The organism is Dokdonia ponticola, from assembly GCF_042653865.1.
In the GTDB taxonomy this organism is placed as follows: domain Bacteria; phylum Bacteroidota; class Bacteroidia; order Flavobacteriales; family Flavobacteriaceae; genus Dokdonia; species Dokdonia ponticola.
In genome coordinates this window covers 711,442-826,784 of sequence record NZ_JBHSFV010000001.1, presented here as the reverse complement: position 1 = coordinate 826,784, position 115,343 = coordinate 711,442, and the positions used below count along the sequence as shown (strand labels likewise).

At 36.1% G+C, this 115,343-nt stretch carries 93 protein-coding genes and 2 tRNA genes (2 of these 95 only partly in view); 33 read left to right on the top strand and 62 right to left on the bottom strand.

What is annotated here, in order from left to right; genetic code table 11:
• The 7 genes from mdh to ACFO3O_RS03830 form a co-directional block, all read left to right on the top strand.
• A protein-coding gene (mdh, locus tag ACFO3O_RS03860) for a malate dehydrogenase (protein WP_379977185.1) crosses the window boundary here: on the top strand, positions 1 to 425 show its final stretch. It extends 502 nt beyond the left edge of the window; only the last 425 of its 927 coding nucleotides appear in the window; its start codon lies beyond the left edge, outside the window; the stop codon is at positions 423 to 425.
• 298 nt (positions 426 to 723) lie between these two features.
• Positions 724 to 1,332: a hypothetical protein gene (locus tag ACFO3O_RS03855; RefSeq protein ID WP_379977184.1), complete on the top strand. Its 609-nt coding sequence runs from the start codon at positions 724 to 726 to the stop codon at positions 1,330 to 1,332.
• 223 nt (positions 1,333 to 1,555) lie between these two features.
• A complete protein-coding gene (secDF, locus tag ACFO3O_RS03850) occupies positions 1,556 to 4,594 on the top strand; it encodes a protein translocase subunit SecDF (RefSeq protein WP_379977183.1) in 3,039 nt (1,012 codons plus the stop codon).
• A 172-nt stretch (positions 4,595 to 4,766) separates the two neighbouring features.
• Positions 4,767 to 5,720, top strand: coding sequence for a signal recognition particle-docking protein FtsY (ftsY, locus tag ACFO3O_RS03845; RefSeq protein ID WP_379977182.1), 954 nt, complete (start codon positions 4,767 to 4,769; stop codon positions 5,718 to 5,720).
• Between the two features lie 205 nt (positions 5,721 to 5,925).
• Entirely contained in the window at positions 5,926 to 7,272 is a 1,347-nt protein-coding gene (gene rimO, locus ACFO3O_RS03840; RefSeq protein ID WP_379977181.1) for a 30S ribosomal protein S12 methylthiotransferase RimO, read from the top strand.
• A 12-nt stretch (positions 7,273 to 7,284) separates the two neighbouring features.
• The gene (locus ACFO3O_RS03835; RefSeq protein ID WP_379977179.1) at positions 7,285 to 8,529 is read left to right on the top strand and encodes a sialidase; all 1,245 of its coding nucleotides are present in this window, start codon (positions 7,285 to 7,287) and stop codon (positions 8,527 to 8,529) included.
• A 393-nt stretch (positions 8,530 to 8,922) separates the two neighbouring features.
• Positions 8,923 to 9,798 carry a hypothetical protein gene (locus tag ACFO3O_RS03830; protein ID WP_379977178.1) on the top strand — a complete coding sequence of 292 codons (876 nt, stop codon included), beginning with the start codon at positions 8,923 to 8,925 and terminating at the stop codon, positions 9,796 to 9,798.
• Between the two features lie 38 nt (positions 9,799 to 9,836).
• On the opposite strand, the gene ACFO3O_RS03825 is transcribed toward ACFO3O_RS03830, so the two are convergent.
• Positions 9,837 to 12,602 carry a CHAT domain-containing protein gene (locus ACFO3O_RS03825; RefSeq protein WP_379977177.1) on the bottom strand — a complete coding sequence of 922 codons (2,766 nt, stop codon included), beginning with the start codon at positions 12,600 to 12,602 and terminating at the stop codon, positions 9,837 to 9,839.
• A 91-nt stretch (positions 12,603 to 12,693) separates the two neighbouring features.
• Positions 12,694 to 13,974, bottom strand: coding sequence for a S8 family peptidase (locus tag ACFO3O_RS03820; RefSeq protein WP_379977176.1), 1,281 nt, complete (start codon positions 13,972 to 13,974; stop codon positions 12,694 to 12,696).
• A 113-nt stretch (positions 13,975 to 14,087) separates the two neighbouring features.
• Here ACFO3O_RS03820 and ACFO3O_RS03815 point away from each other — a divergent pair, with 113 nt between their 5' ends.
• Both ACFO3O_RS03815 and ACFO3O_RS03810 read left to right on the top strand, forming a co-directional pair.
• Entirely contained in the window at positions 14,088 to 14,648 is a 561-nt protein-coding gene (locus ACFO3O_RS03815) for an RNA polymerase sigma factor (RefSeq protein ID WP_379977175.1), read from the top strand.
• Positions 14,641 to 15,462 carry a tetratricopeptide repeat protein gene (locus ACFO3O_RS03810; protein WP_379977174.1) on the top strand — a complete coding sequence of 274 codons (822 nt, stop codon included), beginning with the start codon at positions 14,641 to 14,643 and terminating at the stop codon, positions 15,460 to 15,462. The genes ACFO3O_RS03815 and ACFO3O_RS03810 overlap by 8 nt, the downstream gene beginning before the upstream one ends.
• A 143-nt stretch (positions 15,463 to 15,605) precedes the next feature.
• Here the strand turns inward: ACFO3O_RS03810 and ACFO3O_RS03805 are convergent, their stop codons facing one another.
• Both ACFO3O_RS03805 and ACFO3O_RS03800 read right to left on the bottom strand, forming a co-directional pair.
• Positions 15,606 to 18,083, bottom strand: a complete 2,478-nt coding sequence (locus ACFO3O_RS03805; RefSeq protein WP_379977173.1) for a M14 family metallopeptidase — start codon at positions 18,081 to 18,083, stop codon at positions 15,606 to 15,608.
• A 192-nt stretch (positions 18,084 to 18,275) separates the two neighbouring features.
• Entirely contained in the window at positions 18,276 to 18,602 is a 327-nt protein-coding gene (locus ACFO3O_RS03800; protein ID WP_379977172.1) for a hypothetical protein, read from the bottom strand.
• Between the two features lie 215 nt (positions 18,603 to 18,817).
• On the opposite strand from ACFO3O_RS03800, the gene bshC reads away from it, so the two are divergent.
• The gene (gene bshC / locus ACFO3O_RS03795) at positions 18,818 to 20,413 is read left to right on the top strand and encodes a bacillithiol biosynthesis cysteine-adding enzyme BshC (protein ID WP_379977171.1); all 1,596 of its coding nucleotides are present in this window, start codon (positions 18,818 to 18,820) and stop codon (positions 20,411 to 20,413) included.
• Between the two features lie 63 nt (positions 20,414 to 20,476).
• Positions 20,477 to 20,812, top strand: a complete 336-nt coding sequence (locus ACFO3O_RS03790) for a hypothetical protein (protein ID WP_379977170.1) — start codon at positions 20,477 to 20,479, stop codon at positions 20,810 to 20,812.
• A 73-nt stretch (positions 20,813 to 20,885) separates the two neighbouring features.
• Here the strand turns inward: ACFO3O_RS03790 and ACFO3O_RS03785 are convergent, their stop codons facing one another.
• The 6 genes from ACFO3O_RS03785 to ACFO3O_RS03760 all read right to left on the bottom strand — a co-directional run bounded on the left by ACFO3O_RS03785 (position 20,886) and on the right by ACFO3O_RS03760 (position 27,572).
• On the bottom strand, positions 20,886 to 21,341 hold the full coding sequence (locus ACFO3O_RS03785) for a tRNA (cytidine(34)-2'-O)-methyltransferase (RefSeq protein ID WP_379977169.1): 456 nt from the start codon (positions 21,339 to 21,341) through the stop codon (positions 20,886 to 20,888).
• 434 nt (positions 21,342 to 21,775) lie between these two features.
• On the bottom strand, positions 21,776 to 22,276 hold the full coding sequence (locus ACFO3O_RS03780) for a hypothetical protein (RefSeq protein WP_379977168.1): 501 nt from the start codon (positions 22,274 to 22,276) through the stop codon (positions 21,776 to 21,778).
• A 115-nt stretch (positions 22,277 to 22,391) separates the two neighbouring features.
• On the bottom strand, positions 22,392 to 23,108 hold the full coding sequence (locus ACFO3O_RS03775; protein ID WP_379977167.1) for a gluconate 2-dehydrogenase subunit 3 family protein: 717 nt from the start codon (positions 23,106 to 23,108) through the stop codon (positions 22,392 to 22,394).
• Between the two features lie 357 nt (positions 23,109 to 23,465).
• A complete protein-coding gene (locus ACFO3O_RS03770) occupies positions 23,466 to 25,184 on the bottom strand; it encodes a GMC family oxidoreductase (RefSeq protein ID WP_379977166.1) in 1,719 nt (572 codons plus the stop codon).
• A 388-nt stretch (positions 25,185 to 25,572) separates the two neighbouring features.
• Complete coding sequence (locus ACFO3O_RS03765) at positions 25,573 to 26,589, bottom strand: glycosyltransferase family 2 protein (protein WP_379977165.1); 1,017 nt, start codon at positions 26,587 to 26,589, stop codon at positions 25,573 to 25,575.
• Positions 26,580 to 27,572, bottom strand: coding sequence for an NAD-dependent epimerase/dehydratase family protein (locus ACFO3O_RS03760; RefSeq protein ID WP_379977164.1), 993 nt, complete (start codon positions 27,570 to 27,572; stop codon positions 26,580 to 26,582). Before ACFO3O_RS03760 ends, ACFO3O_RS03765 begins: the two co-directional genes overlap by 10 nt.
• 129 nt (positions 27,573 to 27,701) lie before the next feature.
• On the opposite strand from ACFO3O_RS03760, the gene ACFO3O_RS03755 reads away from it, so the two are divergent.
• Both ACFO3O_RS03755 and ACFO3O_RS03750 read left to right on the top strand, forming a co-directional pair.
• Entirely contained in the window at positions 27,702 to 27,893 is a 192-nt protein-coding gene (locus tag ACFO3O_RS03755; protein ID WP_379977163.1) for a hypothetical protein, read from the top strand.
• Between the two features lie 256 nt (positions 27,894 to 28,149).
• Positions 28,150 to 28,344, top strand: coding sequence for a hypothetical protein (locus ACFO3O_RS03750; RefSeq protein ID WP_379977162.1), 195 nt, complete (start codon positions 28,150 to 28,152; stop codon positions 28,342 to 28,344).
• Positions 28,345 to 28,470: 126 nt separating this feature from the next.
• On the opposite strand, the gene ACFO3O_RS03745 is transcribed toward ACFO3O_RS03750, so the two are convergent.
• The 7 genes from ACFO3O_RS03745 to ACFO3O_RS03715 all read right to left on the bottom strand — a co-directional run bounded on the left by ACFO3O_RS03745 (position 28,471) and on the right by ACFO3O_RS03715 (position 43,993).
• Positions 28,471 to 28,941 carry a sterol desaturase family protein gene (locus ACFO3O_RS03745; protein ID WP_379977161.1) on the bottom strand — a complete coding sequence of 157 codons (471 nt, stop codon included), beginning with the start codon at positions 28,939 to 28,941 and terminating at the stop codon, positions 28,471 to 28,473.
• Between the two features lie 9 nt (positions 28,942 to 28,950).
• Positions 28,951 to 29,790 carry a phytoene/squalene synthase family protein gene (locus tag ACFO3O_RS03740; RefSeq protein ID WP_379977160.1) on the bottom strand — a complete coding sequence of 280 codons (840 nt, stop codon included), beginning with the start codon at positions 29,788 to 29,790 and terminating at the stop codon, positions 28,951 to 28,953.
• A 5-nt stretch (positions 29,791 to 29,795) separates the two neighbouring features.
• Positions 29,796 to 31,253, bottom strand: coding sequence for a phytoene desaturase family protein (locus ACFO3O_RS03735; protein ID WP_379977159.1), 1,458 nt, complete (start codon positions 31,251 to 31,253; stop codon positions 29,796 to 29,798).
• Positions 31,246 to 32,175 (bottom strand): MerR family transcriptional regulator, encoded by a 930-nt coding sequence (locus ACFO3O_RS03730; RefSeq protein WP_379977158.1) that lies wholly within the window; start codon positions 32,173 to 32,175, stop codon positions 31,246 to 31,248. The genes ACFO3O_RS03735 and ACFO3O_RS03730 overlap by 8 nt, the downstream gene beginning before the upstream one ends.
• A gap of 749 nt (positions 32,176 to 32,924) precedes the next feature.
• Positions 32,925 to 33,836, bottom strand: coding sequence for a PorP/SprF family type IX secretion system membrane protein (locus ACFO3O_RS03725; RefSeq protein ID WP_379977157.1), 912 nt, complete (start codon positions 33,834 to 33,836; stop codon positions 32,925 to 32,927).
• Positions 33,837 to 33,838: 2 nt separating this feature from the next.
• Positions 33,839 to 42,088 (bottom strand): BspA family leucine-rich repeat surface protein, encoded by an 8,250-nt coding sequence (locus ACFO3O_RS03720; protein ID WP_379977156.1) that lies wholly within the window; start codon positions 42,086 to 42,088, stop codon positions 33,839 to 33,841.
• Positions 42,089 to 42,370: 282 nt separating this feature from the next.
• Positions 42,371 to 43,993, bottom strand: a complete 1,623-nt coding sequence (locus tag ACFO3O_RS03715) for a helix-turn-helix domain-containing protein (protein WP_379977155.1) — start codon at positions 43,991 to 43,993, stop codon at positions 42,371 to 42,373.
• A 514-nt stretch (positions 43,994 to 44,507) separates the two neighbouring features.
• On the opposite strand from ACFO3O_RS03715, the gene ACFO3O_RS03710 reads away from it, so the two are divergent.
• Together ACFO3O_RS03710 and ACFO3O_RS03705 are read left to right on the top strand one after the other, a co-directional pair.
• The gene (locus ACFO3O_RS03710) at positions 44,508 to 44,960 is read left to right on the top strand and encodes an Hsp20/alpha crystallin family protein (protein WP_379977154.1); all 453 of its coding nucleotides are present in this window, start codon (positions 44,508 to 44,510) and stop codon (positions 44,958 to 44,960) included.
• A 117-nt stretch (positions 44,961 to 45,077) separates the two neighbouring features.
• A complete protein-coding gene (locus ACFO3O_RS03705) occupies positions 45,078 to 47,729 on the top strand; it encodes a cation-translocating P-type ATPase (protein ID WP_379977153.1) in 2,652 nt (883 codons plus the stop codon).
• A 275-nt stretch (positions 47,730 to 48,004) separates the two neighbouring features.
• Here ACFO3O_RS03705 and ACFO3O_RS03700 read toward each other — a convergent pair whose 3' ends face one another.
• The 3 genes from ACFO3O_RS03700 to ACFO3O_RS03690 form a co-directional block, all read right to left on the bottom strand.
• On the bottom strand, positions 48,005 to 50,293 hold the full coding sequence (locus ACFO3O_RS03700; RefSeq protein ID WP_379977152.1) for a glycosyltransferase: 2,289 nt from the start codon (positions 50,291 to 50,293) through the stop codon (positions 48,005 to 48,007).
• Between the two features lie 2 nt (positions 50,294 to 50,295).
• Positions 50,296 to 51,333 carry a glycoside hydrolase family 130 protein gene (locus ACFO3O_RS03695; RefSeq protein WP_379977151.1) on the bottom strand — a complete coding sequence of 346 codons (1,038 nt, stop codon included), beginning with the start codon at positions 51,331 to 51,333 and terminating at the stop codon, positions 50,296 to 50,298.
• Positions 51,334 to 51,440: 107 nt separating this feature from the next.
• Positions 51,441 to 52,073, bottom strand: coding sequence for a YceI family protein (locus ACFO3O_RS03690; RefSeq protein ID WP_379977150.1), 633 nt, complete (start codon positions 52,071 to 52,073; stop codon positions 51,441 to 51,443).
• Between the two features lie 261 nt (positions 52,074 to 52,334).
• Between ACFO3O_RS03690 and ACFO3O_RS03685 the strand changes: the two genes are divergently transcribed.
• The 7 genes from ACFO3O_RS03685 (at position 52,335) to ACFO3O_RS03655 (ending at position 60,342) form a co-directional block, all read left to right on the top strand.
• Positions 52,335 to 52,991, top strand: a complete 657-nt coding sequence (locus tag ACFO3O_RS03685) for a DUF6799 domain-containing protein (RefSeq protein ID WP_379977149.1) — start codon at positions 52,335 to 52,337, stop codon at positions 52,989 to 52,991.
• A 63-nt stretch (positions 52,992 to 53,054) separates the two neighbouring features.
• Entirely contained in the window at positions 53,055 to 53,954 is a 900-nt protein-coding gene (locus ACFO3O_RS03680) for a hypothetical protein (protein ID WP_379977148.1), read from the top strand.
• 67 nt (positions 53,955 to 54,021) lie between these two features.
• The gene (locus tag ACFO3O_RS03675; RefSeq protein WP_379977147.1) at positions 54,022 to 55,338 is read left to right on the top strand and encodes a TolC family protein; all 1,317 of its coding nucleotides are present in this window, start codon (positions 54,022 to 54,024) and stop codon (positions 55,336 to 55,338) included.
• Positions 55,335 to 56,414 (top strand): efflux RND transporter periplasmic adaptor subunit, encoded by a 1,080-nt coding sequence (locus tag ACFO3O_RS03670; RefSeq protein WP_379977146.1) that lies wholly within the window; start codon positions 55,335 to 55,337, stop codon positions 56,412 to 56,414. Before ACFO3O_RS03675 ends, ACFO3O_RS03670 begins: the two co-directional genes overlap by 4 nt.
• 232 nt (positions 56,415 to 56,646) lie before the next feature.
• Positions 56,647 to 59,841, top strand: a complete 3,195-nt coding sequence (locus ACFO3O_RS03665) for an efflux RND transporter permease subunit (protein ID WP_379977145.1) — start codon at positions 56,647 to 56,649, stop codon at positions 59,839 to 59,841.
• Positions 59,838 to 60,146, top strand: coding sequence for a hypothetical protein (locus ACFO3O_RS03660; RefSeq protein ID WP_379977144.1), 309 nt, complete (start codon positions 59,838 to 59,840; stop codon positions 60,144 to 60,146). The genes ACFO3O_RS03665 and ACFO3O_RS03660 overlap by 4 nt, the downstream gene beginning before the upstream one ends.
• 10 nt (positions 60,147 to 60,156) lie before the next feature.
• A complete protein-coding gene (locus tag ACFO3O_RS03655) occupies positions 60,157 to 60,342 on the top strand; it encodes a YgaP family membrane protein (protein ID WP_379977143.1) in 186 nt (61 codons plus the stop codon).
• A 659-nt stretch (positions 60,343 to 61,001) separates the two neighbouring features.
• Here the strand turns inward: ACFO3O_RS03655 and ACFO3O_RS03650 are convergent.
• The 6 genes from ACFO3O_RS03650 to ACFO3O_RS03625 all read right to left on the bottom strand — a co-directional run bounded on the left by ACFO3O_RS03650 (position 61,002) and on the right by ACFO3O_RS03625 (position 71,910).
• A complete protein-coding gene (locus ACFO3O_RS03650; protein ID WP_379977142.1) occupies positions 61,002 to 61,658 on the bottom strand; it encodes an IS1 family transposase in 657 nt (218 codons plus the stop codon).
• A gap of 252 nt (positions 61,659 to 61,910) precedes the next feature.
• Positions 61,911 to 62,261, bottom strand: coding sequence for a hypothetical protein (locus ACFO3O_RS03645; RefSeq protein ID WP_379977141.1), 351 nt, complete (start codon positions 62,259 to 62,261; stop codon positions 61,911 to 61,913).
• 13 nt (positions 62,262 to 62,274) lie between these two features.
• On the bottom strand, positions 62,275 to 66,330 hold the full coding sequence (locus ACFO3O_RS03640; protein WP_379977140.1) for a DUF6443 domain-containing protein: 4,056 nt from the start codon (positions 66,328 to 66,330) through the stop codon (positions 62,275 to 62,277).
• 10 nt (positions 66,331 to 66,340) lie between these two features.
• A complete protein-coding gene (locus ACFO3O_RS03635; protein WP_379977139.1) occupies positions 66,341 to 70,606 on the bottom strand; it encodes an RHS repeat domain-containing protein in 4,266 nt (1,421 codons plus the stop codon).
• Between the two features lie 304 nt (positions 70,607 to 70,910).
• Positions 70,911 to 71,189: a hypothetical protein gene (locus tag ACFO3O_RS03630; protein WP_379977138.1), complete on the bottom strand. Its 279-nt coding sequence runs from the start codon at positions 71,187 to 71,189 to the stop codon at positions 70,911 to 70,913.
• A gap of 232 nt (positions 71,190 to 71,421) precedes the next feature.
• The gene (locus ACFO3O_RS03625; RefSeq protein ID WP_379977137.1) at positions 71,422 to 71,910 is read right to left on the bottom strand and encodes a DinB family protein; all 489 of its coding nucleotides are present in this window, start codon (positions 71,908 to 71,910) and stop codon (positions 71,422 to 71,424) included.
• 993 nt (positions 71,911 to 72,903) lie between these two features.
• Here ACFO3O_RS03625 and ACFO3O_RS03620 point away from each other — a divergent pair.
• Complete coding sequence (locus ACFO3O_RS03620; protein WP_379977136.1) at positions 72,904 to 73,305, top strand: hypothetical protein; 402 nt, start codon at positions 72,904 to 72,906, stop codon at positions 73,303 to 73,305.
• A 5-nt stretch (positions 73,306 to 73,310) separates the two neighbouring features.
• On the opposite strand, the gene ACFO3O_RS03615 is transcribed toward ACFO3O_RS03620, so the two are convergent.
• From ACFO3O_RS03615 to ACFO3O_RS03600, 4 genes are all read right to left on the bottom strand, one after another.
• Positions 73,311 to 73,517 carry a hypothetical protein gene (locus tag ACFO3O_RS03615; protein WP_379977135.1) on the bottom strand — a complete coding sequence of 69 codons (207 nt, stop codon included), beginning with the start codon at positions 73,515 to 73,517 and terminating at the stop codon, positions 73,311 to 73,313.
• Positions 73,514 to 74,314, bottom strand: a complete 801-nt coding sequence (locus ACFO3O_RS03610; protein ID WP_379977133.1) for a hypothetical protein — start codon at positions 74,312 to 74,314, stop codon at positions 73,514 to 73,516. Before ACFO3O_RS03610 ends, ACFO3O_RS03615 begins: the two co-directional genes overlap by 4 nt.
• Positions 74,262 to 74,423, bottom strand: coding sequence for a hypothetical protein (locus ACFO3O_RS03605; protein WP_379977132.1), 162 nt, complete (start codon positions 74,421 to 74,423; stop codon positions 74,262 to 74,264). Before ACFO3O_RS03605 ends, ACFO3O_RS03610 begins: the two co-directional genes overlap by 53 nt.
• A 271-nt stretch (positions 74,424 to 74,694) precedes the next feature.
• A complete protein-coding gene (locus ACFO3O_RS03600) occupies positions 74,695 to 75,285 on the bottom strand; it encodes a hypothetical protein (RefSeq protein ID WP_379977131.1) in 591 nt (196 codons plus the stop codon).
• A 461-nt stretch (positions 75,286 to 75,746) separates the two neighbouring features.
• On the opposite strand from ACFO3O_RS03600, the gene ACFO3O_RS03595 reads away from it, so the two are divergent.
• Positions 75,747 to 76,508 carry a hypothetical protein gene (locus ACFO3O_RS03595; protein ID WP_379977130.1) on the top strand — a complete coding sequence of 254 codons (762 nt, stop codon included), beginning with the start codon at positions 75,747 to 75,749 and terminating at the stop codon, positions 76,506 to 76,508.
• 350 nt (positions 76,509 to 76,858) lie between these two features.
• Entirely contained in the window at positions 76,859 to 78,472 is a 1,614-nt protein-coding gene (locus ACFO3O_RS03590; protein WP_379977129.1) for a recombinase family protein, read from the top strand.
• Here the strand turns inward: ACFO3O_RS03590 and ACFO3O_RS03585 are convergent.
• Together ACFO3O_RS03585 and ACFO3O_RS03580 are read right to left on the bottom strand one after the other, a co-directional pair.
• Positions 78,438 to 78,520: transfer RNA gene (locus ACFO3O_RS03585), tRNA-Leu, on the bottom strand. The genes ACFO3O_RS03590 and ACFO3O_RS03585 overlap by 35 nt on opposite strands.
• A gap of 439 nt (positions 78,521 to 78,959) precedes the next feature.
• Positions 78,960 to 79,361 (bottom strand): response regulator transcription factor, encoded by a 402-nt coding sequence (locus ACFO3O_RS03580; protein WP_379977128.1) that lies wholly within the window; start codon positions 79,359 to 79,361, stop codon positions 78,960 to 78,962.
• Positions 79,362 to 79,823: 462 nt separating this feature from the next.
• Between ACFO3O_RS03580 and ACFO3O_RS03575 the strand changes: the two genes are divergently transcribed.
• A complete protein-coding gene (locus tag ACFO3O_RS03575) occupies positions 79,824 to 82,805 on the top strand; it encodes a CheR family methyltransferase (RefSeq protein WP_379977127.1) in 2,982 nt (993 codons plus the stop codon).
• Complete coding sequence (locus ACFO3O_RS03570; protein WP_379977126.1) at positions 82,795 to 84,141, top strand: PAS domain-containing sensor histidine kinase; 1,347 nt, start codon at positions 82,795 to 82,797, stop codon at positions 84,139 to 84,141. Before ACFO3O_RS03575 ends, ACFO3O_RS03570 begins: the two co-directional genes overlap by 11 nt.
• A 170-nt stretch (positions 84,142 to 84,311) precedes the next feature.
• Here the strand turns inward: ACFO3O_RS03570 and ACFO3O_RS03565 are convergent.
• Positions 84,312 to 84,384, bottom strand: a tRNA-Lys gene (locus ACFO3O_RS03565).
• 123 nt (positions 84,385 to 84,507) lie between these two features.
• Here ACFO3O_RS03565 and ACFO3O_RS03560 point away from each other — a divergent pair.
• Positions 84,508 to 85,029, top strand: coding sequence for a shikimate kinase (locus ACFO3O_RS03560; RefSeq protein ID WP_379977125.1), 522 nt, complete (start codon positions 84,508 to 84,510; stop codon positions 85,027 to 85,029).
• Here ACFO3O_RS03560 and ACFO3O_RS03555 read toward each other — a convergent pair.
• Both ACFO3O_RS03555 and ACFO3O_RS03550 read right to left on the bottom strand, forming a co-directional pair.
• Positions 85,021 to 85,524 (bottom strand): phosphoribosyltransferase family protein, encoded by a 504-nt coding sequence (locus ACFO3O_RS03555; protein WP_379977124.1) that lies wholly within the window; start codon positions 85,522 to 85,524, stop codon positions 85,021 to 85,023. The two genes, ACFO3O_RS03560 and ACFO3O_RS03555, sit on opposite strands and share 9 nt — an antisense overlap.
• 28 nt (positions 85,525 to 85,552) lie before the next feature.
• Positions 85,553 to 85,957: an RNA-binding S4 domain-containing protein gene (locus ACFO3O_RS03550; RefSeq protein WP_379977123.1), complete on the bottom strand. Its 405-nt coding sequence runs from the start codon at positions 85,955 to 85,957 to the stop codon at positions 85,553 to 85,555.
• A 90-nt stretch (positions 85,958 to 86,047) separates the two neighbouring features.
• Between ACFO3O_RS03550 and ACFO3O_RS03545 the strand changes: the two genes are divergently transcribed.
• Positions 86,048 to 87,061: an FKBP-type peptidyl-prolyl cis-trans isomerase gene (locus tag ACFO3O_RS03545; RefSeq protein WP_379977122.1), complete on the top strand. Its 1,014-nt coding sequence runs from the start codon at positions 86,048 to 86,050 to the stop codon at positions 87,059 to 87,061.
• 87 nt (positions 87,062 to 87,148) lie between these two features.
• Here ACFO3O_RS03545 and ACFO3O_RS03540 read toward each other — a convergent pair whose 3' ends face one another.
• The 5 genes from ACFO3O_RS03540 to pyrE form a co-directional block, all read right to left on the bottom strand.
• Positions 87,149 to 87,775 carry an outer membrane beta-barrel protein gene (locus tag ACFO3O_RS03540; protein ID WP_379977121.1) on the bottom strand — a complete coding sequence of 209 codons (627 nt, stop codon included), beginning with the start codon at positions 87,773 to 87,775 and terminating at the stop codon, positions 87,149 to 87,151.
• A 97-nt stretch (positions 87,776 to 87,872) separates the two neighbouring features.
• Positions 87,873 to 88,826: a transketolase family protein gene (locus ACFO3O_RS03535; RefSeq protein ID WP_379977120.1), complete on the bottom strand. Its 954-nt coding sequence runs from the start codon at positions 88,824 to 88,826 to the stop codon at positions 87,873 to 87,875.
• 106 nt (positions 88,827 to 88,932) lie between these two features.
• Positions 88,933 to 89,778 carry a transketolase gene (locus tag ACFO3O_RS03530; protein ID WP_379977119.1) on the bottom strand — a complete coding sequence of 282 codons (846 nt, stop codon included), beginning with the start codon at positions 89,776 to 89,778 and terminating at the stop codon, positions 88,933 to 88,935.
• A gap of 255 nt (positions 89,779 to 90,033) precedes the next feature.
• Positions 90,034 to 90,429 (bottom strand): SRPBCC family protein, encoded by a 396-nt coding sequence (locus ACFO3O_RS03525; protein WP_379977118.1) that lies wholly within the window; start codon positions 90,427 to 90,429, stop codon positions 90,034 to 90,036.
• Between the two features lie 20 nt (positions 90,430 to 90,449).
• Complete coding sequence (pyrE, locus tag ACFO3O_RS03520) at positions 90,450 to 91,088, bottom strand: orotate phosphoribosyltransferase (RefSeq protein WP_379977117.1); 639 nt, start codon at positions 91,086 to 91,088, stop codon at positions 90,450 to 90,452.
• 7 nt (positions 91,089 to 91,095) lie between these two features.
• Between pyrE and ACFO3O_RS03515 the strand changes: the two genes are divergently transcribed.
• Positions 91,096 to 91,719 (top strand): NUDIX hydrolase, encoded by a 624-nt coding sequence (locus ACFO3O_RS03515; RefSeq protein ID WP_379977116.1) that lies wholly within the window; start codon positions 91,096 to 91,098, stop codon positions 91,717 to 91,719.
• Here ACFO3O_RS03515 and ACFO3O_RS03510 read toward each other — a convergent pair.
• Positions 91,687 to 93,438 (bottom strand): M14 family metallopeptidase, encoded by a 1,752-nt coding sequence (locus tag ACFO3O_RS03510; RefSeq protein ID WP_379977115.1) that lies wholly within the window; start codon positions 93,436 to 93,438, stop codon positions 91,687 to 91,689. The two genes, ACFO3O_RS03515 and ACFO3O_RS03510, sit on opposite strands and share 33 nt — an antisense overlap.
• Before the next feature lie 165 nt (positions 93,439 to 93,603).
• On the opposite strand from ACFO3O_RS03510, the gene ACFO3O_RS03505 reads away from it, so the two are divergent.
• Positions 93,604 to 94,317, top strand: coding sequence for a T9SS type A sorting domain-containing protein (locus ACFO3O_RS03505; RefSeq protein ID WP_379977114.1), 714 nt, complete (start codon positions 93,604 to 93,606; stop codon positions 94,315 to 94,317).
• A gap of 79 nt (positions 94,318 to 94,396) precedes the next feature.
• Here the strand turns inward: ACFO3O_RS03505 and ACFO3O_RS03500 are convergent, their stop codons facing one another.
• The 10 genes from ACFO3O_RS03500 to ACFO3O_RS03455 all read right to left on the bottom strand — a co-directional run bounded on the left by ACFO3O_RS03500 (position 94,397) and on the right by ACFO3O_RS03455 (position 104,492).
• Positions 94,397 to 96,700, bottom strand: coding sequence for a T9SS type A sorting domain-containing protein (locus ACFO3O_RS03500; RefSeq protein WP_379977113.1), 2,304 nt, complete (start codon positions 96,698 to 96,700; stop codon positions 94,397 to 94,399).
• Between the two features lie 125 nt (positions 96,701 to 96,825).
• Positions 96,826 to 97,485 carry a uracil-DNA glycosylase family protein gene (locus ACFO3O_RS03495; RefSeq protein WP_379977112.1) on the bottom strand — a complete coding sequence of 220 codons (660 nt, stop codon included), beginning with the start codon at positions 97,483 to 97,485 and terminating at the stop codon, positions 96,826 to 96,828.
• Between the two features lie 3 nt (positions 97,486 to 97,488).
• Positions 97,489 to 98,124 carry a hypothetical protein gene (locus ACFO3O_RS03490; protein ID WP_379977111.1) on the bottom strand — a complete coding sequence of 212 codons (636 nt, stop codon included), beginning with the start codon at positions 98,122 to 98,124 and terminating at the stop codon, positions 97,489 to 97,491.
• Positions 98,125 to 98,327: 203 nt separating this feature from the next.
• On the bottom strand, positions 98,328 to 99,809 hold the full coding sequence (locus tag ACFO3O_RS03485) for an alpha/beta fold hydrolase (protein ID WP_379977110.1): 1,482 nt from the start codon (positions 99,807 to 99,809) through the stop codon (positions 98,328 to 98,330).
• A gap of 4 nt (positions 99,810 to 99,813) precedes the next feature.
• Positions 99,814 to 100,224: a hypothetical protein gene (locus ACFO3O_RS03480; protein ID WP_379977109.1), complete on the bottom strand. Its 411-nt coding sequence runs from the start codon at positions 100,222 to 100,224 to the stop codon at positions 99,814 to 99,816.
• Positions 100,225 to 100,292: 68 nt separating this feature from the next.
• On the bottom strand, positions 100,293 to 100,853 hold the full coding sequence (locus tag ACFO3O_RS03475) for a Crp/Fnr family transcriptional regulator (protein WP_379977108.1): 561 nt from the start codon (positions 100,851 to 100,853) through the stop codon (positions 100,293 to 100,295).
• A 106-nt stretch (positions 100,854 to 100,959) separates the two neighbouring features.
• On the bottom strand, positions 100,960 to 101,580 hold the full coding sequence (locus ACFO3O_RS03470; protein WP_379977107.1) for a hypothetical protein: 621 nt from the start codon (positions 101,578 to 101,580) through the stop codon (positions 100,960 to 100,962).
• 99 nt (positions 101,581 to 101,679) lie between these two features.
• Entirely contained in the window at positions 101,680 to 102,444 is a 765-nt protein-coding gene (yaaA, locus tag ACFO3O_RS03465; protein ID WP_379977106.1) for a peroxide stress protein YaaA, read from the bottom strand.
• A 409-nt stretch (positions 102,445 to 102,853) separates the two neighbouring features.
• Positions 102,854 to 103,891: an RluA family pseudouridine synthase gene (locus tag ACFO3O_RS03460; protein WP_379977105.1), complete on the bottom strand. Its 1,038-nt coding sequence runs from the start codon at positions 103,889 to 103,891 to the stop codon at positions 102,854 to 102,856.
• Positions 103,878 to 104,492: a PASTA domain-containing protein gene (locus ACFO3O_RS03455; protein WP_379977104.1), complete on the bottom strand. Its 615-nt coding sequence runs from the start codon at positions 104,490 to 104,492 to the stop codon at positions 103,878 to 103,880. The genes ACFO3O_RS03460 and ACFO3O_RS03455 overlap by 14 nt, the downstream gene beginning before the upstream one ends.
• 190 nt (positions 104,493 to 104,682) lie before the next feature.
• Between ACFO3O_RS03455 and ACFO3O_RS03450 the strand changes: the two genes are divergently transcribed.
• Positions 104,683 to 105,663, top strand: coding sequence for a D-alanine--D-alanine ligase (locus tag ACFO3O_RS03450; RefSeq protein ID WP_379977103.1), 981 nt, complete (start codon positions 104,683 to 104,685; stop codon positions 105,661 to 105,663).
• A gap of 329 nt (positions 105,664 to 105,992) precedes the next feature.
• Complete coding sequence (coaD, locus tag ACFO3O_RS03445) at positions 105,993 to 106,484, top strand: pantetheine-phosphate adenylyltransferase (protein ID WP_379977102.1); 492 nt, start codon at positions 105,993 to 105,995, stop codon at positions 106,482 to 106,484.
• Positions 106,485 to 106,498: 14 nt separating this feature from the next.
• Here coaD and ACFO3O_RS03440 read toward each other — a convergent pair whose 3' ends face one another.
• From ACFO3O_RS03440 to ACFO3O_RS03390, 11 genes are all read right to left on the bottom strand, one after another.
• Positions 106,499 to 107,101, bottom strand: coding sequence for a hypothetical protein (locus tag ACFO3O_RS03440; RefSeq protein ID WP_379977101.1), 603 nt, complete (start codon positions 107,099 to 107,101; stop codon positions 106,499 to 106,501).
• A 5-nt stretch (positions 107,102 to 107,106) separates the two neighbouring features.
• A complete protein-coding gene (locus ACFO3O_RS03435; protein WP_379977100.1) occupies positions 107,107 to 108,384 on the bottom strand; it encodes an aminotransferase class V-fold PLP-dependent enzyme in 1,278 nt (425 codons plus the stop codon).
• Between the two features lie 161 nt (positions 108,385 to 108,545).
• Positions 108,546 to 109,094 (bottom strand): leucine-rich repeat domain-containing protein, encoded by a 549-nt coding sequence (locus tag ACFO3O_RS03430; protein ID WP_379977099.1) that lies wholly within the window; start codon positions 109,092 to 109,094, stop codon positions 108,546 to 108,548.
• Between the two features lie 200 nt (positions 109,095 to 109,294).
• Positions 109,295 to 110,056: a tryptophan synthase subunit alpha gene (gene trpA / locus ACFO3O_RS03425; protein ID WP_379977097.1), complete on the bottom strand. Its 762-nt coding sequence runs from the start codon at positions 110,054 to 110,056 to the stop codon at positions 109,295 to 109,297.
• Between the two features lie 154 nt (positions 110,057 to 110,210).
• Positions 110,211 to 110,504 (bottom strand): GIY-YIG nuclease family protein, encoded by a 294-nt coding sequence (locus ACFO3O_RS03420; protein ID WP_379977096.1) that lies wholly within the window; start codon positions 110,502 to 110,504, stop codon positions 110,211 to 110,213.
• A gap of 60 nt (positions 110,505 to 110,564) precedes the next feature.
• Entirely contained in the window at positions 110,565 to 111,788 is a 1,224-nt protein-coding gene (trpB, locus tag ACFO3O_RS03415) for a tryptophan synthase subunit beta (protein ID WP_379977095.1), read from the bottom strand.
• Positions 111,789 to 111,971: 183 nt separating this feature from the next.
• Complete coding sequence (locus tag ACFO3O_RS03410) at positions 111,972 to 112,238, bottom strand: GIY-YIG nuclease family protein (RefSeq protein WP_379977094.1); 267 nt, start codon at positions 112,236 to 112,238, stop codon at positions 111,972 to 111,974.
• Positions 112,239 to 112,283: 45 nt separating this feature from the next.
• Complete coding sequence (locus ACFO3O_RS03405; protein WP_379977093.1) at positions 112,284 to 112,898, bottom strand: phosphoribosylanthranilate isomerase; 615 nt, start codon at positions 112,896 to 112,898, stop codon at positions 112,284 to 112,286.
• Between the two features lie 66 nt (positions 112,899 to 112,964).
• Positions 112,965 to 113,741 carry an indole-3-glycerol phosphate synthase TrpC gene (trpC, locus tag ACFO3O_RS03400; protein ID WP_379977092.1) on the bottom strand — a complete coding sequence of 259 codons (777 nt, stop codon included), beginning with the start codon at positions 113,739 to 113,741 and terminating at the stop codon, positions 112,965 to 112,967.
• 113 nt (positions 113,742 to 113,854) lie between these two features.
• The gene (gene trpD, locus ACFO3O_RS03395; RefSeq protein WP_379977091.1) at positions 113,855 to 114,847 is read right to left on the bottom strand and encodes an anthranilate phosphoribosyltransferase; all 993 of its coding nucleotides are present in this window, start codon (positions 114,845 to 114,847) and stop codon (positions 113,855 to 113,857) included.
• A 63-nt stretch (positions 114,848 to 114,910) separates the two neighbouring features.
• Positions 114,911 to 115,343, bottom strand: partial view of a hypothetical protein gene (locus ACFO3O_RS03390; protein WP_379977090.1) — the 3' portion only. The gene runs 167 nt beyond the window's last position; 433 of the gene's 600 nt are visible here — the last part of the coding sequence; the start codon falls outside the window, past its right edge; it ends in the stop codon at positions 114,911 to 114,913.

Here is a 115,343-nt window from a genome sequence, read left to right as displayed (position 1 = left end):
ATGGTATGGTGATTGGAGGACATTCTGATAAAGGAATGGTGCCGTTAACCCGTCTTGCAACTCGTAACAGTGTACCAGTATCAGAATACATTAGTGCCGAACGTTTACAGCAAGTGTTAGAAGATACGAAAGTAGGAGGAGCCACCTTAACAAAACTTCTAGGAACGTCTGCATGGTACGCGCCAGGAGCTGCAGTTTCAGGTCTTGTACAAGCAATTGCATGTGATCAAAAGAAAATATTCCCTTGTTCTGTATTATTAGACGGCGAGTACGGCCTTTCAGATCTTTGTATTGGAGTACCTGTTGTTTTGGGACGTACTGGAATTGAGAAGATTGTAGAAATCAATTTGAGTGATGCAGAAAAATCACACTTAACAGAAAGTGCCGAAGGTGTTAAGAAAACAAATGCACTTTTAGACGCATAATTATAAGACTGTTTACGCTTTCGTACTTCGACTAGGCTCAGCATAAACTTCTACGTCACTATGTTTCTTGAAAGCATATAAAACAGCATATACATTTATAAAAGAGGGATCGTTGAACAATGATCCCTCTTTTGTTTTGTAATTTTTTCTCACTTTTAATTATCGCATTTTTAGCATGTAAAAAATATTGGGTAATCGTAATTGATATCCTATATTTGCACGTTTTGTAGAAATGACGAGCTCAAAGCCAGTCAGTAGGGATTTTAGAAATACAATCTTTATTTTTCACATCAGGTACATGAAAAACAAGTGGTTCATAAGCGCTTTACTTTTTGCCCTAGCTATCATAGGTATAAGCTTGGAGCAAGTATCTGTGCCTAATCAGGAGATTGTCCTTCAATTTACTGATGTTGAGGTGACACTAGATGAAACTGAAGAAGCGATTGCGCTTGTAAAAAGTCAGCTAGAAGCCTTAGATGTTGATAATATACAAATACAACAGTCTGGAAATGGCATCCTAAAAATCACGTATTATAGTGATATTCATGTTTCTGAGATTAAAAAAATATTTTTAGGTGAAAGTCGTCTAACCATTAATCAAACTTCTTATCCTAGTAATGGCACTTCTAAAATCCCTTCTGAAGAAGGTGTAACGTCATATCAAATAGACGTTTATGAGATTCAGGAACATATAGATATTGTTGGTTCCAGCGGGAATGTTTTAGAACCAAAATCAGAGATTATTCGTTTTTTTACTCCAGACACCTATGCTTCTATTAGTAAAGAAAAGGGAGTAGAAAAAAATAAAACTGAAAAAGTAGCATACACGATACACAGAAAAATTGCGATAGCAATAGATGATTCTTCTTATAACATACCTGAGGTGAGGGCTGGACCTATCACCTAAAAGGATGTTCAGATGTAAGTGAAGTAAACTTTTTGAATGGTATACCAACACATCTTTATATCACTTACAAATTATTTTAACCATATCAAAGATACAGGGTCTAACAAGCTCTATATTCGTGTCTTTTCTAGGGTTTACAAACAACAATAAATTATCCATAAACAACAATGATCAAAGGATACTAGAATTTTTTAGTGTCATTATTGATTTAAAACAAACAAAAATGCAAAACAAAGGACTCATTAGAGTATTTGCTATCATATTTGGTTTGGTATGTATCTACCAACTCTCATTTACGTATTTAGCAAATAAAACAGAGACAGCAGCAAAAGAATTTGCGATTAGTAAAGCAGGTGATGATGCAGATCAAAGAGATGTATACGAGCGTGTATATTTGGACAGCGTAGGTAAACTGCCAATTTATGCTGGAATTACCTATAATGAAGCAAAAGAAAAAGAATTAAATAAGGGACTTGACCTTAAAGGAGGGATTAATGTTATCCTTCAAATATCTGTAAGAGATATTCTTGGAGGATTGGCAAATGGAAAAAGAGACCCTGCTTTTGTTGCAGCATTAGATGCGGCAGATGAGGCACAAAAGAATAGTCAGAATACGTATTTTGATGATTTTTTAACTGCTTTTGAAGCGCAAGGAGGAGATGCAAGGTTAGCTTCTCCAGATATATTTTCTAATGTTATACTAGGAGATAAGATTGATCCTAACATGACTAATGATCAGGTAGCTACTGTACTTAGAAAAGAGATTGAAGAAACGATTCAATCTGCTTTTGAGACCTTACGTAATCGTATAGATAAGTTTGGTGTAACACAGCCTAATATTCAGAATCTTGGAGACAATGGGCGTATCTTAGTAGAACTTCCAGGGGCAAAAGATATTCAGAGAGCAGTACGTTTTGTATCTGCAAAAGCACAATTAGAGTTTTATCAAACGCATTATGCAGGAGATGTCATTAACTATCTTGCACAAGTTGATCAGACACTCGCAGCTTCCGTTAAAAAAGAGGAAACAGATGAGAAGTCAGCAACCGAAGTAGCACAGGATTCTACAAATACAGATAGTGTGGTAGATGATTTATTAAAAGATGCAGAAAGCGAAGAGGAAGAAGAAGCTCCAAACAGCCCGCTTTTTGAATTATTATCACCTAATTCTCAGGCTTTTCAATTCAGAGAAGTTTCTACGGTAGGATTTGCAGCAGTGAAAGATACTGCTCAGATTAATAGTTATTTAAGAACGCCATCTATAGTGCGTTTACGTCCTGCAAATTTACGTTTTGCAAAATTTGTTTGGGGAGATGTTGAAACCATAACCGTAGGTGAAGGTGATGCCGAAGAATCTATAGAGAGAGTTTCTCTTTATGCATTAGAATCTAACCGTTCTGGAGAACCTTATATGAGTGGTGATGTAGTAAATGATGCACGTCAACAATTTACAACTTCCCAAGAGCCATCTGTAGGTCTTGATTTTGAAGGACAAGGCGTTAGTCAGTGGGCAAAATTAACGCGTGAGGTGTCACAAAAGAGAAATGCAATAGCAATCGTACTTGATAATACGGTACAATCTGCTGCGACAGCAAAACAAGAAATTAAAGGAGGAAGCACAGAGATATCTGGTAACTTCACCCTACAATCTGCACAAGATCTTGCAACGGTTTTAAATGCAGGTAAGCTTCCAGCCTCTGCAGATGTGATTGAAGCAGAAGAGATCGGAGCAACCCTAGGAAAAGAAGCGATTAATAGTGGTATTATTTCATTTGTTATCGCACTTCTTTTTGTATTGGTATGGATGATATTCTACTACGGTAGAGCTGGACTTTACTCAGATGTTGCGCTGGTGGTAAACATTTTATTCATCTTTGGCGTATTGGTAAGTTTTGAAGCTGTACTTACACTTCCTGGTATTGCGGGTATTGTATTGACCATTGGTATGGCGGTAGATGCCAACGTACTTATCTTTGAACGTATCAAAGAAGAGTTGCGTAAAGGAAAATCTCAAAAAGACGCTATTAAAGATGGATTTAATAATGCATTATCCTCTATTCTTGATGCAAACATCACCACCTTCTTAACAGCATTAATCCTTTTCTTATTCGGAACAGGACCTGTAAAAGGATTTGCGGTTACCTTAATGATTGGTATTGCAACTTCGTTATTCTGTGCGATCTTTATTACCAGACTTTTTATAGATGGATATGGAAAGAACGGAAAGTCATTAGCATTCTCAACAGGAATCACAAAGAATTTATTTGTAAACAACACTATTGATTTCTTAGGTAAGCGCAAGATTGCATACATGATTTCACTTGCATTAATCGCTATAGGAATTTTCTCTTTAGTAAGCGGAGGATTAGACACGAGTGTTGACTTTGTAGGAGGACGTTCGTATAAAGTACGTTTTGAAAAAGCCGTAAATTCTTCTGAAATAGAACAATTGTTAGCTAGTGAAGACGTATTTGGTAGTGCGATCGTAAAAACATACGGGGCAGATAACCAATTAAAAATCACCACAAAGTATAATATTCAAGAAAGTGGTATCGAAGTAGATGAGGCTGTAGAACTAAAATTATTCGAAGCACTTAAAAGCTATTTCCCTGCAGATTTAACTTTTGAAGACTTTAGTAGATCGTATGATGGTAAGCAAATTGGAAAAATGAGTTACTATAAAGTAGGACCTACCATCGCAGATGATATTAAGAGAGGTGCTTTATTAGCGATTATCGGATCTCTAATCGTGGTATTCTTATACATCTTGTTACGTTTCCGTAGATGGCAATTCTCATTAGGAGCGGTTGCGGCGGTTTTCCATGATGTATTAATTGTATTAGGAATCTTTGCGTTAACAAAAAACCTCATGCCATTTGATATGGAAGTAGATCAAAACTTTATTGCAGCGATCCTGACCGTAATTGGATACTCCCTGAATGATACCGTGGTTGTATTTGACCGTATTCGTGAGTATATTAAGGAGCACGGATCCACTCGTGGATTTGGTAAATTGATCAATCAGGCATTGAACAGTACCTTAAGCCGTACGTTAAATACCTCTGTAACGACATTAATCGTGTTATTAGCGATCTTCTTCTTTGGAGCAGATTCTATCAAAGGATTAATGTTTGCATTAATTGTAGGGGTACTTGTAGGAACGTACTCATCGCTATTTATTGCAACACCAGTGATGTTTGACACGGTTCAGAAAAAAGGACTAAAAGAAGAAAATAAAGAGGAAGATTCAGAAGAAGCTTAATCTATTTTCTTAAAAAAATACAACCCGCTATATGTCTATATAGCGGGTTTGTTTTTATGTCTTAAAAGTGTTTTTTTAGGGATACGTACGCTTTCGCGAAAGCATACCCACCTGACATAATTGCATTCTCACTAAAAGGCATTATTTTTGACACTACAACCAAAAATAAAACATGAGTTTTTTCAAAAAAATATTTTCGAAAGAAAAAAAGGAAACCTTAGATAAAGGGCTCGAAAAATCAAAGACTAGTTTCTTTGAAAAAATGAGCAAAGCTGTTGCTGGAAAATCCAAGGTAGATGATGATGTCTTAGATAATCTTGAAGAGGTTTTGGTAACAAGTGACGTAGGGGTCAAGACAACTCTCAAGGTCATCGAGCGTATAGAAGCACGCGTTTCTAAAGATAAATACTTAGGAACTGATGAGCTTAATAAAATACTCAGAGAAGAAATTGCAGGCTTATTAAGTGAGACAAATACAGGTGATGCTACCGATTTTGAAATTCCTGAAGGCACCAGACCACATGTAATTATGGTGGTTGGCGTCAATGGGGTAGGAAAAACCACCACCATTGGTAAACTAGCCTACCAGTTTAAGAAACAAGGAAAGAAAGTTGTTCTTGGTGCTGGCGATACGTTTAGAGCCGCAGCCATTGACCAACTACAAGTTTGGGCAGATCGAGTAGATGTACCGATTGTAAAGCAACAAATGGGAAGTGATCCTGCTTCAGTTGCTTTTGATGCCTTAGAAAGTGGTGTTAACCAAGGAGCCGATGTGATTATTATAGACACGGCTGGGCGTTTACATAATAAAGTCAACCTGATGAATGAGCTGACCAAAGTAAAGCGTGTCATGCAAAAGGTGATAGGAGATGCACCACATGACGTGTTATTGGTACTTGATGGCTCTACAGGGCAAAATGCTTTTGAGCAAGCCAAACAATTTACAGCTGCCACCGAAGTCACGTCACTAGCAGTGACAAAACTAGATGGTACTGCCAAAGGCGGTGTTGTGATTGGTATTTCAGATCAATTTCAAATACCTGTAAAATATATAGGCGTGGGTGAAGGTATCGAAGACCTACAAGTATTTAATAAAATAGAATTTGTAGATTCTTTTTTTAAGTAAGACCTCCATTATAATAAACTACTAAGGCTTTACAGATATGTAGAGCCTTTTTTATTTAGAAAAGAAGAGGATCATCTAGTAGTTGTATGCAGGGTTTTTGTATACGCTTTCGCGAAAGCGTATGTAATAAGAATTTTATTCATACATCTTAATTTCGCTTACAACACTTTAGAGTGTATCTTTGCACCCCGAATAAAACATAGGTATGAGAACAAAAACCCTCAAAAAGAATACGATTAATGTAGTCACGCTTGGATGCTCTAAAAACGTCTACGACAGTGAAGTGCTTATGGGGCAATTAAAAGCCAATGGAAAAGAAGTAGTCCATGAGGAAGAGGGAAATATTGTTGTGATCAATACCTGTGGGTTTATTGATAATGCCAAAGAAGAGTCTGTTAATACGATTCTTGAATACGTAAAGCAAAAGGAGCAGGGAGATGTAGATAAGGTATTTGTGACGGGATGTTTGTCTGAGCGTTATAAGCCAGATTTACAAAAAGAAATTCCAGACGTAGATCAGTATTTTGGAACAACAGAATTGCCTGGATTATTAAAAGCATTGGGAGCTGATTATAAGCATGAACTCATAGGAGAGCGCCTTACGACGACACCCAAAAATTACGCATACCTTAAAATAGCCGAGGGTTGTGATCGCCCGTGTTCCTTTTGTGCAATTCCTCTAATGCGCGGAAAGCACAAATCAAAACCTATCGAACATCTCGTCACAGAAGCCCAAAAATTGGCAGCAAACGGTGTTTCTGAATTAATTCTTATCGCACAAGATCTTACGTATTACGGATTAGATCTGTATAAAAAACGAAACCTCGCCGAGCTTTTAGAAGCGCTCGTTAAAGTAGAAGGCGTGGAGTGGATTCGGTTACATTATGCGTTTCCAACGGGATTTCCGATGGATGTTTTGGAGGTAATGAACCGAGAGCCCAAAGTATGTAATTACATCGATATTCCGTTGCAGCATATTTCAGATGCTATTTTAAAATCTATGCGACGCGGGACGACGATGGCAAAGACGAATGCATTGTTAGACCGCTTTCGCGAAAGCGTACCCAATATGACCATCCGAACGACGTTGATAGTAGGATACCCAGGAGAGACCGAAGAAGATTTTCAAATGCTGAAACAATGGGTGAAAGATCAGCGTTTTGAACGTTTGGGATGCTTTACCTATTCTCATGAAGAAAATACACATGCGTATCACCTAGAAGATGATGTGCCAGAAGACGTAAAAATGGACCGAGCCAATCAAATCATGGAGATTCAGTCGCAAATTTCTTGGGAGTTAAATCAGCAAAAAATAGGACAAGAATTTAAAATCGTAGTCGATCGTAAAGAAGGAAACTACTTTATAGGTCGCACCGAATTTGATAGCCCTGATGTAGATAATGAGGTGTTGATTGATGCCACAAAATATTACCTAAAAACAGGAGGTTATACTACCGTAAAGGTTACACAAGCAGAAGATTTTGATCTCTATGCAGAGCCTCTTGAGATTATAGAGCGACCAAAACCTATGCATGCAAAAGCTAAATCTTAATTATTAATTAGTATGCATGAAGTGAAAAATATTGCACTTACACTATCAATAGTTTTTTTGGCTGTAACTTTTTCATGTAAGCAAAAAGAAGAAACACCTAAAATAGAAGCGGCACAAGAAATTACATTGGGATCGTTACTTAAACCATTAGATACCCCAAGTAAAGGGAAAGCGCATTTACCAAGATTAGTAGCCCAAAATGGAGCATTGCACATGACATGGGTGGAGCAAGAAGACTCGCTGGCGATCCTTAACTATGCGACTTATAAAAATCAACATTGGTCATCACCCAAAACCATCACCTCTGGAGCTGATTGGTTTGTCAATTGGGCAGATTTTCCGGCATTGGCAGTAAATGGCGAAACGGTACTTACTAATATTCTTCAAAAATCAGCAGAAGGGACGTATGATTATAACATCAAATTAAACTTGCTTACGGGTGATAGTCTCGTGAAGTCTAATTTTATTTTACATACCGATGGTATACCTGCCGAACATGGTTTTGTAGCCATGCGTCCCTATGATGATGGGTTTTATGTAAGTTGGTTGGACGGACGAGATACTAAGAATGAGAAAAAGGAAGACAATCAGATGACGCTTCGTGCGGCTATTGTCAGTATGGATGGAACTATTAAAGAAGATACAGAAATAGATCCGAGAGTATGTGATTGTTGTAATACAGCTATTGGGATTACTTATAATGGTCCTGTAGTAGTGTATAGAGACCGTTCAGAAGAAGAAAAAGAGATTCGCGACACGTACATTGTAAGATGGGTAGATGGCGCTTGGACCACTCCTAAAGCCATCCATAATGATCAATGGAATCTTAATGGATGTCCTGTAAATGGCCCTGCTATTGCTACTCAGGAAGAAAATGTAGTCGTTTCTTGGTTTACAGCCTCCAATGAGACCCCTAGAGTGCTTGTTGCTTTTTCTCAAGATAATGGCGCTACTTTTAGCACTCCAGTTCGTGTGGATGCGGGTATGGCCATTGGGCGTGTTGATACCGCCTTCTTAAAAGATGGAAGTGCGTTGGTAAGCTGGTTAGAACCTCTTGGGGATAAAGTGGTATTACAAGTGGTGCGCGTACACCAAGATGGGCGTAAAGAAGCTCCTATAACTATTACAACTACTTCGGCAGCACGTGCAAGTGGTTTTCCTCAAATAGAAGTTATGGGAACAACTGTGTATGTGGCGTGGACAGATTTACAGGATGATTCCTCTCAGATTGAGATGACCTCTTTCGAAATAGAATAGCATGATTTACCCTTATTACTAACAAAAGCCTTTTTTAGTATAGTCTTCAAAAATGAAATGAGTAAATTTTGTTACTCTGACTTGGTGATCGATATGTTAAGGTTCAAAGGCTTGCCTCAAAATTAAATTATTTTTTTCTGAAATATCTTGTATACTTACATCGAGGTAGTTATTTTTTTGCTTTTGCGAAGCTGCCTAAGGAAGACAGTAGCGCACGTACTCTGTATTGTTATAATTATGATAATGAGTAAATTAAAAACAAAAAGTGATTGAATATTGGGTAATGAATTTTTGATTTTGATACTATTAATAAATCGCGGTAACCGAAAAGCGAATTATTAAATAGAGTAGGTTAAAAATCATTATGTTATGTTAAAAAAAGTAATTTTATCAATGTTAGTCATTTTTTTTCTGTTTTCATGTGAAACAGAAAACGAGGTAAATGATGCTTCAGTTAATTTAGAAATTACAAATTTAAATTCATCAGAAAGAGCGTATTACGCCCCTTGGGTGTTTGTAATGGATTGGAGATATGGTAGAACATGTGGACCAGGTGGAGGAGTCTGTTTTAGTAATGGGGATGGTGATATCCTTAATTTCTATAACGTTGCGCCTCCAGGCGATGATACAGGTTCGGTAGGTCAGGTATTTGATGCTATGACAGCAAATGACTTTAGTCCTCAAGATGGATTTGTAGGATACCAGAGATATGTAGATAAATTACGTGTCGCTTTTTCTAGAGACTTAGGAGAAAGATCTGTGCGCGTAAGCGAAGATATGATCTTAGCAGAAGAGATTTCTAGAGAATTAGGATTAAAGGAAATTACATTAAAAGCAGGTGATTATGCGTTGGATTTTACAAATCTTGAACATGGTGAAGCACTCATAGATATCACCTTTAAAGAAATTGAATTAGATACGCATGATGTGTATGGGGCTATTGGTATACAAGATTTTCCTGTAGGCGGAGGACTTACCGCAGAAGCTTTTATCGAAGATTTAGGTCTGAGACCAAGTGATCTTGCAGAATATCAAGTATTAGAAGGTAGATTTACAGGTACAGCTGCTGCAGAACACCTCATTGATGGAGAGATTGTATATGTATGGCATGAGTATGAGAACGAACCTGTTTTCTTATTTGAAGGAAGATTAAATGATGGAGGAAATGTATCTATGAGTAGAATTTCATGGTGTGGGAATGAATTTGGAGGTTGGAATACATTTGACTTCTTCTGGGCATTTATAGATAATGGATGTTGGTGGTGTTAATCACTAGTGTACTAATTTTGGTTTAGAAAGAGAAGAGGCTATTTATGTATAGATAGTCTCTTTTTTTTTTTATACATCAAAGCAAATATGGTTATACCTATACATATCAAAAGCCCTACTATTTTAAGCCAAAAATTATCTTGCACTAATTGTATAGGGCTATTATCTCCCGTCAGTGTTATAGATGCCCAAAAGTAGGGAGATGTTTGTTCTAGTTGATGTGTTTCTAGGTATGATACTTTTGCGGTATGTAATGCTTTTGATTTGGTTTGTCCCGTTTTGAGTTTCTTATAAAATGTATATAGTATTTTATTATTAGACATTTCGTTGACATTCCAATGTGATGCAATTACGCTTCGTGTACCGCTGTAAAAAAAACCACGTGAAAGACTCATAATACCTTCACCTATTTCTTGTTTTCCTTGAGCACTTTTACAGGCATCTAATATAACCAGATCTGTATTGTTTGCTACATCATACAGTTCGTTTAGAATAATTTTATCATCGTACAGCTCTAGCCAAGGTGTATCGTTTTCAGTATATCCTGCATGAGAGTTTATATGAACGATGCTAGCGTCTTTTAGACTGGCAAGGCAAGCACTTTTTGTTGCCTCTTTCCGTAACCTTACGAACATTGGAAGAAAAGAAGCATACGTTTTCATTTCTTCTTCACTTCTTTTTAAATCAGTTAAGTCCTTGTTTTTAAAAATTGTTGGTGCAAATCCAATAATAGTGGATGTTGGTTTTCGGGTAGTTTTACTTATTTGTTTAAAGACAGAAGCAGAATGCAAATACAATGTCTCTGTATGATATAAAAGGTAATCAGGTTTGTAATCATTTCCACTAGCACCTATGCTTAGTGCTTCAAAAGGAAGATTATATAAGGCGTAATCAGGAATGATCGTTAGTTTTTTAAAATCAATCTTTTTTGCGTTCTCTAGAAAAGGAAATAACTTTTGATATACAGCAAATGAAGTGTCTCTGTATCTTTTAAAGGCTTCTTTTGTGGTAAAAGGAGCGCTTAATTCCTTTTTGAGGAATTGCACTTGCTGTAATAAATCTGGTGTATTTGGGATTTTGAAAAGTGTTTTTTTGTCGTTTGCACAGAAAATTCCATATCCGGAAGTTTCATTTACAATATATTCTATAAAGGAAGCCTCTTTTGATACGTGCTTTTCTATAGTTTCTTGAAGTGATAGGATGGTGGGTTCATTTTTTAATGTATAATACGCTGGGAATGTTTTTTTAATAGAATCTAGAAAACGAGTATATGTATAATCTATCTTAACAAATTCTTCTTGTAGTTCAATATCATTTTTGGTGTCTTGTAACTGTTGTTTTAGGGTTATTCTTTTTTCAAGGAGTATTTTTTCTTTCTTTAAGATGTCTTCAGGAATATTATGTTTTTGTTGTGCATATCGTTTGTCTAAATGTTCTAGTAAAAGAAGCGCTTTGTTTTTTTCCATAAAATAGAAAGCTTCTTCTGGTTCCTGTAATAAATAACAAACCTCTACAGCAAGCATGTAGGAGTCAACACCACTATTGATCCAAAAGAGCTTAGATTGATCTAGCTCACTATCTAAGCGGATTAAAGAGACGAGTTGATCTATTAAGTACAGCGTTTCTTTGGCATAGATGAGATATGTCTGTTCTTTTTCTAAGTGATATGCGTCTAACCATGCACTGGCTTTATTGACTAGATATCCTAATACATCAGGTTTGTATACATACGCTTTAAAAGAGTCGATAGCGGGTAATTGACTAGTATCAGTAGGGTCATACGGTTGTCCTAACGCTGTATAAATTGCCTTTTGGTAATAGTTGATCTTTTGTTTAGGATCTTTGGTCTGAAGGTAAAATCCTTGATTGTCGTAGATATCAGCTTTTTTGATAGGATCCTCATTTATTTTTAAAGCCATAGCATAATACATTTTGGCTTTTTTATGCTCATTTTTTCGTGAATGTATTGCCGCAATATTCATATATAATGTGCCAATATTATTTGAATCCCCAACTTCTGTATATAAAGAGAGTGCTTTTTCATAATGAAAAATAGCTTTCTCTTTTTCATTTACCTTCTCAAAAATAGTCCCTAGATTTGTGTTCATATCTGCTATTTCTTTAAGAGAAATGTAGTCCTTTAATGACTCTATTTTTTCTTTATGTTCAGATACCTTTTTCAAATATTTTTTAGGAGTACTCATTTTACTATACGCTTCTATACACGATAGATGTCCTAGAATAAAAGTCCTGTAATCTTTATAAATATCAAAAGATAGTATAACAGGTTCTAAATTTTGAAGTGCTTTAAAGTAGTCGCCTTCATTCATATATAGAGATGCAAGTTCTATAAGTGCTTTAAAATTAAACTTGTCTGTGCCTTTGTTTTCTAATATTTTCTCCAAATACATTCGCCCTTTTTGGCTCTTTTCTAACCCTTTATAGTAGATGTACGTATTGTACAAACTGTTGTTTACATCTTTTAGATCAATGTCTTTGAGGGTAGTTCTTATTTGGATAGCTTTTTTTGTTTCCTGTATAGCGCTTTCCAATAAACCCATTTGGTTGTAAAGCAGGCCTAATTTATGATGCATATACCCTAACTCAGGTGTTTTAGTGATTGTATCTGCTTTGGAAAGTAATAAGTGGATGTCCTTGATTTTATCTTCTGTTGATAGTTGATAATTTGTATAAATTCGATCAAAGTTATCTTTTACACTTTCTACACGTCCTTGCGAATACGCCTGATGGTTATAGAGCACACCAAAGATTACTACTATAAAATAATAAAAGGGCTTGTACATAATAAGTGGTTGGTTCCTATAAAAATAGGCATAAAAAAAATCTTCGATTGGGAACCGAAGATTTTTCATGCAAAATAATAAGGTTATCTCACTAATATAGTGGTGTAATGTATTTATTGTAGATCGTTTGTTTTGTGTAGAAAACAGGTATTCCACCTGCATCTAATTGTTCCTTGATCTCTATTGGTGTATACGTCATACCAGAGCCATAAAGTAGTTTAGCCGCTACAGCAGTTACCAAAGGTGCTGAAAATGAAGTTCCAGAAATAGGCACACTTTGTCCAATAGTATTTACAAAAGGGAGATTCGTTCCTTTAGACATAAAATCTACGGTATTCCTTCCATAATTTGTAAAATAAGCAGCATCCGTAACTTCTTCATTGGTTGCACCAACAGCAATGACATTAGAGGTCATGGCAGAAAAATTTGAAGGATAATGCGCAATGTTACCGTCATTATCATTGGAAGAATTTCCAGCTGAGGTAACAACGAGCACATTTTCATATTGTGACAATAGGTCTAAAAAAACGCTCGTTGTAAAAGGGTTTGCATTTATATCATCATACCATCCAGCACTTATTTGAACAATATCTGCTTTAGGTAACGAAAATAGCATCCCACATAACATATTAAATATACTGACTTCGCCATCCTGATCGGCTATTTTTACAGGTAATAACTGAAACGGAACCTCAGCATAATTGAGTGATTCATAAATCATGGTGCTTACTGCAGTGCCGTGAACTTGAATGTAATCATCATAGCAATTGTTGTCTTCATTTACATAGTCCCAACCAGAATATACACCAGGTATCCCTAAGGGAGCGGCATCATACAAGAAAGGACTTGAGTCAAAAGTAGGATAGTGAACATCAATTCCAGAATCTAAGACAGCAATAGTTACTGTATTATCATTACTGTTATTAGAGGCAATGTGTTCCGTGTCATAAGTGTTGCCAGTACCTCCTGTGAGGTAAGGAATCTCTACATCATTTTCAAAACTAAACTCTATGATTACATTCTCAATACTCTCTGCACCTCCACTCCCAGAGCTTACCGATCCAAATTTGTTTTCTAAATCTATTCCAGGTCCAAAATCCCACTTTTCAAAAGTGCCATCACAATGTGCACACACTTCATAATCTACCACTTGAAATTGTTGTCTTAAGGCGGCTTTTTTTCTAAGAGGCGTGTTTTTTTTGAATTGAATAATAAGTTCTCGGGTAGAATATTTCGGAGAACTTGCTGAAGTATATTGTGATTTGTAGTTTGCTTCTACAGGAATGCTCTCCTCAAGGTTTTCATCAACCTTGGAACAAGAGGCAATCAATAAAATTGTGACAATTAAAAAACTACCAATTATTTTTTTCATCTTTATGGTCTTAAAATTAATAAAAAGAGTTACTCTTACTTTATAGTGGTATTAATTAAAATGTATTACCCATATTAATTTAAAGAATTTTTTCGAACCGTATAATATAATCTATGGATGAAACTGAAAAGTATTTGAATGGATTAATACATAATGATAGAAAAGTAGTAGCGAGTATTTATCAAGCTTTTTTTCCCAAAGTAAAATCATTTGTTCTTAATAACAAGGGAAAAGAAGAAGATGTACACGATGTCTTCCATGATAGTTTGATGTACCTTATCGTCAAGCATAAAGAAAGTCCATTAAAGATCGTCTCTTTTGAAGCTTACTTTTTTACTATATGTAAAAATATTTGGCGAAGGATTCTGAAAAACAAAAAAAAAGGGGTAATAAATATTGATACAATACACTATGTAGATAAAGAAACAGACCTAGGATTGTTTTATTTGGAACAAAAAAGATTAGAGTTTTATCAAGAGAAATTTCAATTGCTATCTCCCAATTGTAAAGAGGTCTTGGGAAGTTATTTTAATGGAATGAGTTATGAAGAAATACTTCAGGAATTAAAATACACATCCATCAATACTGTAAGACAGCGCGTATTTAAATGTAAAGCAAAGATTATCCAGTTAATAAAAGAAGATCGTAGATATCGTAAATTAAAAGATGAGTGAATTTTTTGAAGATAAAAGACAACAAGAAATAGAGGCATATATACAAGGAACCTTGTCTCAGGAAGCTCTAGCTATTTTTAAAGAAAAATTAGCTAGCGATAAAATCTTGCAAGAAGATGTGCTACTCCAAGAATCCTTACGCGATTCTCTAGGAGAAAAAGATTGGGCAACGTTAGAAAATGATCCTACCAATAAAGAGTTACAACAATTAAAAGCAACACTAAAAAGCAACACTTATGTGCAGATCTCAACTACAATCAAAGAGGTCGGTACTGACTATAAAAATAATCCCACAAACAAAAAGCAAGATCGACATGTATATTACCGAATTGCGATTGCCGCAGCCGTACTTTTATTGTGTGCCCTTCCTTTTTTAATCAACTCACAATCAGAAAGCTACTATGATCAATATGCGAATTGGGAAAATTTACCCTCTTTACGAGAAAAAGGAGATTCACAATCCAACCTTATAACTGGAGAATCACTATACCTTTCTCAAAAATATAAGGAAGCCATAGATTATTTTGAAGATACCATAGCGCCTAATGATCCTTATTATTCATATGGGCTGATATATCTCGGAGCTTCTTACTTTCAGGTAGATAGCTTAGAGAAAGCACACCAAACCTACGATAGGCTAATTGCAACTAATACTCTTCAAAGTTCCTATGGATACTGGTATAAACTGCTGTTATACCTCAGAGTAGATAATGCCGAAAAAGCAGAAGAAATGCTTTCACTAATTGTGAGTAATCCGGATCACTACAATTATAAAGAAGCCAAAAAAATACAAGAAGCATTACAATCAGAATAAGTACCAGTAAGTTCAAAAGATAAATGGTATAAGTACGCTTTCGCGAAAGCGTATAAAGGCAAAAATGCACTATTATTTGTCACATATAAAGTACAAATAATAGTGCATTTTAAAATTATCGAAATATCCTGTTCTCTCTAGTATTAAAGTCTAAACGCATTATTATTCGTAAAGAAAATCGCATTGGCAAAAAACAATTTTCCATTTTGCCAGAATCCACGGAATAATGGGTCATCCACCATATAAATGATGCTTCCGCGTCCCATGCGCTCTTCTCCAAAGACCAATGATTTTCCAAGTTTTGATTTGGCATTATCACCAGCAAATCCAGCGACATTCGTCACGTCGTCTGTGATGTAAGCAACATTAAAGCCACTATCTAGGTGTTTATAAGAACTACTTCCTAATTTTAAACTGTAATACGTATCTCCGTACCCAAAAGCCATAGGATGTGTTGGGTCTACTTTTGTTTTAAAAATACTTCCTGTGATAAAGTTGGTCACGCTGGCTTCTTCACGTTCGGCATAAGGAGTTAAGTTTTCTTTCTCTTCCTTTTTATCGTCAGGAGTTGTATTTTGCTTTAAGCTAAAACCGCTTTTTCCAGCAAAAGCACCTAATGCTCTGTCTATTGCAATGATTTTTCCACCACCGCGTACAAAGCTTTGCACTTTAGAGAGTGTACCTTCATTCAAAACACTTCCATACCAACCACTTGGCATGATGATGATATCAAAATCATCTAGATCTGTGCGTCCTATACGATCTGCTTCTATAGAGGTGACAGGATATCCTAGCGTTTGCTCAAAATAGTACCAAGTTGCTCCGTAACTTAAAGAAGAAGTTCCATCTCCTTTCAATAAGGCAATTTTTGGTGGATTCACTAATTTTATGTCTGGCGAACCAAAATCAGGACCAGCATCTGAAAAACTAGAGGTTGCTGGAGTTAATTTTCGGCTGTTTGCATCTGCAATTTTGTAAAGATGATCTACAAAATTTTCATTGTTTTTGTTGTCACTTTTTGTAATAATCAGCGTACCACGGTCATATTTCTGACCTCCATTAGTCATCGGTTTTTCTGTAAAGCGAACTTTGATACCTGCTTTTAATAAGCCAGCGAGGAATTTTGCATCCTCCATACTGTTCCATTTTGCTAGGTAACCAGGCGCATCCATACGCTGTTGATTGATCACCTTAGAAAAAGGGTTTCCGCTGTTTGTGCTCACTTTTGTGGTACTTGCAATCGCATCAAGTCCATACGCGTGTGGTAAACTCCAGGCAGTAATATCATACGTAAGTGGTGTCGATAGTTCTGCATCTGGCTCTAATAATACTTTGACCATTTTTCCCTTTGGCTGATCTGTATGAATCACCATGGCAAGATCATAACTCATGCTGCCTTGATCGTTTTTGGTATAGCTAAAACCAGTGGCTTTTCCATTGATGGCAAATTCGTATTTGATCTCATGACGATCTAGCAAAGTAGCCAATGCTGCGAGGTTGTCCTGTGTACCTTTTAACACATAGCTTTTGTATTTTAAATTGCGATTATCAAAAAACTTAGCAAACTCCCTATTGATTTTTGAAGCTGTTTTTGAAGAAATTTCTACGGTAGAAAGCCCAGTTGTTTTGTGATGCGCTACGCGATCTACAAGGGTAAGCTCAAAACCTTCGTCATTATTAATGCCAAGTCCTGCACGACCATGACCTGCTTGCTCATAGGTCATTCCTATGGCTCCCATATACGTAGGGTAGGTGTCTCCGTAGCTAGGATAGAGTAAGTCAAACCGCTCACGCGTGAAGAATAACCAGCCTTCTTTATCAAAGTAACGTGCATGATTCTGACCTATTTGCGTTTGAAAATCACGTTGCCAATCAGAGATGATTTCATGAAAAGGCTCCGCAGCAGGTGCAAAATAATACGGCTCATTAATTCCTTGTTCGTGGAAATCAACATGAACGTGTGGTAACCACTGATTATATACTTTTAAACGTGCTTGAGACTCCACTTGTGTAGCCCATGCCCAGTCGCGGTTGAGATCAAATAAATAATGATTAGGACGCCCTCCCGGCCAAGGCTCATTGTGCTCTGAAGCCACTTGAGAAGGATCGTAAGGTGTTGATGCTACCTGATTAAACCAGTTGGCATAACGGTCACGTCCATCGGGATTGATACACGGATCAATAATCACCACTGTATTCTCTAACCATGCTTTTTTGCTAGTAATCAATTCATAGAGTGTCACCATAGAAGCCTCTGTACTAGAAGCTTCATTCCCATGAACATTGTATGATAACCAAACAATGGCTTTATCTGCTGTTGTTTGTGAAGAACTACCTATACCCGCTTGGGCAAGATTGGCTGTTCGAATGTTTTCAAGATTGTCATGATTTGCTTTTGAGGTAACTACTGCGTATGTAAGCGGTCGACGCTCATTGGTACGACCGTATTCTTGATACGTAACCAAATCACTGTTTTGGGCTACATGTTCAAAATAACGTACTACATCTGAGTGGCGTGAAAATTGAGTGCCAATTTCATACCCTAAAAAATCGGATGGAGATTGCACTTGTGCTTGAAGTATTCCTGTAAGGAATAAAAGAAAAAAGGATAAATGACGCATAAAAATATCTTTAAGATAAAAGCCTTAAAGATACCTATTATAAAAAAAATAATTCAGTCTTTTTAGACAATTTTAAGCTTTGTAAAGAACTCCTAAAGAAGTGCAACGTCATGTGTGTTACAGCAACATTTCTACTAGCTTAGAGCTATTAAAATGATAACATAAAGTGATTTTGATACGAGAAGTCTTACGTTAAGCAATTCCCTTAGTAAGCGCAATGATAAAAGCATCAATTACTTTCCATTGTTTCCCATTCCAGATATAAGATCCAGATTTTAAAGGCTTTGTTTCTGCAGCGCTGTGCACACGGATCATTGATAAAGACATTTCTTCTGTTTCCAATGGAGAGGCTTCTTTGCTCTTTACCAATATGTTACTTTTAATAGCTGAATTTTGATGTGTCGCTATCTCATGCATCCTCTCAGAGTTATTTAAAGACGTATCAATAATTACTTGGCTATACGCAGATGCTGTGCTAAAAAGAATAACAGCAAATAAGAGAAAGGATAAACGTTGCATTTTTTGACAATTTTGAATACCTAATTTAGGTGGTAAAACGCTAGAAACAAAGAATAAACATAACTTTTAGATGAAAAATGCAATTTTACCGATGTACGGTAAAACCGTATGTTTTTCGTAGATGTAACTCTGTTTTTTGTCGATAGATTAAGAGAAAGCATATTATGTAATCATTGATAAAACACCTATTTTTGGAAGGAAATTGTAAGACCCACATGCAAAAAGACACTATCGCATATTCTCAAACTGGATATTTCTCAAAACTTATTTGTCACTATTTGGATCAGGATTCAAACGTCGCTCCTTTTTACCATCGGTTTCCTTCATTAGAAAATTTTGAAGCACAAATCAAAGAAAAACAGGCATGGTTTTCAGAAGATTCAAGGCGTGTGCTAGTATCGTCTTTGCAAAAACAATATGCACAAACAGATGTTTCGGATGTAACGAAGCTTCACATAGAAAAATTAAACGAGGACACTACCTTCACGATCACGACCGGACATCAACTCAATCTCTTTACGGGGCCACTGTATTTTTTATATAAGATAATTCACACGATTACGCTTTCGCGAAAGCTAACCCAACAACACCCCCACTATGATTTTGTTCCCGCATACTGGATGGCAACCGAAGATCACGACTTTGACGAAATCAATTACTTCCGATTTAAAGGCTCCAAAATTCAATGGAATCGAGAAGATGGTGGTGCTGTAGGCGAACTCTCAACCGAAGGTCTTGAGGCTGTATTGGAGTTATTCAGAACTGCATTAGGATCATCAAAGAATGCGCAGTATTTAGCCTTGCTTTTTGAAGAAGCTTATATCAAACACACCAACCTTACTGATGCTACGAGATACTTAGCCAACGAACTTTTTAAGGACTATGGTCTCGTGATCGTAGACGGGAATGATGCTGATTTAAAAACCGTATTTGCGCCCTATGTTGAGCGAGAATTATTTGAAGAAGTCGCGCATAAAGAGGTCACTTCACAAACCGAAGCACTTACAGCACTAGGGTATCCAGAACAAGTACATCCAAGAGAAATTAATTTGTTTTATATCACCAAGGGAATTCGAGAGCGCATCATCAGAGATGGTGCCGATTTTGTGGTAAATAACACAGCGATCCGTTTTAGCGAAAGCGAAATTCGTGAAGAATTGAATACATACCCTGAACGTTTCTCTCCTAACGCCTTGTTACGTCCATTGTACCAAGAAGTAATTTTACCGAATCTCACCTACATTGGTGGAGGCGGAGAATTAGCGTATTGGTTTCAATTAAAATCGTGCTTTGAAGCCATGCGCGTGCCTTTCCCGATGTTGCTTCTCAGGAACTCAGCGTTGATCCGCACCGAGAAGCACAAGAAAAAAACAGAAGCACTGGATATTACCATCCCACAATTGTTCTTAAAACAAAACGAATTAGTAAATCAAAAGATTCGGGCGATTTCAAATATTGATATTGATTTTTCTGAGCAACGCACGCATCTTAAAGAGCAGTTCAAGTCCATGTATACCCTTGCTGCCGAAACGGATGCTTCTTTTATAGGCGCGGTCAAAGCACAAGAGGTCAAACAACTTAAAGGTTTAGATCATTTAGAACAGCGATTGCTCCTCGCTCAAAAACGTAAATTACGAGATCACGTACAACGCGTAGTCGACGTGCAAAATGCTGTTTTTCCATTACACAGTTTGCAAGAGCGCAATACCAATTTCGCCGAATTCTATTTGGAGTTTGGAACCGACCTGATTCCTGCGTTGGTGGAGGCTTTAGAGCCTATCAATGAAGCGTTTACAGTGGTTACGTTGTAGGTGTTTGTTATGCTTAATCTAGATAGAAATAGAATTAAGTACTATTATAAAAGATTCGGTTATTTGAATCTTATGCTCTCTATGCTTTTCTTCTTTTTTGCTTGGGAAATGGATGTCATTGAAAGGGTTTTTACGTTTATTGCTATTAATGGGGGATATCATATGTATTATTGGTTCTTTAAAAGTACTTCAACCATCATGGGGAGAACTAATGATCGCTTTGGTAGATCTTTTGAGAGGTTTGGGAATAAATTTTTCTCAATTTTTGGTATGGTGGCCGGCTTCTTTATGGCAGTATCCTTTATTTCAGAATCAATTTTATTAAGTGAATATCATCAACTCTTTGCTCTTTGTGTTCCTATCGGACTTTTTTTTAGGCGCTTATTCATCTTGGGTTAAAACGAGAGAAATAGATGATAATATTTAGTTTTGGAATTAATGTAAAAACGATTAAGTATGATAGCTAAGGCAATTATTGTTTAGACAACTGTCGAATCCCCTCATACACTACAATTCCAACCGCATTCGCTAGATTAAAGCTGCGTATGTGTTCGCTAAACATCGGGATGGTATACAATTGATTCTGATACGTTGAGGTGATTTCAGCCGGTAATCCTTTCGATTCTTTTCCAAAGACGAGAAACAAATCATTCTCAAACGGAATCTCATAATGTGATTTGGTACCGTGACTAGAGAGAAAGGCAAATTTCTTAGAAGTATTTTTATCAAAAAAATCATCGATACTCTCATAATACTGTACATCCAGATGTTGCCAGTAATCCAGTCCCGCACGTTTAAGTCGGGTATCGTCTATTTCAAAACCAAAAGGTTTGACAAGATGTAATTTACATCCTGACCCCAAGGCAAGCCTGCCTATGTTTCCTGTGTTATTCGGTATTTCTGGGTGGATGAGAACGATGTTGAGCATTAGTAATTATTTGAGATTTTCAAAATACTACCAAATTTTCATTTCCCAATCCTCATATGTTTGATATTATCTTAAAAGCTGTGTAAATTTACATTAAATAATGCTTTTTTGGATCTCGCAAAATTGTCGTAAAATTTGAAGTGAAAATTCCGTAGAATTTCAGACTGTCTGAGCGTAGCGAGTTTCTGAAATTCAGGGATTGAACAATAAATTTAGACAAGGTTTCGCAAGCCTAGCATTTTTTGTTTAGCTTACTGGATTATATTATTCTTTAAAGGATTTCGTGAATCTTCGATTTCTTTTTTTGGCAATGAAAAAAAGAAAAGAATAAAAAATCGACCCTTAAGGATCAGGGAAAAGGTTTTTTGTTTTTTCGATTTTCCTTCGGCTAGTATCGGATTGAGTTTATAAAAGTGCTCAAGACAATGTGAGTTTTAATCCCATCCATGCAAAGCTTCTAGAACACTCCTAAATACTTCTTTAGGAGGAACATCTAAAACCTTACTTTTTACAGAAGTGTTCGTAACTTTACTAGTGTCATTGTTTTTCAATAATTCAAAAGTAGTTGTGTTTGTAAGTTCATAGTTTTTCGGATAATTACTTATTTCGAGACTATTTCCGAAATACGCTATTTCTTCTTTTTCTTTGATTTGACTTACATCGACTTTAGAGTTAACAAATAAGGTTTCTATTTGATCTATACTCACTTCTATCGTTTTTTTGAGAGTTTTTCTAAGTATTAGAAGGAAAACAGCGATCAATATCATAACTCCACTTGCAAGTATAAAAATAGCAAAAACACTTTTTGTGAGCTCGCTATTAGAGAACCATAGTGATATGAAAGAAATAAGCATGAACAGACAGAAAATCAGTAATGAAACATTTAAAAACCGTGTTGCTTTTTTAAAATGATTGGTAACAATATTAATTTTCATAATATTTCTGTCAAATATGACGTAAGCGTAGCGTTTTTGTTTCCCTTTTTGAAAAAAAAGGCTCTTCAGGATCAGGGAAAAGGCTTTTTCGTTTTTTGGTGTGTTTTAAGTAAACCTATGTCAGCAAATTCCCATCTTCATCCCATGTAGCAATATCACCTCTGGTATCCTGATTAATACATTTTGCGATCCATTCAGGGTCATAGGCTACCCCATGTTGGTCGAGCACATCTTGGGGTACGCCATCCCACACATTGGGCTGATTTCCTTTGTAGCCTAAATCTTTGATCCCCCACTCAGAGGTATAATAGCCTGTCAAGGTAAGATTACGCATCAGACTAAACCATTGAATTTCAAAAGGACGTTTACGCGATGGAACTTCTGGATCATAAAAAGCAATAGGGTCGAGAAGCTGTTTTTGTTGTGAAAGTTCCAAAGACTTAAAATCTGTATCAAACATCTCCAATGCCTGATTATCAAGCCAAAGAAAACCGCCTAATAACGTATTTTGCATCCGAGGCATATCTTTCCCGATAAACTCGATAAAGGCGGGGACACCTGCTTCTAGCGGACCGCCAACCTCAGGTTTTGGTGGGAGAATCACTTCGCTCAATACTGCGATGGTTTCTAACTCATGCTCATTAAAAAGCTGTTCCGCATTTAGTTTTTCAATACGTTCCAACTCTTCAGGCGTTCGTCCAAAATAGCCGTCAGCACTCTCAATAATTTGTTCTTCCAATGCAGGCTCTCCTTCGCCCACACAGCTATGTAGCCCAAGGCTTATGGCCCCTGCGCCCAATATCATAGTTTGTATACTTTTTCTTCTGTCCATATCTTTTCATTTAATACCCGCGAAGGCGGGTATCTCATTGTTATAAACTACCCTTTAACTCAGGCGGGTATCTTTTAAAATTAAACTATATTCTCTTTTACGTTCTCTATTGTATAAATGCTTACTTATTTAAGCCTTCAAAATAGTGATCTCAACCCTTTGATTTTCTTTAAGATCTCCTGTCCAATCTACAGGCGGATATCTCATTTTTATAAACTACCCTTGACTCCAGCAGGTATCTTTTAAATAGTAAACTTTATCAATTTTAATATGCGTTATTCGCTTTCGCGAACCTGCCTCGCCGGCAGGCAGGAGCGGGTAATTTCAACTTCAACTTCGATTTCGATTTCAACTTCCCTATATATTCTGCTGTTTCAACTGCTCAATAATATAATCCGATGCTCTCCACGAAAGCGCTAGGATCGTCCACGTACAGTTTTTATCTGCTTGTGAGACAAAAGGCCCTGCATCTACGATAAACACATTGTCCACATCATGCAACTGATTAAACTTGTTGGTGACACTCGTTTTAGGGTCATTCCCCATACGAGTGGTTCCCACTTCGTGTATAATCTCCCCAGGTTTATTGAGACCATTATCAGGCCCTCCTGGTCGATCGCCTAATACTTGCCCTCCCATATTATGGATAATTTCTTCAAACGTTTGCTGCATGTGGGTCGCTTGTTTGCGCTCTAAATCACTCCATTTATAATTGAATTTCAACACAGGAATTCCAAATTGATCTACCGTTGTTTCATCAATCTCACAGTAATTATCTTTACGCGCAATTCCCTCGCCACGACCTGCCATTCCGACGACAGCGCCATAATATTTTTTTACATCATCTCGTAACACATCGCCATAACCGCCTACTTTGGTGCCAAAGAATTTATTGAACTCATTCGCATTAAAGCCAAAACCATAACTAGGCATACCCATACCGCCCCAGACTTCAATATGATACCCTCTAGGGAAGTCTAATTTAGAATTATCGCCCCACCAAGGCGAATACACGTGTAATCCACCCACACCATCTTCGTTATACGAAGGCTTTCTATTCATTAACTGCGGAATAAAACCAGCACGGCTAGAGCCTGTAGAGTCATGTAAATATTTACCCACCACATCCGAACTATTTCCGAGTCCGTTGGGATGCTGAGGGCTTTTACTATTTAATAAGATCCGTGCAGAGCTACAAGCAGAAGCCGCTAGTACTACAACACGCGCTTTTAATTTATATTCTCTTCTATCATCTTTACTAATGTATGAAACTCCCGTTGCTTTTCCTTCTTCATTGGTCGTAACTTCACGTACCACGCAATTGGTGTATAAGCGGACTTTCCCACCGCTTTTTTGAGCGGGAAAAATAAGACAGCTTCCTGAAGAAAAATCAGCGTACACAGAACATGATCGCGCACATTGCCCGCAATAAAAGCATACCCCGCGGTCATTATTAATACGTTTGGTGAGCATGGACATCCTACTCGGAATCACAGGGACCCCCGATTTTCTAGCGCCTTGTATGTAAAAAAGTTCGTGTAGTCTTGGTTTAGGAGGCGGTAAAAAGAAGCCATCAGGATCATTTTCTAGACCTTCATTGGTGCCAAAAACACCAATTAATTTATCTACTTTATCATAATACGGTTTGACATCCTCATAGCCTATTGGCCAGTCTTCTCCATATCCATCACGTGTTTTTCCTTTAAAATCTTTAGGGCCAAAACGAAGGGAAATTCGCCCCCAATGATTGGTACGACCACCGAGCATGTGTGATCGAAACCATCGAAAATCGGTGCCTGGCTCATGGGTGTATGGTTCACCTTCTATTTCCCAACCGCCATATGCCATATCAAATTCGCCAAAGGGTCTTGTGGTCCCTGCACCTCGACGTGGCGAGGCATGTGGCCATTTCATTTGCGTCATGGTTTTTGGATCTGCAGGGTCAAAAAACGGACCTGCCTCCACCACAGCGACATTAAAACCAGCATCAGCGAGTTGTTTGGTAGCCATACCGCCCCCCGCACCAGAGCCTACGATAATGACATCATATACATCTGGAGATTCTTTAATTTGCATAGGAAAAGGATTTTGATTCTCCTAAATTAGGAAATAAATATGGATTTTCCCGCTTTCGCGAAAACGGGGAGTTGGTGAGTAGAGATGCTGTGAAGTTTAAGAGTTTATGTGTTTAAAAGATTAAAAGAAGTATAGGTGCTTAAATTGTACTACTGCTAGGAGACTGAGTGATTTTCAAAGAAAATCGTACCGAAGTCACCGAGTTTGTGTATTGAGAAGTTGATGGATTCGTCATTTCGAGGGAAACGTAGTGACGAGAAATCACATGATTTGAAGTCGAAACTGAAGTTGAAAACGAAATTGAAGTCAAAGACCAACATAATTAGCTACACCAACTATTGATAATAGCTAATGTCTAACGACTGATAGCTAAAGGCTAACCGCTTGTTTACGCAAAAAACCAATAGTCTGATATGGGTTTTTTACCCCATGTATCCAATAGTGCTTGAATCTCTTTTTTTCCATCAGGGGAAGAAACCACGATTAAAATTTGAGAGTTCTTGATGGATGGAATGTCTTTAAAAGATTGCATCCGTACACCATAAATATCTTTACCTATTTGTTTTTGGTTATTGGACACCCAATGAAAGGTATCTTTATAGGATTGTAAGATCTTTGCCATGTCCTTTCCATTACGTCCAGCGCCCCAAAGTACTAACGGCCTGCTATAATCACGGTCAATTTCATAAAAGAAACGCATTTTTAAGTCAAAATAGCGGTTGTCTTTATACTCATCCCACGTACGCGAGATTCGGTTAGAACGATCGCGCCAGTGGTGTAAGATGTAATCAATACCTATGATTTTTAAGCCATGACGATACATCCTAAAACAGAGATCGTAATCCTCAGGATAGATGATCGGGTCAAAAGCTCCAACAGCGTCCAGGTCTTCTTTATGAAGCAACCAGCAATGCGACGGAATCACACATTCCTTATATATTTGTTGGTAGTGCGTACTCGTTCGCGCCACTTCATTGAGCCAGCGTTCGTAGCGTAAAAAACCATCGCCCACTTCGCCTTCGTCCACAAAATGTTCGGTGCCTCCAGCGATGACGTGCCCTTTTCCGTGTTTGTGCCATTCGTCTACGAGGACTTGGATTTTGTAATCAGGCATTTTATCGTCACTATCCATGCGATTGATGAGCGTGCCTTTGACTTCCCGATACCCTCGCTGAAGGGTGGGAATTAACTTTGGGATGTCGCTATGAAATACGCGTATTCTTGGGTCCGCTTTCGCGAAAGCGGCCAAAATCTCAGGGGTTGCATCGGTACTATGATCATTGACAGCAATGAGTTCCCAGTTTTGATACGTCTGATTGATGATCGAATTGATACAGTCATGCAGATACGGAGCGGTATCTTTTACAGCCATTATGATGGAAACGAGGGGTGGGTTTACTGCCAAGACTCAGGAAGGTTTTTAGTGATTTCTATGTTTTCAAAAGTACTACTTTCTCTAGCACCATGGGTGGTTACCCAATTTGCCATTTTGGCGAGTCCTTTAGAAAGGGGGACTTCGGGTGTGGGGTTAAAAATAGCCTTGAATTTGGCATGGTCGGAGTAAGCATGTACGACTTCTTCGCGTTGTTCTAAGTGATGGATGTGTGCTTCGGTTTTCATGACCGAGGCAATTTCGTGTGCTAGCTCATTTACGGTTGTAGGTAAGTCGCTTCCTATGTTAAAGGTTTGATTATACGCTTTCGCGAAAGCGGGGCTATTTGCCATATACGGCGCCACATCGTCTATATAGGTAAACGCCCGGCTCTGGTTGCCATCGCCAAAAACGGTCAAAGATTTCTTTTTTAAGAGCTGATTCATGAAAATACCCACGACATTACGGTACTTATCACCGATATTTTGATGAGGTCCATATACGTTATGTGGCCTGAAAATGATGTAATTTAAACCGAATAGTTTCTGTGCATTTTCAAGATCTAACTCTACGGCATATTTGGCAATCCCATACGGATCTTCAGGTTGAGGTTTTTGAGCTTCTTTTAAGGGAAGTTCTTGGTCTCCATACACTGCAATAGAAGAGGTGAAGACAAAGCATTTGATGTTATGATTCACCGAGGCGTTGATTAGATTAATACTCCCGATCAGGTTGTTTTGGTAATTGAATTTTCGGATAAAATGGCTAAGTCCTTCGGCGGCATAAGCGGCTAGATGATAGACATAATCAAAAGCATAGGTTTCAAAAAGGCTGTTTACCAATGATGTGTCTGTAATCGAGCCCTGTTTGAAAATCGCTTTTGGGTGTATGTTCTCTTGAAACCCACCTGATAAGTCATCTAGCACCACCACGGTATGACCTGGTTGAATGAGATGAGTGACGACATGGGAGCCTATAAAGCCTGCGCCTCCTGTAACCAACGACGTATATTGCATCCTACAAACTTACGAATAAGCAATAGCCTACGAAAGGGGTAGAGCTTACAAAAAACAAAATGAATATCGTTTTCTTTTCTATTTAATAAATAGTGCGTAACTTTATAAAAACCTTAAAACCAAAATATTATGAAAAAACTAAAATCGATTTTAGGAGCAACTGTTTTAAACAACAAACAACAGAAAAATATTCAAGCAGGAGCAGGCGGCTTAGGGGGTAATGTAGATTTATCGTTATGTGGTTGTGATTGTGCAGGAAGAGTGACCGGCCCATTTTACTGTTCCTTCTACATAGCCTGTCCTCAAGTATATACATGTTAAAATAGTTTAAAGCCTAGACTAGGAAAACACCTGTTGTAACTCTATGACAGGTGTTTTTTTGTCTCTAGATTACTCAGTGTGGTATTTTGAGCTGGTATCGAGAATGTCGCGAATTGTCAGGAAATACAAGGAGATATAGTCCTTAGCGCCTGTGTCTGTTTTGTGAATTTAGACAAAAAAATAAATTGTTTTTCTTTCTATTATGATTTATAACAAATAGTATGTAACTTTATATCAACCTTAAAATCATAATATTATGAAAAAATTAAAAGCAATTACTGGTGCTAGTATTTTAAACAGTAAACAACAAAAAGACATTGTAGGAGGTATAAGCGGTGAGCCAGATTTATCAAAATGCGGCTGTGACTGTGCGGCTCGTGTAACGGGACCTTTCTATTGTCGTTTTTACATAGCGTGTCCCGATGTATACACCTGTGGTGACGATTCTTAAGAAAAAATCATAAAAAATGCCTGTAACTTCATCGCTACAGGCATTTTTGTGTTTTAAATAACCTTTTCTGTATCTGCTATTCAAGAGTATCAATTCTCTACTATACTAGCAAATAATATTACTTTTTTATTTCTTTACTTGTGCTTTGGCTTGTTTGAAGTACTTTATAGGAGGAAATAGCATTCCAAACGATTCTCCATCGTCTTTACCCAAATGCTTATGATGCATTTTATGTGCGCGTCTTAGCGCTTTTCCGTACCATCCATTTGCATTTCTAAATAGTTTAAATCGCTGATGAATAAAAATATCATGCACCATAAAGTATGCGATTCCATAAGCAAAAATACCTAATCCTATAGGCAGTCCTGCCCAGAAGCCTTCGTATTGCCATAATAGAAAGCAACCAATACTAACGAGAGCGTAAAAAATAAAAAATAGGTCATTGCGCTCCCACCACGAGTCGTGTTTTTTGTGATGGTGGTCCTTGTGTACAGACCACATAAATCCATGCATTACATATTTATGCGTTGCCCACGCCATAAATTCCATAATACAAAAGGTGAGGAGAAAAATTGAGATCCAAAGTAGGGTTTGCATTGTATAAACTTAAATAAGATTGAGACGATATTTTACATAGCTACGTGCTAAGAGGCTCACTTTTACGTGGTCTGGAACACGTATTCTGCTATTTTTAATTTCAGATGAAGGCACGCGTTTTAATTTGGTCAGTAGTTTTTTATAATATCTATAGGCGGCATAGACTCCAAATTTTGCTTCTATAGGAAGTTGGTGAATGCCTGCGAGTCCTTTTTCAAAATCTCCTTCAATTTCTTTAATGATGCGTTGTTTTGATTCTTCATCAAGATCAAGAAGATTTGTATCAGGAAAGTACGTTCTACTTAATCCTTCAAAATCAGCTTTCAAGTCTCTTAGGAAATTTACTTTTTGAAAAGCAGATCCTAGACTCATAGCGCTTTCCTTGAGTTCTTCGTAACGTTCTTTATCCCCTTTTACAAAAACTGTAAGACACATCAATCCTACCACATCTGCAGAGCCATAGATATACTCTTTATACTCTTCATCTGTTAAGTACTGAGATTTTGTTAGGTCTAAGCGCATACTTTTCATAAAAGAATCAATAAGATGTCTTTCTATCTTATATTTGTGCACCGTTTCTTGAAAGGCATTCAGGATTGGGTTTAAACTTATCTTGTCTGTGAGTGCGTACGCTAAATCTTGTTCAAACCGCTCAAAAAGGACATCTTTATCATAATCATGAAAAGAATCTACGATTTCATCGGCAAATCGTACAAAGCCATATATATTATAAATATCCTGTCTAATGATAGGTGACAACATTTTTGTAGCACTCGAAAAGGAAGTACTATATGACTTGGTCACGGTCATAGCACACTGTCTGGATACGATGTCAAATAGTGATTTCATGCTTGCTAGTTATTTTTGGCTATTAGTTGTGCCGTGAGCTTTCCTGATATTAAAGCAGGAGGTACTCCAGGCCCCGGAACAGTCAATTGTCCTGTAAAATACAAATTTTTAACCTTTTTACTTTTAAGTTTAGGTCTTAAAAATGCAGTTTGTGATAATGTATTTGCCATTCCGTATGCATTTCCTTTGTAAGAGTTGTATTCTTTTACAAAATCATCAACACAAAAAGACTCTTTAAATAGGATATGATCTCTAAATTTTTGTCCAGAAAGTCGTTCTAGACGTTCCATAATAATGTCAAAATATTGATCACGTAGTGACTGTGTGTCTTCTACACCAGGAGCGATAGGAATTAAAAAGAAACCATTCTCTTTCCCTTCTGGTGCCATCGTCTCGTCATTTCTTGACGGAAAATTCGCATAGAACAATGGTTCTTTTGGCCAGGCAAGGTCATCATATATGGTACGTGCATGCTCATCAAAGTCGGTGTCAAAAAACAGGTTGTGATGTGCCACGTTATCAAATTTCTTATCAAACCCTACATAAAAAAGTAGGGAAGAAGGTGCAAATGTTTTTTTCTCCCAGTACGCCTCTGTGTATTGTCTGTCTTTTTCAGTAAGTAAGGTTTCTGAGTGATGGTAATCTGCTCCAGAAACGACAATATCTGCTTTATGAAATGTAGTATTGATTTCTACACCCTGTACTTTCCCGTTTTCTACGTTGATTTTTGTAGCAGGGCTATCGGTGTGCATGGTGACGCCTAGTGACGTTGCAAGCTCAATCATACCTTTAATCACCATATGCATTCCTCCTTTGGGATGCCAGGTACCTAATCCAAAATCGGCATAATTCATAAACCGATAAAAGGCAGGGGTTTTATTGGGTTTTGCACCTAAAAATAGTACAGGAAATTCTAAAATAGAAACCAGCTTTTCATTTTTAAAAGCCTTGCGAACATCATCACTTATGGTTCTAAAAAACTGATTGACACGTACAGCTGTTTCTGGTGTTACTAATTCAAACGGAGAAAGCCCAGGCTTGTTGACCACATCATTAATCGCAATGTCATAATTAACGCCTGCTTTTTTGATAAACTTTTTTAGGGCGGGTGAACTCCCAGGTTCAATGCGTTCAAACTCAACAGCAATTTTATCTAAAGTATCTCCTATGGTCACGATTTCATCCTGAAACCATACTTGATAGGCGGGGTTTAGTTTTTCTAAGTCATAGAAATCGGCTACTTCTTTTCCAAAATCTCTAAAGAATTTGTCAAAAATATCAGGCATCCAGTACCAACTTGGACCCATATCAAAGGTAAACCCATCTCTTTTATATTGCCGTGCTCTTCCTCCTAAGGTATTATTTTTTTCAAATACTTCTACTATATGACCTGCTTTTGCTAAATAACAGGCGGCCGAAAGTGATGAAAATCCAGAACCAATAATGGCAATGTGTTTAGGCATATTTTGCAGTAGATTTATTAATTAAGTTGACGAACTCACGGATGCTCATCATGAGACGTACATTATCAGGAATCGCTTTTTCATCGATATGCTGCACCATATTTCCTAATACGTACAAGTGTAGTTTTTGTTTCCCAAATAAACTATTAAAATCTTTAAAATATTGCTGAATATCTTCTTTCACGGGCTGTACTGTAAAGTAGGTAACAAAAGATAAGTTAGGGTGGTTAATGGATAAGTATTTAAGATTTTCTAGCATAATGCTCTGTCCTAGATATATAACTTTGTATCCATGAGAAACGATTTCATAATTTAGAAAAAGCAATCCTAATTCGTGGATTTCATTTTCAGGAAGGTATAATGCATATGTTTGCTCGTTACGAGGTAACGTCTCTCGTTGCTTCTTCTCGATATTGACAAGAATTTTCTGCTTGATCAAGTTGAATATAAAATGCTCGTGTGAAGGATTGATTGTGTCTGTTTGCCATAGCAATCCGATTTCGTGGAGTAAAGGCAGGAATGATTCATAAAAAATATCCTCAAAGGTTTTTACTTCGAGAAGGGTATTGTAGGTCTTGTAAAATAGATTTTGATCAAAATTCATCATGGCAATCTTAAATGAGTTGATGGCATGATTTTCATTTCCAATACTTTTTTCTGATACAATTTGCGCTACAATAGCCGCAATTTCTACCGAAGAATATTGTGCTATTTTAGAGATCTTATACTTGTTTTCTGTTAAAAAAACAACGTTTAGTAATTTTTGAAGATCGCTTAATGCGTACGTTCTAATATTGGTATCTGTACGTTCTGGTTGTAAAAGATTGTATCTTTTTTCCCAAATACGTATCGTGTGTGCTTTGATTCCACTAAGACTTTCGAGGTCTTTAATGCTAAACTTTGTCTTCACTACATTATCCATAATCCGTTTTTTTAACATATCAAAATTAAACAATAAGTTTCTTTTGTTTAACAAAAGTTAGTTAAAATTTAAACAAAATTTAGTTAAGTAGGTTTTTGCTTTCGCGAAAGCGTATAAAAAATGGTTTAAACATATTGATTTTTAGTTTTTTGTATGTTTAACATATCTTATTTGTTTGTAGCTGATTTTAAGTTTAAGTACAAAATCAATGATGTATCTGTTTAAGTCTATGGTGTAGTTCTCGACTGCGCTCGAACGGACAGTGCTATTTTTTTGTGGCTAGAATATAAATGGAGAGTACCTAAGCTGTTGTTTATGTGTCGTGAATACCGTTATATCCCTTCGCCATAACGTTTAAAAGTAATTTAAAATACAATTGCATATCGTTATTCAAGATATTTAATTTTTTTCAAAAGAAAAGCGAACCATAGTTCGCTTTTCTTAAATCTTCAATTTACACAGCAACAATTAGGATCTGTATTTGTTTTATGACAAAAGCATGCATTGCAACCTCCATTGGCGCCATTAACGACTTTTTGTTCTTTTTTTTTTAAAACATGAATTCCTTTTAATTTTGCGATATTTTTTAGCATGAGAATAATTTATAAAGTTAAACACCTGAAATATAGCAATTTATTTTGTTTTTGTGAAGGCAAATATGTTAAGGTTTTGGAAAGTGTACTATACCTATTCCTTAATTTCAATAGATTCTGAGTATGCTTTCGCGAAAGCATATTTTTAAAAACCTTTTAACGCCTACCCCCATAGCCATTTCCCGCGCGGTAACTCAACGAAAACCCCTGCGAACTTCCTAATGGGGAATTGTTTAAGGCTACATTATACGTATAGTTGATCCGAACATTATTAAAGAGGTAAAACCCAACCAGCATATTCACCAGCGAATTGGTGCGATAGCCAATACCGGCTTCGAGTTTACTTTTATAATTCAAGAAAAGATTCATATCTATCTGCGTAGGCGAACCTTCTGAGACAATCACAAGAGCATTGGGTTTGAGTAAAAACTCTTGCTGACTTCCCATGTAAAGTTTGTAGCCTCCGTACGCATAATAGGGTACGACGAGTTCTATGTTTTTTTCGGAAGAAAGTAAATCGCCCACAATGTTTGGGGCCGCAAGACCGACATAAAAATTGCGTTCGTTGTACAAAAAACCGGCACCTATGGTAGGAATAGAGGTGTTTATATTTTGAGCAAAATTAATATCATTTGTGATATTGAGGTCTAGCAAATCTTCGGCATATTGTAAGATTCCTGCCGAAATTCCAAAAGAAAGTACATGCGGATTTCCGTTATGCCAGCGTGGGACATTGGTGTCTTGAGACAAGAAAATTTTATACGCATAGGACGCAAAAAAATGAGTCGAAGTCGTTACGCCAATTTCATCTCGTAAAATCCCGCCTCCAAAACCTGAATAATCTTTTGGAATACTTACCGAAAGCGAGAGGTATTTTGGTGTTCCATCAAATGCATCCACAAGTCCACGATTGGTGAAAGCAATTTCTGAATCTTCGTTAAGACCCGTATGCGCTGGATTTATAATAATTGTATTGTAATTATAATCTGAAAATAACGGAGTTTGTTGTGCATATAAGTTTGCAATACAGAGTACAAAGCAACAAATAATAGGTATATACTTTTTCATAATTATCGCTTTAAGACTACGTAGCCTTTCGTTTTAAGAGGGTGTGGTACGGGAATAGCAATTGTAAAAAAGTAGGTGCCTTCGGGTAAATCTCCCGCACCGCGACCTGTGGCTTTATTTGCGCTTCCGCGAAAAACATTACTGGCATTATCATAGCCTTTTATTTCAAAAACCAAATCGCCCCAGCGGTTATAAATAGAGACAACATTGTCTGGATAATTGCGGATGCCTTTGATTTCCCAAAATTCGTTGACACCATCACCATCTGGGGAAAATCCAAATTTCTGACTGTTGTCTACCACAATGGTATTGTCTTCTGTGGTGAAGGATTCCTCGGGGCATGTTTCTGTAATACCACCAGTATTATACGGATGAATCGTTACGTAAATAGTGGTGTTATCGGGTAGTTCTTCGGCAAGTGAAATCTCTGTGATGTTTCCGACATCGGTAGTAGCGATGAGATCATCTCCTCCAGAAAAGGTAGCAACAGTGATGAAATACCCATCAGCGCCTTGAACTGAATTCCACGAGATGCCCGTGTTAACAGCTACATTGGTACTTCCGTTGGAAGGCGAGAGAAGTGTTGTGCAATCCGGCGGAAGGATCTCTGTGATAAATGATATTTCTGAACAACCCTGTGCATTTCCTCCCAAATTATATGGAGTCACGGTAACAAATAGTTCAGTTTGTTGCGGTAGGTTAGTAGGCGGTGTATAGGAAGTGATATTTCCAATATCTAGGTTATTTGCGATATCAGTTCCTCCTGAAGTTGTTCCTATAGTGATGAGATACCCTGTGGCTTCTATGACTTCTTCCCAAGTAATGATCGTCGTTACGGGAACATCTATAGCCCCGTTAAGCGGATCTGTAATGAGGGTACATGATGGTGGGAATGTTTGTGTGATAAAACTTTCTTCCTCACAACTTTGTGCATTCCCTGTGGCATTATAAGGAATGATGCTGACGAAGATTTCAGATTGATCAGGTAGATCCGTGGGTAGGTCAAAAGTAGTGACGTTTCCTACGTCTTGATTATTGATAATATCGGTTCCTCCAGAGGTGGTTCCCACAGATAAGATATAACCTTCAGCAGTAGCGGCTGTAGTCCAAGAAAGATCTGTGCCAATGAGCACGCCTGTGGCGCCATTCAACGGATCGTTCAGCATGACGCAATCGGGAACAAATAATTGTGTGGTAAAACTTTCTTCGTTACATCCTGTGGCATTTCCTGTAGCATTGTAGGGGATTATGGTCACAAAGATTTCAGTAAATTCTGGAAGGTCTGCAGGTAAATCGAAGGTGGTGACATTTCCAACATCTTGGTTGTTGATAATATCGGTTCCTCCAGAGGTGGTTCCCACAGATAATATATAGCCTTCGGCAGTAGTGGCTGTGGTCCAAGAAAGATCGGTGTCAATCAATACATCGATAGCTCCGTTTAACGGATCGTTCAGCGTGACACAATCAGGAACGAATAATTGTGTGGTAAACGACTCTTCGTTACATCCCGTGGCATTCCCTGTGGCATTATAAGGAATGATGGTGATGAAGATTTCAGATTGATCAGGTAGATCTGTGGGTAGGTCAAAAGTAGTGACGTTTCCTACGTCTTGATTATTGATAATATCGGTTCCTCCAGAGGTGGTTCCCACAGATAAGATATAACCTTCAGCAGTAGCGGCTGTAGTCCAAGAAAGATCTGTGCCAATGAGCACGCCTGTGGCGCCATTCAACGGATCGGTCAGCGTGACACAATCAGGAATAAATAATTCTGTAGTAAAACTTTCTTCAGTGCATCCTGTGGCATTTCCTGTAGCATTATAGGGGATGATGGTCACAAAGATTTCAGTAAATTCTGGAAGGTCTGCAGGTAAATCGAAGGTGGTGACATTTCCTACATCTTGGTTGTTGATGATATCGGTTCCTCCCGAAGTGGTTCCGACGGATAATATATAGCCTTCGGCAGTAGTGGCTGTGGTCCAAGAAAGATCGGTGCCAATCAATACATCGATAGCTCCGTTTAACGGATCGTTCAGCGTGACGCAATCGGGAACGAATAATTGTGTGGTAAACGATTCTTCAACACATCCCGTAGCATTTCCTGTGGCATTGTAGGGGATGATGGTCACAAAGATTTCAGTAAATTCTGGAAGGTTTGTGGGTAGGTCAAAAGTAGTGACATTTCCTACGTCTTGATTATTGATAATATCGGTTCCTCCCGAAGTGGTTCCGACAGATAAGATATAACCTTCAGCAGTAGCGGCAGTAGTCCAAGAAAGATCTGTGCCGACGAGGACATCAGTAGTCCCATTCAACGGATCTGTCAGCGTGACACAATCAGGAATAAATAATTCTGTAGTAAAACTTTCTTCAGTGCATCCTGTGGCATTTCCTGTAGCATTATAGGGGATGATGGTCACAAAGATTTCAGTAAATTCTGGAAGGTCTGCAGGTAAATCAAAGGTGGTGACGCTTCCTACGTCTTGGTTGTTGATGATATCGGTTCCTCCCGAAGTGGTTCCGACGGATAATATATAGCCTTCGGCAGTAGTGGCTGTGGTCCAAGAAAGATCGGTGCCAATCAATACATCGATAGCTCCGTTTAACGGATCGTTCAGCGTGACACAATCAGGCACTAGTAATTCTGTAGTAAAACTTTCTTCGGTGCATCCCGTAGCATTTCCTGTGGCATTGTAGGGGATGATGGTCACAAAGATTTCAGTAAATTCTGGAAGATCTGCAGGTAAATCGAAGGTGGTGACATTTCCTACGTCTTGATTATTGATAATATCGGTTCCTCCCGAAGTGGTTCCGACAGATAAGATATATCCTTCAGCAGTAGCGGCAGTAGTCCAAGAAAGATCTGTGCCGACGAGGACATCAGTAGTCTCATTCAACGGATCTGTCAGCGTGACACAATCAGGAACGAATAATTGTGTAGTAAAACTTTCTTCGGTGCATCCTGTGGCATTTCCTGTAGCATTGTAGGGGATGATGGTCACAAAGATTTCAGTAAATTCTGGAAGGTTTGTGGGTAGATCAAAAGTAGTGACGTTTCCTACATCTTGATTATTGATGATATCGGTTCCTCCAGAAGTGGTTCCCACAGATAAGATATAGCCTTCTGCAGTGTTGGACGCATTCCAAGAAAGGTCTGTACCAATCAATACATCTGTAGCACCATTTAACGGATCTGTTAAAGATGTGCAGTCCGGAAAAAATTCAATGGTTTCTGTTGTAAAGGATTCTCCTATACAACCCGTTGCATCACCAACATTATTATAAGGAGTTATGATAACGTAGTATGTCTCATTTTCGTCAAGGTCTGTTACAAAATCAAATGTTGTAGTGTTATTCACATCTACCTCATTTAGAATTTCATTTCCTCCTGGTGTAGTTCCTACTGTTAGCAAATAACCAGTTGCGTTTGTCACGGCATCCCAGATTAGGTTAGTGGTAATGTCAACATCAGTAGCACCATCTATGGGTAGCGAAAGGTTTGTACATTCTGGTGGTACAGGAATAAACTCTGTTGTAAAGCTTTCCTCAGCGCATCCTACGCTATCACCAACATCATTTGTAGGTAGTATAGTTACAAAAATAAGGGTGTTTTCAGGGAGGTCATCTGCTAGATTAAATGTTGTAACATTTCCTACATTTTCATTGTTTAAAATATCAGTACCTCCTGGAGTTGTTCCTACTGAAATAATATAACTATCTGCATTACTTATAGGATCCCATGATAGGTCTGTACTTACTATAACATCTATTGCTCCGTTTAATGGATTGGAAAGCGATGTACACTCTGGAATAGTTGGATTAGGGTCTGAAATAATTGTAAATGTTTCTAAAACGCATCCCGTAGCATCTCCTTCATCATTATAAGGAATAATAGTTACGCTTACTACTTCGCCCCCTGCAAAATCATTTGCAAAATTATAGGTTGTATCATTAATGATGTCAATGTTGGTTACATTATTTGCGTTGGGAGGTACTGAGGTTACTGTAAGTCTGTATCCTCTAGCAAATTGAGCTGGTTCCCAAGTAATATTTGTATTTACAGGGACATCTATGTCTCCATTTAATGGTGAAATTAATGCGGTACATGCAGGAAGAGGGCAGTCAAGTACGTCGCCTACTATATTCCATCCAAAATCTGAAATTATGGAAGCGCGTTCTTCAAAAGCATCACAATACGGAACGTTTAGTGCTCCTAGGGTTAGATTAGGAGGTAATTGTTGTTGTGACCAAGCTATTAATGTGGTATCATAACTGTCCCTAGACATTCCTGAATTATCTAGCATATTACTCAAACTGGTTACTTGAGACATATCCCATTCTCCTAAAACTTGATCATACGCAGTAGCTCCATTAAACATACTATTCATTGAAACTGGCCCTAAATCCCATTCATTTAAAAACTGATTAAAAGCAATAGCGTCTTGAAACATATGGTCCATGTTAATAACATCCGATACACGCCAGTTATTTAATGGTGAGTTGAATGCGGTGGCTTCCTCAAACATTTCTTCCATAGTCGTGACGGCTCGTGTATTCCAAGGATCTATATTTTGATTAAATAATGAAGCTCCACTAAACATGCGTCTCATAGTAGTTACTGAAGCAGTATTCCAACTCTCCATAGGTTGGTCATACATCGTCGCATCTTGAAACATGGCATCCATAGTGGTTACAAAAGAGGTGTTCCATGTGTTTATATTCTGGTTAAATACCGCAGCTTCCTTGAACATGGCAGCCATGTTTTGTGCTTCATTGGTTTCCCAAGCATCCAATGGTGTGTTAAATTGTTGAGCGCTTTCAAACATGGAAGCAAAATTGGTAACATTAACAACATCCCAATCATTAATATTTTGATTAAATACCTGAGCGTTTTCAAACATAGAGCTCATATCGGTTACCGAACTAGTGTCCCAGGCCATTAGAGGTTGATCAAAGAGCTGTGCATTTTCAAACATAGAAGCCATCGTTGCAACCGCAGTAACATCCCAACCACCAATAGGCTGATTAAATACTTGTGCATTTTCAAACATAGACTCCATGTTTACCACAGAATTTACATCCCAAGGGGCAAGGGCTTGGTCAAAAAGTACGGCACTTCTAAACATACCTCTCATTGTCGTTACTTGAGATACATTCCAGTTGCTTATATCTTGATCAAATACACTGGTGCCACTAAACATAAATGACATATTGGTAACCGTCTCTACTTGCCAATTATTTAATGGTTGGTTAAATGCAACAGATCCTGAAAACATAGATCCCATGGTAACACAAGAAAGCGTGTCCCAATCATTCAAAGGTTGATTGAAAATGTTAGTGCTACTAAACATAGAATCCATTGTAATAACGTTTTCTACATTCCAGCTATTTAAATTTTGGTTAAATGCATCTGCATTAGAGAACATAGAAGCCATCGAGGTTACATTTTCCACATTCCAATTTGAAATAGTACCATTGAATGCTACTGCATTATCAAACATTCTTTCCATAGATACTACATTTGATACATTCCACATATCTAATGGTTGGTTGAAATTTTCTGTAAATCGAAACATCCAGCCCATGTCTTGAACATTTGATACGTTCCAGTTATTTAATGGTTGGTTGAAAGCTGATGCTGACCCATTAGCATCAAACATTCTAAACATGTTTGTTACATTGCCTACATTCCAGTTATTTATAGGTTGATTAAATGCTCGTGCCACAAGAAACAAACCACTCATGTTAGTTACATTACTCACATCCCACATGTCTAAGGGGCTATTAAATACAAATGCCGCAGCAAACGTGTTCGACATATTTGTCACATTACTAACATCCCAATTATTAATATCTGCATCAAATAAAAAACAACTAAAAAACATACTTCTCATATTTTCTACCTGAGATAAATCTGGAGTATCCGTAGCATTATACGTCATGTTTTGACAGTTAAGAAATGCTTGTTCCATACTTTGCCATTGCTGAGTTCCCCATTGGTCAATAGTCAATAGCTTGATATAATCTGTATTTGAAAAATTAAAGTAGTGAGCGGGATACTCTCCAATAATAGAAATGGTGTAAATTCCGGGTGTATCATAGGTGTGCGTTATATTTCCCGATACGTTATTATCGAACTGATTATCTCCCCAATCAATGGAATAATCATAGGTGAAGCTATTATTTCTAGAAATTTTTAATTGATTAGCAGGAGTGCTGTCAGTATTTGTTAAAGCAGTATTATAAGTTAGTTTAAAAGCTGCTGGGCTATTCACCCAAGAATCAATAATAATATAAGTTTCAGTTACACAATTTTCTGCAGGGCCTTCAGCATTAAACGGGACTACTTGTGCCGTCACAATATCACCCGCAACAAAATCCACTGCAAAATCCCAAGAGGTGACATTTCCTACATCAAAATTGTCTAAAATGGTTGTTATTGTGCCTCCTGTATCTTTGGTAACTGTTACCCTATAGCCTGTAGCATTAGGTGTAGCCTCCCAAACTAAATCAAAATTACCAGGAACATTTATATCACCATCAACAGGGGTAATGATGTCTGTACAAAAAACAAAGCTGCAGTTTACAATGTCATCATTTATAGTCCAGTTACTATTTGTAATTAAATCTTCTCTAGCAAAACGTCCATCACAGTATAATAGATTGGCAGCTCCAAGAATCACATTATCATTAACAGCCTGTGCTTCCCACCCTATTAAGGTATTGTTATAGTTCGTTTCTGAAAGTCCAGAATTATCTAGCATATTAGCCATTAAAGTGACATTTGAAATATCCCAAACACCCAAGTTTTGATCAAAGGCGGTTGCATTTGAGAACATAAAACGCATGTCACTTACGTTAGTTGTTGTCCATAAATCAATAGGTTGGTTAAATAAAGTAGCGCCATTAAACATTGAGGCCATGTTGTCTACATTGCTTACATTCCAATTATTGAGTAATTGATTAAAACTAGTAGCATTAGAAAACATGACGCTTGTATCGGTTAAAGAGTTTAGCATCCAGTTATTTAAAGGTTGGTTGAAATCTGGAGCTCTGCGAAACATACCTGACATATCAGTCACATTAGTTACATCCCAACCTTCAATGGGTTGATTAAAACGAGAAGATTCAAACATCTCACGCATACTTGTCACACTTGAGGTAATCCACATATCAAGTGGTTGGTTAAAAGCAGTAAGTGAGGCATTAATTCCAGCAAACATATTTGACATATTTGTGACGCTACTCACATTCCAATTGTTTAAAGGTTGATTGAACGCATAATTGCGTTCAAACATTCCAGCCATATTCAAAACATTACCGACTTGCCAATTATTTATGTTTTGATTGAAAGGAGTACCTCTAAACATTTCAAACATATCAGTCACATTATCGACATCCCATTGATCAAGGGGTTGATTAAAGGGAGTGGATCTAAACATCCTGGACATCGTGGTTACTTGAAGTACGTTCCAATTGTTCAAAGGAAATGCCATATCTGATGCGCTAAACATATCGCTCATATCCGTCACCTGCGATGTATTCCAACCGTTAATATTTTGATTGAAATCATTAGCAGATCTAAACATTCTCGCCATCGTGGTAACGGAGCCTGTGTTCCAATTATCTAGAGGTTCGTTGAAATTTACTGCTCCATTGAAAGTATCAGACATGTCAATAACATTCCCTGTATTCCATCCATCCAATGGCCTATTAAAAGTGTCACAATCTTGAAATATTCCTGAAATATCTGTGATAGAGCTTATATCCCACGAATTCAAAATACCATTGAAAACAAGAGCCTCTCTAAACATGTTTTTTAAGCTAGTTACTTGACTTAAATCTGGAGGCGGTATGGCATCAAAATTAAGGTTGGTACAACCATAAAATGCATTTTCCATACTTTCCCATTGAATATTTCCCCAAGAAGTAATCTCAACAATTTTTTCTGAATCACCAGTATCGTTAAAATAAATAGCAGGAAAATTTCCGCTAATACGAATAGTGTAATTCCCTGGAGTAGCATAGGTGTGTGTCACATTGCCCGTTATGCCTGTGTCTATATTACCATCTCCCCAATCAACAGTATAATCATACGTAAATCCTGGGTTTGTAGGTATCGTTATTTGATTGTTGGGAGTGGATAAGTTAGTGTTCCAGACGGACGTAAAGTCTTGACTATAGGAGTCTATACAGGCATAAAGAAAAATAGTTATGAGAAGTAAAAACTTCATTCTAGGCAATACCATCATAAAATATACATTTTGGCACTTACACAGGTGAGCTATTTACACTAACTTTTTTCTGATCAGGCTGTATAAAAAAGATCTATTATTAGTGAAGTTCCATCACTATTAGGTCACATTTGAATCGATTCTTATAATAGAAATAGATATGACTTAAGAATCTCACATGGAAGTATCAATTACTTTTAGGTAAATTTCATTATTAATACGTAAAATTCTAGCCTTATATAATCAAAAGAGGTTCCATTCCATGGAATGAAACCTCTTTTGATAGTAAAGCGTCAAGTTTTAAGAGGTTTCACGGTATTCTGAAGGCGTTTGTCCTGTAAAATTCTTGAAGACACGATTAAACGTGGTTTTGCTTTTAAATCCAGCATCGAATGCAATGGCAATGATTTTAGCCTCTTTGTAAAGAGGCTTTTTCATGAGTTCTTGCGCTTCTAGGACACGATAAAAATTTATGAAATTATAAAAATTTTCCTTGAAGCAATAATGTAGTACCTCAGAAAAATGTGAAGTACTTATCCCGAGTTTTGAAGCCAATTCAGCCAATCTAAGATCTGGATCCAAATAGGGCTTTTCCTCTTTCATTAAACTCAAAATATAAGTTTTGTATTTTTCACGATCTACATCTGTTAATGATGAGTTTTTATAGGGTTTTTCTTCTTTTTTTAGAGGTGTATTTTCTGGTTTAGATGCCGATGAGGTTGGCTTGTTTTCTATTGCTTTCTTTAAAGAGGTATACTGTTTTTGTAATGCCTTTTTCTCTTTTTCTATTTGCTTTTTCTTTTTGATGTACACCAACAATATTCCTGCGATTACAAATACAAAGATGCCTCCATACCAAGCCAATCGGTTTTTATTTTCTGTGACGGTGATGATTTTTTCCTGCGCAGCATCTAGCGTCTTTTCATTATTTGATAAATCTTGCGATAAGTCAGCAATGGTTGCCTTTTTTTCATCCCTTTTTATGAGGTCACTCAAGCGAGAGTATTCTTTTTGTGCTTCATAGGAAGCTTTAAAATTTCCTTTTTGTTCATATACTTTTGCTAGATACTCATAGCTATACATTGCTATTTCATATATTTTTTTATCCTGCGCGAGCGTGAGTGCTTCTTTTAGGCTTTGTAAGGAAACATCAGTATTTTTTAAATGATAATTAGCGATTCCATTATTCAACAACAACCAAGCTCGTTTTTTTGTGAGCATTTGCATGTCAGCAAGAAGAAATCCTTTTTCAGTAGCTTTCAATGCACTTTCATAATCACCAAGCTTTATATAAATATCACTTAGGTTATTTAAAGTAGCCCCAATGACTTCCTCATCCTTCATAGATTGCCCTAAGTCTATAGCGCGTTCTGCAAATTGCAGTGCCTTTTTGTATGCTTTTAACTCTAGGTAATTGGTAGATTGTCCAACAAGAGCAGCAGCTTTTATTTTAGTAAAACGTCTAACAGTATCTGTAATGACAAGGAGAGAATCCATTGCTTTAATGGATTTTTCAAAAGCACCAATATCCGTGTAAATATTCCCCATATTTGCTAAAATCATTGCTTTTGGTCCGCTACTATCTGGCATTAATTCACATTTGTCTAGGGCTTTATGGTAAATTTCCAGCGCTTTTTCCCTATTACTTCTATTTTTATAATAAATCGCTTGGCTATTGAGCGCCAAAATATTCATATCTGTAATCCCATAGAGTTCAGAAATTAATAGTAAGGAGTCGCTATATATTTTATGTAATTCATATTCCCCATTTTTATAATATTCTTGCAGTAAGGAGGAATATTTTGCAGCCTCTTCTTTTCCATTGGAAGGAGAAGAAAGGTCTAATTTACTATCATCTACTTGTGCATAAGCACATAGAGATGAATATAAGAATAAGAATACAATAACAAATACTTTATTCATTTTAGGGGGAACTGAAAATATGATGTGCAAAAATAGTCGTTTTATTTTTAGATGTATGAGTGCGCTTTCGCGAAAGCTGACTTAAGATGTGTATAATCATGAAAGATCTTTTGAGAAATACGTAGGATATATTTGATGTAAGTAAATTGTTGAGTTTTTAACTCAAGGCGCAGGTTTGATTATTGTGATCTCCTCCCTCTAATAGCCATCAGTTCTTCAATTTCTCTCAAGTTTAATTCAAATTTAAACTTGAGAGATAGATACTACTTGAATACTAAGGTATTTGGAAAAGTGCTACCTTTTGATATAGTTTTTAGCTTAAAGATATTCTTAATAAGAAAAAATATCTCAAACGCAACAAAACTAATTTTTCTAGTATTCTAACTTTTTATAAAATAAATAGGGGATGTAATTTAGAATTAATACTTCGGACTGACGCAGATCATTCTTTACGATGAAAGACAGCTTTAATTTAGTCTTGTAAATACTGTTTAACTTAAAACCTTAAAAAATTATGTCACTAGTAAAATTTAGAAACAGAAGACCCTTTGGAAACCTCATTATTTCAGACTTTTTTGATTCCGATCCTATCTTAGATAATCGTCTATGGAATACAGATTTCTTCAATGGAAAATCTCAAGAACCAGCATTGAACATTAAAGAAACTGATGATGCTTATCAAGTAGAATTGGCTGCTCCTGGGTTTACCAAGAAAGATTTTAAAGTAACCATAGACGATGGTCGCCTTAACATTTCAGCAGAAAAGTCTCAATCTAAAGAAGAAGAAGAAGAAAATTACACAAGAAAAGAGTTTAGTTATAATTCTTTTGAAAAGCGTTTACAATTGCCAGATTCTGTAAAAGATGAAAATGTCAAAGCAAAATATAAAGATGGTATACTTAGCTTTGATCTCGTAAAAAAAGAAGAAGCCAAAGCAAAAAAACCAAAAGTGATTGAAATCGCATAAGAAATCACCTTTAAGTGATTATCTTCAATAACAACTCTCTGACCAAAGCTTTTTTGTTTAAAGCTTTGGTCAGAGAGTTTTTAGTTTACAAAGCTTTAAACCAAACTAATTGCAAACATGATCCAAGTACCTTTTGCTATAGATGTGAAAAATGTAGTGCAGACACTAAATAGCTCGATTCAATTTGGTCTAACCAACGAGGAGGCGAAACGTCGTATTCAAGAGTACGGAGTCAATGAAATAGCTGAAAATAAACCTAAAAGTAAGTGGCGAATCCTTATCGATCAGTTTATGGATTCTATTATCCTTATTCTTGCTTTAGCGACATTCTTTACTTTCCTTTTCAGCCCCGATTTACTGGAAACAATAGCCATACTAATTGTTATACTCATCACGGTAGCTATTGGTTTTATTATGGAATTACAAGGGGTTCGTTCTCTTGAATCACTTCGCAAAATGGGAGTTACAGAATCTACTGTTTTACGTGATAGACAGATCAAAAGGGTACCGTCATCATTATTAGTGCCTGGTGATATTATTCTCATTGAAACCGGTGATATCGTTTCGGCTGATGCTCGTTTAATTTCGGTTGATAATTTATCTGTCAAAGAAGCTTCATTAACAGGTGAAAGTATTGCGGTAATTAAGAATCTAAAAATACTAGCAAAAAACACCTCACTCCCAGAAAGAAGCAATATGATATTTAAGGGAACATCTGTCATTCAAGGTTCGGCAAAAGCTATTGTTACTTATACCGGTTTCCAGACACAATTGGGAAAGATTCAGCAAATGAGTACAACTGTTGAAGAACAGCGAACACCCTTAGAAAAAAAATTGAATGAATTGAGCAAGTGGCTTATTTGGCTCACAGTCATATTTGCCATACTTATCTTTTTCACTGGATACTTAAGAGGTATGGATCTGATAGAAACCTTCAAAACTGCTATAGCACTCGCAGTTGCCGCTATACCAGAAGGACTTCCCATAGTAGCAACTATTGCTTTAGCTAGGGGAATGCTTAAATTATCAAAACGGAAGGTCATTATAAAAAAAATGGAATCCATAGAAACACTAGGGGCAACAAACATCATCTGTACAGATAAAACAGGAACGCTTACCGAGGATAAAATGCGAGTACATACACTGGCTTTTGAAGATGATATATGGAGTGCTATTCAAAATGAAGAAAGTGATTTTTTTAGTCAATTACTTCAAAAGAAATCTTTTAATTCGATAATGATGGCTAGTGTTTTATGCAATAATATCGATTTAAACGCTCTGGATAGGAGAGGCGATAGTATTGAATTGGCACTTATTGAATTTGCTGAAAAATTAAAACTAGATCCAAAAAAGATTAAGGAGAGTAATCCAGAGGAATTGGAAATACCATTTGACACCAATAGCAAGTTGATGGTTACATTAAACCAAAATGAAAGTATAGGCACTACCATATATACTAAAGGAGCATTTGAGAGTATCGTTAATTTCTGTACGACGATCTTAAAGCATGGTGAAGTTCAAGAATTTGTAAACAAAAATGAATGGTTTGATTTGGTAAATAAATTGGCATCTCAAGGATTAAGAGTACTGAGTTTTGCATATAAGGATGTGACTGCAAAACCAAGAAAAGAGGATATCTTGTCAAACCTAACGTTTATAGGTGTTATTGGATTCTTAGATCCGGCTAGAGATGATGTTAAAGATACCATAAAGACATATAAAAGCGCAGGAATTAAAGTTGTTATGCTAACAGGAGATCATCCAGGAACAGCTAAAAAGGTTGCGGAAGAAGTCGGGATATTATCAAAAGATGCTGAAAATAACAGCGTACTTCATGGTCAAGATTTACAACTAACTGAAGAACTAAACGATGCAATCAAAGAACAATTATTGAATGCGTTGGTTTTTGCAAGAGTCACTCCAGAGCAAAAGCTAAAATTAATTACATTCTATCAAAAGAATAATCATACCGTAGGAATGTTTGGTGATGGCATTAATGATATTCCTGCGTTGCGAAAGGCAGATATTGGTATTGCTATGGGAATACGCGGAACGCAAGCTGCAAGAGAAGCTGCCGATATTATTCTTAAAAATGACCAGTTTACAGCTATGGAGTTAGCTATAAAACAAGGTCGCGCTATTTTTGATCATATCAGACAATTTGTAGTATACCTTTTGTCGTGTAATCTAGCAGAGGTCGTATCTGTAGGTTTGGCTGCATTACTTATTTTACCAGCACCTTTACTCCCTTTACAAATCTTATTTCTAAATCTTGTTACAGATATTTTTCCAGCACTAGCTTTAGGGATGGGAAAAGGTGAAGTAGATATCATGAACCTCCCACCCAGAAAAGCAAACGAACCTATTTTGACACCAAAACTTTGGTCATCTACCATTATTTATGGGTTATGCATTACTGCCGCAGTCGTTGGGATAACTGCGTATGCTCACTTCACATTAAAAGCATCTCCTAGTGAAATAAATAATATGGCTTTCTTTACACTAGTTCTTGCACAATTATTAAATGTATTTAATATGTCTAAGACCGAAGTTCCGTTTCTAAGCAACGAAGTCATTAAAAATCCATGGATATGGGGAGCTTTTGTAGTCTCCATACTTATTACTATAAGTGTCTATCTTATTACACCTATTGCCAATGTTCTTCACCTAGTAGACTTGTCAAGAGAGCAGTTTGGTTGGGTTATTGTATTTGCTCTTGGATCTTTGGGGTTAGCACAAATCATAAAACGGTTAGGTGGTACATTCTGATACAATACTAATACCTATAATCATATTATTTTTTCGTTCTATTTACTCGTAAAACTCTCATGTTTTACTCAGGGTGAAATGAAACAGAACGTAAAGAAAAAATGCTTTTATTCGTGTGATTTCTATTTTAAATTTTCGAGTTTCTAGGTGTTTTTTCGCTTAAAGCGAAAAGCCATAAGAAGCTATCTACACTGCTTCACTTAGCTCAAAACTCACACTTTGTCCTATCCCAGAGAAAAGAAAGAAAACTTACATCGAACTTTCGTTAATTAACCTCACTGATTATTTATTCTAGAAGAACTAGCGCTTACAAGTTTGGAAGATCTTAAATGAACAGGTGATTCTGTTGCCAATACGGTCTTGTATTCTTCTAAAATTAATCGAGCTATGATATAACAAACTGTAGACTCTGCTCCTTGATTTAAATTCACATTCTCTTTCTCCAATCCATCATAACATCCTCCAGTTATAGGGTCATACATTATTTGACTCAAATGATTCTTACCTAAGAACCAATTGAATGCTATTTTCATCATATCTTTATATTTTGAATCTCCAAAAGCTTTATAAAAAACATCTAAGGCTTGTATCGTATACGAAACATCAATAGGCTGTTCTCCGTACTGCTTTGGAATTGTATCTTTTTGATACCATCCTTTATTTGAAATTACTTTAAAATGACCATTTATAAACATTTTTGATAATAGAAAATCGAAAGATTCTATAGCCACTTTCTTATAGGATTCGTTGCCAGTCACTAAATAAGTATAAAGCAGTGCCTCTGGAAGGACACTGTTAGCGTATGTTAGGTAGTTTTCGAACCACTTCCAATTTTTTATAGCGTTGACATCGTAACTAGTAATGAGGTGTTCTGAGAGTTTCTTAATAGTAGATATCGTATATGTGTCTTTTTTTATAGTATAATATAAGTACAACCCTTTTATAGCAAAACCTATGGCTCTAGGTGATAAAATATTCTCAACCCATTGGAAACATCGTAATAAAGAAGATTCGGCCTTACTTACAATACCATTTGGCAAAACGTCTTTTAAAGAAATAACCATGCCCAGAGCCCATACAGCACGGGTATTAGAATCTTCTAGATTTACATAGTCATTTTTTATATGCACGTTATTATGTTCATCAACATAATTAATGAACGTCCCAGATTCTGTTTGACAGCGTTCTATAAAGGAAAGATAGGTGTCTATATAAAACAAATCTGAAGCTTTCTTACATTGCTGATAATGTATGCAGATAGCAATTAATGCTCGTGCATTATCATCTAAGGTGTATCCAGAAGAAATATCAGGTTCAGAAATTTTACTGAACTGTATTATCCCCAATTTAGTAGTCAATTTTTTTATGTGGTTCAACTTAATTGGGGGATAATTATAATCAATGTTAAGAGTTTTATCAAAACTCTCTCTATAGATTTCCGCTAGTTTTAAAGCTATATTTTTCCAAGAAGACGCTCTCGTCTTTTCAAAAGCAGTAACTGCCATAGATACTCGCAAATCAACATCAGAAAGTAATTTTATGGTTGCCTTTGCGAATTGTTCTGAATTATTAATATCAACGAGTACCCCAATATTAGGTGTAAGAACCTCTTCTGTGTGCGGAATTTTAGTTGCCACAATAGGGCAAGCACAACTCATTGCATAGGAAAATGTACCGCTAACTGCTTGATTAGCATCTTTTGAAGTAAATAAGTAAATATCTGTTGCTTTCAAATATTCTAGAAGCTCTTCAATTTCTAAATAACGATTAATGAACAGTACATGATTTTCTAACTTTAATTCTTTGACCAATCCTTCCAAATAATCTCGGTAATGATCTTGATTGTTTTTAATAGTGTTAGGATGAGTTTTTCCAATAACTAAATACAAGACGTTGGGTGTGTGGTTGATAATTTTTGGCAGTGCTTTTAGTGCTGTTTCAATGCTTTTACCAGATCCTAAAAGCCCAAAAGTTGATAGAATTATACGATTTGCTAAATTGAATCTTTGTTTAACATTCAGCGAGTCTTCATAACTAACAATGTGAGTCCCATGTGGCACATATGCTATGATGGATTCATCTATACCATATTGCTCTATTAATATTCTTTTAGATTTTTGAGTCATCACAACAATAGAGCTACTATATGAAATCAGTATCTTCACATAGGACATTAATTCCTTATCTGGATTAGGAATAACACTATGAAAAGTATAGATCACTGGTATTTTTATGGTTTCTAGAAAATCCAACAGAAAGTTTCCATACTTCCCGCCAAATAAGCCAAATTCATGTTGTACATGTACTAGTTTTATGGAGTCATCTTTATTGATTTCTTTGGCTACACGATAATAAGTAGATCTAATTTTAGGGTGTATCGTATACTGCACATTTGGATTTGCCACTGTCGTGTCTGAAATATCACAAATTTCACAAGCTAAGGATGATTCAAACGCATCAGTTATAGCGTTCATTGTATCTTGTGTATACGTTGCTATACCACATTGCGTAGGTGGAAAAGTGGATAAAAAAAGGATTTTATTTGTGGGATGATTTATGTTCATAATTATTGATTTTTAAGTTCATTTAAAAGTAAATTAATATTAACAGAGGCTACAGCAACTCTACTATCGGCGGCACCATAATAGATGTAGAGTTCTTCATCAAAAAGAGCAGTTCCTGTTGGAAATACTACATTATTCACGTAGCCTTCTTTTTCATAATCCTCTGTTGGAGAAAACAAAGGATATTTGAGTCTTGCAATTAATTTTTTTGGGTTTTTTAAATCTAGTAAAGCCGCAGAAGCATGATAAATAAAGCCTTCTGTTGTTAATTGTGCAGAATGATAAATGACTAACCAGCCATCCTTTGTTTCAACGGGAGGGCATCCTGCGCCAATATGCCCGTTTTCATGTTTGCATTTTGGAATTAAAACAATATGCCTCTGAAGGTCAGAAATATACTCCTCCCAGAATTCTGAAGTTAGCTCTGATGGATCATTAAAAAATACAATTTGAATAGAAGGGTATAATCGATGCAGAAAAGCTAATTTTCCATGAATTCTTTTTGGAAAGAAAACTAGATTTTTGTCCCAAACATATATCCGATCTTTCATAATTTCTGCTAAACGATAGCGGATAAATAAATTATAGAACGCAAGGTGCATCAAATTAATCTTCTCAAAATTCTTTTTAATCAATTTGGAATACTGTTCAAAGGTGAATTTTGGGGTTATGATCCCTTTTCTTTCAAATTTTACTAAATCTTTAGAAGTAGCATAGGCTCCAAAAACATTGATACCATCATAGGCAGAGTATGACAAATAATAACAATCCTCAATCTTGGTCATACGAGGATCTTCTACACCTTGAAATTCTTCGGGAGTTTGTGGAAAAAATACAGGCTCACTTTTACGTTCTATAATTTTTAAAGGACCATCCAATTTACAATATCCCAGAGTAGAAAAGTTACCATTTCTAACGGCACGATAAAACAGGTGTACCGTTTTCCCTTCTTGCATGATGGCAGGGTTAAATACACCTAAATTTTCGAAACTATTATCAATTTTTTCGAGAAGGACTCCATGTTTGGTTACTAATTCCATTATGATTTTTATCCAAAATTAGATTTCTTGAATACCAGTAACAATGACCCAGATCAATATGGCTTTACGGTCGTATAATTTTAACGACTCTATTATAAATAAGATGTTCATTCTTGTAGTCTGACAAGCAAAGGGAATTGGACTTCAACAGTTACATCTGGCCATAGTTTTGAGATCCCATCAGGGCCAATGTGGAGCTCATAGCACGCTTTATTTAAAGCCTCAATTGCTTCTTGTCCATTCCATTGGGTAAGATCTAAATGGGTTTTTAGTAAAATACTATCGTTTTTCACTATATAAGAATAGGGGACTTCTTTTGAGATATTATTCATGCTTATCTCAACCAAACCACTATCTTTATATACCGTCAGGATCCTTCCTTTTATAGTGTCTGTATGAAATGTCTTGAAGAAAATCGAGCGTAATTTTGGATCGCGTATTTCATTTTGTGAGTCTACAGATAGCGTAGGTATTTTTAAACTAGACTCATTCAGTATAGAGTCTATGGTTCCCGTTGCATTTTTTGTTTCAAATTTAAAATCCTTAAACGTTCCAGATACCCCAACTTTATCTGTAAACTTATAGGCCGTCCATACAATAGAAATACTTTTGGCATCTATAGTATATCTTTTATGTACTTGATTTTCTGTTTTTGATTTCTGATGAATAGGTGTCTTTTTATTTTTCTTTTCACAAGAAGTAACCATCAGTATCAGTAGGAGATAGATAAGTGTTTTCATAATTTTTTCTTGTAGTCTACCGCTTTCGCGAAAGCATATAAACAATTTAAACTCCTCGTAAAATAGCATCTTTATATAGTAACAAAACTGACCTAGATCATTCTATACCAAATTTTTAGAATGATGTTTTTTACGGATGTGTCTCTATAATATGTTACTCTTTCAAGTTTCTATATCATCCTAGCAACTGATTCAGGTCATTTTAAACGGCGTATATGTATTCTAATTTTGAGCTATTAATAAATATTAAATCATTACAAAATGAAGAAAATGTATGTATTAGTGGTTATGTCCTTAATGGTAATGACAGCCACATTTGCCCAAGATCAAGATCAAGATCGTGATAGAGACCGTCTAATGTTAGTAGATGGAGACGTATTACAAATTAGAGATCGAGATCAAATCAGATTAAAAGATAAAATCACTTTGAACGATGGTACTGTTCTAAATGTAGATGGCACTTATCAAACCAGAGATCGAGACAGATTAAGATTGAAAGATGGGGAGTGCTTAGACGCTGATGGTGTAAAATATAGAAATGAATACCAGTATCGTTACAAAGTTAAACAGGAAAATAAAGGGCTTAGTCAATCGCAAATTCAAGAAAGAAACCAAAACAGGGTGCATTATATGCTAGTTGATGGTGAAGTTATCCAAATCAGAAATCAAGCACAGAACAGATTACAGCAAAGGCTTGATTTAGGAGATGGCGCATCAATAAATCCAGATGGAAGTTATCAAACACGTGATCGTAAACAGCTACGTCTTTTAGACGGAGAATGTCTTAATATGGATGGTCAAATGTTCAAAAACACCTATCAACATCGAAAAACTATGCTAAAGCAAAAGATGATGAAAAGTAAGGCAAAAACCAAGCCTATGGTTAAGAAGAAAAATAAGGGTGGAACTCCAGATTAGAAAATCTTAGGGCTTTGTTTTAATACAAAGCAAAGCCCCTTCTTTTAATATAAAATGATAATTATGAAAAATAATAGTATACTAAGTTTTTATGTCATCATTTTTTCTATTGCTTCTTTATTCTCTCAACAACGGGAAGAGGTTATTAAAAAGGTGTCTGATAACGAATCCTATATTCTTACCGATGTAAGTTATATTAGTGATGCCGTTTTTATGGGTCGAAGAGACTCTATTGCCGCACCTTATATTTTTCCGTCAATAGGCTACTATGATGCATCTGGTTTTTTTGCAGATGCCACTTTATCATACCTAACGGCTTCAGAAGAACAGCGAGTAGATCTATTCCTACTCAGCGGAGGGTATTTATTTGATTCTAAAAAATGGAGCGGAGGTATTGTAGCAACAGGATATTTTTATAATGATGAGAGCTATAACGTTCAATCTGAGGTTTCGTCTAGTATTAGTGGACTTCTCTCATACGATCTTGATTATATGGAGCTTTCTGTAAGCTTAGGGAGTTTTTTTAATTCTGGTAACAACACCGACTTTTTTACAAGTTTTTTCATAGAAAGGGCTTTTATAAATGAAAAGGAAACACTCCTATTCAAGCCTTCTGTAGGCATAAGTGGGGGTACACAAAATTTTTATGAAGCTTATTACCAGTCTAATCGATTAGGAAATAGAAAAGGTCAAGGGGCTGGCAACTCAAATCAGATGGAATCAACTACGATAACATTTGAAGAAAGCTCCTCCTTTAATATCCTAAATATTGAGTTGTCAACTCCTATAGAATATCATCATAAATCATTCATATTTTCATTTACACCCGCGGTGTCATTCCCACAATCTAGTGCTACTATAATTACAGAAGATACTGTTTTTGAAGAAGATCTTGATAGCGTATTCTATTGGACAGTTGGTATTAGCTATTGGTTTTCTACAAAAAAAAATAAAAATACTTGAGTAACCTAGATTACCGACTTCCTTCAATTCTAGGCATAATTTTGTGAATATCAAAAACAGAAGCACTATGAAATATATATTACTCATACTTTTATTACTTGTTTCTTTTACTATAAAAGCACAAACTAAAACCCTATTGATTACAAAGGAAGAGGTTCTCTCTAAGGTAAAAGAAGGAAATAATACACTTAAGATATCTCAGCAGGAAGTACTAGCAGCAACAGGTGATTTTAATCAGACAAACGCTGTGTTCTTACCAAATATCACAGCTTCTCATACAGGGATTGCAACGACCAATCCTTTAATGGCTTTTGGGTCTAAGCTCAATCAAGAGATTTTAACACAGAATGATTTTAGCCCTAATTTATTAAACGATCCGTCACAAATTCAAAATTATGCGACTAAGATTGAAGTCATTCAACCTATCCTTAATCTTGATGGTTTGCATCAACGCAAAGCAGCTAAAGCTAAATTAAGTGCGATTAGACTACAGTCGTATCGTACCGAAGAATACATTACGCTAGAGGTTGAAAAATGGTATATGCAATTACAGTTGGCATATAAAACCTTGGAGGTTTTAGAGATTGCTAAAAGATCAGTTTTGGAGAATAAGCGTATTGCAAACAATAGTTTTTCCCAAGGTTATTTGCAGAAAACGGATCTATTGTCTATCGACGTTCGTGTTACAGAGATTGAAAATCAACTACAGATTGCAAAAAGTAACATACAAAATATATCTAATTATCTATCAATTTTAATGGGTGATACTAGCTATCAAGTTTTAATGCCGATAGATGAATTACACCTAATTTCAGAAGAAAAGCCTATTGGAGATCTCCCTAAGGACAGAGCAGATATTAAAGCTTTCCAACTTTCTACAGATGCTTACGAGCAGATGAATAAAGCTGATAAAATGAGTTTTTTACCTCGTTTAAATGCCTTTGGAAGTTATGAATTATTTGACGATAAAGTATTCCAAGCAGATGCCAATGGCTACACTTTTGGAGCGCAATTAAGTTGGAATATTTTAGAAGGGAGTAAACGCTTTGGTAAAATTCAAAAGAGTAGTGCCGAATTTGAAAAGTCAAAATTACAATACCAAGAATATATAGCACAAAGTCAGTTAGAATTGAATAAGGCTTCACGTATGTTACTAGATGCTAAAAATAATTTGAAGCTAACAGAATTAGCCTTGGAGCAATCAAAAGAATCACTTCGTATACGTACCAACCGTTTTAAGGAAGGTTTAGAAAAAACTAGTGATTTATTAATGGCTGAAAATCAATACGCTCAAAAGCAATTAGAATATTATCAAACCATTTACACCTATAATTTTGGGTACGCATATCTTCAATTTTTAACAAAAGAACATTTAGAGAAATGAAAAAATATATAAGTATGGTAGTCTTCATCGGGTTCATTTTATTTATGACACGTTGTGGAAGTGATGATAAAGCAGTGGCAAAGGATACTAAACATCCCATTGCTGTAAAAGTAGCTACTGTAACATTAGATAATAACAGTCCTTTCTTATCTGTAAGCGGAAAAGTCCAAGCAACAAAAAGTGCTAATCTAAGTACTCGGATGATGGGTTTTGTAAACAAAGTATATGTAGGTATAGGTGATAAAGTCAAAAAAGGACAATTACTTATGTCCATAAATAATGCTGATTTACAAGCGAAACGCGCTCAAGTAAATGCGAGTATTACTGAAGCAACAGCAGCTTTTAATAGTGCCGAAAAAGATTATAATCGTTTTAAAAATTTATTTGTTAAAACAAGTGCAACACAGAAGGAACTAGATGACATGACTGCTAATTTTGAAATGGCAAAGGCGCGATTAGAAGCAGCCAATCAAATGAAGAATGAAATTAATTCCCAATTTAAATATAGCAATATTACTGCCCCATTTAATGGAGTTGTAACGGGTAAATTTATTGAAACTGGCGATATGGCTAATCCAGGGATTCCACTTATTGCGATAGAAGCATCTACGTTTTTTGAGGTTATGGCTATGGTGCCAGAAAGTGAAATATCTCAAATAAAATCTGGAACGGAAGTCAATGTGCTCATAAAATCTATTGACAAAACTATAAAAGGGATAGTAACCGAAGTTAGCTCTTCTGCAAAAAATACAGGAGGGCAGTACTTAGTGAAGGTGGCTTTAGCAAAAACAACGGTTCCTATTTTATCTGGAATGTTTGCAACGGTTCAATTTCCTATCGAAAGTGAGACCTTTTCTAGTTTTGTTTTAGTCCCTTCTGAGGCGATTGTTACACGAGGTCAGTTGTCAGGAATTTATACTGTGAGTCAAAGTAATACAGCGATATTGCGCTGGTTGCGTTTAGGGAGGACATTTGGTGATCAAGTAGAAGTACTATCTGGTCTAACCGAAGATGAATCATACATAGTTTCTGCTGATGGGAAACTGTTTAATGGTGTAAAAATAAGTATTGAGTAAGCAATCGCTTTCGCGAAAACAATTCCATCTACACACATCATCCTAGGTTGATTTAAAACAATACAGGTTTGTAAGGCCTAAATAGTCGTCTAGAAATATTGCGTTAGGGATAGCAGTGGAAATCCTTTTTTTGCTGCCATATATGGCAAAAAAAGAGTGTAGCGAATAGCCCGTTAAAACGCCCAAAACATATAAAAATTACCTTAAAGAGGGTAATAAAAATAAAGTCAAAATGAAAGAAGGTTTAGCAGGGAAAATAGCCAAAAGCTTTATAAATTCTAAGCTTACAGTACTTCTAATGATCGTATTTATGGTTGTTGGAGTGTATAGCTCGTTTTTAATTCCGCGTGAGGAAGAACCACAGATAGACGTCCCGATGGCAGACATTTTTGTGGGATACCCAGGGGCAAGTCCCACAGAAGTTGAATCTCGTGTTATCAAACCATTAGAAAAATTAATCTCTAATATCAAAGGGGTAGAGTATGTGTATTCTACATCAATGAAGGAGCAAGGAATGGTGATTGTTCAGTTTTATGTAGGGGAGGATATTGAGCGCTCTTTTGTAAAATTGTACAATGAAATAAACAAACACATGGATCAAATGCCGCAAGGTGTGACGTTCCCATTAGTAAAAACAAGAGCGATTGATGACGTACCTATGTTAGGTATAACGCTCTGGAGTGAAAATTATGACGATTACCAATTGAGCCAGATAGCTCAGGAGTTGGAAAGTGAAATTAAGAAGGTGAATGATGTTGCTATAACACACGTAATTGGCGGTAGAAACCGACAATTACGGGTGATTTTAGATAAAGATAAACTGGCTGCTAGCGGATTAGATTTCTTGTCTATTTCAGAAATGATAAAGGCGAATAACTCACAATTAATTTCAGGAAGTTTTGATAAAAATGACACAGAATTTCTGGTGAATACAGGTGCGTTTTTAACATCTGCGACTGATGTTGAAAATTTAGTTGTTGGTGTGCAACAGGACCAGCCTATTTATTTAAAACAAGTAGCAACTATTATTGATGGTCCAGAAATTCCACAAAATTATGTGTCTTTAGGATTTGGTAAAGGAAGTAAAAAGGCTGTGACATATTCTTCTGAATACCCTGCAGTAACGATTTCTGTAGCCAAAAGAAAAGGAGCAGATGCAATGAAAATTGCTGATATCATTATAGATAAAGTGCAACACTTACGAAAGAACTTAATTCCAGATGATGTGCAAGTTGAAATTACCAGAAACTATGGGGAAACAGCATCTCATAAAGTGTCAGAATTATTGCTGCACCTGATAGGTTCCATCTTTGCTGTAACACTTGTAGTAATGCTAGCGATGGGGTGGCGTGGGGGATTGGTAGTGTTTTTATCGGTTCCAATTACGTTTGCGTTGACATTATTGAGTTACTATATGCTGGACTATACATTGAATAGAATTACACTGTTTGCTTTGGTTTTTGTTACAGGAATTGTGGTAGATGACTCCATCATTATAGCCGAAAATATGCACCGCCATTTTAAGATGAAACGCCTGCCCTTTAAACAAGCGGCTTTGTATGCAATTAACGAAGTTGGAAATCCAACCATTTTAGCCACATTTACTGTGATAGCTTCTGTGTTACCCATGGCTTTTGTGTCAGGGTTAATGGGTCCATATATGGCACCAATGCCTATAGGAGCTTCTATAGCCATGATTTTATCATTATTTGTTGCTCTTACTATTACACCCTATTTGGGATATATTTTTTTACGTGAAAAGGATAAAAAAGGAAAAGATGAGAAGCCTGAAAAGCCCATCGAAGACACTTTAATTTATCGGATTTATAACAAATTTGAAAGACCTTTATTAGAGAACAAAACGAAACGCTGGTTGTTTCTAGGGGGTACTTTTTTACTGTTAATGGGAACTATGGTATTGTTTTTCACCAAATCTGTTGCAGTAAAAATGCTGCCTTTTGATAATAAAAACGAATTTCAAGTCGTGATCGATATGTCAGAAGGTACCACGCTAGAGCGAACAGGTGTTGTAGCTCAGGAGATTGCACAGTACCTAGCGACACGACCAGAAGTAGTTAATTATCAGAATTATGTTGGTACGTCTGCTCCAATTACTTTTAATGGTTTGGTACGTCATTATGATTTGCGTGGTGGAAGTAATATGGCAGATATTCAGGTAAATTTAGTTGATAAAAGTGAGCGTGATATCCAAAGTCACGGAATTGCTAAGGTTTTGCGACCAGAGATTCAGAGGATAGCTTCAAAATATAGTGCTAACGTAAAATTAGTAGAAGTGCCACCAGGACCTCCTGTATTATCGACAATCGTTGCAGAGATTTATGGTCCAGATTATAGTGAGCAAATTAAAATTGCAAATAGCATTCGGGATATCCTGACAAATACCGAAGATGTTGTCGATGTTGATTGGATGGTTGAAGATGATCAAATCGAGTATCAATTTAATATAGATAAGGAAAAAGCGATGTTATACGGAGTCGCTCCTCAACAAATCACGTACACTATGAATATGGCGTTATCTAATAGAGCGATTACCAATTTGTATGATGAAAATGCTTCTCGTCAAGTTGGTTTGGTACTTAGTCTTGATGAAAAAGAGAAATCAACAATTTTAGATATTTCACAGCTTAAAGTGAAATCTAAAAAAGAGAATATGGTTCCTATTGCAGATTTGGTTGAGATAAAACAAACAACGAGCGCAAAAAGTATTTATCACAAAAATCAGAAACGGGTGGTGTATGTTATGGCAGACATGGCAGGAGCATTAGAAAGCCCTGCGTATGCAATTCTTGGAATGGAAGAAAAGTTAAATGAGATAAAACTACCAGAAGGATATACGCTAAATGAGATGTATTTAGGACAACCCGATTATGAAGACGACTATACGGTAAAATGGGATGGAGAATGGCAAATAACCTTAGAAGTCTTTAGAGACTTAGGAATTGCGTTTTTAGGTGTTATTATTTTGATTTATATCTTAATTGTAGGGTGGTTTCAAAACTTCAAAGCACCTATTGTTATGATGGTTGCAATACCCTTATCATTAATTGGAATCATTTTAGGTCACTGGATTATGGGCGCATTTTTTACAGCAACCTCTTTCATTGGAATGATTGCCTTAGCAGGGATTATGGTTCGTAATTCGGTATTGTTAATAGACTTTATTAACATCCGAACAGCTGAAGGTGTTCCTCTAAAACAAGCTGCAATTGAAGCAGGCGCAGTGAGAACAACACCTATTCTATTAACAGCGGGAACGGTGGTAATAGGAGCATTTGTTATTCTTTTTGATCCAATTTTTCAGGGATTAGCAATCTCATTAATGGGTGGAACCATTGTGTCGACAGTGTTGACTTTACTGGTGGTACCATTGGTGTATTATCTAATAGAACGTAAAAATTATAAATGATGAAACTACTAATTGTAACAGTTGTAGAAGAGTATCATAAAGATATTATACAACTATTTAAAGACGCAAACATTGAGAATTTTAGTGAATCTGATATAGATGGGCATAAGACGGCTGGATCTTTATTAATGACTTCAAATTGGTTTCCAAGTGAGAAAGGTGCTGCCGATTCCAGATTGTTCTTCTCGTTTACTGAAGGGGATAAAATTGATGCCGCATTTGAGTTAATTAAAGAGTATAATAAAAGCTTAATAACCTACAATCCAATAAAAGCGATTGTAGTCCCTATTGAAAAATACATTTAAAAGAAAAACTATGAAAAATAGAATTGTTAGAGCTGTTGCAGGTATTTTTATACTCACCAGTTTATTGTTAGCTGTTTATGTAAATATACATTGGCTTTGGTTCACCGCTTTTGTAGGACTAAATCTTTTTCAGTCTTCATTGACCAAATGGTGTTTAATGGAAACCATATTAGAAAAATTTGGGGTAAAGGATTAAGTTTTTAGCTATGAAAGCTAGAACTAGCTGCTAATTTTTAATATAAAAAATGACTAACCCGTTAAGATTAGTCATTAATGTACCCGAGATGGGACTTTTGTGGGTCGTAACAGGATAATTTTCAATTATCCTAACTAGAACTAGCTGCTAATTTTTAATATAAAAAATGACTAACCCGTTAAGATTAGTCATTAATGTACCCGAGATGGGACTTTCATAAATCGTGACAGGATGTTTTTTCAAATCACCCTAACTAATCCTAGTTGCTAGTTTTAGGACATAAAAAAAAGCTAACTCATTTAGAATTAGCTTTTTTGATGTACCTGGGATGTGACTTTCATAAATCGTGATAGGGTAATTTTTCAAATCACCCTAACTAATCCTAGTTGCTAGTTTTAGGACATAAAAAAAGCTAACTCATTTAGAATCAGTTTTTTGATGTACCCGGGATGGGGCTTTCATAAATCGTGACAGGGTGTTTTTTTAAATCACCCTAACTAATCCTAGTTGCTAGTTTTAGGACATAAAAAAAGCTAACTCATTTAGAGTCAGCTTTTTGATGTACCCCAAACGGGTCAATTATCGAACTTTTTAATGGAAGATATACGCTTGATTATAGCTAATTATGAAAACCTCACTTCTATTATTTAAGGTTAATACTATCCCCAAAAATATATCCGTAAGTGAGCTTCTAAATATTTTTGCTTTCGCGAAAAGCAAATTGTCTTTCTTGAAAGTCTTTTAATATGCGTTCGTAATGTCAAATTCATTCGCTCTATTTTATTCGTGCAATATTGAAAACGTTTATGAATTTCTTTTGGAATCAAACTAGGGTAGATATTTAATTTATCTGTATAAATTCGCTTAGGATTAAGTAGTAATATTTTATCTATCAATTGTCTGATGTTTTCTTTGGTTCTACCTCCAACCACAAAATCAATTAATAACTTCGTTTCTCTTTCAATACCATAGATTAGCCAATTTTGTTTCTTGCCATTTGCTATTTTTATTGACATTTCATCAACTTCAAACTTACAACCTTGTTTATTGAAGTATGGAATTTTAATTTGGTTGCTAATCTTGAGCATTCTTGAAAGAACTGTTTTCGCTGAAATATTTATAATCCTTGATATACTTCTAATACCACAGCTTTCTTTTAATAAACATTTTATTAAATCGTCGACGTTCGATTGATAAGCTTTATAGGCATATTCTAATTGAAAATTACACTTACAATTTTTACAATGATAGCGTTGCTTCCCATTTCGTTTTCCCTTTTTTATAAAATTAGATTGATAGCAGTTTCTACATTTCATATCTGTAAAAATAACCAAGCACCAATTTACTACACGTAAGGATAAAGAATCCTTATTTAGTAGCCTCTAACAAACTTTCATTATTTCAAAGAACAAGAATGAGTCTCAAATTTGAGACTCATTCTTTATTTATAATACTGATAATCAAATATCAAAATATTCAATTTCTCAAAAGCACCAGTTTACTACATCACCTCACAGACGAGCGCTAGCGGGGGGGGGGGAGGGGGGTAACGATTAGTAACTTACGGACTACAACTCTTCACTATTTAACTTATCTTTTATAAAAATCGAAAAAACTAATATTGTTCCCAATAAGAAAAACAATACAACTGAAAATTTTGAATTAAAAAAATTAGATTTATAAACTTGCCACCCTCCTAATAACATTCCTAAAACACCTAAATATTTGTGCCAAGCAGGTCTTAAAAAAAAGAAAAGTTTTTTATTTATTAATATGTAAATAAGAGTTAACAAAAAACTTATGGATAGTAAAACTTCTTGAATAAATAAATTATTGTTAAATATTTCATTACAAAAGACAGCTATAATCAATGTCAATAGTATTATTACTATTAAAATATACTTATACGTTTTTTTCATTTTTATTCCTTTTTTAAAAGCTTATACGTATTTTAATTTTTTCTGGGTCAGTGGTTCTTACAAGAGCATCAACACCAGTAGCTATTGAAGCGACACCTAAAACTTTAGATACAGTTGGTTCAGGCACTAACATTGCAGCTACACCTAAACCAACACTTGCTACTCCTTCTATAGTAGAAATATTTTCTCTTTCTCTACCAATAGCTTGTACAGGACTTATCTTCTCAGACTTTTTAAAGTCTTGGACATTGGCAACAGTTTCTTTAAATTCATCGCTAACCATCGAAGATTCATCAATATCAACCGTAGTTGAGTACATTATTGGGTCAGAACGATCATAACCTTTACCATCATCTCTTTTAGTCTTTATACTCGCATACGTGGTTTGAGTAGCACTTCCTTCATTGCCTTCTGCATCAACAATTTTCCCTTCTGCATCTACATAAGTTGTCGTTGTTACAGTTTTTTCTATTATTTGAGAGACTTGACCGTTATCATCAGTAAGCGTTGTCGAAGAAACAACAGATTGCATAACTTTGTCTGTCCCTTTAGTTTCTCCCTTATCGTCATAAGTAAAGCTAGTTGTTATACCATTTGAGTGAGTTTCCTCTTTTGGTGGATCGCCTGGTCCAGTTGGCGACATACCGTCATAATCTTGCCAATAAATAGGATTATTGAAAGCAAAATTATAAGGACTGTGTCTTCTCATTTTTTCGGCAAGTGGATCTAAATTCATCCATCTCCCAATTGCAGGATCATAATTACGAGCAGAAATATCATACCAATCCAGCCCTAACTCTTCTCCGTATTCTTTTCCGCCAAAGGCAAACTTCTCTGCCATGGGGTTAGAATTACTCGTTACCACGTCGTTGTATCCTTTTTGTTGCAATCCAAATGGGTAGAAATTTTTCTCGCTTATGATTTCGGTATTTGGGTTGATAGCTCCATCTCCATCTGAGTCAGCGTATGTAAGTCTAACGTTCCCTAAGTGGTCTGTATAATTAAACGCATATTGATAACCAGAAAAACTAGAAGTTTGAGTTGTCGTACTAAACTTTTGGACAGATTTTGATGTGTTATGAACAGGTTCTACATATCCTTCGGGATGTGAGATCATCTTTAACTTTTCAAGACCGTCATTGTTTTCATAAATATATCCTCCAGCATAAGAAGTTGTAATTGTAATGCCTTGTCCATCATCTTGAACAATCTTTGCTTGTTTTACTCCTGTAGCATCATACACATAAGAGATGGAGCCTTTCTGAAAGGTACTGTTTGCATCAGTCCCTAATATATCTATAAAAATAGGTAGATTAAGATGATTGTAATCAATAGTCGTAATACCTTTGTTCTTATCTGCTGTCATATTGCCATTTACATCATAAATATAATCATTTCCAGATGTATTTCCGTCATAGAATCCTTGATTCTTAATTGAAGTCAATGAACCATCCGATACATCTAGTAATTGGTTACCATCATACGTATAGGTTAGATCATCCATACGAGAAGCTACATCATTTTCATTAGTACCATTACGTTTAAGGTTGAGGATATTACCATTTCTGTCATATCCTACATCAAATACTTGAAAATTATCATTTGTTAAAAGGGTAGTTCCTTTTCTACTATATGCTGCTTTGAATCGGTTCAGTGCATCATAAGTGTATCCATATCCTCGTTTTTGAGAGTCTGAATTTGCAGTTTTCCAAATAGTTTGAGAAATATTTCCATTGTATAAAGGAATAGCCAAACCAACATCTCCCGCAGTGCCTTCTAGAGGAGAATCATAATTAATATGAAAGTTAAATAAGTCAACTTCAGTAATACCACTACCTCCTTGAAAACTGTTTAAAGGATTGATATCGGTAAGCCATCCACGCACATTATATTCATAATCTACTTTTTGAAGACTTTTATCAATGCTAGTTGCATATAGATTAAGGTTTCCTATTTTTGCTCCTTCATCTCGCATAGAGATATCCCCAACTAAAGAAGCATAATTCTGAGCCATTGTGTGGGTCGCCACTTCTGTTCCGTTATGGATGAAATGTATTACATTTCCTTCTCGTTCGATCTCAAAGGTGTCGCCTATTGTGTATGGAGTAGCACCGTGTAAGCTTACAAGAGTACCATTCTCCCTTATTTGTGATATAAATCTTGGAGGATTTTGCCAAAACATCGCAAATCCATAGTCAACTTCACTATGAGAACTACTGGTACTTTGATCATTGAGACCTACAAGATATCGTTTATTCTCAGTCTCTGCTGTAAAAGAAATACCTCCATCTCCTTCCAATCGACCGACGGTAGATAAACCAGCATTATAGTAATTACTATCACCGCTTGTTTTTTCTATTATATTATCAGTAACTGTAACATTAACAATATCTGTATACCCTGATTCAAAAAGTTGTCCTCCTACACGTTTAGATTCTAATTGTCCTAAATTATCATAACTATTACTAGCTATGAGTTGCACAGGTTCGCTATCAATTTGTTGCATATGAGTAACGAGTCTATTTTGATGATCATAGCTAAAGAAATCTTTGATCACCACTTCTTGATGTCCATTTTTTTGATGAGTAGTTCTACTTTCTAATACTTTTCCTGTAAAATCTAGCAATGATTCAGAGGTATCCGTAGTCCCTAAGTAATTATTTATACTTGCTCCAAAAATAGGACGTGCCTTATCATCATAACCCGTGACGGATGTAATCCAATCGTTAGTGCCTAATACACGTACTTTAGACACCGTAGGGAGTCCTTGAGTAGCGCTTGTGATATTTTGGTTATACACTGAACTAGGCAGTGTAATGCCACTGTGATCTACATAGGAATCGTAATAGTTTACGGTTAAAACCTCTGTAATGTTTGTAACAGGAAAACTCTGATTACTGTAATTTACCAACGTTCCTGCTATATTTTGCGTATTAGCTGATCTTTGCTCATAGACATTACCGCTGTAGGCAGGGAGATTATTTGCCGTATTTTGCTGCCATTGTCTAGACTCTGAAGAGGTAACAATTCCTGTATAGGCCACTCTTGATAATTCATCATATTTTGTTAAGAGCCATTGGTTATTTTCGCGCAAGCGGGCATCTTGTGTTAATACGGGTTGATCAAGTTTGTTATATACAATGTACTCCCATCCTTTAGCAGGGACTTTCTTTTCAATAAGACGATTACGATAATCATATTTATATTGATACCCTAGCTTATCAAGAATATCCTGATAATTAGTTACAAGAGTATTATTGACATCTATGATCTGATCACTAGCTTCTGGAGATAATACAAAAGTTAAGTTTCCAAAATCATCGTAAGTGTAATACGTGTCATGTGGAAGGTTATCATTGTATGTTCTCTTTAAAACAACTTGACCAAGCTTATTTGTAAATTCTTCTGTGGTGTGATCATTTCCAGAGGTAGATGTCCAATTTTCATCTTTAGTCACGTTTTTACGCAGTTCGCCTTCTTGGTAGAAACCGTTTAGAATCAATTGGGGTAGCGTTGTATTACCGCCAGAAAAGCTCACATGGTAGTAATACACTTCGTTATCAAGGTTAATTTGATAGTCCATCTTAATTGTATGACCTTCACTTAATGCCCAAGAATTACCAGGTGCTGCCTGTTCAAAAGCACGGCTTAAAACAGATGCTTCAAATACCGTTTGTGAGTATGGATTTTGAGTGTTTTCATATTTTAGAGTATTGTAGAAATTCCCAATTTCTGTTTTAAGCGTTTGAGAACTTGTAAATGCCAATGGATTGGGAATATCTGGTGCTGTGGCATAAGGTAAGTACTGTTTAGGGCTTCTACCCATGGCATCATACTCTGTGTGACTCACAATATTTTCTTTATTACCTCCTGCTTTTACAGCAATAGATTGTTTGGGTCTTCCCAAACCATCAAAATAGGTAATGTTTTCTATCTTCTGCTCATCAGAAACAGTAGGTGTTTCTGTGGCTACTTGATATGCTGTTGTTTTTACGTAATTTTCTGTTGTAGTCTGTCCAATACCTAGTACAGGAAGCATACATATAAGTGTGATTATAATTTTTTTCATCCTGATGGTTTTAATCGTTACACAATACTAGATGTTGTAATCTATCTCTCTCGGTAATCCCTAAAGTCATATCCTTAACTTCGCAGATCACTTCAATACCTCTGGGGTCTTGAGAAGAACAATCAAACACTTTAGTCCACGTTGGCGAAGAAGAATATGCAGAAAAAGTCTCTCCTTTTAATTTCCATCGATACATCAGGTTCCCTGATCCCCCGTATGGAAATGCTTGATAATGGAGCGTTACATTGCTAGTACTCGTTTGTGTATCTATAAGATCAATTGAATTACTCAAAGCGGGATAGCTCTGCCCATCTTTCTGTATGGTGTTATCTGCCATTCGAGAGCCTACAATTATTAAGGGACCGTCTGGATTATCGGGATTAGGATCAGGATCTGTTTCCTCTGGAACAGTACTACCGCATTCTGTAATCCCGATAGCATCTTCCCCTAGAGTACTTATTAAATCATTGGTTATATTGTACTCATTCTTACTAATCAGTTTGTAATCCTGATCATATACTTCACTTAACCTATTATTGGCATCATATATATAATACATAGAGCTTCCCCTAGGGTCAGTAATACTAGTAACTCCTACTAAAGGATCATACGTATAACTCGTCATATATACATTTTCGGGTAAGGCATTACGAAGAGTTTCTAATGAATTACGTAATGTTTGCTCATTACAATTAGCATTTCCTAAGCAACTACTAGTATCACTATTGGATTGAGACTGTAATGTCGTAATAGTTGTTAAATTTGCAAGATCGGTATAGGTTATATTCTGAACCTTAGCGATGATATATTCCTTGTTATACCCCCATATATAACTCATAGGTGTGCCATCTTCTTGTCTACTTTGAAGTAAGTTTCCGTCATTATCGTAATACTCATAGTTAACTTTTGTCTCTAAATTATCATTGGCTTTTGCTGATTTGGAAGCTGTAACACGCACATTATTTCCTGTACTAGTATTATCTGCAAAGTTTAACAATACACTTCCTAATTTTTGATCGTTGTAAAATGCTTCTGATTTGACAACTTGTGAAAACTGCTTTTCTGCAACAAGATTAGATACTCCTGGAACTGAAGCTACTTCACTATCATACGGGTAATAATAAGTAGATACTGTAGATTCTCCATCTCTTACAATAGATTCTGTTGCTACTAAATTTCCATTACCATCATACGTAGAATATTGATCTGTGTAGGTTTGACCATTCGATAAATAATCTATTGTTTGAGAGAAGGTAGGAACTGATAAACGAGAATATGTAAGGGGTTGTCTAAATGTTATGTAAGTGTCGCCATTTTCCATCCATACAGGGTACACACCCTCTCCTTCCTCAGGTACATAAGGTAAGCTATTAAAATTTGCATAGTATTGTAGATCATTATTTATAAAAATTGACTCATATTCATTCTGAGTAGTCCTAAGTAAATTCTCGGAACAATCATATAATGATTCAGTCAGCAAATTGCCATTAGAAGCTTCATAACTATTTTTAGGATTCATTCCCAACATGATTGCATTTTGAGCCTGTACATATCTGGTTTGATTCGCTGAGTAGGTAGGATTCCAGTAAAAGATATGCTCGAAGCTTTTTTTATGATATTGGTTTGGTTCATTCGAAAAAGAACGGTCTGTAATAGAAAGTAGCACATCATCTTTATCTAATTGATATTCTCTGACAAATGAATATCCTATGTGTGACCCTTGTGCGGAAGGATTTCCACGAAGATTAGAGTTAGAAGTAATAGTTATACCGTCCACACCTCCACCATAACCTGGTCTAGAGGGAGTATAGGAGAAAAACCCTGTGAATTTTGTATGAAAAATAAGCTCATCCATAAGTTTACCAGAACTAGATAAATCTTGCGAATCTACATTAGGCAATTTATAGTCAAATTGTTTTTTACTTATAAATTTTCCGTCGTTATTCCTATTAGTAATTGTTTTAATTCGTGAGCCTCCTACAGCAAAACCCTCTATAAATTGTGGAAGATTAGGATCAGTCGTGTTTGGTATTTGCGTAGAGAGAGTAAAATCTTCAGGAAATAATTGAACTCCAGGCATACCTGGATCTGTATTTTGTTGACGGATTAATATATAGTCTCCAGGAGGAATGACTACAGTTCCATTGCCCGGAGGGGAATCTTGTGCAGGTGTCCCTACATTAGAATTTTGCCAATCTCCATAATAAAATAATGGATAAATATTTGATGGATTATTATTGTCTTGAACATAGTACTTGGGAACGTCATAGAATTGCTCAAAATTATCAATTCCAGTGAATCTATAAAGGTTACCTTGTCCATTAACTATTCCTATACCATTATTTACTATAATCTGACTTTGGTTAGTAAAATTGAGAGGTGAGGTCTGTGTTGTTGTACTCGCATCATATCTATAACTAAAAAAATCATAATTAGGGCTTTGAGCATTCTTGAGATATTGATAAGTGAACCTGTAGTTATCTTCATTCGTAAGATTTGTCCAACGCATTGTTCCGTTTGGAAAATAATCAGTAACTACATAAGGTGCGGGACCATTAACAAGTGCTTTGTTTGATTCATATTGAAACTCAGAATAACCTCCTGTAGGATATACGATTTTGATTAAATTCCCCCTGTTTCCAAAAGAAAATTCAGCTTTTCTACTACCTCCATCAAAGTCAAAATAAGTTTGCCCTATTTGATATGATTGATTGGATATTTCTTGCGTGCCAAATCTCCCTATGCTTGGGACATTCGTAATATTATTGGCACCATTATAAAAGCCCCAAAAATCCGTGTCAAATGTCCCTTTTTCAGGAAGTCCATTTGGGTTTTCATATTCAAATTCGTATTGTTGATCTAGTATAGATATCCCATTAAGTTTTAAACGTAAATTTTTAGCTTCGTCTGAGTTACCAAGTACCTGATCATTATAATATCCGTGATCAAATGTTGCAGTTCGGACAGTATTGCTATTATAATCTTTAATATCAATACTAGAAAGACGGCGTCCTGTAGGCTGGAAATGATTATTTGAAGGTGTTCCGTGAGTATAGTCTACTCTATGTATTCCAGATGAAGTTTTAGTCCATACAACAAAGTTAGTATCGTTAAGAGGAGTAGATGGAAAAATCGCTCCTACGTCACTACCAGTTAGTAAATCTCTTCTATCTTCGATGGAAGTGAAATTAACTTCACCAAAATCACCTGAAATACTTGAAAGATAATTACTGTTAATTAGAGACATAGAAGATGTATATGTTACCAATGATTCATCATAATCTTCTCCATATTCGTCATTTCCGCTATGTGTATTAGATTCTCTAAAAACAATACGGCCTGAATATGAAGGATGCGTAAAATGAGCCCCTTCTTGGTATGAAAAAAATAATTGTTGCCCAGTTGGTGATGTTATCCGATCTAAAAGCCAACTTGTAATAATTGTATTATCTCCTTCTGGGTTGTGATCTTCAGCCAGACCACTTAAAGTAAATTCTTTTGTATCAGAAGATCCATTTCCATTGCTAGAACGAGTAGATGATACGGTTGCAGCGTAGTCTTTTGTAGAAAAAACATATTCAAAACCTCTATCGTCTAATAAAGTAAAAGTCTGTGTAATTAAATCGTAATCAATTTGTGCGTGATTATTGTTAAATATATGAGTAGTTAGGGTCGTTGATATTCCGTTACGCTTGTTAAATCTAAAGGTATAACTCTTTCCAAAGACAGATACATTAAATATATCTGGTTGCGTATCAGCATATGTTTTTGGAGCTGTTGGAGATGTGCCATTACCATAAGTCGCATGAACTTCAATAATGTCACCTATAGACACGGAAGGAGTACCTCCTGGTGGATCTTGAACTACAGTATCGATATTATAAACAAACGCTGAGATTGTGCCTTGATCATTTGGAATATCACCTTCATTGAGATCATCATTTCCTTGAATGTCACGCGTGATTGCAGCATTTGCACTTAATGACCAATTCATACCTACCCAACTTGATTCTGAATTTACACGGATACCCCCTGAGTCATACGATAATTGAATAGGAATACTTAACCCTTCAAAATTGATTTGATGTATAGGAATTGAAATATTAGCCTTCCCATTATACGGATTTGTTCCAATATCTCCGTAAGTTCCTAAGTTTCCGGCCTCTGGACTTGCAGGAATATTTTCTTTCAAATAATCAGGATCAATACTCTGTTGAGCATACACTGAAGTAAAAAATGAAAAAACAAAAATAAAAAATAAAAAAATTCTACTCATAATAATTGTATGATGGTTATTAAATTTTTTGTGAAACGTACATAAACACCTATACCATATAACTAACAAGAGTTGCAGGATAAAGATATTCACAGACGAATCTGTTATTCGATAAATAGAGGGTGTGGTGCTTTTTGTAAAAATCAAATAAATAGGTAGCTAAACTATTGTTTTCATTTTACAACTTTAAAAATAGGTAATTGCAAAGTTTTTTTAACAGTCAAATATTGAAATTACTAAAAAACTAATGTCTAAATTCCTTAAATTGTTGATTTAAAACAAACTATATATTGTTATCTTTTTGTTAAGATAAATTATAATACACAGCATTGTTTATAGTAATAGATTTTTCAATAGTAAAATCTTCTATATGATCCCCTGATTTTGAGCCATACTCAACCACTTTGGGAATTTTATCTAAAGAAACATGTATAGTGGTTGTTTGTAATTGTTCATGTAGATGCCCCTCTATGTGTGTAGAAGATTCATCATCTTTTTGACAACATATAAAAAGTGTCATTGCTGTGAGCACTAGAAATATTCTAGTATTCCGTAATCCTACATTTTTAATCATTTTTTTCATTTGCGGTTTTAAATTAATACTCAATAAAAGGCTGTTTTTAAAAAAATAAGAAAGTTCAAATATAGACCCAAAACGAATACAACATCATGTAAATGAGTGAAGTGACTGATCTAGTTAGGGAACTCTCTAAAATGTTAGTGTTTTCTTACTTAGCATAAGGTAAATGGGTGATTTAAGTATGTTCGAATACTTCATTACGGGCTATTTTTTATTCTAGTAATTAGATGTTTGTTTATTTTCTAATAAGAAGTTTTATGATAATACCTATTTGTCCTAAGTGATATAAAATATGATGTATAATACCTTCTAAGGCATACTCAAAAGGGTAACGACTCTTATGGTTATCTTCTGTGTATGTCTTTTCAAGAAAAGAATCATCTTTATCTTTAAGAAGTATAATCAATGATAAAATACTTTTCTCATAGTCTTCTTTTAATTGTTTCCAGCCAATAGTTTTGAGTTCTTCATTAGAACGCCAATGATCAGGCTGATAGACTTGTTGCAAGAATAAATAGCTTTTTATCTTATTAATCACATCTATATTCAAAGCTACTAGATGTCCTATAATCTCAGCAACACTATGAAGTTCAGGTATAGGGCGTAAAAACGCAGTATGGTTTGATATGCCCTCTATTTTATCCATAACATTAGCCCCTAACCATAAAGACTTGTAATTTATAGCTTCTAATTGCTGTGCATACATTTGTACTGTTGTATTCATAATTTTAATAAAATGATAGAACTATACCCAAAAGACCCTTTTGAAAATGTGGTGCAATGATTATTGGTCAGATGGGTAAATAGTTCTAATTTTTTAAATTAAAAAATTGGTTTATAGCCTCTAGCGCACACCTAATTTATTGTATATGAAATTATTATTCTCAATAGTAAAATGCCCTCTATGATCTCTTAGTTTAGAGAGGCAATCTGCCACTTTGGGAATCTCATCTAAAGAGACACTACTAGTGTTTGTTTGTAATTGCTCATTTAGATGCCCCCAAGGTGTGTAGAAGGTTCATCATCTTTTTGACAGCATATAAAAAGTGTCATTGCTGTGAAAACTAGAAATATTCTAGTGTCCCATAATCCTACATTCTTACTCATTTTCTTCATTTGTGTTTTTAAATTAATACCAATAAAAGGGTGTTTAAAAATTTAGGAGAGTTCAAATATAGACATAGAAATTACGCAACATCATATAAATGAGTGAAGTGACTGATCTAATTTGTAAACTCTCAAAAATGTTAGTGTTTTCTTCGAGACTAAGAAATAAGAAGTACTATAAACATGATTTACCTCTTAGTCAAGAAAACAAACCTATGATTTGATCATAATTTTTTAGGGAAGAAATTTTTCAAGAGTAACAACTAGTACTCTTCAATCATAGATGGCTTATTATATTACTTAATAAAACACAAGTCCTTTTAAAAAAAAAATCAATAATCCAACGAACCTTTGGGTGTGAAAGAGCATCAAGTTTACTCATTTACAATTATGATTTGTTTAATCTATGTTGAACTATCGAAAAAAGAACTTGTGTTTATTCCACAAATATTAGCCCATACTCTATCAGACTATGATTTCCTTTGCGGAATTCTATAAATTTTAACTACTTTAGTACTTAATAATGATGCTAATATAGAACATTTGTTCCAAATAGAACAAATAATAAGTAATTTTTTTCTATACAAAACATTTGAACCCCTAATTCAATATGAACTTTTACGAAAAATTATTATCATACAAAGCACTTAATAAGTTGTCTTGGAAAGAAATAGGGGATATTATTGGCAAAGAACAAGCTACTATTAGAATAGCTGTAACTAGGGAATCTTTATCTGAGTTAGAAATCAGAGAAATAGAAAATATTTTCTTTAAAGACCAAAACTCTGATATCGATAATATTGAAAGTTCGACATCTAATTATGCTAAACTTATTAAAGTGGGAAAGCATAAAATTACTATTGACGATTTCGTAAGTGCTTTAATTAATAATACTGCTTTAATAGAAGATCATCCTAGTTACATTATACTTAAAGATTCTATTAAAGAAAAAGCTAAAAGAGACTATTTAGAAGAACTTTATAGAAAGCAACAAGATAATAATAGCAAGTGATGTAACTACAAATCACTTTTAAGTGACTTTATAATATTTGTTATCCCTATAGTTTTTTCGAGTTTAGAAACAATAATTTTATCTTTTTTAGTTTGATCTTCCAATGCTTCTAATTCATCAATATCACTCTTGTTGATTTGGTATGCTTTTTCTGATAGAATACCCTTTCTTTTTAGTCTTTTAAGCTTTAATTTCAACCACCACTTTTTCATATCTTCATTTTCTTAATGGTGTCTTCTTTTTCTTTTAGGAAATCAGCACGACGATTGATATTAATTAAAGGGGGAATCTTAATACTTATTAAATCAAAAACTTGACTCAATGCTGTATTATATTGCTCTTCTTGTTCTTTTAAAGTTTTTTTATTCTTAAATATAAAATATGAAGCAATTAAAATGATTATTGGTAATCCATATAGGGCTAAATCATAGGCGAATCTTTCAAAATCATATTCTCCTTTAGAATTAACTTTATAGATAAAACTCCAAGTAGCCCAATAAGCAGAACAAAGTATAAAACAAGATGATACTATAACCCAAAATTTCTTCTCATTTTTATTGAATTGAACCTTCAATACAAGATAAAAACTAAATAGTGAAACCACTAAAGCAAATACACGTATTCCTATTCCAAGTAAAAAGTTTTTAAATGAAGTATATCCTATATAAGAATCCTCCTCTAGGATTTTGGTTTTTATAGCTTGATATTTTTTTAGTTCTAAATTTGACTTTTTTTCTATCAACCTGAATTGAATAGCTAAAGCTTTTTCATGCTGAGTACCATTTTCAAGTTGTTGTATAATTTGATTGTAACTAGAGTCTCTACTTTCAATTATTGGTTTATACTTCTTTTTATGATCTATGTATTCTTGAGAATTTGCTGGTACATACTCATGGATAAAAGTAACGGCAATAGAACATATTATTACCGTTACTAATGGTAATATTATCAGAAAACTAATTACCGCCTTCTTCTTCTGTTTCTTCGGCTGGATCGCCAACTTCTCCATGTCCTGTTGCAAATTCATTTTGTTCTTCTTCAATACTCTTATCTGGTTCACAACTAACTATTGATGTTGTAAATATACAGACCGTAAAGATTAATAATAGTTTTTTCATTTTATTTAAGGTATTTAGATTAAACAGAAATAATGTAATCTTTTCCCTTTTTATAAAATGAAATAGCCCTTCATAGTTATAAAATAATTATCAACGATAAGGATCGCTAATATACTGTTAATGATTAAATTAAAACAATAATAAAACCTCAATAATATTACGTGTTTGCCGTACTATTATTGAGGTTTTAAACTTTGATGTATTTTTATGAGGAGGGAAGTATATTGGATCATGTGCTTAAAGCACCTTTTAGAATGATAGTTTTTTTAAGTTAAGCTACTTCCTTTTGGCGTTTATCTGGGATTAATTTATAACAGACATACAAAACGGTAACGATCACAGTAGGGGCTACCCAATAAAAATTTCGATCTATCCATTCTTCTTTTAGTTCAATATCCACAAGCTTTTTTATTCGTGGGTCTTTTTTAGCTTTGATACTTCTAGGCAAAGTGGGTAAAATAGTTGCTTTAGGATTGTTGTATTTGTCACAATTCAAAGCTTGTGACATACTAAGTTGATTCAATTCAATATTCTCTATTTTATCGATTAAAAGGTCTTGCTTGGCTTCTATACGTTTTTGTGCAATATATGTTGCTTTAGGATTTACAACTTCTTGAAAAGTGTTTCCTATGACACTTCCCATAGAAGCGGTAAGCAAATCCATATTGTTTATGGATTTGCTTGGAGGTTCTTGTTTTATGAGTTCGCTTAACTTGCCTTTACCGTGTCTGACTCTACAGGCTTTTGTTCTACATTTTGAAGAACAATATACTTGTCTTTTATTTCTCCCAATAAAAAAAGTTCCACATTGTTTACAGTTTAATTCCATATATTTGATTCCCTGATATTCTAATTCTTTCATTAGCAATTAGTGCCCAATTTCCCTAGAACAACGTTACACGTGTAACGTTGTTTGTTTTTTAAACCACACATTATTAGCTAAATAAACGTTGCATCTAACGTTTCAATGTTTCACTTTATTTAGAAATAACATAAGCCTATGTGCCTTTAAATGTGCTATAAACATACGAATAAATATTTATTTGTTACACTAATGTACAACTTGTTTTTTAAAACATTATTGCCTTTATCGTCAAATTTGACGGTGTTACATGTCAAAACCCCTAAAACAACGTTACACGTGTAACGTTGTTTTGATAGTATTTCGTTTATATTTAGCCTTTACATAATTGCAATTGTAATTTAGATTTGAAGATAGTTGCAAGTTTTTTTAACTATTATTTTGTGGTATTGTATTAAAACAGTAGATTTATAAAAAGTTACTAATATGTAACAATATGGAAAATAAAGCGTTTAATAAATATGGCAACAAAAAAAATAAAAAGCATAGAAGGATGGAGAGAGGTACTTGCTAAAAGAGTCGTTCCTGTAAAACACACAAAAGTATCTCGTCGTGCCATTAGCCATTGGTATGATGTTGGTCTTATCGATAGTGATGAAAAACAGGATCACAAAAGTCGTTTTCTTACCTATTTAGAATTCTATTGGGTATCTATTATGGTAGAGTGTCGTAAACTAGGATACTCCATAAACAACCTCAAGAAAGTAAAAGAAAAATTACATAATTCAATCCCTTCTGATTTTATGGACGAGCAAATCCCTATGCTTGAAGAAGCGGTATTGCACATGATAAAAAATAGACAATCCCTATACTTAGAATTAACAAGTGAAGGCGAAGCTGCTATTATTGATGAAAAGGCATATCATTATGGATCAAGAGTAAGTTTTTATACAAGTAACATCACAATACGATTAAATAGCTTGTTTAAGGAAAGAATTAAGAATATTCATCTTCGTACAGAATTTATTAATTACCCTAAGCTAAGTGAAAACGATAGGATTGTTTTAGCATCATTGAATGATGATGATACTCAAACTATAACAGTCACTAAGAAAAACAATGAAGTTGAACTCATAGAGATAGAGGAAGATATTATCGTAGATAAACGGATTATAGATATTCTAAACGAAGAGGATTACCAAACCATAGAAATTAAACAACATAACGGAAAAATTTCAAAGATTAAAAGAACGGTAAAACATAAACCAACCAAAAAAGTTTAGATAAGTAGATAAAGAAGGGCGATGTGAACATCGAACAAGATCACTAGTGGGTTGTACTGACCAGAAACAATGGAAGTATGACTATGACAGAATTGGATTATGTTATCCCAAAAAAAGATTACAAAAAGGAAAAAGAATGTAAAGACAAAAAATGTAACTTGTAGAAAGACTCCTAAGAGATCGATGTTATCAACATCGATAGCAAGCATAGAAAAGATGACCCCGAAAAGGCTTCGATCTTTTAAAGGGTTTGAAAAGGTTACTCGCAAAGAAGCAGAACATATTATCGAAAGCCTAGAGAGGTATTGTAAGGTGGTTTTGTGTCAGGTTAGATTAGAAAAGTAGCGATTATGAGAAACAAGGAATTACAAGCCTTTGCATCCTATGCAAAGGCTTCAAAAACCAAGCAGATTAACACACAGGGTAAAGCCGTTATCTACACCCGTGTATCTACCAAAGAACAGGCAGAGAACAATGCTTCATTAGAAACTCAAAAGAAGTATTGCCAAGCGTATGCTAAAAACAAGGAAATAGCAGTGGTAGCATATTTTGGTGGAACATACGAATCAGCAAAGTCAGATGAGCGTAAACACTTTCAAAAGATGCTTACCTATGTAAAGAGACATAAAAAAGAGATCAGTTATATCATCGTCTATTCCTATGATCGTTTTTCAAGAACAGGAGCAAATGGGGCATACATAAGCAAACAACTTATGAAAGAGGGTATCGTCGTACTTTCAGTCACTCAAAATGTAGACGCTACTACTGCATCAGGATCATTTCAACAGAATCTTTATTATATGTTCTCTCAGTTTGATAACGAACTAAGACGTGATAAATCCGTCACAGGAATGCAAGAGAAGCTTCTTGAGGGCTATTGGATTGGTGCAGTTCCTTTCGGATACACTAACTTAAATCCAGGCAAAGGAAAGGTTCAAAACATCGTGGTAAACGAACAAGGGAAATTACTGCGTTACGCCTTTAAGTGGAGGGCAACAGAAAACCTAAGTTATAGAGCCATAGCAGAGCGTCTTGAAAAAAAAGGATTGGTTATAAGCTATAAGAAGCTAAGTGACTATTTCAGAAATCCTTTCTATTGTGGATTGGTTGTAAGCGCTCATATTCCAGATAAAGTTATAGAAGGAAAACATGAAGCCATGGTCTCTAAGGAACTATTTCTAAAAATCAATGAATCCTTACGCAATAAGGACAAAACTCAATCCTACAACAAGGATGAAGAGAACCTTCCACTTAAACAATTTGTAAAAGCAAGTTCTTGCGGAGGATATTATACAGGCTATCTCGTAAAGAAAAAAGGGTTGTATTATTATAAAAATAACCGAAGAGGAAGCAAAGAGAATAGAAGTGCTAGAATCATGCACCAAAAGTTTGAACAGCTCCTTACACAGTATCAATTAGCAGATCAGAAATATATCGCTCCTTTAAAAGAAGTAATGAGCTACACCTTCTTAGAACAGCACAAAGAACAGTTACAAGAAGCATCAGCGATAGAAAAGCAAGTAAAAGCCTTAGATCAAAAAATAGAACTGTTAGAGGAGCGATTTGTATTTAATGAAATCACAAGGGAGCAATACATTAAATTCAAAGGGAGATCAGAGAAGGAGCGAATGGAAAAACAAGAGTATTTACAAGCAAATAGTTTAGATGTATCGAACCTTGAAAAAGCAATTAATTTAGCTGTGGATTATTCCTCGAATCTATCGGTATTGTGGAGTTCAGGAGATTTGGAAGCAAAAAAGAGACTTCAAAATATGCTATTTCCTGAAGGAATCCTGTTTGATCACAAAAATGACCGTTATCGAACCATAAGAGTAAATTCTATTTTTAGTGCAATCCCAACAATAACAGGCAATATGAGTGGAAATGAAAACGGGACACCATCAAAAAAAATGAAGGTGTCCCGTTTAGTACCCGGGATGGGACTTGAACCCACACGCAACTAGTGCACACGGCCCTCAACCGTGCCTGTCTACCAATTTCAGCACCCGGGTAGAAATTTACTTTATAATAAATCTTGAAGAAACCCTTCTTGATTGCTTTAAAATTTATTCGAGTGCAAATATAGAGTAACCCATTTTTAAAAAGAAAAAATCAAGACTTTATTTATTAATCCTATAACACAATAATTGTATAGATCATTAATAAATATCTATAATGTATCTTTAATTATATATGTTTTATGAAACCACAGGTTAAAGTTGGTATATAGATGTTAAAAATGAAGAATAAGTAGTAAACACATAAATTACACACAGGTTCATAAGCCGATAGTGAAAGCTATTGGCTTTTTAGTTGATAGATGGTTTTCTTAGATTTTTAATAGTAGCGTATTTGTTTCGCTTAACGCTAAATTACACACTCAAATTTTTTAGGTTTTTAAAAACTTTGCAACTCTTGAGATTAAACCTAAATTTATTGCCTAGCCTTTCTCTATGCCTGTTCTCGACTATCCAAACAATTTTCAATTGATAATAATAACTCCTCTAACTCAAAGGGTTTGGTTACATAATCATTAGCCCCGGCATCCAGTCCCATTTTTATCTCAATTAGTTCAGATTTAGCGCTAAAAAAAATAAAAGGAATTTTTTTAGTATCAGAATCTTGTTTAAGATGCTTGAGCAAGGAAAAGCCATCCATTTCAGGCATACGGAGATCACACAGAATCAAATCTGGTGAGTAAAGCTTGGTTTTTTCTAGCCCGATCTTGCCATTGGCAGCCGTAAGAGTAGAATAACCTTCTAGTTCCAAAAGTTCGGCAGTGTTTTGCAGTATGTCTCTGTCATCTTCAATAATTAAAATCTGAATCATAGCTACACAAATATTAAGCTCCATATTTTGACTCCTTAAGGTACGAAAATTTCTAATATTTCATTTGTGGTTTTATATCAATTTCATATGTGGTTTTACATCAGAAATGGTTGTATATTATTGAAAAACAGTTGTATATTTTGCTTTTGCTAAAGTAAATACCCTCAAGCTATTTTTCTATACTCATATGTAACATGAGTCATTTTTTAATAATATTGGATAGTGTTTAACATGCAAAATCTAATTTTCTGATAAATATCATGGTAACTACTAAAAATCCAATGTATTTTTAAAATACTATAATTGTTCAGTCCATATTTGGTTTTGGAAAATATATTTTCTGATTTGGTAAGTGTTACTCAAGAGTTTTTTTCAAAAATAAGTGAGTTTGATTGGTTTATTCCAGCACGTAATTTTATACAAAGTTAATCAGGCTCTTTTTTTTACATTTGTTTATGACAACCTTACAAATATTAACTTGGTATAATGGCAAAAAGCAAAACATCGACTACCCAGACTACAACAAAAAAAACATTGGTCAATAAAATCACAAAATCAGAAGATAGGCAAAAAGAATTTTTGATCGTGGGCTTAGGAGCCTCTGCTGGAGGATTGGAGTCTTTTAAAGAATTTTTTGAAGCTATGCCAGAAAATCCAAATATGGGATTTGTACTTGTACAGCATTTAGATCCTACCCATAAGAGTATGATGGTTGACTTGCTAAAAAAGCATACCCAAATGGAAGTGTCCGAAGTGAAGGACAATACGGTTGTAGAACCGAATCATATTTATGTTATTCCGCCAAATAAGGATATGGCCATTTTTAACGGAAAATTGCATTTAATGGAGCCTACAAAGGCAAGGGGTTTTCGAAAGCCTATAGATTTTTTCTTTCGCTCATTGGCACAAGACCAGACCGAAAGAGCAGTAGGAATTATTTTATCAGGTACGGGAACAGAGGGAACCTTAAGTCTAAAGGATATTAAGGGTTATGGAGGACTCTCTATAGTGCAGGACCCTAATACAGCCAAATATGATGGTATGCCTAGAAGTGCCATTTTTGCTGGTGCCGAAGATTTTGTACTTTCTATTAAAGAGATGCCTAAAAAGTTACTAGAATATAGTAAGAATCGAAAATTCCAAGTAGAGGAAAAACCGATAAAATTAGATACCACGAAGGATCTTTTAGAAAAAATTTTTATTATGCTCCGTAACGAAACAGGCTGTAATTTTGGGGACTATAAAAGTAGTACAGTTACCCGAAGGATTGATAAACGTATGGCACTAAACCAAATCGATAAATTGGAGAACTATGTAAAATATCTTCAAAAGAATCGAGAGGAAGTCATAAAACTCTTTAAGGAATTGCTCATAGGTGTAACTAGTTTTTTTCGTGATAAGGAAGCCTTTGAGGCTTTACAGAAAACTATTATTCCACAGATTTTGGATAGAAAAAACGATGGAGACACTATTCGGATTTGGGTGCCGGGCTGTTCCACGGGTGAAGAAGCATATTCTTTAGCTATTCTTTTTGATGAGGTCATCCGAAAGCAACCTAAAACGATCAAAGTTCAGATCTTTGCTTCAGATCTTGACGCCAATGCTATCAATTTTGCAAGACAGGGCGTTTATCCAGAAACTATTGTTGCCAATGTAAATGAAAAGCGCCTCTCCCGTTATTTTTTTGGTGATAAGACTAGCTATAGAATAAAGAAAGAGATTCGTGACCAGATTGTCTTTGCAGAACATAACCTGATAAAAGATCCTCCATTTTCAAAACAGGATTTAATAAGTTGTAGAAACTTGCTGATCTATTTGAACCTAACGGCACAAAAAAAGGTCTTTGCTATTTTTCACTATGCTCTTAAGCCTAAAGGTATTTTGTTTTTAGGTAGTTCAGAGTCTTTAGGAGAGTTTGCTAATATGTTTGAAACTATAGATCGAAAGCACAAGATATTCAAAAACAAAAATGTGAAGCTGACCAAAATACCTGATATTGGTGAGTTTTTCCGAGAGCCGAGTGTTGTCAAAGTTGAAAGTCAGTCTGATTTAAAAATACAGTCTAAGGAAAATTTTGCTAGAAATATTGAACGCTTACTCTTGACCAATTATGCACCTGCTTGCGCAATAATTAATAACGAAGGTGATGCTGTATATTTTTTTGGTAATACGGGCAAATATCTGCAGCCATCTCCAGGGGAGGCGAAGCTCAATATTGTGGAAATGGCTCGTAAAGGACTTAAAACTGATCTTCGTACCCTTATAGTAAAGGTGCGCAAAAGTGGAAAATCTGAACTCAGAAAAGATATTTTCATAGAGACCAATGGATCTTCACAAACTATAGATCTTAGGATATCTCCATTAGAACTCAGTGATAATCAGGAAGTTTTTTTTATGGTAACTTTCGAGGACAAGCCAACTGTGATAGATGCTCCTGTTGAAATTTTGCCTGCTCCTCCAGATGAGATCACCGAGCTACATGCCCTTGAACAGGAACTGACCGCCACAAAAGAATATTTGCGCTCAACTATTGAAGAGTTGGAAGTTTCTAATGAGGAACTTAAATCTTCTAACGAAGAACTACAGTCTAGCAACGAAGAATTGCAGAGTACTAATGAGGAAATGGAAACCTCAAAAGAAGAGTTGCAAAGTGTAAACGAAGAAATTGTTACTGTAAACACTGAACTACAGAGTAAAATAGATGAGCTTGCACAGGCTTATGATGATATGAGCAATTTGCTGGCGAGCACCGAGATTGGCACAATTTTTCTGGATGCAGAGTTAAAGATTAAACGGTTTACACCTCAAATGGGTAAAATCATTAATCTAATACAGAGTGATGTAGGGCGTCCTATAGGAGATTTGTCATCCAGCCTGATTGATAACGGATTTGCTGAAAATGTTAAGCAAGTACTAAAGACGTTGGTGGTAAATACGCAGTCTGTTAAAAGTATGGATGGTACTTGGTACAAAATGCAGATCATGCCATACCGTACAGGACAAAATGTGATAGAAGGCGTAGTAATCACATTTGTAGATGTTACAGAGGAAAAACGACTAGCAGAAGAGTTGGAACAAATCAAACGAGAGTATGAGGAACTACTTGAGATGACCAAGACAGTAGTATATACTCAAGATAAAAACTTAATATATACCAGTATTGCAAGCATTCATCCTGATTTTCAATTCAAAAATATGATCGGAAAATCGGATGTTGACTTTTTTTCAAAGGAGGATGCTAAGGTGCTAGAGGATATAAAAAAAAGGGTAATTAGAAACAAGGAGGCTGAGCGACAAATCATATCTTTAAAAATAGCTGGGAGTGTCTACTTTTTTGATCTGATGGTTCGTCCTGTATTACATAGTGGGAAAGTTACCGGTATTGCCTGTGCTTCTATAGATGTTACTGAACTAACTGAAATTGAAAAAGAGCTGTTAAAATTGAAAAAAGAAGGGAATGGTAACTAATCATGCAAATAAGGACAATCTTCGCTCAAGAGCAGAAGCACAAATCAAAAAACTTCCCGATCGGCAAGGACACATTTCTGTTGAAAAGGCTAAGGTACTTTTACACGAACTAGATGTACATCAGATAGAGCTGGAGATGCAAAACCAAGAGCTGAGAGAGGCTCAACACCGTTTAGTGGAGATTAGTGATCAGTATACTGATCTCTTTGATTTTGCTCCCGTAGGTTACCTTTTATTAAACTCCAAAGGAGTTATAGTTAATCTCAATCTGACCGCTTGTTCAATGTTGGGTATAGAGCGTCAACGTTTGATAGGTAAACCATTTTCAGCTTATATGACCAAAGGAGAATCCACTACTTTTTTTCTTAAACTACGCGAAGCATTTAAAACAGGGGTCTTACCTTCTTTTGAACTTCGAATAAAGTATCTAGAGAATAGAGAATTTGTAGCGCTTGTCCACGGTACAGTTGATATTCAAGTAGATCAAGATAATCCAATTTGTCGTGTAGCTATACAAGATATAACGGAACTTCGAAAAATGGAAGCCCTGCAAAAACACCATGAAGATTTGCAAAAAGAAAAAGACTTTTTGGAGTGGCAAAATGAAAAATTGGAATCGGAGGTTATAGCGCGTACAAAAGATATAAGCGATGCACTGGAATCGGAAAGACACATTAACCAAATGAAAAGTGACTTTATATCTGTTGCTTCACATGAGCTACGAACACCTTTTACTATTATCATGTCATCAGCCATTCTTATTGAAAGATTTAAAAATTTGGGTCGGTTTGACAAAATTGACCCGCATATCACACGCATCAAGTTGTCGATCAAAAATTTTACTACAATACTAGATGACTTTCTTTCACTTGAAAAATTGGAGAAGGATATGATGAGGGTAAAGAAAGAAACATTTAACATTCTCGAATTTATAAATACAGTTATTGAAGAGATGGAAGTTTTGCTAAAAAAGGGTCAAAGGATACAGTATATGCATGAGGGGAGGGTCGAAATAAAACAAGACAAGAAAATATTACATAATATATTGACAAACCTATTGACCAATGCTATAAAATATTCTGAAACAGATGTGGTACTAACAACACATAATAGGAATGGAGAATTAGTGCTGAAAGTGAAGGATGAAGGAATTGGTATTCCAGAAGAAGAGCAAGAACATTTATTTAAACGTTTTTTTCGGGCTCGAAATGTCAAAGATTTTCAGGGAACAGGACTAGGTCTGAGTATCGTAGAATGCTATTTGGAATTGTTGGAGGGAACCATCAATTTTACAAGCAAGCTTAATAAAGGCAGTACATTTACCATCGTGATTTGAAAAATTAACGAAAAGATTACTCAATTTGAAAATATTGCAGTACTTGTATTGTAAGTTTAAATCCCACAAGTTTTGCACTTGATCCCAAGTTTTGGACTTGATCCTCAAATACTTTGTTTATAGTCATAAAAAAACCTCTGTAAGTATATTTACAGAGGTTGTTATTCATGTGACCTGGCTGGGGCTCGAACCCAGGACCCTCTCCTTAAAAGGGAGATGCTCTACCAACTGAGCTACCAGGTCTTTTCCTGAATGCGGGTGCAAATATACAGCCAATTAATTTATATATCAAAGCCTTTTTGAAATAAATTTAGCATTTTTTTCATCTTTTGATAATACCTTTGTTTTTTACTATAAAACTAGCGCATGGATATTTATTTATTGGGATATATGGGATCAGGAAAAACCACTATAGGTCAGCTTTTAGCAAAACAGATAGGGTATGATTTTGTAGATTATGATCAGTTTATTTCTCAAAAAGAAAATGCGTCTATTTCTGATGTTTTTACAGCTAAAGGCGAAATATACTTCAGAAAAAAGGAAGCGCTCTATCTAAAAGAGCTCTTAAAAGAGACTAAAACCAAAAAAATAGTATCATTAGGAGGGGGAACCCCTTGTTATGGTAATAATATGCAGGATATAAAAGATAGTAATGTGATTTCTGTATATCTAAATGTGCCAGTAACAGAACTAACCCGTAGGTTATGGGATGAAAAGTCTCAACGCCCTCTTATCGCAAATCAAGAATCCAAAGAGGCACTAGAGGAGTTTGTGAGAAAGCATCTCTTTGAAAGAAGCTTTTATTACAATCAAGCCTCTAAAGTGATCAAAGTAAATGGCCAAAATGAATCCCAGATTGTAGAAGAAATTATAGCAACTTTATTCTAAAACGGCCATATCATTTCCTTTTCTAAAAGTTACTTTTACAGATTCGTTAAGAGAGGTACTTAATGAAATCCCCTTGAAATCGGCTTTTACAGGATATTTTTTATGATTTCTGTTAACAAGCACAGCTGTTTTAAAACGCTTTAAAGGAACATTTAAAAAATGCTGTACGCCATAAATTAGTGTTGTTCCAGAGTTCAGAACATCATCTATTAGGACAACAGATTTGTTTGCATATTCTTCTTCTGTAAGGCTGGTCTTTACAGTTCCTAAAGGATTTTGTTTGTCCATCGTTACTTTACAAAGCACTGTTTTGAAAGGTGCAATTTCCTCTAGAGAGCTTTGGAGACGTTCTGCAAATTTATAGCCATTGTCTGCAATACCTGCAAGTATGATCTCATCTTCATTGACATTGGTCTCATAAATCTGATAGGCAATACGTCGTATTTTATGCTGAATAGCTTTGTGGTCTAGTATTTTTTCAAGTTTTACTTTCATACTTTCTTAATTAATAAACTACGGTATATTATTCTTCTTCGCTGTCTTTTGAGTCTGTAAAGAAATCATCGTTTTCATAGATTTCATCAATATTCCTACGGTCTTTTTTGGTAGGTCTTCCTGTTCCTTTTTTTCTGTAATAATCTTTAGAATATTTAAGCAGCTCTAATTTTTCGAGATTTTCTTTAGGTGTAGTGTCTTTTCTATACATATCTACCAACTTTGCGCCCAGCCTACTTTCAGGAAGATCCATGATCTCTAGCGTATATAATATTTGGTTTTTACGTACGCTTATTTTATCGGTGGGATACACGTCTCTAGAAGGTTTAGCAACGGCGTCATTTACCTTTACTTGTCCCTTCTTACAGGCATTGGTCGCTATAGATCTCGTCTTAAAATAACGGATACACCACAAATATTTATCAACTCTCATATAAAAATGCTTAAAAGCACGTTAATCTATGTATAATTTATGCTCAAAAATACGTCAAAATTGTATCTTGCGCCCCTGAAAAAGATTTTTATGATGATTAAGAACTATCTAAGTATTTTAATAGTATTGGTTTTATGCATCTCTTGTGGAGATGATGATAGAACACCAGATGCGATCCCTTTTAGAGATAGGGGAGAACAATCTATAGATGATGATGCTTTTATAAGAGAATATTTGCAAACACACTTTTACAATTATGAAGAGTTTGCAAATCCCACCGAAGGATTTGATTACGAAATTCGTTTTGATACCATAGCAGGTGAAAATGCAGACAAAACTCCTTTATTGGATCAAGTAACACCTCTTACGTATGATCGTTTTGAAACGAGCAATACCTTATATATCCTCACCGCTAGAGAAGGTGTAGGGGCATCTCCTACCTTTGCAGATTCTACGTTTGTAACCTATAGAGGGGCTAACATTTTAGGAAATGTTTTTGACGGCGCAGCAAATCCAATTTGGTTCAATCTTCCCGCAACCATAGATGGTTTTGCCAACGGGATTGCAGGCGCCAAAGGAGGATCTGGATTTACTATCGCACCCGACGGAACAACGGAATTCAATAATGATTACGGAATAGGGGCTGTATTTATCCCTAGTGGATTAGCCTATTTTGCACAACCACCTAATAGCAGTATTGGAATTTATTCTTCGTTGGTATTTACATATTCTATATATGATAGTAAAGTGACAGACCATGATGGAGATGGTATTATTTCTATCCTAGAAGACATCAATGGTAATAATTTCTTTTTTGATGATGTCGATAATACAGATGGTGATAATCAATCCAACTTTAATGATCCAGATGATGATAATGATGGTGTGACAACACGTTTGGAGATTGTACGCGATGATGAAGGGAACTTTGTGAGTTTTCAGGATACAGATAACGATGGAACCAATGATCACCTAGATGACGATGATGATGGTGATGGGATTCCTACAGTAGATGAGATTAACATCAATTTTAACACAGGTGTGATTACCTATCCAGATTCTGACGGTGATGGTACACCTGATTATTTGGATTCAGATAGTTAATAGTCCGCTTTCGCGAAAGCGTATAAAACAAAACATAAAAGGCAACTCAACGAGTTGCCTTTTTCTTGTATATAATAGTTATCGTGGTTATTTCTTATCTCCGTCTCCTTTCAGTTGGTAAGAGAGACTTAAGATCCATTGAGAAGGTCTAGAGTCTACAACAAACCCAAAGTCTTCATTAGCTTCAGAAAATGCGTTGTTTTCACTGAAAGCTCCTTCATATCGCAAATCAACACCAAGTCTTCCTAATTGAAGTCCAGCACCTATTTGGTAGCCTATAGTAAATGAATTTTCAGGATCTTGTATCCCAATATCAATGCCTGCTCCTTCTAAGTCATTATTTAGCGCTAATTGGAAAGAAGGTCCTGCTTTTAGGTTTAAAGGTCCTACAACATCAATTCCAACTAATAATGGAATATCAATTTTTGAGAAATTATAATCTGCGGTAGCTCCACCTTCACTATATTCTGTGTTTAATCTGGTATACAGAATTTCAGGTTGTACAAAGATGCCTAGGAATTTAAACTTAGAATAGACACCTACATGAAAGCCTACCTTGTTATCTCCATCAATAGTCGTACTTGCGTTATCAGTTAAGTCTGAAAATTCTCCAGTAGAACCAAAGTTAAGTCCTCCTTTTATTCCAAATTGTGCGCTCTGTCCAAAAACGCTTACAGATGATACGAGTAGTATCAGAATCATTAGTTTTTTCATAATTGAGTTTATTAGTGTTTAAATGAATGACAAAAAGAAAGGCAGAATGTTACAATTCTGCCTTACAATATAGTATCAAAACGGAAAATTACGTTTTTTATTTTCTTTGAATCACTTTCTTTGAAGCCTTTACAATGGCAGCGGCATTAAGACCGTATTTTTCCATAAGTTGTGCGGGTGTTCCACTTTCTCCAAAAGTATCTTGTGTTGCCACAAACTCTTGCGGAGCTGGATGTGCACTTGCAAGTGTTCTCGCTACACTTTCGCCAAGGCCTCCTAAAAAGTTATGCTCTTCTGCGGTAACAATACATCCTGTTTTCTTTACAGAAGCGATAATAGCTTCTTCATCCAACGGTTTGATGGTATGTATATTAATTACCTCGGCAGCGATTCCCGCTTCGTGTAATTCTTTAGCCGCTTCTAACGCCTCCCATACTAAGTGACCTGTAGCGACAATCGTCACATCACTTCCTTCTTGTAAATGAACCGCTTTTCCTACTTGAAAATCTTGGTCGGCAGGAGTGAAGTTAGCTACGCTTGGGCGTCCAAAACGTAAATATACAGGGCCTTTATGGTCTGCAATCGCAATGGTAGCCGCTTTTGTTTGGTTGTAGTCACAGGTGTTAATTACGGTCATGCCTGGAAGCATTTTCATCAATCCTATATCTTCTAGGATTTGGTGAGTTGCCCCATCTTCTCCTAGGGTTAATCCAGCGTGTGAGGCACATATTTTCACATTTTTTCCAGAGTAGGCAACACTTTGACGTATTTGATCATAGACACGTCCTGTAGAGAAATTAGCAAAAGTTCCTGTAAACGGAATTTTTCCGCCAATAGTCATTCCAGCGGCAAGCCCAATCATATTGGCTTCGGCAATACCTACTTGAAAGAAACGCTCTGGATGATTTGCTTTAAATGCATCCATTTTAAGAGAGCCTGTAAGATCGGCACATAATGCAACTACGTTTTCATTAGACTTTCCTAACGCTTCTAGACCCGCTCCAAATCCTGATCGAGTATCTTTATTTCCTGTGTTTTCGTATGTTTTCATAAGCCTCCCCAACCCCTCCAAAGGAGGGGTTTAATGCGGGTGTATTTAATTAATTAAAGTCATGATTTTAAATTCCTCTTCCTTGAGGAGAGGTTAGGCGAGGATTTTAATAATCTCCTAGTGTTTCTGGGTTTTGAGCAAGTCCTATAGCTAATTGCTCATCATTCGGTGCTTTTCCGTGCCATGCATGGGTGTGCATCATAAAGTCAACGCCATTCCCCATGATGGTATGCATTAATATACATACGGGTTTTCCTTGACCACTCAAGCTTTTTGCTTTTTGTAATCCAGCAACTACCGATTCCATATCATTTCCTTGCTCGATGTCTAGCACAGTCCATCCAAAGGCTTCGAACTTTGCACGCATATTTCCTAAGGCAAGGACGTCATCGGTACTACCGTCTATTTGCTGTCCGTTAAGGTCTACTGTAGCGATGATATTATCAATGTTATTGGCAGCCGCATACATAATAGCTTCCCAGTTTTGACCTTCTTGTAATTCTCCATCACCCATAAGTAAGTACACTTTATGACCACAACCGTTAAGTTTTTTGGCTTCGGCGGCACCTAGTGCAACACTCATTCCTTGTCCTAAAGATCCAGAAGCAATACGTACTCCAGGAAGTCCTTCGTGCGTAGTTGGGTGTCCTTGTAAACGAGAATTTAATAATCTAAATGTATTAAGCTCTTCTACCGGAAAATATCCAGATCTCGCTAAAACACTATAAAAAACAGGAGAAATATGTCCGTTAGATAAGAAGAATAGATCTTCTCCTATACCATCCATATCAAACCCTTCTTTGCGGTCCATAATCTCTTGATATAGCGCTACAAAAAATTCTGCACATCCTAAAGATCCTCCAGGGTGTCCAGAATTTACTTTATGTACTTGTCTTAAAATATCTCTACGTACTTGGGTTACAAGCGCTTCGAGCTTTTGAATATCTGCCATTGGAATTTTGTTATTTTGATGTTCAAAAATACTTTATTTGCCCCCGACTGCCTATATAGTTTTAAGGAGGTTATCAACTAAAATTAATAATTAGTAAACAATTTTAGGTCTTTATTGGTGAAACGCTGTTTTAGAAAGTTGCTAGGCAACACATTTAAAACGGCTCATTAAACCTGCTTTTGCCAGTGGGCAGGCTATTTCCACTTTTTCAGTGGGATTTATGGTGTCATGTCTCGTGGTCTTGCCCGAGATGGTTTACGAATCTATTCGATCTAAATTTGAGGCTAGGGTTTCAATGAATTTTGTGATAGGGCCTTTGATCATCATAGACATCATAGGGTTAAACTCTCCTTCAAATAACAATTGAACCTCACTCTTCTTCTCTTCAATCTGAGTAATATTTCCCGTAAGGGTAAACGGCAATTTATCACTCGCCGCCCCAAGAACTACTTTAGAATGTGGTACCCCTTCTTTTAAATCGAGTACTATTTCTGGCATTCCCTTTAAGGCAAAGAGAAAACGGGTATCGTTAATCTTTTCAAATTTGGTGTTTTCTGGCATGAGTGTTTCAAAATTTTCGACATTCATTAAAAATTGATACACTTCCTCGGGAGATTTGTCAACTACTTTTGTTGGACTTTCTAAATTCATTTGATTTTTTTTATAAATGTTTATCCCCAGTTTGCCGGGTCTTTGCGCCAATTCTCTAATGTGGCTTGTTCTTGTTCTGTAATATATTTGGTGTCGGCTGCTTGTTCTAATAGGTGTGAGTAATCACTTAGTGTGTGCAAGGTTACATTTGCATCAGTAAAGGCAGTGACACTTTTTTCAAAACCATAGGTAAAGATCGCAAGCATCCCTTTTACATTGGCTCCCGCTTCTTTAAGTGCATCTACGGCTTTTAGGCTACTCATGCCTGTACTTATTAAATCTTCTATCACCACCACAGAGCTTCCTGGGGCTAGATGACCTTCTATTTTGTTTTGACGCCCATGTTTTTTTGCTTCAGGACGTATGTATACAAACGGAAGATTCAAGTAGTCAGCAACAAGCATACCAATGCCGATAGCCCCTGTAGCAACACCCGCAATGGCATCTGGCTTTCCATAGATACGCTCTACTTGCTTTGCCATTTCTTGGTGTAAGTAGTTGCGTATAAAGGGATAAGACAGGGTGATTCGGTTGTCACAATAGATGGGGGATTTCCATCCAGACGCCCATGTAAAAGGGTCTTGTGGTTGTAATTTTATTGCATTAATTTGCAATAATAATTCGGCAGTCTTTTTTGCCGTTTCTTTGTCTAAAATCATACTGCAAATGTATAAAGTTTTTGTGAATGATATTCCTATAATTCTATCTACTGAAAAAGAGATTGGGAATAATTATAAATCGATTCCGCTTAAGAAGGCTAAGTTGAAGAGAATTATAAAAAAAATGATTAATGGGGAGCTCATTTATGTGAATCTTTATCATAAAAAAGAAGAGAAACTTCTCAAATTCCTGAAGAAGAAATTGCCTGTGATTGTAGCGGGTGGTGGTCTTGTCTATAATCCTAAAAAAGAAATTTTATTCATTTATAGAAACGGAAAATGGGACTTACCTAAAGGAAAAATTGAAAAAGGAGAAGATATTCAAACCTGCGCTGTAAGAGAGGTGGAAGAGGAGACAGGCGTTACGGGTATCGAAATTAAAAAGTTCATCACAAAAACCTATCACGTTTTTAAACGTAATGGTAAATATAGGTTAAAAGAAACCTATTGGTATGAGATGTACACCGAATTTGATGGCCCATTAGTTCCTCAGGAAAATGAAGGAATCAAAAAAGTAAAATGGAAAGATTTCCAGAAAACACAAGAGGCGTTAGAAAAATCGTATAACAATATTAAGTTGCTTTTTCCGGCAGCTTACCTAACGAAGCATCCTAACGATCGGATAGCGTAAGTGTGCTTTTTCATAATTAGGGGACTTCTTATGAATCCAGCTTAGTTGTGCATACCAATTTTGTGCAAAAGCAGGTTCTGTTACTTTTTTGGCTTCAAACTCCGCTTTAATCGCTGGATTTTCATTTAAAAACTCTAGTGCTTTATCTTCCCATACATAGGGAGAAAAGCCTTCTTTTTGTTGTAAAATCGTGTCAAAAAAGTTCCAATTAAAAAAGCTGTCATTAGCAGCAGGTTCTAGGGTTTCGAGAAGATACCGCAGTCCATCTTGATTTTCTGTTTTTATAAGATAACCTCCTTTGCGTATGGTTACTTCTTCTTGGGTCGCGGTGACGGTTGTTCCATAATGTGGATAATGACCTTCGTATGCACTTCTACGTGTCTGGTAGGAATCTATGTGATATACCTCAGCCATAAATGTGGTGTCTCTTTTTAATTGTTTATAGCTGATTTCGTTTTCACGTAATTTTAAAACAATATCTCTCCAGCCTCTCGGGATCACATACGCTTTTGGGATGGTGATTTCTTTTGCTGGTTTAAAGAAGTTATAATAGGTGACTTCTTTGGTGAAGGGTTTGTCGCGATTGTATTTTAAGCGTTGTTTTCCTGTGATTTCACTAGGGATCATTTTACCTTCATAGCCAAGAAATTGTAAGGTAGATGTTTGTGTGCTATCCAACACGTGTGCGAGCGGGTATGTGTCCGCTTTCGCGAAAGCGTTAAAAGCATTTTCCCGCAAGGCTTTGATCTTTTCTCCTTCCTGAGCGGTGATTTTCAAGGTACTTTTCATGAGTTCGTACGTGCCTTCTACACGAGGTTTATAGGGTTTTAGCATGTGTGTTTCTACCATTAATCCAATGGTATTCCATAACGTGGTGTACCCCGTTGAATACCTGGGATGATCCATAAACTGGCTGAATCCTTGCTCTGGCGTACGGTTAAAAACATTGACATACGGCGTGATGTCCCAATCTTTAGATTTTAAATCGAGCTCTAATTTTGGTTGAAAATCTTGATACATATAGTCGCCTAAAACGCCTCCTAGCTTGTTATGTTGCGTGAATAAATGGGTGAGGGTGTATTGGTAATCGGCACCATTACTTACGTGATTATCTATAAATACATCTGGGCGTACCAAATGAAAAATTTCTGTAAAGGCTTGCGAATTCTTAGTGTCATTTTTTATAAAATCCCGATTGAGATCGTAGTTTTTTGCGTTGCCTCGAAAGCCATAGGCTTCAGGACCATTTTGATTAGTTCTAGAAGTACTATTTCTGTTGAGTGCACCCCCTACATTATAGACGGCGATAGCGCCTACCCATGTATTTTTGGGAGCTTCTATCTTTCCTTGTGCGAGGTCACGCATGAGCATCATGGTTGCATCAATCCCATCGGATTCTCCAGGATGAATTCCGTTATTAATAAGAATACGGCGTACATCTTGCTTTTCTGAAAATTCGCTTTCAAAAGAGCGGTTAGGATTAAAACTAATTAAGGTAAGCGGTTCTCCGATATCTGTAGTGCCTACTTCATACGTTTTTATAGATACGTAGGCAGCATCAAGGTCTTTGTAAAACTGAATTACCTCCTCATAAGTAGGTGTTTGTGTTCCGTTACTTTTTTCAAAGGTAGTTGTGAAGTCGATGTTGTCAGGATTATCTACGGTTTCAGAGCAAGAAATAAACAGAAGGAGCAATAAAAAAATGGACGTATTTTTCATAGGAACTTGTCAAATCAATAAAATATGATGCAAATTATAAGATTTATTGAAATAAATATGTGTTTAATTTTTAAAGATACATTTATTTCAATAAAAGTATCGTTTGTTGATTCTCTTGGATTAATTCATTACATTACGCCATTATTTAACCTAAACTAATTTAATATGAAAAAAATTACTTTATTATTTTTATTTGCAATGTTTAACTTAGTAGCTTTTGGGCAAGACTTAACCTGTGATGATGGTGTATTCCTTGATTCAGGAGGAGATGCCGCTCCATACAGCAATGATGAGGTTACTACAACTGTTATCTCAAGTCCAGATAATGTAGTAACGATCACGTTTACTTTTGTAGACATTGAGTCATCTACTGGAAATGGTTCACAAGATGGATGTTGGGATTTCCTTACCATCTATGATGGACCAGATACTAGTTCACCTGTTCTTGCACAAACATTATGTGGAGAAGAGTCTGGTGATGGAGGAGTTCCTTCTGTAGATACTAGTTTACTTTCTGTAGGAGATAGTTTTACATCTACGCATTCTACTGGAGCTTTAACTATCGTATTTACATCTGACGGTTCAGTTACAGAAGAAGGATGGTCTGCAGATATAACTTGCGAGTCTCTTTCTATTGGTGAGCAAAATATATCAGATTTCAAGATGTTTCCTAATCCAGCTAATGATGTATTAAATATATCTGCAGCTGTTAACCTTGAAAATGCTAAAATCTATAACTTAGTAGGACAGTTAGTTGTTGATCAAAAAATTGGATCACTTTCTGATCAAATTAATGTATCTCAACTTAAAACTGGTATTTACATACTAGAAGTTGCTAGTGAAGGAGGAGTTGGAACTTATAAGTTTGTAAAAGAATAAATCATAGTTAATTGATTTTTATAAAACCACCGAATGATAAATTCGGTGGTTTTTTGTTTCAAATAATATGTATATCATTCTACTGCTTGATAACTCTTTTAACAATACTTTCAGTCAAAGAGTTGATACGTACAAAATAAATTCCTGAGGCATAGGTCGAAATATTAATTTGTGTTTCTAAAGTTTCCTCTTGAACTAAATGCGTTTCTAAAATACGTCCATTAATATCAGAAATACTGATTTGTGATACTGATTTGTTTCCGCTATTTGCAATAGTAATGATGTCTCTTGTTGGATTTGGATAGATACTGATCACATCGTTTAAGGCTACATCATCTACACTCAAGGACGATAATACAGTAATATTAAATGTACAAATAGCTGCATTTCCAGATGCATCTGTAGCGGTTACAGTCACAGTTTGCTCTGTATTTTGATTTAATGTAGTGCCTGCTGCAGGGTCCTGGGTGATGGTGACGGCACTACAGTTATCACTTGCAGATACAAACACCGTAAAATCATCAAGGGTTACGGTTGCATTTCCTTCTTGGTTGACTTCAAAATCATCTGGGCATCCTATAATGAATGGTTGTGTCTCGTCAATGACATTAATGTCAAAAGAGCACGTTAGGGAACTCCCGTCATTTCCTTCAACTTCATAGGTGTTTGTAGTGATCCCCACTGGAAAAACAGCACCACTTTCTAAGCCTTCTATTTGTAAAGGGGTATTTGGTGTTCCAGTTGTTGTAGGAGCGTCAAAAGTAACCATAGCCTCACAAGCAGTTCCTACAAAAGCAATTTCAGCAAATCCTGTGTCGTCATCTCCATGATTGCTCAGTACTTCTAAGCGAATAAAAGCTGCTTCGGTATCTATAAAGCCAAATTGTTCAGGGTCTACAGGTCCGTTTTCTATTACTTGCGCAATGGTAGTTGGTGCATTAGGAATTGTGGTATATGTTATCCCGTCTAGAGATGCAGATAGTAAAATCTCTCTTACTCCTTCTTCTCCTAATGTTCCTGGGCCTCCAGCGTTTTGATTCCATATTGAGACACCATTAAGTATAAATGTGCCTCCTAAATCAAAATCAAAACTTCCAGTTGTCTCATTATCACTCACAAAAGAGTTGCTAGGTGTCGTATCTTCATGGGTAGCATTTACATCTGGGAAGTCAGAAAGTCCAGAACCATCTATAAGCGCTTCTGGAGCAGTACTAAAGCCAGGGGTAAATGTGGTTGTTACGCCAATAGGCACAATGGTAGGGTTAATGGCAACCGTAACATTTTCTGGACAAATAATAGCAAAAGAGGTGAAGTTGATACAATACAAATTCAACATTCCCATCTCACTACTACTAAACACATCTGTGATGGTAAGTGTCCAATCTCCGTTAATTTCTTGTCCTGTAAAAGCCGCATCAAAAGTCCCACCTTGAGGTTCAAAAACACCTGTAAAAGGGGCTGAAGAGGCATTTATTGGATCACCACCATCTTGGAAAACAGTATCCGTATAGTTATTTCCACTACCTCCATTTTCATTGGATAAGATAAGCGTAGTTCCTTCAGGAGATGTGAGTGTAATATCTAAATCTCCTACAAAACTATGGGTGATATCAAGTTCAAGTGTGTCTATAAAAAAATCATTTCCTATGATTCCGGTTTCGTTAACGGTAATCACAGAAGTGACGGTATCACCGTCATTAGAGCTATCTGGATCTATAACCTGTCCAGTAGAGCCACATTCAGTAAAACTTTCATTGACTGATGAGTAGCGTATGGCATTAATCCCATCAAGCGGACTAGGATCATTAAAGGCATATTCGTAAACCGTTGTTTCACTTACGACACCAATAGTAGCACTCTGGCCATTGTCAAAATCTGGATCATCAAATAAAACATCTTCATAAACAAATAGGATATCATTACTTGTTTCAAACAATACTAATTGAAACGTAGCAGGATCGATTTCTGTGTCTCCAGGAAAGTGAGGTCTGTCATCCCATTGGATAATCACACGTCTTAAAGGAGCGGTTCCGCGAACTTCCCAAAATACACCCCCTAGTTCATCATCAAAGTCATCCCAGAAAGGAACGATTCTTGGGGTCAATCCGGCTAAAGGTAAATTTCCAGCAAATAAATCTCCCGTGGTAGTGCCAAACAAGACCCCACCGTTATTTCCAACTCGAATATCTGAAGATATTTGTCCGTCTAGATCAAAGTCAAACGGGATGACAATATTTTCTTCTCCATCATCAGTGAGCATGAGTTCTGTTCCTGTTGCACTAATATCTTCAAAAGGAGTGGTGTCTGTGTCATCTACAGTAAGTTGCCCGTAAGAAGCTATACTGAAGAATACTGAAATAACAAAAAAAGTAATTTTTTTCATAAAACGAATAGATTTAGGTAGGTTAAAACTACTGAATATTTTTAAATATGTGATCTACAGAAGCACAGAAAGTATAGTTAGCTATATTTCTTGGTAAAATGGTAGGGAAATAGGAACATTGTAATTTAAAAAAACGGTGCGTACTGCATCACTCTAAAATCAATAGTGGTGAATTTTGGGTTTTTACTTTTTAATTTTTTGTAAAGGGGCAGACTTCCAATGGCTCTATTGGCCGCGCCAGAAGGTGCTGTGAGCGATACGGTTTGCACGGTACGTCCTTTCCAAATAAACGAATGAATACGAGGCACTTCATTGGAAACGATGTCTAGTTTGATGTTGTGTTCTTTAGCCTTTCGGCGAAAAAAGTATTCGGGACCATTCTTGCTGTTGCCTCCTGTAAATAATAAGGTCTTGATATTGGGATATTTCGACAGATACCCAAACATATCACGAAGTTGTGCGTTTTGCATTCCGAGATCTGAAGCGTCTATTTTGGTTCTTTCTGCGGAAGCTACGATATCACACACGCCAATTTTTCGCGAAAGCAAAAAATGCATACGTTGCTCAATAGCCTGATGGGTATTTTCATACACTAGTCCAAGATCAAATAGGGTATCTAAAATGGGCCATAATTGCCCATTACTACTGCCGTAACAAAAGTCTACATCTTTGTCATTTAAGTCACCTGTGGTAAACCTAGGGGGCGGGAGGGTGCCTACAATCAATTTGGTAGCGCCCTCTAAATTGTACGGTTCATACGGATGGGTGTGAAGGAAGGGAGGCATGTGTCAGGCAGTGAGTTCAGTGTGCAATTTCTGAATTTCTGAAAAGGTAGTTTTGTATAATTGTTTGTTCGTTTTGGTCATATATTCACCTTCTGCGATGAGTTCTTCTAAGAGTTCTTTTGCTTCAGCGGTTTTATTGGTGTCTTTATAAAATTGAGCAAGCATACGACGTTCTTCATAGTGAGAATAGCGTTTGTCAATTTTTTTCAAAATGGCTTCAGCTTCTTCGTCTTTTCCTACTTTTGATAATGAAAGTCCATACAGAAACTGTGCTTTTGAGGTTTCAAAGTCAGCTTTGTCTTTAATGATTTGTGCCATAGCAATCACATCTTCATACGCTTCTTTTTGATAATAGGCGATGAGTATTTGCGATGTTGCATAGTAATCTTTACTATGACTTCCAGAAAGGGCTTCTTTATAGTTGATGATGGCATTGTCAAAATCTCCTATTTCAAGCTGTGCATCGGCGAGGTCAACTCTGCTTTGAAAGGTGTCTGCAAAGGCGACTTTTGCTTCGAGGTCTTTTATTTTTTTGGTAGGATTGATCACCGCAATGATCTCCTTCTGAACGATATCAGCATCTTTTTTTGTAAATACCTGTGTAATCAAATACAGGGCAGATCCAAGGCCTGGAGCCAAGAGTATAATAAAATACCAGTATATTTTGTTACGGATACTAAACGCGTGATACAAGCAATAGATCTGAAGTCCAATAATAAGATAGTAAAGCATCCCTCAAAAGTAGGGAAAGGAACGGGATATTCAATTTACTTATGGTTTTATTGATAGGCTGTTAAGGTATTTTTATGATTTGTGTTGTTAAATACTACTTCTCATTAGAATCATTCGGTTTTGAATACGGGTCCTTTTATAGTTTCTAAACATTCTGGAGTAGGTTGTTGGTTAGGGTTGTTGAAGAAATCATTGGCAGCTTGCATGCCACATGGATTCCCCCAATTGGTGGTGGGTGTATGTGTCCATCCTTCAAAAATTAAATGATAGCTGTTGGGCAAGTTATTTTTCATAGCAGCGGCCCATTTTACGGGTGTTTCGTTATCATAGCTTCCACTGATCAATAAAATAGGTTTGTCACTTTGAATAGGTGTATTCTCTATGTCATTTACTTTTTTAACACCCCATATTGTGCAAACTTCTTCCTTAAAAACAGCTGGAGATAATCCTTTTATTTCTGGATATTTATTGGTCTCTAATTTGATACGATCTTGAGAATTAAAGGGATATTCTTCTGCACACCAAACAGATAATCGCATTCCTAATCCGTAGCCATTAAAGGTGTCTGGTTTTTCAAATAGATTTGACAATTGCGCTTTTATTGAACTTAGGTCATTGTTGAGCATCTTTTCGATTTCAAAAGGAATGTTTGGGATTGATGTAGCGGTGAAAACAGTTATTAAATCTTCTCCTTTGAGATAGAAGGTTTCTAATTTTCCATTCGTAGGATTTTTCACTTCTACGATTAATGGGTTTTCTGTTTTCTCTTTTAGATACTTAAAGAAACGATTTTTCAGGTTTGGAAAAGCAATATTGCAATCAGCATCTGATTCACAATCTGAAAGTAAGGCATGGGCTACTTCCAAAAGATTGGCTACACTTTCTTCACCATAATTAACTTCTAAGGGAAGTGGCGAATCCATGACAACACTTCGGATAGTTTCTGGATAGTCTCTTAGTAAGACTTGAGCAATTTTTGTGCTGTAAGAAATTGTCAATAAGTTATAGCTTTCTATGTGTAATACCTTTCGTAAATCCTCGATATCTGCGGCAATTTCGTTTGTAGTATAGCTGTTCAGATCAATTCCTTTTTTAGTAAGTGCAGTTTTACATTGGCTAGCAGCATCCTCAAACAAACGATCTCTTTTTGTCTCATCAAAATCGGGTAGATTGGATAAATAGATCGCTTCTGACCATGCGGGGCAATCTAGGCTAGGCTTTGCAAACTGAGTCCCGCGTTGTTCCACGAGAATGAAATCTCTATCATCAAGGTACTTGTAGTAGTTCATGTACTGTGCTGATCGCATTGTGGAGGAACCTGGACCGCCTACCGTATAGATAATAGGGTCTTTTTTGGGATTGGGATTTCTACTTTTAAAGATGTATACAGGGAGTTGTATAGTCTTTCCTGTGGGTTGATTTCTATTTTCAAGTACTTCTAAATATCCGAAAGTAAAGTCTTGCCCCTCTGGAATTTTATGGGTTGTTTCTGAAGATTCTTTGAAACTAGGAGTGAACTCAACGGTGTTTTTTTGTTGATCTGAACATGAATTAAAGACCAAAAATAAAAACAAGATGCTATATGATTTCATACGACTATTTAGAGGTTTTGGTTGCGGTCCATACAGCTAGAAAATCCTTATCAACGGAATGTGTTGTGCCGTATATGATACCGTCATTATAATAAAAAGACGTATTGTAAGTGCCAGAATTATCACTAGAAACCAACGCAGCATACAGAATGCCTCGCTGTGTATTGATTCGGCCTTCCCGTATTTTTACGCCATCTCTATAAAATGTACCTTCAAGAGAATTTTCAGAAACACTCGTTATGGTCATTTTTGCAAAGTTGTCATCTGTTTTATTTTCGGGGCTTAGATCTAATGTCCAAGCTCCTTTTAAAAGAGCAAGATCTAGGGATTTATCAGAGATTCTATTTGAGTTGGGGTTTGTGATGTTTGTACCTGTAAAGAGGAGTAGCAGGCTGTATAAAAAAGTAATTTTCATTTGTGAATTTTTATGGAGTTTGTCTTCACAAAGAAAAAGAGTTTCTAATCCCTACACATTCACATTTGTTAAGAAATTATATTGTTTTTTATGCGGCTTAGGCTTTGTTCTGAAACACCTATATAGGAGGCGATGTATTTTTGGGGTACACTTTGAAATAACGCTGGATTCTGTTCAACTAGGTTTTGGTATCGCTCTTTAAGATCTAGGGTTTGCATATTCGTTAGTTTTTCAACCGTAAATAGATATGCTTTCTCTGCTATGATTCTGCCTAGTTTTTCTAATGCATGATGTTCGCTATACAAACGTAAAAGATCTTTTTTGTCAAATTCATAATACACAGCATCGGTTAATGTTTCAATGTATATTTCACTGGGTTTGTTTGTTAGGTAACTTTTAAAATCGGTGGCGAACCAATTGGATACATAAAAATGATGTGTGTACTCTTTGCCATCTATAATTCTGTATCCCCTTAAAAGCCCTTCTTCAATGAACAAATACTTGTGGTTTACTTTTTCTGGATAGAAGAGTATTTGATTTTTTGGGACTTCCTTTTTGATAGCAGTATCTAGAAAGAGCTGATACACCTCATCAGATACATGGGTATGGGATTGGATGATTTCTTTCATTTTTTGTGCGATAGGAAAGTTTAAAAAAAGTATGTAAAGTATAATTTGAGAGTTTTTTTTGAAATAGTTTTCGATGTCATTTTTATTTTTTTCTATTTTAAGAGCGCTACTTTAGTTTAATTAATTCATAGCGATACGGTCTTCCTTTCCATACCGTCTTTGCGAAAAAGGATTCCTCGGTATTTGAAATAACTTCATATTCAAATACTTGACCATGTTCAAGAATTTCTTTCCTAAATGGATCATTTGTTTCTTGGAATGTTAATTCATATTTACAATGATCTTTCCATACTATTTTTGATAATGAATACGTGTCTTGGTAAGTCATCTGTTCTAAAAACGAATCGCCACTGATTGTTACAAAAGTTGTATCCCTTATTGGAGAATTAGGTCTTTGTATTAGATAATAGAACTTGGCATTTTTTAAGTTATCACAAACTACGTTTTCTTGCTTATTGACGATCTTTTCTTCTCCTACAATTCCAGATGGAAAATGATCATAAATATATTGACAATTATTAAGTGTAGTTGCGGCAATCTTAGTCTCAAACTCCATTAATTGATCTTCAGAAAGATTTTCTGTGTTATAGTAGTCTTCTATTTTACTATAATTATTTTGAAATAACTCATCATAGCATGGCCTCGTTTCTGCTGCATTTTTTAATTTTTTAGATTCAAAACAAAGACACATTTCTTTGGCTAAATCAACCAGTAGATCTTGTGCCATAACTGCTTGATTAAAAAATACACTAATAAGTATAAGGGTAACTACGCTAAATTTACATTTTTTCATTTTCTAAGGTAAGAAACTAGTAGAGAAGTTCCACTACCTCACAAACACCAACTCATTCTTCTCCAAGTTAGAATGCTCCTCACTAAAGCCGTAGTCTTCGTAATCAAATCCTTTCAGACCTTCTAGGGTTGTAATGTCTTTATCGATGATGTAACGTACCATCAGACCTCTTGCTTTTTTAGCGTAAAACGAAATCACTTTCAGCCTCCCATTCTTAAAATCTTTAAAAACAGGGGTAATCACAGGAACTTTTAGTTTTTTAGGCTGAATGGCTTTGAAGTATTCGTTACTCGCTAGATTGATAAATAATTCATCATCGGCGAGTTCGTTGTTTAAATGCTCAGTGAGAGTATCTCCCCAGTAGCTGTATAGGTTGTCTGACTTTCCAATTTTTAGCTTTGTTCCCATTTCCAAACGATAGGCTTGCATCAAATCGAGGGGTTTTAAAATCCCATACATTCCAGAAAGAATGCGTAAGGTATCTTGAAGTCTGTCTAATTTTTCTTCAGGGATGGTATAGGCATCCAATCCAATATAGACATCTCCGTCAAAGGTATAAATTGCTGGTCTCGCGTTTTCCGTAGTAAAAGGAGTCTCAAAATCCATACTACGTTGCTTATTTAGCTCTGCGAGTTTATCACTGATACTCATCAGCTCTCCAATCGCTTTTTTTGACTTTCGCGAAAGCGTACCATTTAACGTACTTGCCTGCTCCAAGAAGACAGGTTGTGTCGCACGGGACGTTGGAAGTTCGGATTCAAGATTTAACGATTTTGCTGGAGAAACAACGATTTTCATAGTCTAATTTGCTTTTACATCAAAAGTAAGAAATCTCTACCTGAAAAGGAATACGTAGATATAGATTGTGCGTAGGTTACTATAGATGGAAGTTATGAGTTGAGGAGTTGAGGAGTTGAGGAGTTGAGGAGTTGAGGAGTTGAGGAGTTGATGAGTTGAGGTGTTTAGGGGTTTAGGGGTTTAGGGGTTGAGGGGTTTTAAAGGATATTTAAGATATGAAGAATAAGATTCCCTCCTTCGAGAGAATTAAAAGAATTATTTTTAGGAAAGTGTAAAAGTGTAAAAGTGTAAAATAGAGTAGTACTCTATTTTAAATATCACAAAAGCGAGGAGGCTGAGTGATTTTACATCAGAACAACGTGATGATTTAAAATTGTATCGAAGTCACCGACCTAATCCCTAAAAAAAACTACTGCTGATGCGTTGCATACGTTTGCCACTTTTCAATACATGCGGTCATATCCTCTGGAATGGGAGCTTCAAAACGCATGAGTTTTCCGGTACTTGGATGCACAAAACCTAAGGTTTTTGCGTGTAAGGCTTGACGTGGTAAGATTTTAAAACAGTTGTCTACAAACTGCTTATATTTTGTAAATGAAGTTCCTTTTAAAATCGCATTGCCACCATAACGCTCGTCATTAAATAAGGTGTGGCCTATATGTTTCATATGCACTCTGATCTGGTGCGTGCGTCCCGTTTCTAGTTTACAAGAAACAAGGGTCACGTAGCCAAGACGTTCTATGACTTTATAATGGGTAACGGCTGGTTTCCCCTGATCTGCTTCGTCCCCATAATACACTGTATTTTGTAATCTGTTTTTAGGGTGACGGCCTATATTTCCTTCAATGGTGCCTTCATCATCTTCTACATTTCCCCAAACCAAAGCAACATACTCCCGCTCAGTTGATTTGTCAAAAAACTGTTTTGATAGATGGGTCATTGCCTGCTCTGTTTTGGCAATCACAAGCAGTCCGCTGGTATCTTTATCGATGCGATGTACCAATCCGGGGCGGTCACTGCTATTATTCGGGAGATTTTCAAAATGATAAATGAGCGCGTTAATAAGTGTTCCAGAATAATTGCCATGTCCTGGATGAACAACCATACCCGCTGCTTTGTTTACTACGAGGACTTCATTATCTTCATACACAATCTCCAAGGGAAGATCTTCTGGAGTCAATAAGTATTCGTAAGGAGGATGCTCAAAAAGTACGCGTACCACATCACGGGCTTTGACCTTGTAATTTTGTTTTACCACCTTTCCGTTGACCTCAATACTGCCATTTTTGGCTGCTTTTTGGATTTTACTACGGGTCGCATTTTCTACAAAATTCATTAAGAATTTATCGACACGTAAAGGTTCTTGCCCTTCGCTTGCCGTAAAACTGTAATGCTCATACAGCTCGTCATCTTGTGGTTCAGGTCCCATAGGACTAGTTTCCTCCATCAGTATCGTTATTTTGTGCATCTGTATCACCTCCTAAGGCATCTCTGTAATTGCCTTTTCCATTTCCTAATACGAGGTCTATCGTAGCTGTTTTTTCAAGTAGATCGCCAGGCTGAAGTCGTTTGCCTTTATGGTACATTTCACGTAATTCGTCTTCTCCTATATGATCAATATAGGTGATCTTTCCTATTTTAAAACCAAGCGCATTTAGCGTTGGTTCTGCTTGTCTACGTGTCTTACTGATCACATTTGGAATTTTTACTTTACGGTATCCAGACGGATTTAATACCAAATAAATCTTTCTATTTTCCTTTACAAATTTTCCAGCTGCAGGGTTTTGCTCTATCACAGAATATTTAGGATAATCAGGATTGTAATTAGAACTGTCTAAAATAAAAACACGTAAGTTAGCATTACTCAATTCTTGATCTACGACATCTAGGGTCATTCCCTTAAGATCAGGTACTGCAATACGCTGGTCATGGTTTGTAGTATTCCCTAACCACCATTTTACAATAAAAACAAAAGCAACAAGAATCAGTAGCGCAAGACCTAATTGTTTTACAAACGTCTTACTGAATAGAAATCGAAATATATTCATAGAATAGTCAGGTTAGTCTGGCAAAGATATAAAATTGACCGTCTTTTGATAGCACACTTTGTGTCTAGTATTTTGGGTCTCTAAAAATACAACGTAAATAACTGATTTTTCTTTTAACAGATCTCTATAAATTATAGTATTTTTAAGTTATAATTTTGTGCAAAATATAAACAGCCATAATCTTTCTTTTATGTCAAAAAATATTGCCGTCCTCATGGGAGGTTATAGTAGTGAGTATGAGATTTCTATCAAAAGCGGCACTACGGTCATGAATACTTTAGACCCCAACAAATATACTGCGTACGCAATCCATATTTTAAAAGATAAGTGGGTGTGTATGTATGAAGGGGAGGAGTTCTATATGGATATGGGCGAGTTTAGTGTACTATTACCTTTCGGGAAAGTGTATTTTGATGCTTGTTATAATACCATTCACGGCACTCCAGGCGAGGATGGAGAAATTCAAGCCTATCTCAAAGTGATGGGAATTCCGCAGACGAGTTGTGATTTTTACCAAAGTGCTCTTACTTTTAATAAAAGAGATACGTTGAGCGTACTTCGACCGTATGGGATTGACATGGCGCAGTCGGTGTATGTCAACAAAGGGGATGTGGTGGATACCGCTTTCGCGAAAGCCATAAAAGAACGCATCCAATTCCCTTGTTTCGTAAAACCTAACCGAGCAGGATCTAGCTTTGGCGTGAGTAAAATCTACAATGAAAACGGATTAGCACCCGCCCTCGAAAAAGCCTTCGCCGAAGATGATGAAGTCCTTATCGAATCTTTTTTAAGTGGTACTGAAGTGTCTGTAGGCGTTTGTACTTATGAAGGAAAAACCAAGGTATTGCCCGTATGCGAAATTGTCTCAGAAAATGATTTTTTTGATTACCAAGCTAAGTATGAAGGCAAGTCGCAAGAAATCGTACCCGCTCGATTAAGCGATAACCAAACCGAAAGTGTCCAGTCACTAACAGGAGCGATCTACGAATTATTAAAACTCAAGGGTATCTGCCGTATTGACTTTATCTTTCATAACGGAAAACCCCACTTTGTTGAAGTCAATTCCAACCCCGGACTTTCGTTAGAAAGTATTATCCCGAGACAAGCCAAAGCAGCTGGGATTCCTCTTTCAGATTTATTAGGAGAAGCGATTGAAGCGGTTTTGGAGTAGGTTTTGGAGTAGGTTTTGGTCGTTAGCTATTAGTCGGTAGTCGGTAGTATTTTTTAGTTCGTAATTTAACATTCGATATTCTTAAATAATAGAATCATTTCGCCTTAATCTTCATAAGATTCTTCCCTCCCAGGAAGGCGTCGTGCTGGTCGAAATAAGTACTAGGAAGGTGTAAAAATAAATGCTTGTTGTAAGTCTAGATTCATTTAATTCCCACGAAGGTGGGAATCTCTTTGTTTTTACTGCCAAAAAAGGAAAGAGTTCAACTTCAACATATCATTACCCTAAAATAAAAACGCTATCATTTATAATTTCCGTATTTTTAATCTATGAGAAGAGCAGTTTTTCCAGGATCTTTTGATCCTATTACCATGGGACATTACGACATTATAGAAAGAGGATTGACTTTATTTGATGAGGTTATTTTGGCTATTGGCGTCAATTCTGATAAGAAATATATGTTTTCCCTAAAACAGCGTTTACGTTTTTTAGAGGAAACCTTTAAAGATGAGCCTAAAATCAGAGTGATGAGCTATAGCGGTCTTACCGTTGATTTCTGTAAAGAACAAGATTCCGAATTTATCTTACGCGGACTCCGGAACCCAGGGGATTTTGAGTTTGAAAAAGCGATCGCTCATACCAACAGAAAACTCTCTGGAATAGAAACCATTTTCTTACTGACCTCTTCTGGGAAAAGTTATATCTCCTCTTCTATTGTACGCGAAGTCATTCGATACGGAGGCGATTGCTCCGACCTTGTGCCCGAAGTAGTACTCCCATATGCTAATGATGTTTGGGTAAAGGCAAATGAGGATACGTAGAAATATCTAACCCATTATTTAAGTAACTGAATTTTTTCTGATATTCCTTGAGGATTATATTTTTCCAACAAAATAACATTTCCTTCACTGTCATACGTAAGTTGAATACAATTTTTACTTTGTTTGTGGGGTTTCATATGTGTGATTGGTTTACCTTGCTCAACTGTAACTGTCTGAGATAAAAGATACGTTTGTTGTTTAATGATAGTGTTATTCTCATCATAAACTAATGAAAATCCCCAAGGAAATTGAGAACAGATCACACATCCTGAATATTCATATTCAATAAGTTTTCCTTGCGCATCATAAGTATACGAATGTGACCAGTTTTTTTTAAACTCTTTAGGTTTATCATTAAAAGCCCATTCCACAATTTCTTGATTTTTATATTTTTTTCGAACAAGCTTTTTAGGGAGACCGTAAAATTGATTAAAATGTTCTTTATAAAAATAAACATCTAAAGTTTTTTTTGTGTTCTTTATTGATATCGTATCTGTTTTATAAAGTTCGGTGCCTGTATAGTAAGAGGTCACTGAAAAATATAAAGAGTCAGACTGGCTATATCCAAAACAAGAAATAAAAACGATACTAAAAAAGACAATTAGTTTGTAGATCATCTTTTTTATGAATTAGCAATCTCTTCCAAAGCCTCCACCAAGTAATCAATATCCTTCTTCGTAATAAAAATGGCAAAAGAAATTCGTACCCCATTCAATCCAAACGTGGTCATAGGGCGCGTATCGATACCATAGTTTTCAAAGAGTTGTTTTTTAACCTCCCTAACATCTTTACCTACAATTTCAACGGTTTGTATGGCACAGGATAGCGCGTCATTTTCTGGTGTTTTTAGTTTAAAACTAGGATTGTTTTGAACTTTAGATCTAAAATAGTTCTTAAGCTCAAACGAACGTTGTGCAATCTTTTCTTTTCCAATTTGCATATGAAAATCTACGGCGGCACCTAGTCCTAAATACTCAGGTAAATTTCGCGTGTTGTAATTCTCCAAACGACGTATACTAGGGTCGTCATACCCACGAGCCACCATCAAGGGTTTTAAATAGTGCTGGCTCTCTTTTTTTGCATAAAATACACTAATGCCTTTCGGCGAAAAAAGCCACTTATGGGCACTCGCTGTATAAAAATCACAGCCTAAGTCATGCAAATCAATAGCAAACATCCCCGAACTCTGAGCGCCATCTACCGCCACTAGAATTCCTCTTTGATGTGCCATTTCTGAAATTTCCTTGATGGGTAAGATCATCCCATTGGTATTTACCATATGACATATAGAAATCACTTTGGTTTTAGAGGTAATCGCATTTCGATATACCGCCACAATATCTTCAATAGTTTCAGGTAGAATAGGAAGAACAGGACGTACTAATCTAACACCCTTTGATTCTTGCCATATCTTCCAAGGGACCGTACCGCTACTATGCTCATGATCTCCTAAAATCACTTCATCTCCAGGTTGTAAATCAAAACTCCGTGCGATGAGGTTCATGCCTTCCGTAGTATTGTGTGTAATCGCAATTTCTTCGTTAGAAACAGAAAATAAGTCGGCTACTTTTTGACGTACTGCTTCTTTTTCGTCACTCCAATCACCCCACATATATTTAGAAGGAAAACTATCTAAGGTAGCTCTAAATTCATTAGTGGCTTTTTGGACCGAAATAGGTGAGGAGCCTAAAGAAGCATTATTGAAATAATGCAAGCCATCAGCAAAGACAAATTGCTTTTTAACCGTTTCCCAAAATGCCTCTGAAGTATCGGTAGGGTCTAAGGCAGGAGTTGTCTCTTTTGTAGTAGAAGCTGTAGCAGTAAAAGAAGGTAATAGGGTAGCTCCTGTAATTCCAGCGAGTGCCTGTTTTATAAAAGAACGACGACGATTATGTTTCATAGCATGATGATTTTTTTAAATCATACGTAAGATACATAGAAACTAAAAAAGGATCATGACTCGTTTTATAAACACTGAGCTAAAAAAAACCAGAGACACGCCCCCACGTGTCTCTGGTTTTCAATGATAAGGGATAAAAAAAGGGGTGAAAGCGTCGGTAATTAATCGATACTAGCGAGTGTATTTGTTACATCCGTTTGTATGTAGGTTGCATACATTTGGATACTTTTAATAGTAGGTAACTCACTAATTGTTGGCGCTAATGTTCCTGTGAAATCATTAGCAAATATATAAAGGTGTTCAAGACTTTTTATTTTTGAAATCTCTTCTGGTACGTTTCCTTGGAAGGTATTTAGAGAAATATTTAGAATTTTTAATGCATGCAAGTTCCCAATAGAGGTAGGTAGGTTTCCCTTTAGTGTATTGTTATGAAGATTTAAAACTTTTAAGTTGACTAAATCTCCGATAGAAGTAGGAAGCTCTCCAGTAAGATTATTATGGGTAAGTTGTAATGCTACGACCTTGTCATTAATAACAGTAACACCTTTCCAATTTTCTACAGCCGTTGTTAGATCCCAAGATTCTGTCCAATGATCACCATTTGTAGCATGATATAAATCTACTAGTGCTTGCTTCTCAGGTGAAGATACATCAGCGATTGCTGTATGAAAAGTAAAAATAAAGAGTAGTAGAAGAATACTTGTTTTCATGATCTTGAGTTCTGTGACCACAAAAATAGAGGGAGTCAGACAGATCAATTTAATTTTGAGTGGAAACACTTAAAAATCGACAAAATACACAATATTAACTATGAAATACACAAAAATTAGATGTTTTTGAACATAGCTATGATTTTTCATTCACAAAGGCACTATTCTTTTTTTTAATTTACGTATTATACAGTTTTTAATTATCGTATCGTTTTTACAAACGCTTCAACACTATCTGCGCCATGTGCTGTAATGTGTTTGATAAATGCACTTCCGATGATGGCTCCTTTCGCGAAAGCGGTAGCCGCCTCAAACGTTTTGGCATTGCTAATTCCAAAACCTACAATTTGAGGATTTTTGAGATTCATGTTGGCAATGCGCTCAAAATATTCAGATTGGGTGTTCCCAAAACCACTTTGAGATCCAGTCGTACTCGCGCTACTTACCATATAAATAAAGCCATTACTCGCGGCATCAATCTGTTGAATACGCGCATCACTCGTTTGAGGCGTAATTAAAAATACATTGATAAGGCCATATTTTTCAAAGATTGCTTTGTACTCTGCTTCATATTCAGCGAGTGGGAGGTCGGGCATAATGATCCCATCGATACCTATTTCTTGGCATTTTGCACAAAACTTCTCCACCCCATATTGTAGCATCGGATTAAAATACCCCATCACAATCAACGGGATATCAATCGTCTTGCGAACATCTTTGAGCTGATCAAACAGTAATTGTGTAGTCATTCCGTTTTTTAACGCAGCGGTACTACTTTCTTGAATGGTCGGTCCATCGGCCAGTGGATCGGAAAATGGCAATCCGATTTCGACCATATCTACACCACTATCTTGCAGTTGTTGTAAGATAGATACCGTGTCGTTGATGTGAGGATACCCAGCCGTAAAATAGAGGCTGAGTAGTTTTTTATCTTCTTGGAGTTTTTGTTGTATTCTGTTCATTTTATTCCTGCGCAGGCAGGAATCTCTTCCGGCATACGGCTTTATTATTGTTAAACTATTTCATTCCTGCACTTCGATGACACTCAGTGTAAACTCCGGCGGGAATCTAAATCTTGTTTTTTTATTTCTTTAAAAAGTAATATCTAAATTTTAATTATTCTATCATCCAACTTAAATCATTCCAATCTGGATTCTTATCATTAATTAGATTTTCTTTCCATTCTCGATTCCACTTTTTAATCTGTTTTTCTCTTTGAATCGCATTATTTACATACTGAGTAGTTTCAAACCAAACAAGTTTGGTAACATTATATTTTAATGTAAATCCCTTCGAACTTGGGTTTATATGTTTTTTAAGTCTTTGTTTTAAATTACCTGTAAAACCAATGTATAAAACAGTATGTCCTTTATTTGAGAGGATATATGTATAGAATATTTTGGTTTCCATTATGTTTTCGATAGGTATTTTGAGATTTCCGCCTTCGCGGAAATGAAAAACTTTCAAACTTTATAATCCAAAATACTCGATATACGTATTTAAATCCTTATCCCCACGTCCAGATAAATTAATCACTACGACATCATCGGGTTTGAATTTTCTGGTTTCAAAAATCGCAAGGGCATGACTGGTTTCTATCGCAGGAATAATACCTTCGAGTTTACTCAATTCCAGCCCTGCTTGCATCGCATCATCATCGGTCACAGAGATAAATTCACCACGACCTGTTCTGAATAGATTCGCATGCATAGGGCCCACACCCGGATAATCCAATCCTGCCGAAATCGAATATGGTTCTGTGATCTGCCCGTCGGGCGTTTGCATAAGGAGTGTTTTGCTTCCGTGAATAATACCTTCACGTCCCAAGGCTGAGGTCGCGGCACTTTCGCCTGTGTCAATTCCTTTTCCAGCGGCTTCTACGGCAATAATGCCTACCTCTGGCTGATCTAAATAATGATAATATAATCCTGCAGCATTACTTCCGCCACCCACACAGGCAACTACATAATCTGGGTTTTCACGTCCTTCGACTTCGAGTAATTGCTTCTTGGTTTCTGCCGAAATCATCGACTGAAAACGCGCCACCATATCTGGGTACGGGTGGGGTCCTACCACAGATCCAATAATATAATGGGTATTAACGGGATTATTAATCCAATCGCGAATCGCTTCATTGGTGGCATCTTTCAAGGTCCTACTTCCCGACATGGCAGGGCGGACTGTGGCACCTAGCATTTTCATGCGGGCTACATTAGGCGCTTGGCGTTTGATATCAATCGCACCCATATAGACAATACATTCTAAACCCATCAGCGCACAAACGGTCGCTGTAGCTACGCCGTGTTGTCCTGCCCCCGTTTCAGCGATAATTCGGGTTTTACCTAATCGCTTTGCCATCAAAATTTGACCAATCGTATTGTTTATTTTATGCGCTCCCGTATGGCAAAGGTCTTCTCGTTTTAAATACACCTTGGTATTGTATCTTTCGCTAAAACGTTTAGCATAATACAAAGGAGTTGGGCGTCCTACGTAGTCTTTAAGCAAAGCATCAAATTCCTTTTGGAAGGAAGGCTCTTGCATGATTTGCACATATTGAGAGCGTAATTCTTCTACGTTTGGGTAGAGCATTTCTGGAATAAATGCGCCTCCAAAATCTCCGTAATAGCCTCGGTCGTTTGCTTGGTAAGATTTCTCTTCATTTCCGCGAAGGCGGAAATCTTTTTCTTTTTCCATAATATTCATTTTATTTCCGCGTAGGCGGAAATCTCATCTGCCTTAACGAATTGTTTTTATGTGTATCAAGTTTCCCGTCTTCACGGGAGCTATTTGAATCGCGAAGGCGGAAATCTCATCCACCCTTACGTATTATTTCTGTTTTTATCCAATTTCCCGTCTTAACGGGAACTATTTTATTTTTTATAGCATCCAACTTAAATCATCCCAATTTGGATTCATATCACTAATTAGATTCTCTTTCCATTCTCGATTCCATTTTTTTATTTGTCGTTCTCTTTTTCTTGCTTCAGCGACTGTTTTAAACGTTTCAAAATAAATAAGTTTGTCAAGATTATAAGTACCTGTAAAACTCTTTTTATAGATTTTGTCTTTATGTTCTTTTATTCTTCTTTTTAAATCAACAGTAAAACCAGTATAGAGGGCTTTATTATGCGTATTTGTTGTCATATAAAAGTAAAATTGCTCTTCTGAGAATACCATTTTAATAGTGCTTCATTTCATGAGACTTCCGCCTTCGCGGAAGTGATTTTGAAATTTTTGTAGCGCTGCTACATTTTTCTTTCCTGGGCTATCTTCAAACTTACTGTTCACGTCTAGCGCAAGGATAGGAAGATCTAAAGCCCTTATGTCTTCTATTTTTTTTAGTTCGTCGAGTCCGATGCCTCCGCTTAATATAAAAGGGGTTTGTAGGGGGTAGTTTTTCAACACCTCCCAATCAAAGGTGTATCCATTTCCGCCCTTGGCTTTTCCTTTGGTATCAAAAAGGAAGGCATCTACCCGTGATTCGTAGGGAGTTAATCGGTTAAAATCAAAGCTGTCTTTGATGGAGAATACGTTCCATATTTCGACTGCGTTCGGTATAACCTCTTTAAGGCCTTTAATATATTCAGGAGATTCGTTGCCATGTAACTGGACGATGTCTAAGTTGTATTTTTCTATGTACGCTTTCGCGAAAGCAATCTCAGCATCCACAAAAACGCCTACTTTTTTAATGCCTTCAGGAAGTGTTGGGATCTCCCCATCAAAATGACGCGGACTCCCCTTATAAAAGATAAACCCAAGATAGTCGGGCTGCAGGGCAGCGACTTCTTGTGTGTTGTATTTCATTCCGCAGATTTTAAGCTTCATTTCTATTCCCGCGTAGGCGGGAATCCCTCCCCGCTTTCGACTTTTTTATAACTGTTCAATAAATTCCTTCGCACTCGCTCCCGGATCATCTGTTTTCATAAAGTTCTCACCAATTAAAAAACCTTCAAAACCATAAGGTTGTAGTTCTTTAATGGCACTCACCGAACTAATGCCACTTTCAGATACTTTGACAAAATCGTTTGGAATCAACGAGACTAAGTCTTTACTAATCTCAATACTTACCTCAAAGGTTTTTAAGTTTCGGTTGTTAATCCCAAGCATATCGACATTAGGAACAATCGATTTGAGGAGTTCTTCTTTATTGTGAGACTCGCAAAGGACGTCGAGATGTAACGCTTTCGCGAAAGCGGAAAAATCTTCAATCTCTTTTCTTGTAAGGGAAGCTGCAATTAAAAGAATGGCATCGGCTCCGTGGGCTTTGGCTTCTAGGATTTGGTACTCGTCTACAATAAATTCTTTTCGTAATAACGGAAAAGTAGTCGCAGCGCGTGCCAACAATAAATCATCTAAGGATCCGCCAAAATACTTTCCGTCAGTTAAGACAGACATACCGCTTGCACTAGCTGTTTCATAGCCTAGAGCAACATCTTGGACACTTAAGCTATTGTTGATGACAGATTTACTAGGCGATCTGCGTTTGTGCTCTGCAATGATGCCAGACCCTTCTCGCAACGCCTTCGCCAGCGATCGTGTCTCCCGTTCAAATAACACCGATTGCTCCAATTGTCGTGTAGGAATCAACTGCTTTTTAAGCGCTACTTCTTTGCGTTTATCTGCTATTATTTTTTCTAGTATCGTCATTTTATTCCCACGAAGGTGGGAATCTCATCCCACTTTCGACTTTTTAATTTGTATTTAAAATAGATGTTTTTACACCTCCCTCAATCCCTCCTTCTTAGGAGGGAAGTTTTTTTTCATCTCGATAATTCTTGTAATTTCTTTAATTTCTCCAATGCTTTACCGCTTAACAAACTCTCTTGGGCTTGTTCAAATCCTTTTTTTGGACTCAATCCTTTTACGGTAGCAATCGCCATTCCTGCATTGGCACATACCACATTGTTTTGAGGCGCAGTTCCTTTGCCTGAAATCACATCCATAAAAATCTTAGCAGAAGCAGCAACGCTATCTCCACCATAAATATCTTCTTGGGTGTGTGCAGAAACTCCAAAATCAGAAGGGGTTAGCATCACCTCAGTATGGTTGGTAATGGTTTTTGTAGGGCCAGTAAGTGAAATCTCATCGTAGCCGTCTAGTGCATGTAAAATGGTAAAGTTTTTTCCTCCTTTTTGATAGAGATATCCATACATTCTTGCCAATTCAAGGTTAAAAACACCGACTAATTGATTTTTAGGAAATGCAGGGTTTACCATAGGACCTAGCATATTAAAAAAAGTTTTCACCCCTAATTCTCTTCGGATGGGAGCGACGTTTTTCATGGCTGGGTGAAAAAGAGGGGCGTGTAATACACACATTCCAACTTCATCCATAGATCGTTTTAGAAAGTCTTTGTCATTACTAAATTTGATGCCGAGGTATTCCATGACATTACTACTCCCACTTACGGAGGATACTCCGTAGTTTCCATGTTTTGTTACATGAACATCTGCACCAGCCGTAACGAAACTAGAAAGTGTAGAGATATTAAAAGTGTCTTTTCCGTCGCCGCCTGTCCCACATAAATCGATGGCGTTGTATTCAGAAAAATCGACGGCGAGACATACTTCTAGTAAAGCATCTCTAAAGCCTTCTAATTCTGCTACGGTAATACTTCGCATCATATAGACTGTTAAGAAAGAGGCAATCTGACTTGTATTGTATTTTCCTTCAGAAATATTGATTAAGATGTCACGTGATTCTTCTTTAGAAAGAACATCGTGTTGTATTAATCGGTTCAAAATCTGTTTCATTTATTTTTCTTTTTTCAGCTTTCGGTATACTCTTGCGGTTATATATTTTGAAAATAGAGTTCCCTATTTAGGTTGATTGATGTAGATGATTTCTAATTCTTTTGCATCTTTCATAATATTGTCTAGTCCTTTTTTGAGGATATTTTCTTGTTTTGGGATTCCTTTTCCAAAGGAAGCTCTGTCTATATAATTGTAAATTCCTGTGTTAGTTGCCGCAATCCATCCCTTTGCAAAAGAAGATTTTTGTGTACTTAACGCCCCTTTTTTATAATTAGACATTAGTTTTTTGGCAGCTCTTATAGCATCTCTTTCTGCTGTATTATTCGGGAAGATAAGGTAGGTGCCATTTTTAAAAAGCACCCAATTTTTTCTGTCTGGGTTGATACCTAATTGCACATTAAAAATGAGCGATTTATAATCTTCTGGTTTCTTATTGACTACCTTTTTCTTTTTTGGAGCGGGTTTAGGCTTTGCCTTTACCACAGGTGGTGGTGGC

Coding starts and splice junctions, on each gene's coding strand:
- ACFO3O_RS03855 (WP_379977184.1), top strand. CDS start 724: ATGAAAAACAAGTGGTTCATAAGCGCTTTACTTTTTGCCCTAGCTATC.
- secDF (WP_379977183.1), top strand. CDS start 1,556: ATGCAAAACAAAGGACTCATTAGAGTATTTGCTATCATATTTGGTTTG.
- ftsY (WP_379977182.1), top strand. CDS start 4,767: ATGAGTTTTTTCAAAAAAATATTTTCGAAAGAAAAAAAGGAAACCTTA.
- rimO (WP_379977181.1), top strand. CDS start 5,926: ATGAGAACAAAAACCCTCAAAAAGAATACGATTAATGTAGTCACGCTT.
- ACFO3O_RS03835 (WP_379977179.1), top strand. CDS start 7,285: ATGCATGAAGTGAAAAATATTGCACTTACACTATCAATAGTTTTTTTG.
- ACFO3O_RS03830 (WP_379977178.1), top strand. CDS start 8,923: ATGTTAGTCATTTTTTTTCTGTTTTCATGTGAAACAGAAAACGAGGTA.
- ACFO3O_RS03825 (WP_379977177.1), bottom strand. CDS start 12,602: ATGTACAAGCCCTTTTATTATTTTATAGTAGTAATCTTTGGTGTGCTC.
- ACFO3O_RS03820 (WP_379977176.1), bottom strand. CDS start 13,974: ATGAAAAAAATAATTGGTAGTTTTTTAATTGTCACAATTTTATTGATT.
- ACFO3O_RS03815 (WP_379977175.1), top strand. CDS start 14,088: ATGGATGAAACTGAAAAGTATTTGAATGGATTAATACATAATGATAGA.
- ACFO3O_RS03810 (WP_379977174.1), top strand. CDS start 14,641: ATGAGTGAATTTTTTGAAGATAAAAGACAACAAGAAATAGAGGCATAT.
- ACFO3O_RS03805 (WP_379977173.1), bottom strand. CDS start 18,083: ATGCGTCATTTATCCTTTTTTCTTTTATTCCTTACAGGAATACTTCAA.
- ACFO3O_RS03800 (WP_379977172.1), bottom strand. CDS start 18,602: ATGCAACGTTTATCCTTTCTCTTATTTGCTGTTATTCTTTTTAGCACA.
- bshC (WP_379977171.1), top strand. CDS start 18,818: ATGCAAAAAGACACTATCGCATATTCTCAAACTGGATATTTCTCAAAA.
- ACFO3O_RS03785 (WP_379977169.1), bottom strand. CDS start 21,341: ATGCTCAACATCGTTCTCATCCACCCAGAAATACCGAATAACACAGGA.
- ACFO3O_RS03780 (WP_379977168.1), bottom strand. CDS start 22,276: ATGAAAATTAATATTGTTACCAATCATTTTAAAAAAGCAACACGGTTT.
- ACFO3O_RS03775 (WP_379977167.1), bottom strand. CDS start 23,108: ATGGACAGAAGAAAAAGTATACAAACTATGATATTGGGCGCAGGGGCC.
- ACFO3O_RS03770 (WP_379977166.1), bottom strand. CDS start 25,184: ATGCAAATTAAAGAATCTCCAGATGTATATGATGTCATTATCGTAGGC.
- ACFO3O_RS03760 (WP_379977164.1), bottom strand. CDS start 27,572: ATGCAATATACGTCGTTGGTTACAGGAGGCGCAGGCTTTATAGGCTCC.
- ACFO3O_RS03755 (WP_379977163.1), top strand. CDS start 27,702: ATGAAAAAACTAAAATCGATTTTAGGAGCAACTGTTTTAAACAACAAA.
- ACFO3O_RS03750 (WP_379977162.1), top strand. CDS start 28,150: ATGAAAAAATTAAAAGCAATTACTGGTGCTAGTATTTTAAACAGTAAA.
- ACFO3O_RS03745 (WP_379977161.1), bottom strand. CDS start 28,941: ATGCAAACCCTACTTTGGATCTCAATTTTTCTCCTCACCTTTTGTATT.
- ACFO3O_RS03740 (WP_379977160.1), bottom strand. CDS start 29,790: ATGAAATCACTATTTGACATCGTATCCAGACAGTGTGCTATGACCGTG.
- ACFO3O_RS03735 (WP_379977159.1), bottom strand. CDS start 31,253: ATGCCTAAACACATTGCCATTATTGGTTCTGGATTTTCATCACTTTCG.
- ACFO3O_RS03730 (WP_379977158.1), bottom strand. CDS start 32,175: ATGGATAATGTAGTGAAGACAAAGTTTAGCATTAAAGACCTCGAAAGT.
- ACFO3O_RS03725 (WP_379977157.1), bottom strand. CDS start 33,836: ATGAAAAAGTATATACCTATTATTTGTTGCTTTGTACTCTGTATTGCA.
- ACFO3O_RS03720 (WP_379977156.1), bottom strand. CDS start 42,088: ATGATGGTATTGCCTAGAATGAAGTTTTTACTTCTCATAACTATTTTT.
- ACFO3O_RS03715 (WP_379977155.1), bottom strand. CDS start 43,993: ATGAATAAAGTATTTGTTATTGTATTCTTATTCTTATATTCATCTCTA.
- ACFO3O_RS03710 (WP_379977154.1), top strand. CDS start 44,508: ATGTCACTAGTAAAATTTAGAAACAGAAGACCCTTTGGAAACCTCATT.
- ACFO3O_RS03705 (WP_379977153.1), top strand. CDS start 45,078: ATGATCCAAGTACCTTTTGCTATAGATGTGAAAAATGTAGTGCAGACA.
- ACFO3O_RS03700 (WP_379977152.1), bottom strand. CDS start 50,293: ATGAACATAAATCATCCCACAAATAAAATCCTTTTTTTATCCACTTTT.
- ACFO3O_RS03695 (WP_379977151.1), bottom strand. CDS start 51,333: ATGGAATTAGTAACCAAACATGGAGTCCTTCTCGAAAAAATTGATAAT.
- ACFO3O_RS03690 (WP_379977150.1), bottom strand. CDS start 52,073: ATGAAAACACTTATCTATCTCCTACTGATACTGATGGTTACTTCTTGT.
- ACFO3O_RS03685 (WP_379977149.1), top strand. CDS start 52,335: ATGAAGAAAATGTATGTATTAGTGGTTATGTCCTTAATGGTAATGACA.
- ACFO3O_RS03680 (WP_379977148.1), top strand. CDS start 53,055: ATGAAAAATAATAGTATACTAAGTTTTTATGTCATCATTTTTTCTATT.
- ACFO3O_RS03675 (WP_379977147.1), top strand. CDS start 54,022: ATGAAATATATATTACTCATACTTTTATTACTTGTTTCTTTTACTATA.
- ACFO3O_RS03670 (WP_379977146.1), top strand. CDS start 55,335: ATGAAAAAATATATAAGTATGGTAGTCTTCATCGGGTTCATTTTATTT.
- ACFO3O_RS03665 (WP_379977145.1), top strand. CDS start 56,647: ATGAAAGAAGGTTTAGCAGGGAAAATAGCCAAAAGCTTTATAAATTCT.
- ACFO3O_RS03660 (WP_379977144.1), top strand. CDS start 59,838: ATGATGAAACTACTAATTGTAACAGTTGTAGAAGAGTATCATAAAGAT.
- ACFO3O_RS03655 (WP_379977143.1), top strand. CDS start 60,157: ATGAAAAATAGAATTGTTAGAGCTGTTGCAGGTATTTTTATACTCACC.
- ACFO3O_RS03650 (WP_379977142.1), bottom strand. CDS start 61,658: ATGAAATGTAGAAACTGCTATCAATCTAATTTTATAAAAAAGGGAAAA.
- ACFO3O_RS03645 (WP_379977141.1), bottom strand. CDS start 62,261: ATGAAAAAAACGTATAAGTATATTTTAATAGTAATAATACTATTGACA.
- ACFO3O_RS03640 (WP_379977140.1), bottom strand. CDS start 66,330: ATGAAAAAAATTATAATCACACTTATATGTATGCTTCCTGTACTAGGT.
- ACFO3O_RS03635 (WP_379977139.1), bottom strand. CDS start 70,606: ATGAGTAGAATTTTTTTATTTTTTATTTTTGTTTTTTCATTTTTTACT.
- ACFO3O_RS03630 (WP_379977138.1), bottom strand. CDS start 71,189: ATGAAAAAAATGATTAAAAATGTAGGATTACGGAATACTAGAATATTT.
- ACFO3O_RS03625 (WP_379977137.1), bottom strand. CDS start 71,910: ATGAATACAACAGTACAAATGTATGCACAGCAATTAGAAGCTATAAAT.
- ACFO3O_RS03620 (WP_379977136.1), top strand. CDS start 72,904: ATGAACTTTTACGAAAAATTATTATCATACAAAGCACTTAATAAGTTG.
- ACFO3O_RS03615 (WP_379977135.1), bottom strand. CDS start 73,517: ATGAAAAAGTGGTGGTTGAAATTAAAGCTTAAAAGACTAAAAAGAAAG.
- ACFO3O_RS03610 (WP_379977133.1), bottom strand. CDS start 74,314: ATGGAGAAGTTGGCGATCCAGCCGAAGAAACAGAAGAAGAAGGCGGTA.
- ACFO3O_RS03605 (WP_379977132.1), bottom strand. CDS start 74,423: ATGAAAAAACTATTATTAATCTTTACGGTCTGTATATTTACAACATCA.
- ACFO3O_RS03600 (WP_379977131.1), bottom strand. CDS start 75,285: ATGAAAGAATTAGAATATCAGGGAATCAAATATATGGAATTAAACTGT.
- ACFO3O_RS03595 (WP_379977130.1), top strand. CDS start 75,747: ATGGCAACAAAAAAAATAAAAAGCATAGAAGGATGGAGAGAGGTACTT.
- ACFO3O_RS03590 (WP_379977129.1), top strand. CDS start 76,859: ATGAGAAACAAGGAATTACAAGCCTTTGCATCCTATGCAAAGGCTTCA.
- ACFO3O_RS03580 (WP_379977128.1), bottom strand. CDS start 79,361: ATGGAGCTTAATATTTGTGTAGCTATGATTCAGATTTTAATTATTGAA.
- ACFO3O_RS03575 (WP_379977127.1), top strand. CDS start 79,824: ATGGCAAAAAGCAAAACATCGACTACCCAGACTACAACAAAAAAAACA.
- ACFO3O_RS03570 (WP_379977126.1), top strand. CDS start 82,795: ATGGTAACTAATCATGCAAATAAGGACAATCTTCGCTCAAGAGCAGAA.
- ACFO3O_RS03560 (WP_379977125.1), top strand. CDS start 84,508: ATGGATATTTATTTATTGGGATATATGGGATCAGGAAAAACCACTATA.
- ACFO3O_RS03555 (WP_379977124.1), bottom strand. CDS start 85,524: ATGAAAGTAAAACTTGAAAAAATACTAGACCACAAAGCTATTCAGCAT.
- ACFO3O_RS03550 (WP_379977123.1), bottom strand. CDS start 85,957: ATGAGAGTTGATAAATATTTGTGGTGTATCCGTTATTTTAAGACGAGA.
- ACFO3O_RS03545 (WP_379977122.1), top strand. CDS start 86,048: ATGATGATTAAGAACTATCTAAGTATTTTAATAGTATTGGTTTTATGC.
- ACFO3O_RS03540 (WP_379977121.1), bottom strand. CDS start 87,775: ATGAAAAAACTAATGATTCTGATACTACTCGTATCATCTGTAAGCGTT.
- ACFO3O_RS03535 (WP_379977120.1), bottom strand. CDS start 88,826: ATGAAAACATACGAAAACACAGGAAATAAAGATACTCGATCAGGATTT.
- ACFO3O_RS03530 (WP_379977119.1), bottom strand. CDS start 89,778: ATGGCAGATATTCAAAAGCTCGAAGCGCTTGTAACCCAAGTACGTAGA.
- ACFO3O_RS03525 (WP_379977118.1), bottom strand. CDS start 90,429: ATGAATTTAGAAAGTCCAACAAAAGTAGTTGACAAATCTCCCGAGGAA.
- pyrE (WP_379977117.1), bottom strand. CDS start 91,088: ATGATTTTAGACAAAGAAACGGCAAAAAAGACTGCCGAATTATTATTG.
- ACFO3O_RS03515 (WP_379977116.1), top strand. CDS start 91,096: ATGTATAAAGTTTTTGTGAATGATATTCCTATAATTCTATCTACTGAA.
- ACFO3O_RS03510 (WP_379977115.1), bottom strand. CDS start 93,438: ATGAAAAATACGTCCATTTTTTTATTGCTCCTTCTGTTTATTTCTTGC.
- ACFO3O_RS03505 (WP_379977114.1), top strand. CDS start 93,604: ATGAAAAAAATTACTTTATTATTTTTATTTGCAATGTTTAACTTAGTA.
- ACFO3O_RS03500 (WP_379977113.1), bottom strand. CDS start 96,700: ATGAAAAAAATTACTTTTTTTGTTATTTCAGTATTCTTCAGTATAGCT.
- ACFO3O_RS03495 (WP_379977112.1), bottom strand. CDS start 97,485: ATGCCTCCCTTCCTTCACACCCATCCGTATGAACCGTACAATTTAGAG.
- ACFO3O_RS03485 (WP_379977110.1), bottom strand. CDS start 99,809: ATGAAATCATATAGCATCTTGTTTTTATTTTTGGTCTTTAATTCATGT.
- ACFO3O_RS03480 (WP_379977109.1), bottom strand. CDS start 100,224: ATGAAAATTACTTTTTTATACAGCCTGCTACTCCTCTTTACAGGTACA.
- ACFO3O_RS03475 (WP_379977108.1), bottom strand. CDS start 100,853: ATGAAAGAAATCATCCAATCCCATACCCATGTATCTGATGAGGTGTAT.
- ACFO3O_RS03470 (WP_379977107.1), bottom strand. CDS start 101,580: ATGGCACAAGATCTACTGGTTGATTTAGCCAAAGAAATGTGTCTTTGT.
- yaaA (WP_379977106.1), bottom strand. CDS start 102,444: ATGAAAATCGTTGTTTCTCCAGCAAAATCGTTAAATCTTGAATCCGAA.
- ACFO3O_RS03460 (WP_379977105.1), bottom strand. CDS start 103,891: ATGGAGGAAACTAGTCCTATGGGACCTGAACCACAAGATGACGAGCTG.
- ACFO3O_RS03455 (WP_379977104.1), bottom strand. CDS start 104,492: ATGAATATATTTCGATTTCTATTCAGTAAGACGTTTGTAAAACAATTA.
- ACFO3O_RS03450 (WP_379977103.1), top strand. CDS start 104,683: ATGTCAAAAAATATTGCCGTCCTCATGGGAGGTTATAGTAGTGAGTAT.
- coaD (WP_379977102.1), top strand. CDS start 105,993: ATGAGAAGAGCAGTTTTTCCAGGATCTTTTGATCCTATTACCATGGGA.
- ACFO3O_RS03440 (WP_379977101.1), bottom strand. CDS start 107,101: ATGATCTACAAACTAATTGTCTTTTTTAGTATCGTTTTTATTTCTTGT.
- ACFO3O_RS03435 (WP_379977100.1), bottom strand. CDS start 108,384: ATGAAACATAATCGTCGTCGTTCTTTTATAAAACAGGCACTCGCTGGA.
- ACFO3O_RS03430 (WP_379977099.1), bottom strand. CDS start 109,094: ATGAAAACAAGTATTCTTCTACTACTCTTTATTTTTACTTTTCATACA.
- trpA (WP_379977097.1), bottom strand. CDS start 110,056: ATGAACAGAATACAACAAAAACTCCAAGAAGATAAAAAACTACTCAGC.
- ACFO3O_RS03420 (WP_379977096.1), bottom strand. CDS start 110,504: ATGGAAACCAAAATATTCTATACATATATCCTCTCAAATAAAGGACAT.
- trpB (WP_379977095.1), bottom strand. CDS start 111,788: ATGGAAAAAGAAAAAGATTTCCGCCTTCGCGGAAATGAAGAGAAATCT.
- ACFO3O_RS03410 (WP_379977094.1), bottom strand. CDS start 112,238: ATGACAACAAATACGCATAATAAAGCCCTCTATACTGGTTTTACTGTT.
- ACFO3O_RS03405 (WP_379977093.1), bottom strand. CDS start 112,898: ATGAAATACAACACACAAGAAGTCGCTGCCCTGCAGCCCGACTATCTT.
- trpC (WP_379977092.1), bottom strand. CDS start 113,741: ATGACGATACTAGAAAAAATAATAGCAGATAAACGCAAAGAAGTAGCG.
- trpD (WP_379977091.1), bottom strand. CDS start 114,847: ATGAAACAGATTTTGAACCGATTAATACAACACGATGTTCTTTCTAAA.